At 59.3% G+C, this 111,814-nt stretch carries 104 protein-coding genes, 2 pseudogenes and 1 riboswitch (2 of these 107 only partly in view); of the genes and pseudogenes, 47 read left to right on the top strand and 59 right to left on the bottom strand.

Annotated elements, in window-relative coordinates:
- The 8 genes from rdgB to ACYZTY_RS26740 form a co-directional block, all read right to left on the bottom strand.
- Positions 1-299 carry the 5' portion of an RdgB/HAM1 family non-canonical purine NTP pyrophosphatase gene (gene rdgB / locus ACYZTY_RS26775; protein WP_461956138.1) on the bottom strand. 298 nt of this gene lie to the left of the window's left edge, so the window shows 299 of its 597 coding nt (coding positions 1-299); the start codon lies at positions 297-299; its stop codon lies off the left edge, out of view.
- Positions 296-730: a DUF4426 domain-containing protein gene (locus ACYZTY_RS26770; protein WP_461956137.1), complete on the bottom strand. Its 435-nt coding sequence runs from the start codon at positions 728-730 to the stop codon at positions 296-298. Before ACYZTY_RS26770 ends, rdgB begins: the two co-directional genes overlap by 4 nt.
- A 26-nt stretch (positions 731-756) precedes the next feature.
- Entirely contained in the window at positions 757-1,377 is a 621-nt protein-coding gene (gene metW, locus ACYZTY_RS26765; protein WP_461956136.1) for a methionine biosynthesis protein MetW, read from the bottom strand.
- 7 nt (positions 1,378-1,384) lie between these two features.
- Positions 1,385-2,524 carry a homoserine O-succinyltransferase MetX gene (metX, locus tag ACYZTY_RS26760; RefSeq protein ID WP_131061126.1) on the bottom strand — a complete coding sequence of 380 codons (1,140 nt, stop codon included), beginning with the start codon at positions 2,522-2,524 and terminating at the stop codon, positions 1,385-1,387.
- Positions 2,525-2,706: 182 nt separating this feature from the next.
- The gene (locus ACYZTY_RS26755) at positions 2,707-3,003 is read right to left on the bottom strand and encodes a DUF167 domain-containing protein (RefSeq protein ID WP_461956135.1); all 297 of its coding nucleotides are present in this window, start codon (positions 3,001-3,003) and stop codon (positions 2,707-2,709) included.
- A complete protein-coding gene (locus tag ACYZTY_RS26750) occupies positions 3,003-3,590 on the bottom strand; it encodes a YggT family protein (RefSeq protein ID WP_461956134.1) in 588 nt (195 codons plus the stop codon). The genes ACYZTY_RS26755 and ACYZTY_RS26750 overlap by 1 nt, the downstream gene beginning before the upstream one ends.
- Positions 3,591-3,614: 24 nt before the next feature.
- The gene (gene proC / locus ACYZTY_RS26745; RefSeq protein WP_461956133.1) at positions 3,615-4,433 is read right to left on the bottom strand and encodes a pyrroline-5-carboxylate reductase; all 819 of its coding nucleotides are present in this window, start codon (positions 4,431-4,433) and stop codon (positions 3,615-3,617) included.
- 35 nt (positions 4,434-4,468) lie between these two features.
- Positions 4,469-5,167 (bottom strand): YggS family pyridoxal phosphate-dependent enzyme, encoded by a 699-nt coding sequence (locus ACYZTY_RS26740; RefSeq protein ID WP_461956132.1) that lies wholly within the window; start codon positions 5,165-5,167, stop codon positions 4,469-4,471.
- Between the two features lie 56 nt (positions 5,168-5,223).
- Between ACYZTY_RS26740 and ACYZTY_RS26735 the strand changes: the two genes are divergently transcribed.
- The gene (locus ACYZTY_RS26735; protein WP_054044408.1) at positions 5,224-6,258 is read left to right on the top strand and encodes a type IV pilus twitching motility protein PilT; all 1,035 of its coding nucleotides are present in this window, start codon (positions 5,224-5,226) and stop codon (positions 6,256-6,258) included.
- A gap of 155 nt (positions 6,259-6,413) precedes the next feature.
- Here ACYZTY_RS26735 and ACYZTY_RS26730 read toward each other — a convergent pair whose 3' ends face one another.
- Complete coding sequence (locus ACYZTY_RS26730) at positions 6,414-7,031, bottom strand: C40 family peptidase (RefSeq protein ID WP_461956131.1); 618 nt, start codon at positions 7,029-7,031, stop codon at positions 6,414-6,416.
- 249 nt (positions 7,032-7,280) lie between these two features.
- On the opposite strand from ACYZTY_RS26730, the gene ACYZTY_RS26725 reads away from it, so the two are divergent.
- Positions 7,281-7,712: an NINE protein gene (locus tag ACYZTY_RS26725; RefSeq protein ID WP_461956130.1), complete on the top strand. Its 432-nt coding sequence runs from the start codon at positions 7,281-7,283 to the stop codon at positions 7,710-7,712.
- A gap of 97 nt (positions 7,713-7,809) precedes the next feature.
- Here ACYZTY_RS26725 and ACYZTY_RS26720 read toward each other — a convergent pair whose 3' ends face one another.
- From ACYZTY_RS26720 to gshB, 7 genes are all read right to left on the bottom strand, one after another.
- Positions 7,810-9,081 (bottom strand): dihydroorotase, encoded by a 1,272-nt coding sequence (locus ACYZTY_RS26720; protein WP_461956129.1) that lies wholly within the window; start codon positions 9,079-9,081, stop codon positions 7,810-7,812.
- Entirely contained in the window at positions 9,078-10,082 is a 1,005-nt protein-coding gene (locus ACYZTY_RS26715) for an aspartate carbamoyltransferase catalytic subunit (protein WP_007897943.1), read from the bottom strand. The genes ACYZTY_RS26720 and ACYZTY_RS26715 overlap by 4 nt, the downstream gene beginning before the upstream one ends.
- A gap of 27 nt (positions 10,083-10,109) precedes the next feature.
- The gene (gene pyrR, locus ACYZTY_RS26710) at positions 10,110-10,613 is read right to left on the bottom strand and encodes a bifunctional pyr operon transcriptional regulator/uracil phosphoribosyltransferase PyrR (protein WP_213941707.1); all 504 of its coding nucleotides are present in this window, start codon (positions 10,611-10,613) and stop codon (positions 10,110-10,112) included.
- 80 nt (positions 10,614-10,693) lie between these two features.
- Positions 10,694-11,131: a Holliday junction resolvase RuvX gene (gene ruvX / locus ACYZTY_RS26705; RefSeq protein WP_003195067.1), complete on the bottom strand. Its 438-nt coding sequence runs from the start codon at positions 11,129-11,131 to the stop codon at positions 10,694-10,696.
- Positions 11,131-11,703 (bottom strand): YqgE/AlgH family protein, encoded by a 573-nt coding sequence (locus ACYZTY_RS26700; protein WP_461956128.1) that lies wholly within the window; start codon positions 11,701-11,703, stop codon positions 11,131-11,133. Before ACYZTY_RS26700 ends, ruvX begins: the two co-directional genes overlap by 1 nt.
- 216 nt (positions 11,704-11,919) lie before the next feature.
- Positions 11,920-12,819, bottom strand: coding sequence for a TonB family protein (locus ACYZTY_RS26695; RefSeq protein WP_461956127.1), 900 nt, complete (start codon positions 12,817-12,819; stop codon positions 11,920-11,922).
- 106 nt (positions 12,820-12,925) lie between these two features.
- Positions 12,926-13,897, bottom strand: coding sequence for a glutathione synthase (gene gshB / locus ACYZTY_RS26690; RefSeq protein ID WP_461956126.1), 972 nt, complete (start codon positions 13,895-13,897; stop codon positions 12,926-12,928).
- Between the two features lie 234 nt (positions 13,898-14,131).
- On the opposite strand from gshB, the gene pilG reads away from it, so the two are divergent.
- The 6 genes from pilG (at position 14,132) to ACYZTY_RS26660 (ending at position 24,093) form a co-directional block, all read left to right on the top strand.
- On the top strand, positions 14,132-14,536 hold the full coding sequence (gene pilG / locus ACYZTY_RS26685) for a twitching motility response regulator PilG (RefSeq protein WP_027926573.1): 405 nt from the start codon (positions 14,132-14,134) through the stop codon (positions 14,534-14,536).
- A gap of 57 nt (positions 14,537-14,593) precedes the next feature.
- Positions 14,594-14,959: a twitching motility response regulator PilH gene (gene pilH / locus ACYZTY_RS26680; protein ID WP_461956125.1), complete on the top strand. Its 366-nt coding sequence runs from the start codon at positions 14,594-14,596 to the stop codon at positions 14,957-14,959.
- 10 nt (positions 14,960-14,969) lie between these two features.
- A complete protein-coding gene (locus ACYZTY_RS26675) occupies positions 14,970-15,509 on the top strand; it encodes a chemotaxis protein CheW (RefSeq protein WP_461956124.1) in 540 nt (179 codons plus the stop codon).
- Between the two features lie 147 nt (positions 15,510-15,656).
- Entirely contained in the window at positions 15,657-17,705 is a 2,049-nt protein-coding gene (locus ACYZTY_RS26670) for a methyl-accepting chemotaxis protein (protein WP_461956123.1), read from the top strand.
- Between the two features lie 36 nt (positions 17,706-17,741).
- Positions 17,742-23,642: an Hpt domain-containing protein gene (locus ACYZTY_RS26665; protein WP_461956122.1), complete on the top strand. Its 5,901-nt coding sequence runs from the start codon at positions 17,742-17,744 to the stop codon at positions 23,640-23,642.
- Positions 23,635-24,093, top strand: coding sequence for a chemotaxis protein CheW (locus tag ACYZTY_RS26660; RefSeq protein WP_461956121.1), 459 nt, complete (start codon positions 23,635-23,637; stop codon positions 24,091-24,093). Before ACYZTY_RS26665 ends, ACYZTY_RS26660 begins: the two co-directional genes overlap by 8 nt.
- 121 nt (positions 24,094-24,214) lie before the next feature.
- On the opposite strand, the gene ACYZTY_RS26655 is transcribed toward ACYZTY_RS26660, so the two are convergent.
- Complete coding sequence (locus ACYZTY_RS26655) at positions 24,215-24,598, bottom strand: DUF6124 family protein (protein ID WP_461956120.1); 384 nt, start codon at positions 24,596-24,598, stop codon at positions 24,215-24,217.
- 439 nt (positions 24,599-25,037) lie between these two features.
- On the opposite strand from ACYZTY_RS26655, the gene ACYZTY_RS26650 reads away from it, so the two are divergent.
- The 11 genes from ACYZTY_RS26650 (at position 25,038) to madM (ending at position 33,511) form a co-directional block, all read left to right on the top strand.
- On the top strand, positions 25,038-25,667 hold the full coding sequence (locus ACYZTY_RS26650) for a nucleotidyltransferase domain-containing protein (protein WP_461956119.1): 630 nt from the start codon (positions 25,038-25,040) through the stop codon (positions 25,665-25,667).
- Positions 25,630-26,055, top strand: coding sequence for a hypothetical protein (locus ACYZTY_RS26645; protein ID WP_461956118.1), 426 nt, complete (start codon positions 25,630-25,632; stop codon positions 26,053-26,055). Before ACYZTY_RS26650 ends, ACYZTY_RS26645 begins: the two co-directional genes overlap by 38 nt.
- 221 nt (positions 26,056-26,276) lie before the next feature.
- The gene (gene mdcA / locus ACYZTY_RS26640) at positions 26,277-27,947 is read left to right on the top strand and encodes a malonate decarboxylase subunit alpha (RefSeq protein WP_461956117.1); all 1,671 of its coding nucleotides are present in this window, start codon (positions 26,277-26,279) and stop codon (positions 27,945-27,947) included.
- Positions 27,947-28,804, top strand: a complete 858-nt coding sequence (locus ACYZTY_RS26635) for a triphosphoribosyl-dephospho-CoA synthase (protein ID WP_461956116.1) — start codon at positions 27,947-27,949, stop codon at positions 28,802-28,804. The genes mdcA and ACYZTY_RS26635 overlap by 1 nt, the downstream gene beginning before the upstream one ends.
- Positions 28,804-29,103: a malonate decarboxylase subunit delta gene (locus ACYZTY_RS26630; RefSeq protein WP_008026217.1), complete on the top strand. Its 300-nt coding sequence runs from the start codon at positions 28,804-28,806 to the stop codon at positions 29,101-29,103. The genes ACYZTY_RS26635 and ACYZTY_RS26630 overlap by 1 nt, the downstream gene beginning before the upstream one ends.
- On the top strand, positions 29,096-29,950 hold the full coding sequence (locus tag ACYZTY_RS26625) for a biotin-independent malonate decarboxylase subunit beta (RefSeq protein ID WP_461956115.1): 855 nt from the start codon (positions 29,096-29,098) through the stop codon (positions 29,948-29,950). Before ACYZTY_RS26630 ends, ACYZTY_RS26625 begins: the two co-directional genes overlap by 8 nt.
- Positions 29,947-30,750 (top strand): biotin-independent malonate decarboxylase subunit gamma, encoded by an 804-nt coding sequence (gene mdcE, locus ACYZTY_RS26620; RefSeq protein WP_461956114.1) that lies wholly within the window; start codon positions 29,947-29,949, stop codon positions 30,748-30,750. Before ACYZTY_RS26625 ends, mdcE begins: the two co-directional genes overlap by 4 nt.
- Positions 30,744-31,355 carry a malonate decarboxylase holo-ACP synthase gene (locus ACYZTY_RS26615; RefSeq protein ID WP_461956113.1) on the top strand — a complete coding sequence of 204 codons (612 nt, stop codon included), beginning with the start codon at positions 30,744-30,746 and terminating at the stop codon, positions 31,353-31,355. Before mdcE ends, ACYZTY_RS26615 begins: the two co-directional genes overlap by 7 nt.
- Positions 31,352-32,263, top strand: coding sequence for a malonate decarboxylase subunit epsilon (gene mdcH / locus ACYZTY_RS26610; RefSeq protein WP_461956112.1), 912 nt, complete (start codon positions 31,352-31,354; stop codon positions 32,261-32,263). The genes ACYZTY_RS26615 and mdcH overlap by 4 nt, the downstream gene beginning before the upstream one ends.
- Before the next feature lie 65 nt (positions 32,264-32,328).
- Positions 32,329-32,745 carry a malonate transporter subunit MadL gene (gene madL, locus ACYZTY_RS26605; RefSeq protein WP_461956111.1) on the top strand — a complete coding sequence of 139 codons (417 nt, stop codon included), beginning with the start codon at positions 32,329-32,331 and terminating at the stop codon, positions 32,743-32,745.
- A gap of 1 nt (position 32,746) precedes the next feature.
- Positions 32,747-33,511, top strand: a complete 765-nt coding sequence (gene madM / locus ACYZTY_RS26600) for a malonate transporter subunit MadM (RefSeq protein ID WP_461956110.1) — start codon at positions 32,747-32,749, stop codon at positions 33,509-33,511.
- A gap of 184 nt (positions 33,512-33,695) precedes the next feature.
- On the opposite strand, the gene ACYZTY_RS26595 is transcribed toward madM, so the two are convergent.
- Positions 33,696-34,616, bottom strand: coding sequence for a LysR family transcriptional regulator (locus tag ACYZTY_RS26595; RefSeq protein WP_461956109.1), 921 nt, complete (start codon positions 34,614-34,616; stop codon positions 33,696-33,698).
- A gap of 129 nt (positions 34,617-34,745) precedes the next feature.
- Between ACYZTY_RS26595 and trhA the strand changes: the two genes are divergently transcribed.
- Positions 34,746-35,363 carry a PAQR family membrane homeostasis protein TrhA gene (gene trhA / locus ACYZTY_RS26590; RefSeq protein WP_461956108.1) on the top strand — a complete coding sequence of 206 codons (618 nt, stop codon included), beginning with the start codon at positions 34,746-34,748 and terminating at the stop codon, positions 35,361-35,363.
- 99 nt (positions 35,364-35,462) lie between these two features.
- On the opposite strand, the gene ACYZTY_RS26585 is transcribed toward trhA, so the two are convergent.
- On the bottom strand, positions 35,463-36,182 hold the full coding sequence (locus ACYZTY_RS26585) for a 16S rRNA (uracil(1498)-N(3))-methyltransferase (protein WP_461956107.1): 720 nt from the start codon (positions 36,180-36,182) through the stop codon (positions 35,463-35,465).
- A gap of 158 nt (positions 36,183-36,340) precedes the next feature.
- A complete protein-coding gene (locus tag ACYZTY_RS26580; protein WP_461956106.1) occupies positions 36,341-37,747 on the bottom strand; it encodes an adenosylmethionine--8-amino-7-oxononanoate transaminase in 1,407 nt (468 codons plus the stop codon).
- A gap of 222 nt (positions 37,748-37,969) precedes the next feature.
- On the opposite strand from ACYZTY_RS26580, the gene ACYZTY_RS26575 reads away from it, so the two are divergent.
- Entirely contained in the window at positions 37,970-39,748 is a 1,779-nt protein-coding gene (locus ACYZTY_RS26575; RefSeq protein ID WP_461956105.1) for a flavin monoamine oxidase family protein, read from the top strand.
- An 86-nt stretch (positions 39,749-39,834) separates the two neighbouring features.
- Here the strand turns inward: ACYZTY_RS26575 and ACYZTY_RS26570 are convergent, their stop codons facing one another.
- Positions 39,835-40,749: a YncE family protein gene (locus tag ACYZTY_RS26570; RefSeq protein ID WP_461956104.1), complete on the bottom strand. Its 915-nt coding sequence runs from the start codon at positions 40,747-40,749 to the stop codon at positions 39,835-39,837.
- Positions 40,750-41,047: 298 nt separating this feature from the next.
- Between ACYZTY_RS26570 and ACYZTY_RS26565 the strand changes: the two genes are divergently transcribed.
- Together ACYZTY_RS26565 and ACYZTY_RS26560 are read left to right on the top strand one after the other, a co-directional pair.
- Complete coding sequence (locus ACYZTY_RS26565; protein WP_461956103.1) at positions 41,048-41,599, top strand: cytochrome b; 552 nt, start codon at positions 41,048-41,050, stop codon at positions 41,597-41,599.
- A gap of 32 nt (positions 41,600-41,631) precedes the next feature.
- Positions 41,632-42,216, top strand: a complete 585-nt coding sequence (locus ACYZTY_RS26560) for a YceI family protein (RefSeq protein ID WP_461956102.1) — start codon at positions 41,632-41,634, stop codon at positions 42,214-42,216.
- A gap of 246 nt (positions 42,217-42,462) precedes the next feature.
- Here the strand turns inward: ACYZTY_RS26560 and ACYZTY_RS26555 are convergent, their stop codons facing one another.
- The 4 genes from ACYZTY_RS26555 to ahcY form a co-directional block, all read right to left on the bottom strand.
- Complete coding sequence (locus ACYZTY_RS26555; protein WP_461956101.1) at positions 42,463-44,346, bottom strand: DEAD/DEAH box helicase; 1,884 nt, start codon at positions 44,344-44,346, stop codon at positions 42,463-42,465.
- Between the two features lie 222 nt (positions 44,347-44,568).
- A complete protein-coding gene (locus ACYZTY_RS26550) occupies positions 44,569-45,384 on the bottom strand; it encodes a substrate-binding periplasmic protein (RefSeq protein WP_461956100.1) in 816 nt (271 codons plus the stop codon).
- A 197-nt stretch (positions 45,385-45,581) separates the two neighbouring features.
- On the bottom strand, positions 45,582-46,427 hold the full coding sequence (gene metF / locus ACYZTY_RS26545; protein WP_461956099.1) for a methylenetetrahydrofolate reductase [NAD(P)H]: 846 nt from the start codon (positions 46,425-46,427) through the stop codon (positions 45,582-45,584).
- 191 nt (positions 46,428-46,618) lie between these two features.
- Positions 46,619-48,028 carry an adenosylhomocysteinase gene (gene ahcY / locus ACYZTY_RS26540; protein ID WP_046045260.1) on the bottom strand — a complete coding sequence of 470 codons (1,410 nt, stop codon included), beginning with the start codon at positions 48,026-48,028 and terminating at the stop codon, positions 46,619-46,621.
- 23 nt (positions 48,029-48,051) lie between these two features.
- Positions 48,052-48,154, bottom strand: a riboswitch (S-adenosyl-L-homocysteine riboswitch).
- 191 nt (positions 48,155-48,345) lie between these two features.
- Between ahcY and ACYZTY_RS26535 the strand changes: the two genes are divergently transcribed.
- Together ACYZTY_RS26535 and ACYZTY_RS26530 are read left to right on the top strand one after the other, a co-directional pair.
- Entirely contained in the window at positions 48,346-48,750 is a 405-nt protein-coding gene (locus ACYZTY_RS26535) for an acyl-CoA thioesterase (protein WP_033060418.1), read from the top strand.
- Between the two features lie 197 nt (positions 48,751-48,947).
- A complete protein-coding gene (locus ACYZTY_RS26530) occupies positions 48,948-49,835 on the top strand; it encodes a formate/nitrite transporter family protein (RefSeq protein ID WP_461956098.1) in 888 nt (295 codons plus the stop codon).
- Positions 49,836-50,010: 175 nt separating this feature from the next.
- Here the strand turns inward: ACYZTY_RS26530 and ACYZTY_RS26525 are convergent, their stop codons facing one another.
- Complete coding sequence (locus tag ACYZTY_RS26525; RefSeq protein ID WP_461956097.1) at positions 50,011-51,180, bottom strand: MFS transporter; 1,170 nt, start codon at positions 51,178-51,180, stop codon at positions 50,011-50,013.
- A 284-nt stretch (positions 51,181-51,464) separates the two neighbouring features.
- Here ACYZTY_RS26525 and ACYZTY_RS26520 point away from each other — a divergent pair, with 284 nt between their 5' ends.
- Together ACYZTY_RS26520 and ACYZTY_RS26515 are read left to right on the top strand one after the other, a co-directional pair.
- Entirely contained in the window at positions 51,465-52,298 is an 834-nt protein-coding gene (locus ACYZTY_RS26520; RefSeq protein ID WP_461956096.1) for an EamA family transporter, read from the top strand.
- 40 nt (positions 52,299-52,338) lie between these two features.
- On the top strand, positions 52,339-52,722 hold the full coding sequence (locus tag ACYZTY_RS26515) for an MAPEG family protein (protein ID WP_461956095.1): 384 nt from the start codon (positions 52,339-52,341) through the stop codon (positions 52,720-52,722).
- A gap of 145 nt (positions 52,723-52,867) precedes the next feature.
- Here the strand turns inward: ACYZTY_RS26515 and mltA are convergent, their stop codons facing one another.
- Positions 52,868-54,052: a murein transglycosylase A gene (gene mltA / locus ACYZTY_RS26510; protein ID WP_461956094.1), complete on the bottom strand. Its 1,185-nt coding sequence runs from the start codon at positions 54,050-54,052 to the stop codon at positions 52,868-52,870.
- 128 nt (positions 54,053-54,180) lie between these two features.
- Here mltA and ACYZTY_RS26505 point away from each other — a divergent pair, with 128 nt between their 5' ends.
- Positions 54,181-54,630, top strand: coding sequence for a c-type cytochrome (locus ACYZTY_RS26505; RefSeq protein ID WP_461956093.1), 450 nt, complete (start codon positions 54,181-54,183; stop codon positions 54,628-54,630).
- 175 nt (positions 54,631-54,805) lie between these two features.
- Here the strand turns inward: ACYZTY_RS26505 and ACYZTY_RS26500 are convergent, their stop codons facing one another.
- The 4 genes from ACYZTY_RS26500 to ACYZTY_RS26485 form a co-directional block, all read right to left on the bottom strand.
- The gene (locus tag ACYZTY_RS26500; RefSeq protein WP_461956092.1) at positions 54,806-55,201 is read right to left on the bottom strand and encodes a DUF1090 domain-containing protein; all 396 of its coding nucleotides are present in this window, start codon (positions 55,199-55,201) and stop codon (positions 54,806-54,808) included.
- 98 nt (positions 55,202-55,299) lie between these two features.
- Complete coding sequence (gene ligB, locus ACYZTY_RS26495) at positions 55,300-56,973, bottom strand: NAD-dependent DNA ligase LigB (RefSeq protein WP_461956091.1); 1,674 nt, start codon at positions 56,971-56,973, stop codon at positions 55,300-55,302.
- 241 nt (positions 56,974-57,214) lie between these two features.
- Positions 57,215-58,405 carry a methionine adenosyltransferase gene (gene metK / locus ACYZTY_RS26490; protein WP_010466931.1) on the bottom strand — a complete coding sequence of 397 codons (1,191 nt, stop codon included), beginning with the start codon at positions 58,403-58,405 and terminating at the stop codon, positions 57,215-57,217.
- A gap of 18 nt (positions 58,406-58,423) precedes the next feature.
- Positions 58,424-59,419 carry an ArsR/SmtB family transcription factor gene (locus ACYZTY_RS26485; protein ID WP_461956090.1) on the bottom strand — a complete coding sequence of 332 codons (996 nt, stop codon included), beginning with the start codon at positions 59,417-59,419 and terminating at the stop codon, positions 58,424-58,426.
- 260 nt (positions 59,420-59,679) lie between these two features.
- On the opposite strand from ACYZTY_RS26485, the gene tkt reads away from it, so the two are divergent.
- From tkt to fba, 6 genes are all read left to right on the top strand, one after another.
- Complete coding sequence (tkt, locus tag ACYZTY_RS26480; protein ID WP_461956089.1) at positions 59,680-61,677, top strand: transketolase; 1,998 nt, start codon at positions 59,680-59,682, stop codon at positions 61,675-61,677.
- Between the two features lie 210 nt (positions 61,678-61,887).
- Complete coding sequence (gene epd / locus ACYZTY_RS26475; RefSeq protein ID WP_461956088.1) at positions 61,888-62,940, top strand: erythrose-4-phosphate dehydrogenase; 1,053 nt, start codon at positions 61,888-61,890, stop codon at positions 62,938-62,940.
- 12 nt (positions 62,941-62,952) lie between these two features.
- On the top strand, positions 62,953-64,116 hold the full coding sequence (locus tag ACYZTY_RS26470) for a phosphoglycerate kinase (RefSeq protein ID WP_461956087.1): 1,164 nt from the start codon (positions 62,953-62,955) through the stop codon (positions 64,114-64,116).
- 34 nt (positions 64,117-64,150) lie between these two features.
- Entirely contained in the window at positions 64,151-64,372 is a 222-nt protein-coding gene (locus ACYZTY_RS26465; protein ID WP_461956086.1) for a hypothetical protein, read from the top strand.
- A 56-nt stretch (positions 64,373-64,428) separates the two neighbouring features.
- Positions 64,429-64,761, top strand: a complete 333-nt coding sequence (locus tag ACYZTY_RS26460) for an MliC family protein (RefSeq protein ID WP_131060609.1) — start codon at positions 64,429-64,431, stop codon at positions 64,759-64,761.
- Positions 64,762-64,997: 236 nt separating this feature from the next.
- Positions 64,998-66,062: a class II fructose-bisphosphate aldolase gene (gene fba / locus ACYZTY_RS26455; protein ID WP_027617054.1), complete on the top strand. Its 1,065-nt coding sequence runs from the start codon at positions 64,998-65,000 to the stop codon at positions 66,060-66,062.
- A 102-nt stretch (positions 66,063-66,164) separates the two neighbouring features.
- Here the strand turns inward: fba and ACYZTY_RS26450 are convergent, their stop codons facing one another.
- From ACYZTY_RS26450 to ACYZTY_RS26440, 3 genes and pseudogenes are all read right to left on the bottom strand, one after another.
- Positions 66,165-66,524 carry a hypothetical protein gene (locus ACYZTY_RS26450; protein WP_461956085.1) on the bottom strand — a complete coding sequence of 120 codons (360 nt, stop codon included), beginning with the start codon at positions 66,522-66,524 and terminating at the stop codon, positions 66,165-66,167.
- 260 nt (positions 66,525-66,784) lie between these two features.
- Positions 66,785-67,314, bottom strand: a pseudogene (locus tag ACYZTY_RS26445) (transposase); the annotation flags it as partial.
- 59 nt (positions 67,315-67,373) lie between these two features.
- Positions 67,374-68,072, bottom strand: a complete 699-nt coding sequence (locus ACYZTY_RS26440; RefSeq protein WP_461956084.1) for a transposase — start codon at positions 68,070-68,072, stop codon at positions 67,374-67,376.
- An 81-nt stretch (positions 68,073-68,153) separates the two neighbouring features.
- Between ACYZTY_RS26440 and ACYZTY_RS26435 the strand changes: the two are divergent.
- Positions 68,154-68,504, top strand: a pseudogene (locus tag ACYZTY_RS26435) (class II fructose-bisphosphate aldolase); the annotation flags it as partial.
- A gap of 1,409 nt (positions 68,505-69,913) precedes the next feature.
- On the opposite strand, the gene ACYZTY_RS26430 reads toward ACYZTY_RS26435, so the two are convergent.
- The 3 genes from ACYZTY_RS26430 to ACYZTY_RS26420 all read right to left on the bottom strand — a co-directional run bounded on the left by ACYZTY_RS26430 (position 69,914) and on the right by ACYZTY_RS26420 (position 72,109).
- On the bottom strand, positions 69,914-70,207 hold the full coding sequence (locus tag ACYZTY_RS26430) for a hypothetical protein (protein ID WP_461956083.1): 294 nt from the start codon (positions 70,205-70,207) through the stop codon (positions 69,914-69,916).
- 233 nt (positions 70,208-70,440) lie between these two features.
- Positions 70,441-70,734 carry a fructose-bisphosphate aldolase gene (locus ACYZTY_RS26425; RefSeq protein ID WP_461956082.1) on the bottom strand — a complete coding sequence of 98 codons (294 nt, stop codon included), beginning with the start codon at positions 70,732-70,734 and terminating at the stop codon, positions 70,441-70,443.
- A 706-nt stretch (positions 70,735-71,440) separates the two neighbouring features.
- On the bottom strand, positions 71,441-72,109 hold the full coding sequence (locus ACYZTY_RS26420) for a polysaccharide lyase family 7 protein (RefSeq protein ID WP_461956081.1): 669 nt from the start codon (positions 72,107-72,109) through the stop codon (positions 71,441-71,443).
- A 322-nt stretch (positions 72,110-72,431) separates the two neighbouring features.
- Between ACYZTY_RS26420 and ACYZTY_RS26415 the strand changes: the two genes are divergently transcribed.
- From ACYZTY_RS26415 to ACYZTY_RS26405, 3 genes are read left to right on the top strand one after another with little or no spacing between them, the layout of a single operon-like run.
- Positions 72,432-74,555, top strand: coding sequence for a putative bifunctional diguanylate cyclase/phosphodiesterase (locus tag ACYZTY_RS26415; protein WP_461956080.1), 2,124 nt, complete (start codon positions 72,432-72,434; stop codon positions 74,553-74,555).
- A gap of 46 nt (positions 74,556-74,601) precedes the next feature.
- On the top strand, positions 74,602-75,093 hold the full coding sequence (locus tag ACYZTY_RS26410) for a M48 metallopeptidase family protein (protein ID WP_461956079.1): 492 nt from the start codon (positions 74,602-74,604) through the stop codon (positions 75,091-75,093).
- Positions 75,094-75,113: 20 nt separating this feature from the next.
- Positions 75,114-75,410 carry a winged helix-turn-helix domain-containing protein gene (locus ACYZTY_RS26405; protein ID WP_461956078.1) on the top strand — a complete coding sequence of 99 codons (297 nt, stop codon included), beginning with the start codon at positions 75,114-75,116 and terminating at the stop codon, positions 75,408-75,410.
- A gap of 96 nt (positions 75,411-75,506) precedes the next feature.
- Here the strand turns inward: ACYZTY_RS26405 and ACYZTY_RS26400 are convergent, their stop codons facing one another.
- Positions 75,507-75,959, bottom strand: a complete 453-nt coding sequence (locus ACYZTY_RS26400) for a GNAT family N-acetyltransferase (protein ID WP_461956077.1) — start codon at positions 75,957-75,959, stop codon at positions 75,507-75,509.
- 257 nt (positions 75,960-76,216) lie between these two features.
- On the opposite strand from ACYZTY_RS26400, the gene ACYZTY_RS26395 reads away from it, so the two are divergent.
- Entirely contained in the window at positions 76,217-76,954 is a 738-nt protein-coding gene (locus tag ACYZTY_RS26395) for a substrate-binding periplasmic protein (protein ID WP_461956076.1), read from the top strand.
- Between the two features lie 123 nt (positions 76,955-77,077).
- Here ACYZTY_RS26395 and yccS read toward each other — a convergent pair whose 3' ends face one another.
- The 9 genes from yccS to betI all read right to left on the bottom strand — a co-directional run bounded on the left by yccS (position 77,078) and on the right by betI (position 91,238).
- On the bottom strand, positions 77,078-79,261 hold the full coding sequence (gene yccS, locus ACYZTY_RS26390; RefSeq protein WP_461956075.1) for a YccS family putative transporter: 2,184 nt from the start codon (positions 79,259-79,261) through the stop codon (positions 77,078-77,080).
- 449 nt (positions 79,262-79,710) lie between these two features.
- Positions 79,711-80,889 (bottom strand): BaiN/RdsA family NAD(P)/FAD-dependent oxidoreductase, encoded by a 1,179-nt coding sequence (locus ACYZTY_RS26385; RefSeq protein ID WP_461956074.1) that lies wholly within the window; start codon positions 80,887-80,889, stop codon positions 79,711-79,713.
- A gap of 161 nt (positions 80,890-81,050) precedes the next feature.
- Positions 81,051-82,388 carry an ATP-dependent RNA helicase DbpA gene (gene dbpA, locus ACYZTY_RS26380; RefSeq protein WP_461959402.1) on the bottom strand — a complete coding sequence of 446 codons (1,338 nt, stop codon included), beginning with the start codon at positions 82,386-82,388 and terminating at the stop codon, positions 81,051-81,053.
- A gap of 239 nt (positions 82,389-82,627) precedes the next feature.
- Positions 82,628-84,055 carry a multidrug transporter subunit MdtD gene (mdtD, locus tag ACYZTY_RS26375; protein ID WP_461956073.1) on the bottom strand — a complete coding sequence of 476 codons (1,428 nt, stop codon included), beginning with the start codon at positions 84,053-84,055 and terminating at the stop codon, positions 82,628-82,630.
- 137 nt (positions 84,056-84,192) lie between these two features.
- Positions 84,193-85,530: a TldD/PmbA family protein gene (locus ACYZTY_RS26370; RefSeq protein WP_461956072.1), complete on the bottom strand. Its 1,338-nt coding sequence runs from the start codon at positions 85,528-85,530 to the stop codon at positions 84,193-84,195.
- Positions 85,530-86,972 carry a TldD/PmbA family protein gene (locus ACYZTY_RS26365; protein WP_461956071.1) on the bottom strand — a complete coding sequence of 481 codons (1,443 nt, stop codon included), beginning with the start codon at positions 86,970-86,972 and terminating at the stop codon, positions 85,530-85,532. The genes ACYZTY_RS26370 and ACYZTY_RS26365 overlap by 1 nt, the downstream gene beginning before the upstream one ends.
- 257 nt (positions 86,973-87,229) lie before the next feature.
- Positions 87,230-88,933, bottom strand: a complete 1,704-nt coding sequence (gene betA, locus ACYZTY_RS26360) for a choline dehydrogenase (RefSeq protein WP_461956070.1) — start codon at positions 88,931-88,933, stop codon at positions 87,230-87,232.
- A gap of 130 nt (positions 88,934-89,063) precedes the next feature.
- Positions 89,064-90,536, bottom strand: a complete 1,473-nt coding sequence (betB, locus tag ACYZTY_RS26355) for a betaine-aldehyde dehydrogenase (protein ID WP_461956069.1) — start codon at positions 90,534-90,536, stop codon at positions 89,064-89,066.
- Positions 90,537-90,644: 108 nt separating this feature from the next.
- Positions 90,645-91,238, bottom strand: a complete 594-nt coding sequence (gene betI, locus ACYZTY_RS26350; protein WP_461956068.1) for a transcriptional regulator BetI — start codon at positions 91,236-91,238, stop codon at positions 90,645-90,647.
- Between the two features lie 379 nt (positions 91,239-91,617).
- On the opposite strand from betI, the gene ACYZTY_RS26345 reads away from it, so the two are divergent.
- On the top strand, positions 91,618-93,567 hold the full coding sequence (locus ACYZTY_RS26345; RefSeq protein ID WP_461959401.1) for a BCCT family transporter: 1,950 nt from the start codon (positions 91,618-91,620) through the stop codon (positions 93,565-93,567).
- Positions 93,568-93,769: 202 nt separating this feature from the next.
- Here ACYZTY_RS26345 and choV read toward each other — a convergent pair whose 3' ends face one another.
- The 3 genes from choV to ACYZTY_RS26330 all read right to left on the bottom strand — a co-directional run bounded on the left by choV (position 93,770) and on the right by ACYZTY_RS26330 (position 96,818).
- Positions 93,770-94,948, bottom strand: coding sequence for a choline ABC transporter ATP-binding protein (gene choV / locus ACYZTY_RS26340; protein ID WP_131060629.1), 1,179 nt, complete (start codon positions 94,946-94,948; stop codon positions 93,770-93,772).
- A complete protein-coding gene (gene choW / locus ACYZTY_RS26335) occupies positions 94,945-95,790 on the bottom strand; it encodes a choline ABC transporter permease subunit (protein ID WP_109635476.1) in 846 nt (281 codons plus the stop codon). The genes choV and choW overlap by 4 nt, the downstream gene beginning before the upstream one ends.
- Positions 95,791-95,867: 77 nt before the next feature.
- The gene (locus tag ACYZTY_RS26330) at positions 95,868-96,818 is read right to left on the bottom strand and encodes a choline ABC transporter substrate-binding protein (RefSeq protein WP_461956067.1); all 951 of its coding nucleotides are present in this window, start codon (positions 96,816-96,818) and stop codon (positions 95,868-95,870) included.
- A gap of 435 nt (positions 96,819-97,253) precedes the next feature.
- Between ACYZTY_RS26330 and ACYZTY_RS26325 the strand changes: the two genes are divergently transcribed.
- Entirely contained in the window at positions 97,254-98,630 is a 1,377-nt protein-coding gene (locus tag ACYZTY_RS26325) for an L-serine ammonia-lyase (protein ID WP_461956066.1), read from the top strand.
- Between the two features lie 559 nt (positions 98,631-99,189).
- A complete protein-coding gene (gene gbdR, locus ACYZTY_RS26320; protein WP_438658982.1) occupies positions 99,190-100,293 on the top strand; it encodes a choline metabolism transcriptional regulator GbdR in 1,104 nt (367 codons plus the stop codon).
- 141 nt (positions 100,294-100,434) lie between these two features.
- Here the strand turns inward: gbdR and ACYZTY_RS26315 are convergent, their stop codons facing one another.
- From ACYZTY_RS26315 to ACYZTY_RS26290, 6 genes are all read right to left on the bottom strand, one after another.
- The gene (locus ACYZTY_RS26315; RefSeq protein WP_046045296.1) at positions 100,435-100,698 is read right to left on the bottom strand and encodes a hypothetical protein; all 264 of its coding nucleotides are present in this window, start codon (positions 100,696-100,698) and stop codon (positions 100,435-100,437) included.
- A 372-nt stretch (positions 100,699-101,070) separates the two neighbouring features.
- Positions 101,071-102,231, bottom strand: coding sequence for a gamma-butyrobetaine dioxygenase (locus tag ACYZTY_RS26310; RefSeq protein WP_461956065.1), 1,161 nt, complete (start codon positions 102,229-102,231; stop codon positions 101,071-101,073).
- 14 nt (positions 102,232-102,245) lie between these two features.
- Positions 102,246-102,722 carry a thioesterase family protein gene (locus tag ACYZTY_RS26305; RefSeq protein WP_461956064.1) on the bottom strand — a complete coding sequence of 159 codons (477 nt, stop codon included), beginning with the start codon at positions 102,720-102,722 and terminating at the stop codon, positions 102,246-102,248.
- A gap of 224 nt (positions 102,723-102,946) precedes the next feature.
- Positions 102,947-103,912 (bottom strand): L-carnitine dehydrogenase, encoded by a 966-nt coding sequence (locus ACYZTY_RS26300; RefSeq protein ID WP_461956063.1) that lies wholly within the window; start codon positions 103,910-103,912, stop codon positions 102,947-102,949.
- A 140-nt stretch (positions 103,913-104,052) separates the two neighbouring features.
- Complete coding sequence (locus ACYZTY_RS26295) at positions 104,053-104,940, bottom strand: beta-keto acid cleavage family enzyme (protein WP_461956062.1); 888 nt, start codon at positions 104,938-104,940, stop codon at positions 104,053-104,055.
- A gap of 75 nt (positions 104,941-105,015) precedes the next feature.
- Positions 105,016-105,960 (bottom strand): choline ABC transporter substrate-binding protein, encoded by a 945-nt coding sequence (locus ACYZTY_RS26290; protein WP_461956061.1) that lies wholly within the window; start codon positions 105,958-105,960, stop codon positions 105,016-105,018.
- 210 nt (positions 105,961-106,170) lie between these two features.
- Here ACYZTY_RS26290 and ACYZTY_RS26285 point away from each other — a divergent pair, with 210 nt between their 5' ends.
- The gene (locus ACYZTY_RS26285) at positions 106,171-107,118 is read left to right on the top strand and encodes a GlxA family transcriptional regulator (RefSeq protein ID WP_392892128.1); all 948 of its coding nucleotides are present in this window, start codon (positions 106,171-106,173) and stop codon (positions 107,116-107,118) included.
- 132 nt (positions 107,119-107,250) lie between these two features.
- Here the strand turns inward: ACYZTY_RS26285 and ACYZTY_RS26280 are convergent, their stop codons facing one another.
- Positions 107,251-107,667, bottom strand: coding sequence for a DUF3010 family protein (locus ACYZTY_RS26280; protein ID WP_461956060.1), 417 nt, complete (start codon positions 107,665-107,667; stop codon positions 107,251-107,253).
- Between the two features lie 32 nt (positions 107,668-107,699).
- On the bottom strand, positions 107,700-108,023 hold the full coding sequence (locus ACYZTY_RS26275; RefSeq protein ID WP_461956059.1) for a helix-turn-helix domain-containing protein: 324 nt from the start codon (positions 108,021-108,023) through the stop codon (positions 107,700-107,702).
- 425 nt (positions 108,024-108,448) lie between these two features.
- On the opposite strand from ACYZTY_RS26275, the gene ACYZTY_RS26270 reads away from it, so the two are divergent.
- Both ACYZTY_RS26270 and ACYZTY_RS26265 read left to right on the top strand, forming a co-directional pair.
- Positions 108,449-108,745 carry a helix-turn-helix domain-containing protein gene (locus ACYZTY_RS26270; RefSeq protein WP_461956058.1) on the top strand — a complete coding sequence of 99 codons (297 nt, stop codon included), beginning with the start codon at positions 108,449-108,451 and terminating at the stop codon, positions 108,743-108,745.
- Complete coding sequence (locus tag ACYZTY_RS26265; RefSeq protein ID WP_461956057.1) at positions 108,742-109,980, top strand: type II toxin-antitoxin system HipA family toxin; 1,239 nt, start codon at positions 108,742-108,744, stop codon at positions 109,978-109,980. Before ACYZTY_RS26270 ends, ACYZTY_RS26265 begins: the two co-directional genes overlap by 4 nt.
- Before the next feature lie 4 nt (positions 109,981-109,984).
- Here ACYZTY_RS26265 and ACYZTY_RS26260 read toward each other — a convergent pair whose 3' ends face one another.
- On the bottom strand, positions 109,985-110,386 hold the full coding sequence (locus ACYZTY_RS26260) for a lysozyme inhibitor LprI family protein (RefSeq protein WP_461956056.1): 402 nt from the start codon (positions 110,384-110,386) through the stop codon (positions 109,985-109,987).
- 236 nt (positions 110,387-110,622) lie between these two features.
- Between ACYZTY_RS26260 and ACYZTY_RS26255 the strand changes: the two genes are divergently transcribed.
- Positions 110,623-111,600: a dipeptidase gene (locus ACYZTY_RS26255; protein WP_008033250.1), complete on the top strand. Its 978-nt coding sequence runs from the start codon at positions 110,623-110,625 to the stop codon at positions 111,598-111,600.
- Between the two features lie 168 nt (positions 111,601-111,768).
- Positions 111,769-111,814, top strand: the 5' portion of a protein-coding gene (locus tag ACYZTY_RS26250; protein WP_007947752.1) for a DUF5943 domain-containing protein. It continues 485 nt past the right edge of the window; only the first 46 of its 531 coding nucleotides appear in the window; it begins with the start codon at positions 111,769-111,771; its stop codon lies beyond the right edge, outside the window.

Here is a 111,814-nt window from a genome sequence, read left to right as displayed (position 1 = left end):
TTGTTTGCCGCATCGCCTTTGCCATCGGCGTAACGAGCCGAATAGATCCCCGGCGCACCACCAAGGAAATCCACCGCCAGCCCGGAATCGTCGGCCAGCGCCGGCAGACCGGAGATGCGCGCGGCATTGCGGGCCTTGAGGATGGCGTTCTCGACAAACGACAGGCCGGTTTCTTCAGGCTCGACGCTGCTGAACTCGCCGATCGAGCGCAATTGCACCGATTCGCCGAGCATGGCCTGGAGTTCCTTGAGTTTGCCGGCGTTGTGGCTGGCCAGTACGAGTTGCGTGAAGTTCATCATTCGCCGGGGAAAAGCTCTTGGTTGAAATTGATGGTGTTGGTTTTATCGCCGTTCTGCACCTTGATCTCGAAGGTGCGGATTTCCTGTTGATCAACCGGGAACTGGGCGATGTAGTAGATCGCGCCTTGTTCGGTGATCTGTTTGAACTTCAGCGGCACACTTTGGCTGGTCAGGTCTTTGACCGTTCCACTGACTTGAGCCATCAGCGGCTTGCCTTCCTTGATCACCGAAACGTTGATCACGCCTTGGTTCTTGCTACGGGTGAGCTCCGCGGCTTTAGCGATATCGGGTGTCAGGAAGGTGGAGTTGAAGGTGTTGTAGTGCACCGTCACATCGCCAAACTTTTCCTGACGATCACCTTTGATGACGTCGGCGGCCATCGCAGTGACGCTCAGGCAGGCAGTAAGTACAAACAGCGCTAGACGACCCATGATCGTTCTCCTTGGAATGTCGTGGTTCAGACCGCGATTTTGTGATCCTGCAACCCTGGGCTGCTGACGCGGTAAATACCGATTTCACCTAATAGATTAGGCCATAGCTTACTGGCCCACCCGTGCCGATGCTGTTGATCCACGGCAAGGCGATCAATGACCTTCGCTTCACGTTCGCGGCACAACGCTTCAAAGTCTTCGAAGGTGCAGAAGTGGATGTTCGGCGTGTTGTACCAGGTGTACGGCAGAAAGTCGGATACCGGCATCCGGCCCTTGCTCGCCAGGTACCAGCGGCAGCGCCAGTGACCGAAGTTGGGAAAGGTGATGATGCACTGGCGGCCGACCCGCAGCATTTCGTCGAGGATCTTGTCCGGGTAATGCACGGCTTGCAGCGCCTGTGTCATGACCACGACGTCGAAGCTGTTGCTGGCGAAGTTGCCCAAGCCTTTGTCCAGGTCCTGCTCGATGACGTTGATGCCTTTGGCCACGCACTCGGCGATGTTGTCCGGGTCGTTTTCCAGGCCATAGCCGGTCACTTGCTTGTGATCGCGCAGCCAGGTCAGCAGCTCGCCGTCACCGCAACCGAGGTCGAGTACGCGGCTGCCGGCGGGGATCCATTCCTGGATGATTTCCAGATCAGCTCTCATGGCTTTCTCACAACGTAATACGGTTCATGTAATTGCTGAACGCCTGCAAGTAGCGCGGGATCGGAATCAGGAAGGCGTCGTGGCCTTGCGGAGCATCGATCTCCAGGTAGCAGACGTCTTTCCTGGCCGCCATCAGCGCGTCCACCAGTTCCCGCGAACGGGCAGGGGAGAAGCGCCAGTCGGTGGTGAAAGACATCACGCAGAACTTGGCCTGGGCATTGGCAAAGGTTTTCGCCAGGTCGTCGTCGAAGTTGGCCGCCGGATCGAAGTAATCCAGTGCCTTGGTCATCAGCAGGTACGTGTTGGCGTCGAAACGCCCGGAGAACTCTTCGCCCTGATAACGCAGGTAGCTTTCGACCTGGAACTCGACGCTGTGGAAGTCGTAGTTGAGCTTTTCACTCTTGAGGCCACGGCCGAATTTTTCGCCCATCGAGTCATCGGACAGGTAAGTGATGTGCCCGACCATCCGCGCCAGCATCAAGCCGCGCTTCGGGATCACGCCCGCCTCCTGGAACGAACCGCCGTGGAATTCGGGGTCGGTGAGGATCGCCTGGCGCGCCACTTCGTTGAAGGCGATGTTCTGCGCCGACAGCTTGGGGGCCGAGGCGATGGCCAGGCAGTGACGAATGCGATCGGGGTAGGTGATGCTCCACTGCATCGCCTGCATGCCGCCGAGACTGCCGCCAATCACGGCGGCCCATTGGCTGATGCCGATCCGGTCGGCCAGCCGCGCCTGGCTGTGAACCCAGTCTTCCACAGTCAATACCGGGAAGTCGGCGCCGAAGGGCTTGCCGGTCTCCGGGTTGACGCTGCTTGGGCCGGTGGAGCCGTTGCAGCCGCCGAGGTTGTTCAGGCTGACCACGAAGAACTTGTTGGTGTCGATCGGCTTGCCGGGGCCGATGCAGCTGTCCCACCAACCGGGCTTGCGGTCGTCAGGGCTGTGGAAGCCGGCAGCGTGGTGGTGACCCGACAGGGCGTGGCAGATCAGCACGGCGTTGCTCGCCGTGGCGTTCAGCGTGCCGTAGGTTTCGTAAATCAGGTCATAAGCTGGGAGCGAACGGCCGCAGGCCAGGGCCAGGGGTTCACTGAAGTGCGCCACTTGCGGCGTCACCAGACCAACAGAATCGGCGGGAAAGGCAGTTGGCATCGACCCTGCTCTCGTTGAAATGAGGCGTAAGTCTAAAGACCGGTGGGGTTAGCGGCAAGCAAAGGCCGGGCCTGATTTCATTCAGTCAGACCGAGGTGCGGCATTCGCGGGCAACCCTCGCTCCTACAGGGATTGCGTCATCTTGTAGGAGCGAGGCTTGCCCGCGAAGAACGATGACGCGGTCAACCTGCCAGACGCAGCAGATCCGGCAAATCCGGCAGCTTCTTCGGCGAGCAAATCCGCACCCGTTTCTGCCGGTTCAACTCGCCACTGATCAAACTCACCTGACTCTTGGACACCCCAAACGCCTTGGCCAGGAACGCCATCAGATACGCATTGGCCTTACCTTCAACCGGCGGCGCCGTCAGGCGGATCTTCAGTCGATCACCGTGCAGCCCGCAGAAATCATCGCTGCGGGCCGCCGGTTGCAGGTGACACTCCAGAATCAGGTCGTCACCGTCCCAACGGAAGTAGCTCATCAGATCAGGCCGAGCAGCCCCTGCGGCATTAAGGCAAAGTGCGCGAGGCGTGGGATCAGCCAGCTTTGCAGCAACTGGATCACGATAAACGCGAAGATCGGCGAGATGTCGAGGCCGCCCAGGTTCGGAATGATCCGACGGAACGGGGCGAGTACCGGTTCAGTAATCTGCGCGACCAGCTCTGCGCCCGGATTATGGCTGCCCGGTGCGACCCAGGACAGAATCACGCTGATGATCATCGCCCAGAAAATAATGTTCAAAAACAGCGAGAAGAGGGCGATCAGTGCCCAAGGCACCAGGAACAGCCAGTCGACCATGAAGCCTTTGAGCAGCAGGATCACTGCGATCAGCAGCATTTGAATGATCAGTGCCAATACCAGCGACGACATGTCCAGCCCGAACATGCTCGGGATGACCCGGCGCAGCGGCTTGAGCAGCGGTTGAGTGGCTTTCACGATGAACTGGCAGAGCGGGTTGTAAAAATTCGCCCGAACCAGTTGCAAGATAAAGCGCATGAGCACGATCAGCAGGTACAGGCTGCCCAGGGTTTTAATTATGAAAATGGCAGCGTCATTGAGTCCAAGCATCATTGATTCCTTTGTAAGAGCTGATTAGCGGCCAAGTTGCTCAGCCATCTCGGCCGAGCGGTGCGCAGCGGCGCCGAGTGCTTTTTCGACCAGCGCTTCGAAGCCGCCGGCCTGGAACGATTTGATTGCAGCTTCCGTGGTGCCCGCAGGCGAGGTCACGCGACGACGCAATTCTGCCGCGTCGACATCGCTGGCCACGGCCATGTGCGCGGCGCCCAAAGCGGTTTGCACCGTCAATTGTGCGGCGATGTCCGCTGGCAGACCGAGCTTCACGCCAGCGGCGGTCATGGCTTCGATCAGCAAAAAGAAGTACGCCGGGCCGCTGCCGGAAACGGCGGTGACCGCGTCCAGTTGCTGCTCTTCGTTCAGCCACAGGGCAATGCCGACGGCCGACAACAGTTCTTCAGCTTGCTGGCGTTGTTCAGCATTCACTTCTGCCGTGGCAAACAAACCGCTTACACCCTGACGCAGCAGCGCTGGGGTGTTGGGCATGCAGCGCACGATCGGCTGGGCGCCGAGCCAGTTGTTCATGCTGGCGCAGGTGATGCCGGCCGCAATCGAGACCACCAGTTGATTCGGTTTCAGGCTTGGGCGAATCGCTTCGCACACGGCTTTCATCGCCTGGGGTTTGACTGCCAGCACGACGACGTCTGCGTCTTGAATGGCATCGGCGTTGTCGGCGAAAACTTCAATGCCATGTTCGGCCTGCACTTTGGCGCGGGTTTCGGCGCCCGGATCGCTGGCGCGGATCTGTGCGGCGTCCAGACCTTTGGCGCGCAGGCCGCCGATCAGGCTCGCGGCCATGTTTCCGGCACCGATAAAGGCAATACGAGTCTTGCTCATGTCAGGTCCTTATAAATAGAAGAGTCAGCCATTGCTTATGGCTGGCCATGCATTTGTTGAGAGCCGCGAGCTCCGAACAGGGCTGTTCCGATGCGGACCCAGGTGGCGCCCATGGCGATGGCCGACTCGAGGTCGTGGCTCATGCCCATGGAAAGTGTGTCGAGCGGCAGATTCAGGCTGGCTTGCAGGCTTTGCACGGCAGCGAAAGCAGCGTCCTGGGCGGCGCGATCTTCAGTCGGCTCAGGGATCGCCATCAACCCGCGCAACTTGATGCGCGGCAGTTCGCTGATGGCTTTCGCCAGGGCTGGCAGGTCGGCCGGAGTGCAGCCGGACTTGCTGGCTTCACCGCTGACGTTGACCTGGATGCAGATGTTCAAGGGAGGCAGATCGGCAGGACGTTGTTCGGACAGGCGTTGTGCGATTTTCAAACGATCCACGGAATGCACCCAAGCGAAGTGCTCGGCGATAGCGCGAGTCTTGTTCGATTGAATGGGGCCGATGAAGTGCCAGATCAAGGGCAGGTCAGCCAATTCGAGCTGTTTGCTCAGGGCTTCCTGCAGATAGTTTTCGCCAAAGTCGCGCAGACCGGCGGCATAGGCTTCGCGCAGGGCCTCGGCGGGCTTGGTCTTGCTCACGGCGAGCAATTGAACACTGTGCTCGTCGCGGTGAGCAGCCTGGGTCGCTGCCTGGATACGCGAACTAACCTGGAGAATGTTGTCTGCTATCGTGGACATCAAGAGGCGCCGGCGGTTTGAAGGTTGGCGGCATTCTACTGGAATTGAGGAGCGCTATGGATATCACTGAGCTGCTGGCCTTCAGCGCTAAACAGGGCGCGTCCGACCTGCACCTGTCTGCCGGCCTGCCACCGATGATTCGCGTTGACGGCGATGTGCGGCGCATCAACTTGCCGGCCCTGGACCACAAACAGGTGCATGAACTGATCTACGACATCATGAACGACACCCAGCGGGTGGACTTCGAGAAACACCTGGAAACTGATTTTTCCTTCGAAGTGCCAGGTGTGGCGCGTTTCCGGGTCAACGCCTTTAACCAGAATCGGGGAGCGGGTGCGGTGTTCCGGACCATTCCGTCGAAGGTCCTGAGCATGGACGATCTCGGCATGGGCGAGGTGTTTCGCAAGATTACCGAGGCCCCGCGAGGGCTGGTGCTGGTGACGGGGCCGACCGGTTCCGGCAAGTCCACCACCCTGGCGGCGATGATCGATTACCTCAACAACCATCGCCATCACCACATCCTCACCATCGAAGACCCGATTGAGTTCGTCCACGAATCGCGCAAATGCCTGATCAACCAGCGCGAAGTCCATCGCGACACCCGCAGCTTTGCCACGGCCCTGCGCTCGGCGCTGCGGGAAGACCCGGACGTGATTCTGGTGGGGGAGATGCGTGATCTGGAGACCATCCGCCTGGCGCTGACCGCCGCCGAGACCGGTCACCTGGTGTTCGGCACGCTGCACACCACATCAGCGGCGAAGACCATCGACCGCGTGGTGGACGTGTTTCCCGGGGACGAGAAGTCGATGGTGCGTTCGATGCTGTCCGAGTCTTTGCTGGCGGTGGTGTCGCAGACACTGGTGAAGAAGATCGGTGGCGGGCGCATTGCGGCACATGAAATCATGCTCGGTACTTCGGCGATCCGTAACCTGATCCGCGAAGACAAGGTGGCGCAGATGTACTCGTCGATTCAGACCGGGGGCAATCTGGGGATGCAGACGCTGGACATGTGCTTGAAGGAGTTGGTGACCAAGGGCTTGATCAGCCGGGAGCATGCGCGGGAGAAGGCGCGGTCACCGGATAATTTCTGAGGAGTCAGAAACGCCTTCGCGGGCAAGCCTCGCTCCTACAGGTTATTTGTCGTTCGCCAATATCGCGATTGACTGGAAACCTGTAGGAGCGAGGCTTGCCCGCGAAGAGGGTCTCACGATCAAAGCAAATCCCGGGTCAGGCCGGGGACTTCAAATCAGCGCTGAACAACCTGAAGGGTGTTCTTCTCTTTAGGCAGAACCCGCTTGGCAACCACGTAGTGGCTTTCCCAGTACGGTTTCTTCAAGGTGTCAATGGTCACCGACTTGCCACGACGCGGTGCGTGGATGAATCGGTCGTTGCCCAGGTAGATGGCAACGTGATTGACTCGACGGCTCTTGATGTTGAAGAAAATCAGGTCGCCCGGCTTCAGATCCTTGCGATCGACTTTCTCGCCATGACCGCTAGCCATGGCATTGGACGTGCGCGGCAGGTCAAACGTGGCGTCGTTGAACGCATATTTCACCAGGCCGCTGCAATCGAACCCTTTACTTGGGCTGCTGCCGCCCCAACGGTAAGGTGTACCGAGGACATTGACCGCGCGACTCAGCACGTTGCTGCTTTCCTTGGTCGCCATTGGCGGAACAAGGCTGCTTTTGCTGACCAGCTGTGGAGCACGTTTTTCGGATTTCTTGTTTTTGCTCGAAGGAGCAGAAACATGGGATTTTTGGGTGTAACCATTAACGTTTGGAAGACGTTGCTCACGATTGGTGGCGTGGGCGGCCAGTGGCATCAAAAGGCAAATGGTTAGCCATGTCTTGAAAAATGGACGCATTAGGCAAGGCTCATATGGGTTGGCGCGCAACTTTATAACAGCTTTTTTTGACGTTCCGAGGCCGTTGGTCGATTCAACTTGGAGGCAACGGAACCAAATAAGCGGCAAATGGACGCAATTGTCTGACAGAAGTCAGGTGGTATAAGGCTTTGACGGAACCCACGTTAACATTTGCCATACGTCGGCAACCTGTAAAAAAGTCACAAAGAATTCAAGAATATTTATCTATCGTGTGAATCGAGGTCCTTCATGAACACCTATCAACAGGCCGGCCCGCAGCAAGACACGCACAGCAAAATGATCGGCTATCTGCTGTGGATTTTTGGTTTTACCGGGGCTCACCGCTTCTATTACGGCAAGCCGGTGACCGGGACGATCTGGTTTTTCACGTTAGGATTGTTGGGTATCGGCTGGCTGATTGACGTGTTTCTGATCCCGGCCATGGACCGTGAAGCGGACCTGCGTTTCACCGCCGGGCCGATCGAGTACAACGTTGCGTGGATTCTGCTGACGTTTCTCGGGGTATTCGGCGTACACCGGATGTATCAGGGGAAGTGGATCAGCGGATTGCTGTACCTGGTGACGGGCGGGTTGTTCTTTCTGGGGGTTTTGTATGACTTCTGGACGCTGAATGATCAGGTTTCTGTGCGTAACGCGCAGAACAGAGGCACCTTCCAGTAAGTTGTGGCGAGGGAGCTTGCTCCCGCTGGGTTGCGAAGCGACCCCAAAAACAGGCCTGCTGCGCAGTCCAGCGGGAGCAAGCTCCCTCGCCACAGTGTTATGCCTGGTGGGTGATGCGCCCATCCACCAGGGTGTAACGCACAACGCCCGGCAAACTATGCCCAATAAACGGGCAGTTCTCACCCTTGGACAGCCAGGTTTCACCGGCCACGGTCGAAGCCGCCGGATCAAACAGCACGATGTCCGCCGGCCCACCTACGGCCAACTTGCCCGCTGGTAGTCGCAACGCCTCGGCAGGTCCGGTGCTGAGTCGTGCCAACAGCGTCGGCAGATCCAGCAACCCATCCTCCACCAACGTCATCGCCAACGGCAGCAACAGTTCAACACTGCTGATCCCCGGCTCGGTCGCGCCAAACGGCGCCAGTTTGGCGTCCCGTTCGTGCGGCTGGTGATGGCTGGAAATTGCCGAAACCACGCCTGACTTCACCGCTGCACGCAAGCCATCGCGGTCGGCGCGTGTGCGCAGCGGCGGCTGGACGTGATAGAGGCTGCTGAAGTCGATCAGCGCTTCGTCGGTCAGGATCAGCTGATACAACGCCACATCGGCGGTCACCCGCAAGCCACGGGCCTGAGCCTGGGCGATCAGGGCCACGCCGCGAGCGCTGGTGAGCTGGCTGAAGTGCGCACGCACGCCACTTTGCTCGACCAGCAGCAGGTCCCGGGCCAGGGCCACGGTTTCAGCGGTTTCCGGAATGCCCGGCAAGCCGAGGAAACTCGCGGTCGGGCCTTCGTGGGCCAGGCCACCTTCGGCGAGGTCGTGGTCCTGAGAGTTGAAAATCACCGTCAGGTCGAAGGTCGCTGCGTATTCCAGCGCCCGGCACAGCGTGCGGGTGTTGCGGAAACTGTCCAGGCCATTGCCGAAAGCTACGCAACCGGCATCGCGCAACGCAACGAGCTCTGCAAGCTGTTCGCCGTCCAGACCTTTGCTCAGAGCGCCGATCGGGAAGACTTTGGTGTTGCCGGCTTCGCGGGCGCGGTCGAGGATCAGTTCGGCCACGGCCGAGGTGTCCAGCACCGGTTTGGTTTTCGGCGGGCAGCACAGACTGGTCACGCCACCGGCCGCGGCGGCGCGGGTTTCACTGACGATCGAGCCTTTGCGGCTGTAACCCGGCTCACGCAGGGCGACGTTCAGGTCAACCAGGCCAGGGGCGGCCACCAGGCCTTTGGCGTCAAGGGTGTCGACGGGCACAAAACCAGCCGGCGGGGCGCCAAGGGCGACGATCTTGCAGGCTTCAATATGAATGTCGGTAACTTTATCCAGGCCAGTGGCTGGATCGATGACACGGGCGCCGAGAATGCTGAGCTTCACTGGGCGTTCTCCTGCTCGAATTGGCGCTGGGCAGTCTGCCCACTCATGGCCATGGACAGCACGGCCATACGAATCGCGATGCCGTAGGTAACCTGGTTGAGGATCACCGAGTGCGGACCGTCGGCCACCGCCGACTCAATCTCCACCCCACGGTTGATCGGCCCCGGGTGCATGACGATGCAATCCGGTTTGGCCCCGGCCAGGCGCGCAGTGGTCAGGCCGAACAGGCGGTAGAACTCACCTTCACTCGGCAGCAGGCCACCGGTCATGCGCTCGCGTTGCAGGCGCAGCATGATCACCACGTCGACGTCTTTCAGGCCTTCGGTCATGTCGGTGTACACCTTCACGCCGTATTGCTCGATGCCGATCGGCAGCAGGGTTTTCGGTGCGATCACGCGGATGTCCGGGCAACCAAGGGTTTTCAGCGCCAGCATGTTCGAGCGTGCCACCCGCGAATGCAGGATGTCGCCGACGATGGCCACCGAGAGGTTCTCGAAGCCGCCCTTGTGCCGACGAATCGTCAGCATGTCGAGCATGCCCTGGGTTGGATGCGCGTGACGGCCGTCGCCGCCGTTGATGATCGCCACTTGCGGGCAGACATGTTCGGCGATGAAGTGCGCCGCGCCGGAATCACCGTGACGCACGACGAACATGTCGGCAGCCATGGCTTCCAGGTTGCGCAGGGTGTCGAGCAGGGTTTCGCCTTTGCTCGCCGACGACGTGGACACGTTCAGCGTTATCACGTCGGCCGACAGGCGCTGGGCCGCCAGTTCGAAGGTAGTGCGGGTGCGGGTGGAGTTCTCGAAGAACACGTTGCACACGGTCTTGCCGCGTAACAGCGGGACTTTCTTCACCGCCCGGGCGCCGACTTCGAGGAATGAGTCGGCGGTGTCGAGGATTTCCGTCAACAACTCGCGGCGCAATCCGTCGAGCGAGAGGAAGTGTCGCAGCTGGCCCTGATCATTGAGCTGCAGCGGGCGCTTGGTTTCTAGAGGCGTCATCGCGAGGGGGACTCTCAATAGGGCGAATTAAAGGGCGAGGTCTTGCAGTTCGAGCTTGAGTTCCGGGCCGGACAGCTTCACCCGCTCATGGGCAGCCAGCGCCAGCGTCGCGCCGACCACATTCGGGCGGATCGGCAGCTCGCCGGCGTCCAGGTCCAGCAGGCACACCAGCGTCACGCTGGCCGGGCGGCCGTAGTCGAACAGTTCATTCATCGCAGCACGGATGGTGCGGCCGCTCATCAGTACGTCGTCGATAAGCACCAGGTCCTGGCCTTCGATCTCGAACGGCAGCGCCGAGGGGCGCACTTGCGGGTGCAGGCCGTTCTGGCTGAAATCGTCGCGGTAGAAGGATACGTCCAGGGTGCCGAGGGGCGAATCGCTGCCCAGTTCATCGAGCAACGCCTGGGCGACCCAGACACCGCCGGTGCGAATGCCGATGTAACGCGGTTCGCTGATGCCACGGTGTTCCAGATGTGCCTTGAGACGGATCGCCATCTGGCTGATCAGTTCGGCGGGATTGGGCAGGCTCATGGTTGCTCCTTCTTGGGCCCGAGCCGGTGTGTGCGGGGTTTGGCTCGGGTTGTAGCTAAGAGAGACGCCGTGACGGCTCTTCAGGATTCGAACAGTGCGGTGTTTTCGTCGAGCCAGCCTTGCAACAGCAGGGCGGCGGCGATGGCATCGACCGGGTTGTCGCGGTAGCTGCCCTTTTGTCCGCCACGATCACGCCGTTCACCCTTGGCTTCGAAGGTGGTCAGGCGTTCGTCGTGGGTATAGAAGGGCAGGTTGTAGCGGCCATTGAGGCGGCGGGCGAATTTCTCCGCGCGCAGGCACATGTCGCTCGGCGTGCCGTCCATGTTCAGGGGCAGGCCGACGACTACCGCGTCGGGCTTCCACTCTTTAATGAGGGCTTCGACCTGGTTCCAGTCGGGAACCCCGTTTTGCGCTTTCAAGGTACACAGCTCGCGGGCCTGGCCGGTAATCACCTGGCCGACCGCAACGCCGATCTGTTTGGTGCCGTAGTCGAAGCCCAGAATCAGTCGCAGGGCCATCAGGCGTGGCCCGCCTGGCTGGTGAGCAGGCTGAGATTGACCCCGAGGTGCTTGGCCGCCGCTTCCAGGCGCAGCTCGCTGCTGGTGTTGAACAGGATGTCGGCTTCGAACGGGCAGGTCAGCCAGGCGTTCTGCGCCAGTTCGGCTTCAAGCTGCCCGGCTTCCCAGCCGGCGTAACCGAGGGCAATCACGCTTTTCGCCGGGCCAACGCCGTCAGCGATGGCGAACAGCACATCCTGGGAGGTGGACAAGGAAAGGTCGCCTTCCAGATCAACGGTCGCCTGAAACGTCTTGCCCGAGGGGTGCAGGACAAAACCGCGATCAGTCTGAACCGGGCCGCCGATAAAGATCGGCACATGCTGGCAGAGCACGGGCGGTTCAATGTCGGGACGCAATTGCTCGAGGATATCGGCCAGATTCAGGTCTTGCGGCCGGTTGACCACCAGCCCCATGGCACCATTGGCCGTGTGCTCGACGATGTAGGTCAAGGTGTGCGCAAAGTTCGGGTCGGCCATGTGAGGCATGGCGATCAGGAAGTGATGCTTGAGGTAGCTGGGGCTGACGTTCTTCATGAGCGCTAGTGTGGCGTTGGAGGGGCGAACTGACAAGCTGGGGATGCGTCAGAATTGCCTTGGCGGGTGTCTTTTGATCCGGGTTTTGTTATGAGGGCCTCTTCGCGGGCAAGCCTCGCTCCTACAGGTTTGGTATGCACTTTGAAAATGGCGCATTACCTGTAGGAGCGAGGCTTGCCCGCGAAGCCGTCGGCTCAATCACCACAAATCAATCGGTCAATTACTGGACAACCGGTCCCCACGAGCGAATTTCCACGTGCGGATGATTTCCAGTCGGTCAATATCCGTCAAATCCCCGGTAAACGGCGAAAACGGTGCCGCCAGCCGCACAATCCGCTGCGCCGCTTGGTCCAGCAGCGGTTGCCCGGAGGATTCCAGCACCAGCACTTCATACAACGAGCCGTCGCGGTTGATCGAGACCATTAACCGCAAATTGCCGTAGATCTGCTTGCGCCGTGCTTCGTCGGGGTAGTTCAGGTTACCGATGCGCTCGACCTTCTTGCGCCATTCGTCCTTATACCAGGCGCCCTTGTCTTTCATGGTCGAAGCAGCGCTCAGGCGGTGGATGCGCGGGCGCTTGGCGTACAGCTGTTGTTCGTTGGCCAGTTCCGCTTCCAGGCTGGCGATGTCGCTGGACAGCTGTTCGGTGTCGAACGTCGGCGCCGCCACGGCGGGTTTGGTTTGTGGCTTGACCTCTTCGTTCTTGGCCGGGGCTTTTTTCGGCTTCGGCGCAACCGTGGTCACGGCAGCCTTGGGCGCTGCTTCCGGCACTTCGGGCTTGGCAGCCGGCGGTGGCGTGACTTTCTGCACCTTGTTGTCCTGGAACGGCGCGACCTCGGTGGTCTTGGGAATTGCCTTTTTATCCAGGGTGCCGCTGCCTTCCTGATTTTCCTGGGCGAGGAAATCAGCTTTCGCAGGCTTCTTTTCGCTTTTGAAGGTGGCGAGGGTGATTTCCAGGGTTTTGCTGATCTGCTGGGGTTCGACCATCGTAAAGCCGACGCCCAACAGCAAGGCCAGGTGAATCAACGCCGCGAGAAACAGGGTAAATCCGAGGCGATCGACCGGGCGCACGCCACGATGGGCGAGTTCAGCGGGCAGATCGGACGGGAGAGTCATGAGGGAAAAACCAACATCGCGATTTTATGGGCTCGGCATGATAGCGCAATGTTGGTTTTTAGCTTCAAGGTACAAGCTTCAAGCGACAAGCTGTATGCCGGGTGTTTCAAACTTGCGGCTTGTGGCTTGCAACTTTCAACTTCTTCTCAATGGCATCCATCAGCAGGCCGCCGATGTCGGTGCCGAACGCGTTATCAATCTCGCGAATGCAGGTCGGGCTGGTGACGTTGATTTCGGTCAGGTGTTCGCCAATCACGTCCAGGCCCACGAACAGCAGGCCTTTTTCACGCAGGGTCGGGCCGACCTGGGCGGCGATCCAGCGATCCTTGTCGCTCAGCGGACGGGCTTCGCCACGGCCACCGGCGGCGAGGTTGCCACGGGTTTCGCCAGCGGCAGGAATCCGCGCCAGGCAATAATCCACCGGTTCGCCATCGATCATCAGGATGCGTTTGTCGCCGTCCTTGATCGCCGGCAGGTAAGCCTGGCCCATGATCTGCTGGGTGCCCAGCGCGGTCAGGGTTTCCAGAATCACCGACAGGTTCGGATCGCCGGCGCGATGACGGAAGATCGAGGTGCCGCCCATGCCGTCCAGCGGCTTGAGGATCACGTCGCCATGCTTGGCGGCGAATTCGCGCAACACGTCGGCGCGGCGGCTGACCACGGTCGGCGGCGTGCACTGCGGGAACAGCGTGGCGAACAGCTTTTCGTTGCAGTCACGCAGGCTTTGCGGCTTGTTGACCACCAGCACGCCAGCGCGCTCGGCTTGTTCCAGCAGGTAAGTGGAGTAGACGAACTCCATGTCGAACGGCGGATCCTTGCGCATCAGGATCACGTCCAGATCGCTCAGCAGCGCGTCGGTCTCGGCTTCCAGTTCAAACCATTTTTCCGGGTTGGCGAAGACTTTCAACGGACGCATCCGCGCCCGGGCCTCGCCTTCGCCCTGATACAAATCGCGCTGTTCCATATAGAACAGTTCCCAGCCGCGCTTCTGTGCGGCCAGCAGCATGGCCAGCGAGCTATCCTTTTTATAGGAAATGCTGGCAATAGGATCCATGACAATCCCGACGCGAACGCTCATGGGTTTTTCCTCGAATTTGGGGTGGCTTAACAGCTATCAAAAAGTGGCGTCAGAGTGGCGCTCAGTGTGTTCCCGGTCAAGGAAAAACCACCGCACCAGTCGCCCGATAGATTGGTTTTAGAGACTGTGCTAAAAAGGCTGCCATATCGTTCTGGCCCTTAAACATCAAGGGTTTCGAGCCTCCGGTTATCGGAAATGGACAATTTGATTCGCAAAGGCGACGGCAGAGCATTTATGGACCAGCATTCCAGCGCCTTGAAGGTCATGGTGATCGACGATTCGAAGACGATTCGTCGCACCGCCGAAACGCTGTTGAAGAACGTGGGTTGTGAAGTCATCACGGCCATCGATGGTTTCGATGCCCTGGCCAAGATTGCCGACAATCACCCCGGCATCATCTTTGTCGACATCATGATGCCGCGCCTGGATGGCTATCAGACCTGCGCGCTGATCAAGAACAACAGTGCGTTCAAGTCCACGCCAGTGATTATGCTGTCGTCCAAAGACGGGCTGTTCGACAAGGCCAAGGGGCGCATCGTCGGCTCCGACCAGTTTTTGACCAAGCCTTTCAGCAAGGAAGAACTGCTCAACGCGATCCAGGCCCATGTACCGGGCTTCGCCGCCGTTTTGCCGCAGTAGGACACGCACAGTGACGCTCGGCCAGCGGGCCCGGCGTCGACAAGAATGGGGAAGACCATGGCACGTATTCTGATCGTCGATGATTCGCCGACCGAAATGTACAAACTGACCGGCATGCTGGAAAAGCACGGTCATGAAGTGTTGAAAGCCGAAAACGGCGCCGACGGCGTGGCCCTGGCCCGCCAGGAAAAACCAGACGCCGTGCTGATGGACATCGTCATGCCCGGCCTCAACGGTTTCCAGGCGACCCGCCAGCTGACCAAAGACCCGGACACCGGGCACATTCCGGTGATCATCATCACCACCAAGGATCAGGAAACCGACAAGGTCTGGGGCACGCGCCAAGGCGCCAAGGATTACCTGACCAAACCGGTCGACGAAGAGACCCTGATCAGAACCCTGAACAACGTGCTGGCCGGTTGATCGTCCGGCCATGACCGAGTCGCTGACGGCTTTCGAACTGCTGCTGCAGATCGACCAGCGCTGTCGTCTGCTGGCGGCGGATTTGCCGTCCCAGCCGACCCGGCAGGACCGCTGGAGCGGCATCGGTTTTCGCCTGGGTGAACACTGGTACGTCGCGCCCATGGGCGAAGTCAGCGAGGTCTTGCACGAACCGCGTTTCACCCAGTTGCCGGGCGTCAAACCCTGGGTCAAGGGTGTGGCCAACCTGCGCGGGCGGTTGCTGCCGATCATGGATTTGTGCGGCTTCTTCGGTCATGAACAGTCGACCCTGCGCAAACAGCGGCGGGTGTTGGTGGTGGAACACGGCGAAGTGTTTGCCGGGCTGATGGTCGATGAGGTCTTCGGCTTGCAGCACTTTGCCCAGGACACTCTGGAGCCGGTGGTGATGGCTGATCTGCACGGGCCGATTTCAGCGTTCGTCAAAGGCCGGTTTCAGCGTGAACAGACCTGGCAAATATTCAGTCCGTTTACGCTGGCGCAGTCGCAGAGCTTCATGCATGTAGCGTTGTAATCAAGGCGACATGCAACTTTGTAGGAGCGAGGCTTGCCCGCGAAGCAGGCGACGCGGAGTTACAGAAAAAACCGCGTTTTCGTTCTTCGCGGGCAAGCCTCGCTCCTACAAGGGCGTCGTTGAATTGGGCAGTACAGGCGAGGACCGATGATAAAAACAAAGACAGGCAAGCCAGAAGGATCGCGCAGCCGCTCGCAGATCATCGTGCTGTTCATCGCGCTGATCATCTTCATCATGCTGCTGTTCGCCAACTTCGCTTACCTCAACACTCAAGCCACGTACGACAAACAGTACATCGGGCATGCCGGCGAGTTGCGCGTGCTGTCCCAACGCATCGCCAAGAACGCCACCGAAGCCGCCGCCGGCAAGGCTGCCGCGTTCAAGTTGTTGAGTGATGCGCGCAACGATTTCGCCCAACGCTGGGGTTACCTGAAGAAAGGCGACCCGGCCACCGGCCTGCCGCCGGCACCGTCTACCGTGCGCCCGGAAATGCGCGCCGTGCAACTCGACTGGGAACGCCTGCTGAAAAACACCGATGCGATCCTCTCCAGTGAGCAGACCGTTCTGTCGCTGCATCAGGTCGCCGCGACGCTGGCCGAAACCGTGCCGCAGTTGCAGGTCGAATACGAAAAAGTCGTCGAAATTCTCCTGCAACGCGGTGCTCCGGCCGGTCAGGTGGCCATGGCCCAGCGTCAGTCGCTGCTGGCCGAACGCATTCTGGGCGCGGTGAATACTGTGCTGTCCGGCGATGAAAACTCGCAGCAAGCTGCCGACGCTTTTGGTCGTGACGCTGCGCGATTCGGTCAGGTGCTCAATGGCATGCTCCAGGGCAATACGACCCTGCGGGTCAGCCAGGTCGAAGACCGCGATGCTCGCGCCCGGTTGACCGAGATTTCCGAACTGTTCGAATTCGTCTCCGGCTCTGTGGATGAAATCCTCGAAACCTCGCCGGAGCTGTTCAAGGTTCGCGAATCGGCGAGCAACATTTTTACCTTGTCGCAAACCCTGCTCGACGAAGCCTCGCACCTGGCCACCGGGTTCGAAAACCTGGCCGGCGGACGCGACACCGACACCATTGGCGGCTACGTATTGGGCCTCTTGGCGCTGATGTCGATCATCCTCATCGGCCTGGTGATGGTGCGCGAAACCAATCGCCAGCTGCGTGAAACCGCCGAGAAGAACGAGCGCAACCAGAACGCGATCATGCGCCTGCTCGACGAGATCGAAGACCTCGCTGATGGCGACCTCACCGTGACCGCCTCGGTGACCGAAGACTTCACCGGGACCATCGCCGACTCGATCAACTATTCCGTCGATCAACTGCGCGACCTGGTGGCAACAATCAACCTCACCGCCGGCCAGGTCGCCGCCGCCGTGCAGGAAACCCAGGCCACCGCCATGCACCTGGCCCAGGCTTCGGAACATCAGGCGCAACAGATCAGCGAAGCCTCGACCGCGATCAACGACATGGCGCAGTCCATCGACCAGGTCTCGGCCAACGCTGCTGAATCCTCGGCGGTGGCCGAGCGTTCGGTGGAAATCGCCAACAAGGGCAACGAGGTGGTGCACAACACCATCCACGGCATGGACAACATTCGCGAGCAGATTCAGGACACCGCCAAGCGCATCAAGCGTCTGGGCGAGTCCTCTCAGGAAATCGGCGACATTGTCAGCCTGATTGATGACATTGCCGACCAGACCAACATCCTCGCGCTCAACGCGGCGATCCAGGCCTCCATGGCAGGTGATGCCGGGCGCGGTTTTGCGGTGGTGGCCGACGAAGTGCAGCGGCTGGCCGAGCGATCGTCCGCCGCCACCCGGCAGATCGAAACCCTGGTACGGGCGATCCAGACCGACACCAACGAGGCGGTGATTTCCATGGAGCAAACCACCACCGAAGTGGTGCGCGGCGCGCGTCTGGCGCAGGATGCCGGAGTGGCCCTGGAAGAAATCGAAGGGGTATCGAAGACCCTTGCAGCGCTGATCCAGAGCATTTCCAACGCAGCGCAGCAGCAGACGTCGTCGGCCGGTCAGATTTCCCTGACAATGAACGTGATCCAGCAGATCACCACGCAGACCTCGTCCGGCTCAACCGCCACCGCTGAAAGCATCGGCAACCTGGCGAAGATGGCCAGCCAGCTGCGGCGTTCGGTGTCCGGCTTCACCTTGCCGGCCAAGTCCGCAAACAACGTTTGAACCGCCTCAGGGCGTACGCATTTGATTGGAGTAGTTATGGGTGATCGGCACGACTATGTGGCCCTCGAGTGGGTCAAAGGCGAGATTGCCGAAACGCTGAAAGTGGCTCATCAAGCGATCGAAACCCTACTTGATGACCCTCAGGCGACGCACGCCCTCAGCGAATGCCTGGCGTGCATCCATCAGGTTCACGGCAGTTTGCAGATGGTCGAGTTCTACGGCGCGGCCCTGCTCGCCGAAGAAATGGAACAACTGGCCACCGCCTTGCAGCAGAACCGCGTCAGTCATCGCGACGAGGCGCTTCACCTGTTGCTGCAAGCCATCGGGCAACTGCCGATCTACCTCGACCGGGTGCAAGGCGCGCGCCGTGACCTGCCCTTGGTGGTGCTACCGTTGCTCAACGACTTGCGCAGTGCCCGGGGCGAAAGCCTGTTGTCGGAAACCAGTCTGTTCAGCCCGCAATTGCTCGACCTGCCGCCGCTGGACGAAGAGTCTCTGGCCCTGCTTGAACCGGCGGATTTTCCCAATGTGCTGCGCAAGTTGCGGCAGATGCTGCAAATGGCTTTGGTCGGATTGCTGCGTGAACAGGATGACGACACTAACCTAGGTTATCTGACCAAGGTTTTTTCACGCCTTGAAGGGCTGTGCGGCAACGCACCCTTGAGCCCGTTGTGGCAAGTCGCCTCGGCGCTGGTCGAAGGCATGCGCGGTGGCTCGATTGCCAACAGCCCGGCGCTGCGCAGCCTGTTCAAGGACGCCGACAAAGAACTCAAGCGCCTGCTCGAACAGGGCATACGCGGCATCAATCAGCCGGCACCGCCGGAGTTGCTCAAGAGTTTGCTGTTCTACATTGCCAAGGCCGAACATCCCACCGGGCAGATGCTGACCATGAAAGATCGTTACTCACTGGACGACGCGCTGCCTGACAGCGCAATGGTCGACGAAGAACGCGCCCGCCTGGCCGGTCCCGACCGTGACGCCATGCGCTCGGTGCTGGCCGCGCTCTGTGAGGAACTGGTGCGAGTCAAGGAACGCCTCGATCTGTTCGTGCGCAGCGACCGCCAGCACACCTCGGACCTTGAAACCCTGTTGGCGCCGCTGCGGCAAATCGCCGACACCCTGGCGGTGCTGGGTTTCGGCCAGCCGCGCAAAGTCATCATCGATCAACTGGCGGTGGTGCTGAGCCTTGCTCAGGGCCAGCGCGAACCCAACGACGCCATTCTCATGGACGTCGCCGGGGCCTTGCTCTACGTCGAAGCGACGCTCGCCGGGATGGTCGGCACCGTAGAGCCGGAGAGCCAGGAAGAAAGCCACCTGCCGACCACCGACCTGACGCAGATCCACCAGATCGTGATCAAGGAAGCGCGCATCTGCCTGCAACAGGCCAAGGACATGATCGTCGACTACATCGACGCCGACTGGGATCGCCAGCATTTGCAGGCATTACCGGCGTTGCTGACCCAGGTGCGCGGCGCGCTGTCGATGATTCCGTTGAGCCGTGCGGCGAGCCTGATCGAAACCTGCAACCACTTCATTCGCGAGCATCTGCTGCTGGACCCGGACCAACCCGGCTGGCAGGAACTGGACAGCCTGGCTGACGTCATCACCAGCATCGAGTACTACCTGGAGCGTCTCAGCGACGACCCCGAAGCACCGGGCGAACAATTGCTCGACGTGGCGGAAAAAAGCCTGGCCTCACTCGGGTTTTTCCCCAGCGAACAGCATGTGCCGATGCTTGAGGATGTGCTCAGCCCGAGTGAAGCCCAGGTCATGCAAGACATGCAGGCACTTGATGATCCCGATACCGTCCAGTCGCTGGCCGATGTCTTGGCCAGCCCGGTTTCTTCGGTCAATCCACCTGCCCTGACCACCCCGGGCAGCCTGTTGCCACCGCCCGCCGGCGAAGAACCGGTGGACGATGAGCTGCGGGAGGTCTTCCTCGAAGAGACCGATGAAGTCCTGGATATCCTCCGGGAATACTTGCCGCGCTGGGTCGCCAATCCCGACGATGAAGCCGCCTTGAGTGAATTGCGCCGGGCGTTCCACACCTTGAAAGGCAGTGGCCGGATGGTCCGTGCGCTGGTGCTGGGCGAGCTGGCGTGGGCAGTGGAAAACCTGCTCAACCGCGTGCTGGAACACAACGTTGCGCCGGGCGCGGCGGTGCAACAATTGCTCGGCGATGCACTGAGCCTGCTGCCGGAGCTGGTGGCCGAATACGCCACCAATGCCCAACGCCAGCGCAACGACGTCGACCAGTTGGCCGCTCGCGCCCATGCCCTCGCCAAGGGCGATACGCCTGCCAGCGATGAAGACACCCAGGACGTCGCGGCCCTCGATCCGCTGTTGCTGGAGATCTTCCGCAAGGAAGCCGAGACCCATCTCGCCAGCCTCAACCGCTTCCTCGATCAGGCCGCCGAGCATGTGCCGCTGCAAGCCAGCGACGAGTTGCAACGGGCGTTGCACACGTTGAAGGGCAGCGCCTCGATGGCCGGCGTATTGCCGATCGCCGAGCTGGCAACGCCGCTGGATCAACTCGCCCGCGAGTACAAGGCGCACCTGATCGCCCTCGACCTCGACGAAGTCGAACTGCTGCTGGAAGCCGAAGGTCTGTTCCGCCTCGGGCTGCGGCAGCTCAAGGGTGATCCGCTGGCCGAGATTCCGGGTGCTCATTCGTTGATCGAGCGCACCAAGGCGTTGCTCGCCGAGCGTCTGGACGCGCTGTTGAAAGCGCCGAACACGACGTTGCGGACCAAGCGTGATCCGCAACTGATCAACAACTTCCTGGCCCAGGGCATGGACATCCTGCTGGACGCCGAAAGCCTGTTGCAACGCTGGCAGCAACACCCCGGCGAGCGTCAGGAACTCACCGCGTTGCTGGATGAATTGACCACGTTGGGCGAAGGCGCGCATCTCGCCGATCTGCACCCGGTGGATGAACTCTGCGAAGCGTTGCTCGACCTGTATGGCGCCGTGGAGGAGAGCAGTCTGGCGGTCAGCGACCGGTTTTTCCATGAGGCGCAAAGTGCTCACGAAGCGCTGATCAACATGCTCGACGAACTGGCTGCCGGCCAGGAAGTCAGCCCGCAACCGGAACGCATCCGGGCCTTGCGCGGCTTGCTGGATGAAAGCCTTGATCCATCGTCCATGGGCCTGATCCGCAGCGATGGCAGCCGCACCCTGAGCATCCGGGAACTGGGCAGCGCCACCGCGGAACTGGAACAGACCGCGACCCAGGTCGAGCTGGACGATGAGATCGTTTCGATCTTCCTCGAAGAAGCGGTGGATATTCTCGAGAGCGCCGGTCAGGCCTTGCAGCGCTGGCTGAACGACCCGGAAAACGCCGCGCCGCTGTCGTCCTTGCAGCGCGATTTGCACACGCTCAAGGGCGGCGCGCGGATGGCCGAGGTCGAGCCGGTCGGCGATCTGGCCCATGAATTGGAAAGCCTTTACGAAGGCCTGGTGGACCGCCGTTACAGCCACAGCGAAACCCTGGCGCAGCTGCTGCAACGGAGCCATGACCGCCTCGCGGTGCTGCTTGAACAGCTGCAGAACCAGCACGCGCTGGGTGCCCCGAACGAGCTGATCGAAGCGATTCGCGAGTTCCGTCAGGGCAACGCCAACACCGCCGAAGTGGTGGAGCCCGCGCCGGCCAATGACTCGCCGGGGCATGACCCCGAACTGCTGGAGATCTTCCTTGAGGAAGGTTTCGACATCATCGAAAACTCCGGCGCGGCCCTCGTTCGTTGGCAAGCCGAGCCGTCGAACCGCCAGGAAGTGGAAACCCTGTTGCGCGACCTGCACACGCTCAAGGGCGGCGCGCGGATGGTGGAAATTGCCCCCATTGGCGACCTCGCCCATGAGCTGGAATTTCTCTACGAAGGCCTGTCCGCTGGCGTGCTGCAACCGACCCCGGCGCTGTTCGGGCTGCTGCAAAGCAGTCACGACCGACTGGCGCAAATGCTCGATGCCACCCGCGCCGGTCAGCCCTTGCCGCCGGCCGACCGGTTGATCGATGCGATCAAGAACTTCAGTCATCCCGCCGCTCTCGATGCGCCAGTGGTGCTGCCCGCCGCACCGAAACCCGACACGCCCGCGCCGCAAGCCGAAGCGGGCGCCGACATGGTCAAGGTCTCGGCAGAACTGCTCGACGATCTGGTCAACCTGGCCGGTGAAACCTCAATCTTCCGTGGCCGTATCGAGCAACAGGTCAACGATGCGCGGGTGGCCCTGAGCGAGATGGAAACCACCATCGAGCGGATGCGCGATCAGTTGCGCCGGCTCGATACCGAAACCCAGGGACGGATTCTCAGCCGCCAGCAAGTCGAAGCCGAACGTCTGGGCTACGAAGAATTCGATCCGCTGGAAATGGACCGTCACTCGCAGTTGCAGCAGTTGTCGCGGGCGCTGTTCGAATCCGCCTCCGACCTGCTCGACCTCAAGGAAACCCTCGACCGCCGCAATCAGGACGCGGAAAACCTGCTGCAACAGCAGGGCCGTATCAACACCGAATTGCAGGAAGGTCTGATGCGTACGCGCATGGTGCCTTTCGAGCGCATGCTGCCGCGGTTGAAGCGCATCGTCCGCCAGGTTTCCAGTGAGTTGGGCAAAGACGTCGAGTTTGTGGTCGGCAACGCCGAAGGCGAGATGGATCGCAACGTGCTCGAGCGCATGGCTGCACCGCTGGAGCACATGCTGCGCAACGCCGTGGACCACGGTCTGGAATCGGCCGAGGTGCGTATCGCGGCGGGCAAACCGGCTCAGGGTCGGATCACGCTCGACTTGTCCCGCGAGGGCGGCGACATCATTTTTGACATCCGAGACGACGGCGCGGGTGTGCCGCTGGACGCGGTGCGGCGCAAGGCGATCAAGCGCGGCTTGCTGGCCCCGGACGCCGACATCAGCGACCGCGACGTGCTGCAATTCATCCTGCAACCGGGGTTCTCCACCGCCGAGAAAATCACCCAGATCTCCGGGCGTGGCGTGGGCATGGACGTGGTTCACGAAGAAGTCCGGCAGCTTGGCGGTACGATGGTCATCGACTCGACACCGGGGCAGGGTGTGCACTTCCGCATTCGCCTGCCGTTCACCGTTTCGGTCAACCGCGCGCTGATGGTGCAGTGTCTGGAGGATCAATACGCGATTCCGCTGAACACCATCGACGGCATCGTTCGCGTGTTACCCAACGAACTTGAAGGGCATTACCGGCTCGATCCGCCGACCTATGAATACGCCGGGCAGCGTTACGAACTGTGCTACCTCGGTGAGTTGCTGAAAACCAGCACCCGTCCGAAACTGCTGGGCCAGAGCCTGCCGCTGCCGGTATTGCTGGTGCAGTGCAACGAGCGACATATCGCCGTGCAGGTTGACTCCATGGCCGGTACTCGGGAGATCGTGGTCAAAAGCCTCGGCCCGCAGTTTGCGTCGGTGCAGGGACTGTCCGGGGCGACGATTCTTGGCGATGGCCGGGTGGTGCTGATTCTCGACTTGCTGGCGCCGATCCGCGCCATGCAGGCGCAAGTGCCGCAACGGACGCAGACCCAGGATGCGGAAGTCGAGCCGCATAAACCGCTGCTGGTGTTGGTGGTCGACGATTCGGTCACTGTACGCAAGGTCACCAGCCGTTTGCTGGAGCGCCACGGCATGAACGTGCTGACTGCCAAGGACGGGGTCGACGCCATGCTGCTGCTCGAAGAACACATGCCCGACCTGATGCTGCTGGACATCGAAATGCCGCGCATGGACGGTTTCGAAGTGGCGACCCAAGTGCGCAGCGACGAACGTTTGCAGCACTTGCCGATCATCATGATCACCTCCCGCACCGGCCAGAAACACCGCGACCGCGCCATGGCCATCGGCGTCAACGACTACCTCGGCAAGCCGTACCAGGAATCGGTGCTGCTCGACAGCATCGCCCTGTGGAGCAAAACCCATGCTTGAGCACCGCACCAGCAATCTCACCGGGCTGCTGTTGCCCTTGGCCGACCGCAACCTGATCCTGCCCAACGTGGCGGTGGCGGAGTTGATCGACTATCAACCGGGGGCGTTCGATCTGGACACGCCACCGTGGTATCTGGGGCTGGTGAAGTGGCGGGATCGGCAGATTCCGTTGCTGAGTTTCGAATCGGCGTGCGGCAATAAAGTCGTCATCGGCGAGCGGGCGCGGATCGTGATTCTCAATGCCCTCGGTGGGCGCCCTGAGCTGAAGTTTATTGCGCTGCTGGTGCAGGGGATTCCACGGTCGTACAAGCTCGACAGTCAGTTGAGTTATGTCGATGTGCCGTTGTGTCCGCTGGAACAGGCGGCGGTGCAGGTGGGGGAGCAAGTGGCCAAAGTGCCTGACTTGTTGGCGCTGGAGGAGTTGCTTGTTACAGCAGGGTTAGCCCACTGATCGTTCCCACGCTCCGCGTGGGAATGCCTCTTCGGACGCTCCGCGTTCGGCTGTTGAAGGGACGCAGAGCGTCCCGGGCTGCATTCCCACGCAGAGCGTGGGAACGATCATGACCTGACGGCTAAACCTTGGCCTGAGCCCGCAGCTGCATCTGCAACGCCTCGTTATGGTCCAGCGCCCGCTCCACCAACAACTGCACACCATCGGCCATTCGACTGAGCGCCAGGGCTACCGAACGGCGCGATCCTTCCACATCGTCCGCCAGATCGGCCGCAATGGCGCTGATGGACAGCAAGTCTTCAGAGGCGTTGGCCAGAAGGGCCTCGGTATCGATATCGGGGGAGACGGTAAAGAGGGGATGCTTGCGGCGCTTGCCCGGTTTTTCCTGGGCAGGGGGAAAGTAATAAGAGAAGACGCGGTCGGCGGCTTCCTTGAGTTTTTCGGCTTCAAGGATTGCTTCGGGATCGGTGTCGGTTTCTGGGGGGTTGGGAGTGGCTTTGAACATTGTGAGTCTCCGTGCTGGGGTAAGGCTGACCCATTCGGTTTCCAAGCGAATAGGTGGCAGCTGTACGCGGCTGGAAACCCGGGGTAACGGAGAAACCCGGCAGACACTTAAGTCTCCCGCGCACAGCCGCCATAACGGAGTGCACACAATAAAGGTGCGCAAGCATACGTTATGAAGGACGCTTTTGCGCCCCGTTACTTATGGGGTTTCCAGCCCCGGTCGCTGAATTGGCAGCGACCCATAAACGATAAAGATCAGCGCAAAAACCCACCAGTCAGCGGCTTCCGGCATTGCTGTAGGCAGTGACGCCGGACTGCGTAGCCTCTCACCGTTCCTGCGGACAAATGTTTAAACACAAATCCCCATTCGGCTCGCGACAGGTTGAAGATTCCCAAAAAGGGACCTATCGTTCCCTTTTTGGGACTCATCGGTTGCCACTGTGAAAAACCTTTCCCTCAGCGAAGCCCTGTTCACGACCACTCAGCAAAAAGTGCTGGGCTTGTTGTTCGGCAAACCCGACCGCAGTTTTTACGCTAACGAGATCGCCCGCTGGGCTCAAGTGGGTAAAGGCAGCCTCATGCGCGAGCTGGATCGATTGCAGCAGGCCGGTGTGCTGACCCTGAGCTGTCAGGGCAACCAGACCCACTATCAAGCCAATCCGCAATGCCCGATCTATACCGAGCTGTTGGGCATTGCCCGTAAAACTTTTGGTATCGCCGAGCCTTTGCGCCAAGCCCTGCAACCCTTTGCCGAACAGATCACCTGGGCATTTGTGTACGGTTCAATCGCCAAGGATTCGGCAAACGCATCCAGTGACATTGATCTCATGCTGATCGGCGAAAGCCTCCACTACAGTGAAGTGATGGAGCGGCTCATGCCTCTGGAGGAACAACTGGGCCGCGTCCTCAACCCGACGCTCTACACCCCCGACGACTGGGCCGCAAAACTGGCGGCTGAAAACAGCTTTGTGGTGCGGGTGGCGCAGCAGGACAAGATCAACCTGATGGGGGGAAACCCTTTGGAGTCCAAGGATGGGCAGCAACGAGAATCTGGAGAACCTGTTACGTAGCGGTGGATTGAAAGCCGAGCCACCGGACCGCAAGGAATGCGAAGGGCTGATGCGTTCCGCTGTGGATCGATTGAAAGATGCGCAAACGTCTTCGCTTTCCTTCGCGAGCCGTTTTGACCTGGCTTACAACGCTGCCCATGCCTTGGCTCTGACGGCTCTTCGCTTGTGTGGTTACCGTTCAGACAAGAGATACCTGGTGTTTCAGTGTCTGGTTCATACCGCTGATATTGGCAAAGTGCAGGTTCGGTTATTCGCGCTGTGCCATGAGCGACGAAACCTGGCGGAGTACGAAGGCTATATGGATGAAGATCCGGCGTTGTTGGCGCAGTTGTTGGAAAGCGCTGAGCAGTTGCTGGTTCGTGTGCAGCAGCAGATGACGAGGTCGTAATACTCAGATCTGCGGTGGATGTTCGGGCCCCATCGCGAGCAGGCTCACTCCTACAAGGTTTGTGTACGCCGCCGATCCAGTGTGGGAGTGAGCCTGCTCGCGATGGCGTCCGCCCAGTCAACCATTACTCTGACCGTAACGATTCGTCTCTCTGCTTGATTGATGCCCCCCACCCAACACTCCTAAGGTGACTCCCACGACAGCGAACCCGTGGAGTGGTCATGACAACAACAATATCCCCCGACTCGCGATGGACGCGGCGGCGCAGCGAAAAGCAGCGGCGTCTCGAGCTTGTGCGAGGCTTGGCCGACGGTGTGGTGCTGCCCACCGACAACATCGTCGCCGCGCTGGAGGCCTTGATCCTGCCCGGCGACCGCGTGGTGCTGGAGGGCAATAACCAGAAGCAGGCGGATTTCCTCTCGCGCTCCCTGGCCAAGGCCGATCCGGCCAAGCTGCATGACCTGCACATGATCATGCCCAGCGTCGGCCGTTCCGAGCACCTGGACCTGTTTGAACGCGGCATCGCCCGCAAACTCGACTTCTCCTTCGCCGGCACCCAGAGCCTGCGCATCAGCCAATTGCTGGAAGACGGCCTGCTGGAAATCGGCGCGATCCACACCTACATCGAGCTCTATGCGCGGCTGGTGGTGGACCTGATTCCCAACGTCGTGCTCTCGGCCGGTTTCATGGCCGACCGCGCCGGCAACATCTACACCGGGCCGAGCACGGAAGACACGCCTGCGTTGATCGAACCGGCCGCGTTCAGCGACGGCATCGTCATCGTCCAGGTCAATCAACTGGTGGACGACGTCAGCGACTTGCCTCGTGTCGACATCCCCGCGTCCTGGGTCGATTTCGTGGTGGTGGCCGACAAGCCGTTCTACATCGAACCGCTGTTCACCCGCGACCCACGGCACATCAAGCCTGTGCACGTGTTGATGGCGATGATGGCGATCCGCGGGATCTACGAAAAACACAACGTGCAGTCCCTGAACCACGGCATCGGATTCAACACCGCCGCCATCGAATTGATCCTGCCGACCTACGGCGAATCCCTTGGCCTCAAAGGCAAGATCTGTCGCAACTGGACGCTCAATCCGCACCCGTCCTTGATCCCTGCGATTGAAAGCGGCTGGGTCGAAAGCGTGCATTGCTTCGGCACCGAACTGGGGATGGAAAACTACATCGCCGCGCGGCCGGATGTGTTCTTCACCGGGCGCGACGGCTCGCTACGTTCCAACCGGATGTTCTGTCAGCTCGCCGGGCAATACGCGGTGGACCTGTTTATCGGCGCGACTTTGCAAGTCGATGGTGACGGCCACTCCTCCACCGTCACTCGGGGACGTTTGGCTGGTTTCGGCGGTGCGCCCAACATGGGTCACGACCCGCGCGGTCGCCGCCATAGCACCCCGGCCTGGCTCGACATGCGTCACGACGATGCGCCCGAAGCCTTGCTCGAACGCGGCAAAAAACTCGTGGTGCAAATGGTCGAGACCTTCCAGGAAGGCGGCAAACCGACCTTCGTCGAAACCCTCGACGCGATAGAGGTGGCGAAAAAAAGCGGCATGCCACTCGCGCCGATCATGGTCTACGGCGACGACGTCACCCACCTGCTGACCGAAGAAGGCATCGCCTATTTGTACAAGGCGCGTTCGCTGGAAGAACGCCAGACCATGATCGCCGCCGTGGCCGGGGTGACCGCCATCGGCCTGCGCCACAACCCGAAAGACACCGCGCGCATGCGCCGCGAAGGCCTGATCGCCTTGCCCGAAGACCTCGGCATCCGCCGCACCGACGCCACCCGCGAATTGCTCGCCGCTAAAAGCGTGGCCGATCTGGTTGAGTGGTCCGGTGGCCTCTACAACCCGCCCGCCAAGTTCAGGAGCTGGTAATGCACGCATTCAACCTGCAACCGAAAACGCTTTCCCTGGCTGAACGGCTGGCGGACATGGCCGTGGACGCACTGATCGACGAAGCGGACCTGTCGCCGAAACCGGCATTGGTCGACCGTCGTGGCAATGGCGCTCACACCGATTTACACCTTGGGCTGATGCACACCTCGGCGCTGTCCCTGTGGCCGGCGTTCAAGGAAATGGCGGAAGCAGCCGGCGAGTACGGCGAAGTCTGCTTGCCGCTGCGCGAAGCCGTCGGGCGTATTGGTCGGGAAGGGGAGCACGCGATGCTCGCCACCACCGGCGGCGTGAACACTCATCGCGGGGCAATCTGGGCCTTGGGTCTCTTGGTCACTGCCGCCGCGCTGGAACCTGAGTCCAGCACCGCAAACGCGGTCACTTTGCGCGCCGCACGCCTCGCGTTACTCGACGACCGTTACGCGCCACGTCCACTCAGCCATGGCGCCCAAGTCGCCCAGCGTTACGGCGCTCGCGGTGCCCGTGAAGAAGCTCAGCTCGGTTTCCCGGCAGTGCTGCAACGCGCGCTGCCGCAACTCAAACGCAGCCGTGCCTTGGGTCATGGCGAGCAGAACGCCCGGCTCGATGCCTTGCTGGCGATCATGACGAACCTGGCCGACACCTGCGTGCTCTACCGCGCCGGCGAACACGGTCTGCACGCCATGCAACGCGGTGCCCAGGCCGTGCTCGATGCGGGCGGCAGTGCCAGCCTCGCCGGTCGCCGCCGTTTGCATGAGCTGGACGAACACTTAATCGCATTGAATGCGTCGCCCGGTGGTGCAGCGGATTTACTCGCCGCCTGCCTGTTTATCGACCGCATCGAGTCCGGAGCTTGCTGATGGAAACCTTATCCTTTGAATTCCCCGCCGGGCAGCCGCCACGCGGCCGCACGCTGGTGGGCTGTGTCGGCTCGGGCGATCTGGAAGTGCTGATCGAACCGGGTCAGGCCGGCAAATTGACGATCAAGGTGCAGACCTCGGTCAATGGCGCGGAACAACGCTGGCAGCATCTGTTTGCACGGATGTTCGACGGCCAGACACCGCCGGCGATGGCCATCGATATCCACGATTTCGGCGCGACCCCCGGCGTGGTGCGCTTGCGCTTGGAGCAGGGTTTTGAGGAGATCGGCCATGACTGATCTCCTCCAGCCATCCCTACAAAGACGCAACTTCGTCGAACTCGGCGCCCGGCAACGGGCGAAAGCCTTGCTCGACGCCGGCACCTTCCGCGAACTGCTCGACCCGTTTCAACGTGTCATGTCGCCGTGGCTGTCGCGCCAGGGTGTGGTGCCGCAAGCTGACGACGGCGTGGTAATCGCCAAGGGCAGCATCGGTGGATTGCCGGTGGTGATTGCCGCCATCGAAGGCGCGTTTCAGGGCGGCAGCCTCGGCGAAGTCGGCGGGGCGAAAATGGCCGGTGCGCTGGAATTGGCCGCCGAAGATAACCGCAACGGCATCCCGACCCGCGCCGTGTTGCTGCTGGAAACCGGTGGCGTGCGCTTGCAGGAAGCCAACCTCGGACTGGCCGCGATTGCCGATATTCATGCGGCGATTGTCGATCTGCGCCAATACCAGCCAGTCGTTGGTGTCGTCGCCGGCAGCGTGGGGTGCTTTGGCGGGATGTCGATTGCTGCCGGGTTATGCAGCTACTTGCTGGTGACTCAGGAAGCGCGGCTTGGTCTGAACGGTCCGCAAGTGATCGAACAGGAAGCCGGGCTTGAGGAATATGACTCTCGCGACCGTCCTTTCATCTGGAGCCTGACCGGTGGTGAGCAGCGTTTTGCCAGTGGTTTGGTGGACCGTTATGTCGCCGATGATGTGGCGCAGATTCAGCAGCAGATTAGTGAATTGCTCAAGCAAGGTTTGCCGGAACAACAACGCAGCCGTCAGGCCGACCTGTTCCTGCAACGGCTGGCCCGTCTGGACGCCGAGCCGCAAATCGAGCCGGCAACGGTTCGCGATCTGTATCAAGGAGAGCGCTCATGAGTTCGTATTCCCTGAGAGGCTTGAACTGGTTCAGCGCCCTGAGTTCGGGCGCCAAATCGGTCGAAGGTTTGCCGGCTTCGTTGAAAGTCGCTGATGGCGTGTTGGACGACCAACCTGTTCGGTTTATCGCGGTGGTTACCGACCCCGACAACCGCTTCGTCCGCGCCCGCAATGGCGAGGTCGGTCTGCTGGAGGGCTGGGGTCTGGCCAAGGCTGTGGATGAAGTCATCGCCGCAGACGCGGATAAACCGCACAAGCGCGCCTTGATCGCCATCGTCGATGTGCCGAGTCAGGCCTACGGTCGGCGCGAAGAAGCGCTCGGGATTCATCAGGCCTTGGCTGGCGCGGCGGACAGCTATGCCCGCGCCCGGTTGGCCGGCCATGCGGTGATCGGTTTGCTGGTGGGCAAGGCGATGTCCGGGGCGTTTCTGGCGCACGGGTATCAGGCCAATCGCTTGATTGCCCTGCGTGACCCCGGCGTCATGGTGCACGCGATGGGCAAGGCTTCAGCTGCGCGGGTGACCTTGCGCAGCATTGAGGAGCTTGAAGCGCTGGCCGCCAGCGTGCCGCCGATGGCCTATGACATCGACAGCTACGCGAGCCTTGGATTGCTCTGGGAAACCTTGTCGGTGGAACAGATCGAGCAACCGACGGCGGCGGATCTGACTCGCGTGACTGAATGCCTGAACCAGGCGATTGGCGATGTTGCCGCCAGCGGTCGCGATTTGAGCAGCCGTTTGGGCGCGAGTAACCGCGCGGCATCGAGCAAGGTTCGCCAACTGCTGAGAGCGCAGTGGTGAACACGTTTCTGGCCCACGACCTGCTTTGGGGCATGACCCCGGAGCAGCTGCCGGTGGACGCGCCTGCGTGGGTGATCGAGTCGATCAGCGCGGGTCAGCCGGTGGTGGTTCGGCGTGCGTTGAGTGCGCCGGATTACGTCGCGGTCGGGGTGCGTGGGCGGTTGCGTGAGCAGCGCTTTGCAACGGTGATGTCGATCGATGCGATTTCGCGTCGGGTTAAACCGGAAGAACTTTGTCATGTCGTGATTGATCGGGATGTACCGGCAGTGCACGCCCTCAATCAACTGCGGCCACTGCTGGATGATTGTGGTTGGGTGTGGGGTGTCAGCGGCAGTGCCGGGTTTGAATTGGCCAGCGGTTTTCAGGCGTTGCATGAGCGCAGCGATCTCGACTTGATCCTGCGCACGCCGCAACCGCTCGACCGATTGAAAGCGCAGGCGCTGATGAAGATTCTGGACACGGCTGCGTGCCAGGTAGACATGCAGTTGCAGACGCCTTTCGGCGCCATCGCCCTGCGCGAATGGGCTGGTGCTGCCCGCCGGGTCTTGCTGAAAAACGCCCGTGAAGCCTGCCTGGTCATTGATCCGTGGGAGCAAGCAGCGTGAGCAGTTTGCTGGTGTTCCCCGGCCAGGGCGCGCAGCAGCCGGGCATGCTCCATCGTTTGCCTCGCGAAACGGTGATCGAGGCAAGTGAAGTGCTAGTCGAAGACACGTTGCTGCTGGATTCTGCCGAGGCGTTGAAGTCAACTCGGGCGGTTCAGCTGTGCCTATTGATTGCCGGTGTCGCCGCTTCACGCCAGTTATCAATGGCACCGGATTACGTGGCGGGATTGTCCATCGGCGCCTACCCGGCAGCGGTGGTGGCCGGCGCCTTGAGATTCAGCGATGCGCTGCATCTGGTCAGTCTGCGCGGCGAACTTATGCAGCAAGCGTATCCGCAGGGCTACGGCATGACTGCGATCATCGGTCTTGATTTATCCACAGTGGAAGATTTGCTGGCGCAGGTTCACAGCGTCGACACCCCGGTCTATCTGGCCAATATCAATGCCGATAACCAGGTGGTCATCGCTGGCAGTGATACGGCGATGAAAGCCGTCGCTGAGCTGGCCCGAGTGCGCGGTGCAGGTCTGGCCAAGCGTCTGGCCGTCAGCGTGCCGTCCCATTGCCCGTTGCTGGAAGCCCCAGCGAAAACCCTGGCCGAAGCCTTCGCCAACGTGCAACTGAAAACCCCGACAGTGGGCTACCTGAGCGGCAGCCGCGCCCGGCCTGTCATCAGCATTGAAGCCTTGCGCGATGACCTGGCATTCAACATGTGCCGCGTCGTCGACTGGCGCGGCACCGTGCAAAGCGCTTACGAGCGTGGCGTGCGTCTACAGATCGAACTGCCGCCCGGTGCGGTGCTGACCGGGCTGGCGCGCCGGGTGTTCGAGCAAGGCACCGTGATCGCTTTCGACGGTGCTCGCCTCGATACCTTGCAGGCGCTGTTGCGTGAGGAGGGAAGCCGCCAACCCTAGACCACCGACTCAGGCCTTCGAACAACAAAAACAACATTCGACGATGCACTTTGAGGACAACAACAATGATTATTTACGGTGTGGCGCTGTTGGCGATTTGTACGCTGGCAGGGGTGATCCTGGGTGACATGCTCGGCGTGTTGCTGGGGGTGAAATCCAACGTGGGCGGGGTCGGGATCGCGATGATCCTGCTGATCTGCGCACGGTTGTGGATGCACAGGCACGGCGGCATGACCAAGGATTGCGAGATGGGCGTCGGCTTCTGGGGCGCGATGTACATTCCGGTGGTGGTCGCGATGGCCGCGCAACAGAACGTCGTCACCGCTCTGCACGGCGGCCCGGTGGCGGTGCTGGCGGCGATTGGTTCGGTGGTGATTTGCGGTTGCACCATTGCCTTGATCAGCCGGACCCACAAGGGCGAACCGTTGCCCGATGAGCCGGTGGACATCACTCCGGTTGGCACGCCAGTAGGAGGTCGCTGATATGTGGGAACTCATCGAGAAAGGCCTGGCCAATAACAGTCTGGTCACGGCGTTCGCGTTCGTCGGCGTGATCATGTGGGTGTCGGTGGTGTTGTCCAAACGCCTGACGTTCGGACGTATTCACGGCTCGGCCATTGCCATTGTCATTGGGCTTTTTCTGGCCTGGGTCGGCGGTACCATGACCGGCGGGCAAAAGGGCCTGGCAGATCTGACGCTGTTTTCCGGCATCGGTCTGATGGGCGGCGCCATGCTAAGGGACTTTGCGATCGTTGCCACGGCGTTCGAAGTGCAGGCCACCGAAGCAAAAAAGGCCGGTTTGATTGGTGTGATTGCGCTGCTGCTGGGCACGATTCTGCCGTTCATTGTCGGCGCGAGCATGGCCTGGGCGTTTGGTTATCGCGATGCGATCAGCATGACTACCATTGGCGCGGGTGCGGTGACGTACATCGTCGGGCCGGTGACCGGTGCGGCGATTGGCGCCAGTTCGGATGTGGTCGCGCTGTCGATTGCCACCGGGTTGATCAAGGCGATTCTGGTGATGGTCGGCACACCGATGGCGGCGCGCTGGATGGGGCTGGATAACCCTCGCTCGGCGATGGTGTTTGGCGGGTTGGCTGGCACTGTCAGCGGTGTGACGGCCGGGTTGGCGGCGACGGATCGGCGGCTGGTGCCTTATGGCGCGTTGACGGCGACGTTTCATACCGGGCTTGGGTGCTTGCTTGGGCCTTCGTTGTTGTACTTCATTGTTCGCGGGATTGTGGGGTAGGGCTCAAAAACCACCCCTCACCCTAACCCTCTCCCCAAGGGGTAGAGGGGACTGACCGAGTTGTTCTTGGAGCTGCATCGACCTGAAGTATCGAGTCGAACTCAGGTCTTGAAAACCATAGAGATCGGCTCCCTTTCCCCCTCTCCCCTCTGGGGAGAGGGCTGGGGTGAGGGGTGGTTCTTAGTCACACCGCAGCATTGCGATTGGCATACATCCGACACTCCGCCAGCAACGCCAGCAGATTCGGATCGCGCTCCTTGGCCTTCAAGAACACCACCCCAATGTGCTGCTGCAATCGATACTTTTCCTGCAACGGAATCAGCTTCACCCGATTCTCATACACCGCCGCAATCCGTCCCGGCAGCAACGCATAACCCACGCCCGAGCTGACCATGCTCAGCAGGGTGAAGATGTCGTTGACCTGCATCGCCACCTTCGGCTCGAACCCCGCCTGCTTGAACACCCGATTACCGTCCTGGTGCGTGGCAAAGCCCTGAGTCAGCGTAATGAATGTCTCATCGCGTACTTCGGCAAGGTCGACTTCGGTCCGTTTGGCAAACTTTGAATCAGCCGGTGTGGCGAGAAAGATGTCGTCGGAAAACAGCTGGATTTGCTCGCAGTCCGGGTCGTTGACGCTCTCGTCCAGCGACACCAGGATCGCGTCGACTTCCATGTTCTTGAGCTTGTACAGCAGGTCGAAGTTCGAGCCGAGGATCAGGTCGATATTGAGCTCGCTGCGGCGGATCTTCAGGCCCATGATCAGCTGCGGCACCGTCTTCACCGTCAACGAATACAGCGAGCCCAGCTTGAAGCGCTCGGCGGAGAAACCGGCGGCTTCGCGGGTCAGGCGCACGGTTTCGACCACGTCCTGAATCAGCTTCTGCGCTCGTTCTTCCAGCACATAAGCGCTTTCCAGCGGCGTCAGATTGCGGCCTTCGTGCTTGAACAGCGGGCAGCGCAGGGCGCTTTCCAGGGAATGGATCGCCCGGTGCACGCTGACATTGCTGGTCTGCAACTCGGCGGCGGCCCGGGCCAAGTTGCCGGTGCGCATGAAGGCCAGGAACACTTCGAGTTTTTTCAGGGTCAACTCTTCGTCGATCAGCATGGGCGTAGCTCTTATTCGAATGGCTCGATTGTGCACGTATGAGGGAATTTGTGATCTGAAACATTGCGCTTTTAATCTCAAGGCCTGAGCCTTGCGCGATGTTGCAATGAATTTTGAGGTGAGCAACACATGTATCACGGGGAAAGATTGAACGCCTGGACGCATTTGGTCGGGGCAGTGGCGGCGTGTGTCGGGGTGGTGTGGATGCTGGTGATTGCCAGCATGGACGGCAGCCCGTGGAAGATCGTCAGCGTGGCGATTTACGGATTTACCTTGATGGTGCTTTACAGCGCATCGACCGTGTACCACAGCGTGCGCGGGCGCAAGAAAGCGATCATGCAGAAGGTCGATCACTTTTCGATCTACCTGCTGATCGCCGGCAGTTACACGCCGTTTTGCCTGGTGACCTTGCGCGGGCCTTGGGGCTGGACGCTGTTCGGGATTGTCTGGGGACTGGCGCTGATCGGCATCCTGCAAGAGATCAAGCCGCGGTCGGAAGCGCGGATTCTGTCGATCGTGATTTATGCGGTGATGGGCTGGATTGTGCTGGTGGCGGTCAAGCCGTTACTCGCGGCGCTGGGCAGTACAGGGTTTGCCTGGCTGGCGTCGGGTGGGGTGTTGTACACCGTGGGGATTGTCTTTTTTGCCCTGGACAGCCGTTTGCGGCATGCGCACGGGATCTGGCATTTGTTCGTGATTGCGGGGAGTGTGCTGCACTTTGTCGCGATTTTGTTTTATGTCCTTTAAACCGCGTCGCGGCCAATCGCTAGCAGGCTAGCTCCCACAGGAGATCTCCGGTGAACACCCAAAATTCAATGTGGGAGCTAGCCTGCTAGCGATGGCGGCCTAGAAATCTCCCCAAAGCTGCTGGGCCACCGCCAGTGCAACCACCGGCGCGGTCTCTGTCCGCAACACCCGAGGCCCGAGGCGGGCGGCATGGAACCCGGCGCTCTTGGCCTGATCGACTTCAGCATCCGACAGTCCACCCTCAGGCCCGATCAGGAACGCCAACGTCCCAGGCTTCTCATGGCTCACCAACGGCTCAGCCACCGGATGCAGCACCAGTTTCAATTCAGCCTCGGTCTGCTTCAACCAGTCTGCCAACAACAGCGGCGGATGAATCACCGGCACCCGTGAACGCCCGCATTGCTCGCACGCGCTGATCGCCACTTGGCGCCAATGCATCAGGCGTTTGTCGGCGCGTTCGTCCTTCAAGCGGACTTCACAGCGGTCGCTGAAAATCGGGGTGATTTCAGTGACGCCCAGTTCGGTGGCTTTCTGAATGGCCCAATCCATGCGCTCGCCACGGGACAAGCCCTGGCCGAGATGGATCGCAAGCGTCGATTCGATCTGCCCGGCGAAGCTTTCATCGATCTGCACGACGACGCGTTTCTTGCCGACCTCCGCCAGCGTGGCGCGAAACTCATGGCCCGAGCCGTCGAACAGTTGCAGCGCATCACCCTCGGCCATACGCAGCACGCGGCTGATGTAATGGGCCTGGGCTTCCGGCAACTCGTGTTGGCCGATGCTCAGGGGGGCGTCGATGAAGAAGCGGGACAGTCTCATGCTGGGTCTCTGTAAAAAGTCGAATGTAGCAGCGTACGCAATCAGCTTTTGTGGCGAGGGAGCTTGCTCCCGCTGGACTGCGCAGCAGTCCCTCTATTTGGGCCGTTTCGCGACCCAACGGGGGCAAGCCCCCTCACCACAGGGTTTCTCGGTGACTGTTAGCCCGGATCGCGGAAGTCGGGGTGGAAGTCTTTCGGCACCGACACGCTGACGCCATCACGGGTCGCGATGTCGATGCCTTCACTGGCCACTTCAGCCAGAAAATCGATCTGCTCCGGTGTAATCACGTACGGCGGCAGGAAGTACACCACGCTGCCCAACGGTCGAAGTAAAGCACCGCGCTCCAACGCATGCTGAAACACCTTCAAGCCGCGGCGTTCCTGCCACGGATACGCTTCTTTCGTTGCCTTGTCCTTGACCATCTCGATGGCCAGCACCATGCCGGTCTGGCGCACTTCCGAGACGTTCGGGTGATCGACCAGGTGGGCGGTGGCGGAGGCCATGCGCTGCGCCAGGGCCTTGTTGTTCTCGATGACGTTGTCTTCTTCGAAGATATCCAGCGTCGCCAATGCCGCCGCGCACGCCAGCGGATTGCCGGTGTAACTGTGCGAATGCAGGAAGGCGCGCAGGGTCGGGTAGTCGTCGTAGAACGCGCTATAGACATCTTCGGTCGTGACGCAAGCCGCCAGCGGCAGGTAGCCGCCGGTCAGGGCCTTGGACAGGCAGAGGAAGTCCGGGCGGATGCCGGCCTGTTCACAGGCGAACATCGTCCCGGTGCGGCCGAAGCCGACGGCGATTTCGTCGTGGATCAGGTGTACGCCATAACGGTCGCAGGCTTCGCGCAGCAATTTGAGATACACCGGGTGATACATGCGCATGCCGCCCGCGCCCTGGATCAGCGGCTCGACAATCACCGCAGCGACGGTGTCGTGGTTCTCGGCCAGGGTCTGTTCCATGGCGACGAACATGTTGCGCGAGTGTTCTTCCCAGCTCATGCCTTCGGGGCGCAGGTAGCAATCAGGGCTCGGCACCTTGATGGTGTCCAGCAGCAACGCCTTGTAGGTTTCGGTAAACAGCGGCACGTCGCCCACCGACATCGCCGCCATGGTTTCGCCGTGGTAGCTGTTGGTCAGGGTGACGAAGCGCTTTTTGTTCGGCTGGCCGCGGTTGAGCCAGTAGTGAAAGCTCATCTTCAGCGCGACTTCGATGCAGGACGAACCGTTATCGGCGTAGAAGCATCGGGTCAGGCCTTCCGGCGTCATCTTCACCAGGCGCTCGGACAACTCGATCACTGGCTGATGGCTGAAACCGGCGAGGATCACGTGTTCCAGCTGATCAACCTGGTCTTTGATGCGTTGGTTGATCCGCGGGTTGGCGTGGCCAAACACGTTGACCCACCAGGAGCTGACGGCGTCGAGGTAGCGTTTGCCTTCGAAGTCTTCCAGCCACACGCCTTCACCGCGCTTGATCGGGATCAGCGGCAGCTGTTCGTGGTCTTTCATCTGGGTGCAGGGATGCCACAACACCGCGAGATCGCGTTGCATCCACTGATTATTCAGGCCCATGTTCAGTCTCCTCGAGGCGGCTCGCTGGTTTCGCGGGCAAACAATCGCGCAAGCCTATGCAATGCATCGCACGGGGACAACCCATTGTGTCGATTGAGCTACTTTGTATAGGTCGATAGACGTCGCTGGCGGCGTTTTGATGGCTGACGTATTCTTCGCGGTTCTTTGAGTCGTCTGACTCGTAAAACCGCTATTTCCTCGTGTATTTCCGGAGTTCGCTGAATGTCTGCTGGTTGGCTGCGCGCCTGTGCGCTGGTGATGTTAGGGCTGTTCAGCGTGTCTGCGCTGGCCAAGGATAAAACGGCGATCGTGATCGGCGGCGGGCTCTCGGGTCTGACGGCGGCTTACGAACTGCAGAACAAAGGCTGGCAGGTGACCCTGCTGGAAGCCAAGCCGAACCTGGGCGGTCGCTCCGGCATGGCCACCAGTGAGTGGATCGGCAACGACAAGACTCAACCGGTGCTGAACAAATACGTATCGACCTTCAAGCTGAGCACCACGCCAGCCCCTGAATTCGTGCGGACCCCGAGCTACCTGATCGATGGCGTGTATTACACCGCTGCCGATCTGGCCACCAAGGAACCGGCCACTGCCGAAGCACTCAAGCGCTACGAAAAGACCGTGGATGATCTGGCGCGTTCGATCGAAGATCCTCAGAACCCGGCGGCCAACAGTACGCTGCACGCTCTGGATCAGATCAACGTCTCGAACTGGCTCGACCGTCTGAGCTTGCCAGCCACTGCACGTCAGTTGGTGAACCAGCAGATTCGTACCCGTTACGACGAGCCTTCGCGTCTGTCGCTGCTGTATTTCGCACAGCAGAGCCGTGTTTACCGTGGCGTCTCCGACCGTGACCTGCGCGCTTCGCGTCTGCTTGGCGGTAGCCCGGTGCTGGCCCAGGCCTTCGTCAAACAGCTGAAAACCATCAAGACCAGTTCCCCGGTGTCGTCCATCACCCAGGACAAGGACGGCGTGACCGTCAAAGTCGGCAGCGTTGGCTATCAGGCTGACTACGTGGTGGTGGCCGTGCCGTTGCGTGCACTGAACAAAATCGTGATGACCCCGGCGCTGGATGCCCAGCACCTGGGCGCCATCAAAGGCACCAACTACGGCTGGCGCGACCAGATCATGCTGAAGTTCAAGACGCCGGTGTGGGAAAGCAAGGCGCGCATGTCCGGCGAGATCTACAGCAACACCGGTCTTGGCATGTTGTGGGTCGAACCGGCGCTGAAGGGCGGCGCCAACGTGGTGATCAACCTGTCTGGCGACAACGCGCGCGTGATGCAGGCGTTCGGCGACAAGCAAATGGTCGACCAGGTGTTGATTCGTCTGCACGCGTTTTATCCACAGGCGCGCGGCTCGTTCACCGGTTATGAAATCCGCCGCTACAGCACCGACCCGTCGATGGGTGGCGCTTACCTGGCTTTCGGCCCGGGCCAGATCAGCAAGTACTGGCGCTTGTGGGAGCGTCCGCTGCAACGTGTAGCGTTCGCTGGCGAACACACCGACACCTTGTACCCGGGCACGCTGGAAGGCGCATTGCGCACCGGTCAGCGCGCGGCCAGTCAGGTTGAAGACCTGGCGGCGGGCAAGTCGTTTGAACCGGCGAAGGTTGTTCCGGCAGCGACTGCTGTGGCGGCCGGCGCGGTGGCGGCTAAGAAAGGCAACTTCTTCACCAACCTGTTCGGCGGTTCGTCCGATGACGACAAGAAGCCGGAACCGGTCAAGGCACCAGAGCCTGTCACTCCGCCTGCACCGGCTCCTGCTCCAGTGCCAACGCCGGCCCCTGCGCCTGTTGAAGCACCGAAGCCTGCTGTGCCGGTAAAAGCCGAGCCTGCCAAAAAGGCGGCGGCCAAGCCTGCGGCGAAGAAGCCAGCGGCTAAAACCGAAGCCAAAAAGGCTCCGGCAAAAGCTCCGGCGAAAAAAGCTGAACCGGCGAAGAAGCCAGCGGCCAAGCCTGCTGCAACAACTCCGGCAGCTACGGAAACCAAAGCGCAATAAGCTTTGGGCTGATCAAAAAGCGCGGCAGTGATGCCGCGCTTTTTTTATGCGTGACAGATTTTCATAGGACGCCGAAATTTGGCTTTTCAACGATGGATCAGGGCGAGAGTGTCCATGACACATACGGAGTTCTTCGAATAGTCGCTGAAATATAGCGCGCCGTTAGCGTAGGTGACATTCCAGGGCGCGATAGCACCAACGATGGCTAATTTGCGTTGGACTTCATGGCTGACAGTGTCAATAACCACTACCTCTTTCGCACTGAAATCCAACAGGTAGGCGTATTGTCCGTCAAACGCTAATTGCCCCTCTGTGTAAACCGAGTCGGCCACTTTTAGCTGAAATTCAGCGTCGACTACGGCAAGTTTTCGTTCAAATTGGCACATGACATAAACGTTGCCATTGTTCGGATTCACTGAAATCCACCAAGGATCTTGAGGCGTCTTCACTGACTTGATGATTTCCAGCGTTTGGCTATCAATGATGGTCAGGGTTTCCTTCGGGAAAATGCCTTCATAGCCGGAACCGGTCACGTAGAGTTTTGAGCCGTCCGGGCTGATGCCGATGTCTCTGCACTCCAGTTGTGATTCCCAAGCGTGGGTCACATCAAAGGTGTCTGTGTTTAGAATGGCCAGTGATTTTCTACCCTGCACATGGGTGTAAACACATTTCCCGTCCGGACTGGATACGATGCCACAAGGGTGAACGCCGACGTCGATATCACGAATACACTTGAGCGTTTGGGTATTCACCACCGAAATCGAACCTGAACCGTAATTGGTCACGAAAGCGAGACTTTCATCTGGACTGAGGGCAACCCGTTGCGGGTACTCGCCGACTTTAATAGTGGCAATGACTGTTCTGTCCTTGGTGTCGATAACTGACACATCACCTGAGATGTAGTTGCCGACATAGACGCGTGATCCATCCTTACTCACGGCAATCCCTCGCGGCCCCTTTCCCACTTCAATTGCAAATTGACGGCTAGACTCGCTATTCATGGTTGAACTCCTGTTCGGGGCGCACGGATTGAGCCCGTCCTGTTTAAGTTGATGTTTTGGCAAGGGTGAAATCTACTGTCAGATCTGACAGTTCAGACGGGTGGAGTGAGCGGTCAGAGCAGGAAGTCTGAAAGGTCTACGCTTGGACGAATGTCGATTTTTTTGTGGGTTAACATTTTCTTAACGTGTTGGATTCAAGGTCTTGATCGTATTTCTCGATATTTCAAAGCGAAATTTTCCGCTTTAAATCGATAGATAACTCGATAGTCTTGGTCGCAGTTCTCACAGGATTTGGGCAATGCAGCTACGTAACTCTTCTTCCCGCTACGGTTGGGTCAGCATCTTCATGCACTGGGGCGTGGCGCTGGCGGTCGTTGGTTTGTTTGCGCTGGGCTGGTGGATGGTCGGTCTCGACTACTACAGCACCTGGCGCAAAGACGCGCCGGAATTGCACAAGAGCATTGGCCTGGTGTTGTTGACCGTCATGGTTCTGCGGGTGTTGTGGCGCGTTGTCAGCCCACCACCGCCGGTACTGGAAACGTATAGCCGCATGACGCGTCTTGGCGCCAAGTTCGGTCATTCGTTTCTTTACCTCAGTCTGTTTGCTGTGATGATTGCCGGATACCTGATTTCTACCGCAGACGGTGTCGGGATTTCGGTGTTTGGCCTGTTTGAAGTTCCTGCGCTGGTTTCCGGACTACCGGACCAGGCAGACACCGCCGGTGTGATTCATCTGTATCTGGCGTGGGCGCTGGTAATTTTTTCCGGTCTCCATGCGTTGGCAGCATTGAAGCACCACTTTATCGATCGTGATGCGACCCTCACTCGAATGCTGGGCCGCAAAGCCTGAAGTTCAACCTCGACTCCAAAGGAATAGAAAGCATGTTGAAAAAAACACTCGCTGCTCTGTCAATCGGTTCGGCTCTGCTGTCCGCTAACGTAATGGCGGCTGACTACGTCGTCGACAAGGAAGGCCAGCATGCCTTCGTTGACTTCAAGATCAGCCACTTGGGCTACAGCTTCATCACCGGTACCTTCAAGGATATCGACGGCACGTTCAGCTTCGACGCTGCCAAGCCAGAAGACAGCAAGATCGAGTTCAACGTGAACACCGCCAGCGTGTTCACCAACCATGCCGAGCGCGACAAACACATCGCCAGCAAAGACTTCCTGAACGGCTCTAAAGCCAAGTTCGTCTCCACCAGCGTCAAATCCACCGGCAAAAACGCCGCTGGCAAAGACACTGCCGACGTGACCGGCGACCTGACCATCCTTGGCGTGACCAAGCCAGTCGTGGTCAAGGCCACGTTCCTGGGTGAAGGCAAGGATCCATGGGGTGGCTACCGTGCCGGCTTCGAAGGCACTACCAGCATCAAGCGTTCCGACTTCGGCAAGCAGAAAGACCTGGGCCCAGCGTCCGATGCGGTCGAGCTGTACGTTTCGTTTGAAGGTGTGAAAGCGAAGTAATATTCGCGCCTGACACAAAAACGCCCCCGATCTCACGATCGGGGGCGTTTTTTATTGCCGAACATAATCTGCGCCGCACCACAAATCCTGTAGGAGCGAGGCTTGCCCGCGAAAGCGCCAGCGGCCTCACCACAGAAATCCGGTTGACCCCTTCGCGGGCAAGCCTCGCTCCTACAGGGTCATGATGAAGCATAAAAAAATGCCCCGGATCGTGAGATCAGAGGCATTTTTCATTGCAGCGTTAAATCAGCGATTGCGGGTCAGCAACGCTGGTTTCTCACCGCGCGGACGGCCTGGCAGTTGATCCAGTTGCTCAGGAGTCGGGAACCGATCGGTCTTCGACTCTTTATGGATGATCTTCGGTGCCGGGCCGCGCGGGTTCTGCACGGCGGGTTCCGAACGCGGCTGATCGTCGGTGCGGGCCGGGCGACGGTTGCGCGGCTCTTCGCGACGGGCCTGGCCCTCACGTGGAGCGCCGTTGCGTGGACCGCTGCGCTTGGCCGGCGGCGTGCCGGTGGTGGCGCCGTCGCTGCTGCGCGGACCACTTTGGCGACCCTGAGGCTTGCCGCCGGTGCGCGGAGCACCTGCGCCAGCGCCAGCAGCCGAACCTTGTGCCGGAGCACCCGGACGGCGGCCACGGCCCTGAGCCGGTTTGGCTTGAGGCACGTAGTCGACGCGGTTACCGAAGTTATCGACGTCGTCGTCCAGAAACTCGTCCGGAGCACGGTCAGCAGCGGCGCGAGGAGCCGGGCGCTGTTGCTCGCGAGCCGGGGTGCCTTCGCGTGGCTTGTGTTCACGCGCCGGGCGATCGCCACGGCCAGTGGCTGCCGGTTTTTCCTTGCCGCCCTTGTCCTTGCCCTTGTCTTTACGACCGCCGCCACCGCCGGTGCCGGTTGGACCGTCGCCGCGCGGGCCACGTGGATTGCGCGGGTTACGCACATCCGGACGCTCGCGGACTTCTGGTTTCTCGGCTTCTACTGCGCTGGAGTCGAAGCCCATCAGGTTGCCGTCGGCAATCTTCTGCTTGGTCATGCGCTCGATGCTTTTCAGCAGCTTTTCTTCGTCCGGAGCGACCAGCGAGATCGCCTCACCCGAACGACCGGCACGGCCTGTACGGCCGATACGGTGAACGTAATCTTCGTCGACGTTCGGCAGTTCGAAGTTGACCACGTGTGGCAACTGGTCGATGTCGAGGCCGCGAGCGGCGATGTCGGTGGCGACCAGGATGCGCACTTCACCGGCCTTGAAGTCGGCCAGTGCTTTGGTGCGGGCGTTCTGGCTCTTGTTGCCGTGGATCGCGACGGCGGTGAGACCGTGTTTGTCCAGGTATTCGGCCAGACGGTTGGCGCCGTGCTTGGTGCGGGTGAACACCAGGACCTGTTCCCAAGCGCCAGCGGTGATCAAGTGCGCCAGCAGCGAACGCTTGTGGTTGGCTGGCAGACGGAAGACACGTTGCTCGATGCGCTCGACCGTGGTGTTCGGTGGCGTGACTTCGATGCGTTCCGGGTTGTGCAGCAGCTTGCCGGCGAGGTCGGTGATGTCTTTGGAGAACGTCGCCGAGAACAGCAGGTTCTGGCGTTTGTTCGGCAGACGAGCCAGGACCTTCTTCACGTCATGGACAAAGCCCATGTCGAGCATGCGGTCGGCTTCGTCCAGCACGAGGATTTCCACGTGGGACAAATCGACGCTGCCTTGACCGGCGAGGTCGAGCAGGCGGCCAGGGCAGGCCACCAGCACGTCAACACCACGGGACATGGCCTGAACCTGCGGGTTCATGCCGACGCCGCCGAAGATGCAGGCGCTGACGAACTTCAGGTCACGGGCATAGACCTTGAAGCTCTCGTGTACCTGGGCCGCGAGTTCGCGGGTAGGGGTCAGCACCAGTACGCGCGGTTGGCGCGGGCCGTGACGCTGGGATTTGTCCGGGTGACCGCCCGGAAACAACCGCTCCAGAATCGGAAGGGCGAAACCGCCGGTTTTACCAGTACCTGTCTGAGCCGCAACCATCAGGTCGCGACCTTGCAACACGGCGGGAATAGCCCGCTGTTGCACCGGAGTAGGCTCGGTATAGCCCGCTGCCTCGATGGCGCGGACTAAAGCCTCGGAGAGACCGAGGGAAGCAAAGGACATGAGTAATCCTGTTCTAGTTAGGGCTTGGCCCAATGGGAGTCTTGCCTGGCGCGAATGGCGTTTAAGAAGAACGCAATCCCGTCCGGTCCTGCTGGGCCTTGAAGGCTCGTCTGGAGCGCTCGCGCGGGCTGAAAAGCTGCGCTGTAGCGGATCGAGATGCCTTGAACAAGTCCGAGCGTCCGGGCGTGAGCCTGGCGGGAACGCCGGAGTATAACAGAGCAATCACTGCGCGCCGCTTTCCTGCTGCTCAACGGTTTTTACCGTGGCCGTGGTGGCGGTGGTGGCTTGCCCTCCTGTGCCCGGCCCCGCGCCGTAACGGGCGCTCAGCTCAGCGTAGGCGGGCTCGCGCTTGAAACGCTTGAGCTCGGCACCGAAACGCTGCACCAGCAAATCCATGCCGGCGTTGCGCCGTACCGCCAAAAACTGGCTCTGGTGGCTGATGACGGTCGGGTTTTCGGTGATCTTGTCGCGGATGCCCAATTCATCGAGCAAGTGCTGGCCCACCCGGCGATCGGTGATCAGCAGGTCGATTCGCCCGCGTACCAGTTTGCCGAAGTTGGCTTCATGGGTCGGCGCCGGCTCCCGGGTGAACAGGGGCGATTCGCTGAAATCCTTGCTGTAGAGATAGCCCGGCGAGGTGCCGACGGTCAGGCCTTTGAGATCGTCCAAGGTGCGGAATGGATGGGGGCGCTCGTTGGCGTAGAACATCACGAACTCGACTTCCGACAGCGGTTCGCTGGGGTAGAGCAAGGTGGCGTCGCGTTCATCGCTGTGAAAGATGTCCAGCGCGCCATCCGCCTGGCCCGATTCAAGCATCGACAGGCAGCGTTTCCACGGCAGGAACTGCCAGTCCACTTCGATCCCCAGGCGTTTGAAGACGATGTCCGTGGTTTCGTAATCCAGGCCCAGGGATTTTCCGTCTTGCTCATAGACATAAGGCGCCCACGGCTCGGTGACAATGCGCAGCTTCTCGCCCCGGGCGGCGAAGCTCAGGCAAGTGAAAAGAAACACGGTCAGTAACTGGGCGATCAAAGGCATGGCTTGAGATTACGACGAGAAGTCACAAAGAGCCAGAAACGGGATCCACAAGCTCTATCTCCGTGTGTTGCTGCGCAATAAAAGTGCGCTGAATGCAAAAGATCGCAGCCTCGTTTCACTCGACAGCTGCTACAGGGAAATGAGTACTCTGTAGCAGCTGTCGAGTGAAACGAGGCTGCGATCTCTTGATCTTGCTCTTAGCGCGGCAGCTTCAGGTTGTTCCACACCGCCAGACTCGCTTCAGCCTGATTCAGTGTGTAGAAGTGCAGCCCAGGTGCGCCACCTTGCAGCAGGCGTTCGCACATATCGGTGATGACGTGCTCACCAAAGCCTTGAATGCTCTGGGTGTCGTCGCCGTAGGCTTCCAGCTGCTTGCGGATCCAGCGCGGGATTTCCGCACCGCAAGCGTCGGAGAAACGCGCAAGCTTGCTGTAGTTGGTGATCGGCATGATCCCCGGCACGATCGGGATGTTCACGCCCATCGCCCGTACACGCTCGACGAAGTAGAAGTAGCTGTCGGCGTTGAAGAAGTACTGGGTGATCGCACTGTTGGCGCCAGCATTGGCTTTGCGCACGAAGTTGTTCAAATCGTCTTCGAAATTGCGCGCTTGCGGATGCATCTCCGGATAAGCGGCGACTTCGATGTGGAAATGATCACCGGTCTCTTCACGAATGAATTGAACCAGGTCGTTGGCGTGGCGCAATTCGCCGCTGGCCATGCCCATACCCGAAGGCAGGTCACCGCGCAGGGCAACGATACGCTTGATGCCGGCTGCCTTGTACTGAGTCAACAGGCCGCGCAGGTCGTCCTTGCTGTCGCCAACGCAGGACAGATGCGGTGCGGCCGGGACTTTGACTTCGCTTTCGAGCTGCAACACGGTGTTGAGCGTGCGATCACGGGTCGAACCGCCAGCGCCGTAGGTGCAGGAGAAGAAATCGGGGTTGTACGTAGCCAGCTGACGAGCAGTGGCGAGCAGTTTTTCATGCCCAGCGTCGGTCTTCGTAGGGAAGAACTCGAAGCTGTAGCGACGGTCTTGGGACATGGGAATACCCTTGAAAACGCGTGAGCCTTGCAGTCGCCGCGCTTACTGTAGGAGCGAAGCTTGCTCGCGAAAGCAACGACGCGGTGCTTCAGGAGTAACGCGGTGATGCGTTCGCGAGCAAGCTTCGCTCCTACAGGGGAGCGTGGATTGTGCATAAGTCCGCTCCCATGGGGAGCGGACAGCAGGTCCAATCAGTAGCGGTAAGCGTGCGGCTTGAACGGGCCTTCGACGGTCACGCCGATGTAGTCGGCCTGGGTCTTGGTCAGTTGAGTCACAACGCCGCCGAAACCGCGGACCATTTCCAGGGCCACTTCTTCGTCGAGTTTCTTCGGCAGTACTTCAACCGTCAGGCGCTCGGCTTTCTGGGCTGGCGACAGGTCGGCGTACTTCTGACCGAACAGGAAGATCTGCGCCAGAACCTGGTTGGCAAACGAACCGTCCATGATGCGGCTTGGGTGACCGGTGGCGTTACCCAGGTTAACCAGACGACCTTCGGCCAGCAGGATCAGGTAGTCGTCGTTCTGGGCGTCGAACGCGCCAGGGCCGGTACGGTGGATTTTGTGAACCTGTGGCTTCACTTCTTCCCACGCCCAGTTCTTGCGCATGAAAGCGGTGTCGATTTCGTTGTCGAAGTGGCCGATGTTGCAGACAACAGCGCGCTTCTTCAGGGCTTTGAGCATGTTTGCGTCGCAAACGTTGACGTTACCGGTGGTGGTCACGATCAGGTCGATCTTGCCCAGCAGCGCTTTGTCGATGCTTGCTTCAGTACCGTTGTTGATACCGTCGATGAACGGCGAAACCAGCTCGTAGCCGTCCATGCAGGCTTGCATGGCGCAGATCGGGTCGACTTCGGAAACTTTAACGATCATGCCTTCCTGACGCAGGGACTGGGCCGAACCCTTGCCCACGTCACCGTAACCGATGACCAGCGCTTGCTTGCCGGACAGCAGGTGGTCGGTACCGCGCTTGATCGCGTCGTTCAGGCTGTGACGGCAGCCGTACTTGTTGTCGTTCTTGCTCTTGGTCACCGAGTCGTTGACGTTGATGGCCGGGATTTTCAGCTCGCCCTTGGCCAGCATGTCCAGCAGGCGGTGAACGCCAGTGGTGGTTTCTTCGGTGACGCCGTGGACGCGGTCCAGGATCGCCGGGTATTTCTTGTGCAGCAGCTCGGTCAGGTCGCCGCCGTCGTCGAGGATCATGTTGGCATCCCAAGGCGCGCCATCTTTGAGGATGGTTTGCTCCAGGCACCACTCGTACTCTTCTTCAGTCTCGCCTTTCCAGGCGAAAACCGGGATACCGGCAGCAGCGATAGCGGCAGCGGCCTGGTCTTGAGTCGAGAAAATGTTGCAGGACGACCAACGCACTTCGGCACCCAGGGCAACCAGGGTTTCGATCAGCACGGCAGTCTGAATGGTCATGTGGATGCAGCCGAGGATCTTGGCGCCTTTGAGCGGTTGCTCACCAGCGTATTTGCGGCGCAGACCCATCAGGGCAGGCATTTCGGATTCGGCGATGATGGTTTCGCGACGGCCCCAGGCAGCCAGGGACATGTCGGCAACTTTGTAATCGTTAAAATCTGCAGGCGTGATAACAGCGCTCATGATGAGCCTCCATTCGTAATGTATGCGAATGGGCGCCGTTGTGCGTTTAGTGTCCGGCCGATAATGGCCAGTCAACGCCCCATCCGAGCCTGACAGGTCGAACCTGCTGCAGCGCCCCTCGGACAGGTGGCGGGAAAACGGTAGTAGCCGTTCTGAATCGGTGGCGATTATAGCTTTCTTTATCCGGCTAGTGGCAAGTGACAAGCTCCAAGCGGCAAGTAAAAGCGAATCTGCTTTTAACTTGCAGCTTGTCGCTTAAAACTTGAAGCTGGGGGGCGATAAGGTATCGCCCAAGCACCTCAAGCCCGGAGCCCCCCATGAATTTCCACACCCGCAAATGGGTAAAACCCGAAGACCTCAACCCCAACGGCACGCTGTTCGGCGGCAGCCTGTTGCGCTGGCTCGACGAAGAAGCGGCGATCTACGCCATCGTCCAGTTGGGCAATCAGCGCGTGGTCACCAAGTACATTTCCGAAATCAACTTTGTCAGCGCCTCGCGCCAGGGCGACATCATCGAACTGGGCATCACCGCCACCGAGTTCGGCCGCACCTCTATCACTCTGAAGTGCGAAGTGCGCAACAAGATCACCCGCAAAAGCATCCTGACGGTGGAGAAGATTGTCTTCGTCAATCTGGGTGAAGACGGCTTGCCAGCGCCGCACGGCCGGACCGAGATCACGTACGTCAAAGACCAGTTCAAGGACGACGTCGCCAGCGAGTAATGCGAGCCCTGTAGGAGCAGAGCTTGCTCGCGAAGGCTTCACCTCGGTTTCCGTTGTGTCGCAGATGACGCCTTCGCGGGCAAGTCGGAACGCCGCACCGCTCGCTCCTACAGACCCGGTTTCGTTTGGGCGGTCAGTGAACAGCTCCGAACCGCGCGTGTCGTACCTACATGACACGCCACCGGTTCAGGACCTTTATGGACACGCAAAAAGACGGCAAGACCCCAAACCTGTCGCCGGAAGAACGGCACGAGGTCGACAAGAACCAGCCACCGCGAGCGGCGGTGCTGCACGAAATCATCCGTACCCAGGGCGATCAGGAACTCGAGCGCAGCGTCGCCGCCCTGTGGTGGTCGGCGCTGGCCGCCGGCCTGACCATGGGCCTGTCGCTGATGGCCATGGGGTTGCTCAACTCCCGACTGCCGGACGGTGAAGGCTTCAAGGTCATCGCCAGCTTCGGCTACTGCGCAGGCTTTCTCGCGGTAATCCTCGCCCGTCAGCAATTGTTCACCGAGAACACCCTGACGGCCGTGCTGCCGATTATGACCAAACCCACGCTGAACAATTTCGGCCGGTTGCTGCGCCTGTGGTCGGTGGTGCTGGTCGGCAACCTCTGCGGCACGTTGCTGGTGGCCTACGTGATGCTGAATCTGCCAATTTTCGACAGCAAGACCGACCTGGCTTTCCTCGACATCGGGCGCAAGATCATGGAGAACGACGCCAGCCAGATGTTCGCCAAAGGCATCGTTTCCGGTTGGATGATTGCGACCATGGTCTGGATGATCCCGTCCATGGAGAGCGCGAAGATGTGGATCATCATCCTCATCACCTACCTCATGGCGCTGGGGGATTTCACCCACATCGTGGTCGGTTCGGCCGAGGTCTCGTATCTGGTGTTTGCCGGTCAGTTGCCGTGGAAGGATTTCTGGCTGGTGTTCGCCGGGCCGACGCTGGCGGGGAACATCATCGGCGGCAGTTTCATCTTCGCGCTGATCAGCCACGCGCAGATCCGCAGCGAGAGCGGGCCGCCGAAGAAGACTGCGGATCAGGGCCAGGAGCCCGATCCGCAGAAGAGCAAAAAGTAATCAGTGATGCTCGGCCTGTGCCGCTGGCGCAGGCTCATCCAGGGCACGTGCGGGCAGGCCGATGAAGCGGAAATTGACGTAGGTGAGGAGGGTGGTGGGGCAGATAAAGGCAGCGACAAATTCAAGCCTCCGGGCGGCGTTCCGACGATAGCGGTGTCAGCAGCGATGCAGCAATTCAGCCGGACACATTGACCGCAGCCGCACCGCGACGTTGCAGATAGATGTAGAACAGCGCAGTCAACACAGTCAGGCCACTGACCTGCGCGCCAGTCCACGGCAGGTCCGCCAGATCCGCACCGCTGGCAACCACCAGCCCGCCGATCCACGCTCCCGCCGCGTTGCCAAGGTTGAAGGCGCTCTGGTTCAGCGTCGAACCGAGGTTCGGGGCTTCATGCGCCTGATCGATGATCAGCAGTTGCAGGATCGGGCACAGGGCAAACGCGAAAATCCCCCACAGCACCAGCGTGATCGCCGCCGGAATCACCGAGTGACTGGTCTGGCTAAAGGCAGCCAACACCACCATGACGGCCAGCGCCATGCCGACCAATGAAGGCAACAAACGACTGTCCGCCAGGCGACCGCCGAGCATGCTGCCCGCCGTCAATCCCACGCCAAACAACAGCAGCATGATCGTCACGCCATGGGGGCTGACACCGGTGATGTCCTGCAGAATTGGCGCGATGTAGGTGAACACGCTGAACAGACTGGTCGACGCCAGCACACTCATGCCCAACGCCAACAGAACATTGACCTTACCCAGCACTTTGAACTCGCTGGCGAGGTTGGCCTTGTCCATTTCGATGTCCTTCGGCAACCAAAGCCACTGCGCGATCGCTGCAATGACACCGATCACGGAGACCGCCCAGAACGTCGAACGCCAGCCGGCGTATTGCCCGAGCGCGGTGCCCAATGGCACGCCGAGCACGTTGGCGAGCGTCAGGCCGGTGAACATCATGGCAATTGCCTGCGCCCTTTTGTTCGGTGCAACCAGGCCAGCCGCGACCACCGAGCCGATGCCGAAGAACGCACCGTGGCACAAAGCGGTGACCACCCGCGCGGCCATCAACGTGGCGTAGTTCGGCGCCAATGCGCACAGCACGTTACCGAGGATGAACATCAGCGTCATGCCCAGCAGCGTGGCTTTGCGCGGCATGTTGGCGGTGCCGATCGCGAGGATCGGCGCGCCGAACACCACGCCCAGGGCGTAGCCGGTGATCAGCAGGCCTGCGTGGGGGATGCTCACGGCGAGGTCGCGGGCGACGTCGGGCAGCAAGCCCATGATGACGAATTCAGTGGTGCCGATGCCGAACGCGGCAACAGCAAGGGCAAGCAAGGCGAGTGGCATGCGCAAGGTCTCTGTCGGTAGTCTTGACGCTCTGATCAGGCATACGCATGCCGATGACCGTTCTCGATGAGCGCGGGCAGGGGCAAAAATTATTGGAATTGGTCTGTGCGCAACTGAGTGCGGCGTGGTCGCTTGCAGTATAAACAGCTGCTGACATATGGCGAATCAATTATCCACCCGGTTCTTGTAGGAGCCAGGCTTGCCGGCGAAGGCAATGTCAAGGACGCCTTCGCCGGCAAGCCTGGCTCCTACAGGGGCGGAGCGGTTAACAAAAGGAGTGTGCCGTGCTTGCGACGGCTCTGGTGTTGGTGGCGGCGCTGTTGCACGCGGCGTGGAATACCCTGATCAAATTCAGCGCCGAACGGCTGCTGGTGGTGGCGTGCATGGACAGCGTCGCGATGCTGTTTGTCGCCCTGATGCTGCCGTTCGTGGCGCTGCCGCCGATTGAAATATGGCCGTGGATTCTGGCGTCGGCGGCGTTCGAATTGCTCTATCGCTATCTGCTGATCCAGGCCTATCGGGTTGGCGACCTCGGGTTGGTCTATCCGCTGATGCGTGGACTGTCACCGCTGGTGGTGCTGGCACTGACGCTGATCTTCGCCGGCGAAGTGCTGACGAATCAGCAGATTTTCGGAATTCTTTTAATCCCGTTCGGGATGCTGTGCCTGCTTTGGCAGGGCGGTGGCGGTGCGCGTCTGCCGTGGTCGATGTTGCCGGTGGTGGCGCTGATCGGCTTGTGCATCGGCTGCTACACCTTCATCGATGGCCAGGCGCTGCGGCGCTGGTCGCACCCCCTGGACTATCTGGTTTGGGTCACGTTGCTCAGCGCCTGGCCGTTCCCTTTACTGGCGTGGGTGCGCAAGCGCCCGGCGTTCATGCTGTTCTGGCGTGAACAGTGGCGACTGGGGCTGGCGGTCGGGTTCTGCGTGTTGTTCAGCTACGCTCTGGTGCTGTGGGCCATGCAGCTGGGGTCGATTGCCGAAGCGGCGGCGTTGCGCGAGATCAGCGTGATCCTGGTGGTGGTGTTCGGCATGCGCTACCTGAAAGAACCTTTCGGCAGGCCAAGGCTCTTAGCCTGTGGGCTGGTGCTGGTCGGTATTTTGGTGATGAAGTTCTGACGGCTGCTCAACATTCTAAAACTGAAGAAAGGACTGCTTTATGACGGTTGCTCTGTGGTGCATTTTGATCGCGATCTTCCTGCCCTATGTCTGCACGGGCATCGCCAAGGCCGTTGGCGGGTACAGGCTGAAAGACAACCATGACCCCCGGGACTTCCTCGAGTCGCTGAATGGTTTGGGTAGACGCGCACATGCGGCGCAACTGAACAGTTTTGAAGTAACCCCGGCGTTTGCGGCGGCGGTGATCGTTGCGCATCTGGCCGGCAATGCCGAGCTGGTGACGATCAACGTTTTGTCGGTTTTGTTTATCACCAGCCGGCTGCTCTACATTATTTGCTACCTGGCGGACTGGCATATTTTGCGGTCGTTGGTGTGGTTTGTGGGGATAGGGTTGATTGTCAGTTTCTTTGTGGTTTCGGTCTGACGGATTTGCGGTGTTTACTCTGGCCTCTTCGCGGGCAAGCCTCGCTCCTACGGGGATCTGCGTCGAACACACAATGTGTGTTCGACGGTCATCCCTGTAGGAGCGAGGCTTGCCCGCGAAAGCTATCTGACTGCCAGTGCAGATTTCAGGGCTTATCTTTTTCCGCATTGGCAACTTGAGGCACTTGCGGCAACGCCGCGCCTTTAGGCCACAGCATCCAGATCTGCCCCTGCTGTTTCATGTCCCCGGCCAATTGCCCGGCCGCCTCGCCGGTGCCCCAGAACAGATCCGCACGCACTTCGCCGGCAATCGCGCCGCCGGTATCTTGCGCTGCCACCGGCCGTACCAGTGCGGTGCCGTCCGGTTTAGTGGTTGATAACCAAAGCAGGCTGCCCAGCGGAATCACTTTGCGATCCACTGCCGCGCTGTAACCGGCCGTCAGCGGAACGTTCAGCGAGCCGCGAGGGCCTTCGTTGCTGTCCGGGTTGCGAGTGAAGAATACATAACTCGGGTTACTGCCCAGCAGTTCCGGAATGCGCGACGGATTAGCCTTGGCCCACGTGCTGATGGCACCCATGGTCACGTCTTCTTTCTTCAGCTCGCCTTGCTCCACCAGCCAGCGCCCGATCGGCCGATACGGATGGCCGTTCTGGTCGGCATAGGCAATGCGCAGTTGGCGGCCGTCGTCGAGCTGGATACGACCCGAACCCTGGATTTGCAGGAATTGCAGGTTCATCGGGTCGGTCAGCCAGGCAACCACCGGCGCCTTGACCCCTTTGGTCTCAATTGTTGCCGCATCGTCGTAAGGTTTGAGCACGCGACCTTCGAGGCGACCGCGTAGGCGTTTGCCCTTGAGTTCCGGATAGATGCTGTCCAGAGAGACGATGATCATGTCCTCGGGCACGCCGTACACCGGAATGTTCGCCACTTCGGTCTGGGTCAGGCTGCCAGGGTAGACAGGCTCGTAATAGCCGGTGATCAAACCGTTGGGATTGTCATTGGCGGCGCGCAGGCCGTAGACGTCGAGGTTCTGCTTGAGAAAGCCGCGGATGTCGTTGGCAGTTTGCGGCACATTGGCGGAAGCCGCACAGGTCGAGCCCCAAACCGGGTCGGCCTTGAGACGGGTGCAGGCGCTGCGCCACGAGCCGAAGCCGGCGACCAGATCGCTGTCGGATACGGCCGGCAGCGCTTCCCAAGTGGCACTGGAGTAGGTCGCCAGCGCGTGGGTTTTTGGGGTGTTTTTATCGCCGCCGGTGCAGCCAGCGAGCACGGCCACCATTGGAAGAGTCCACACGAGGTGGTGACGCCATGCCTTGAAACGGCTGTTCATGGAGTAATTCCTTTGCCGGTTGCCTGAGTGCTCCATGCGCTCAAACAACCCGTATTGATAATAGGGCTATTGGTCTTTGCCGATGACGCGAGGATACTGGCCGCCGTTTCCCGTGACCTGAAGCCACCATGACTCTTAAAAGACTTTCCGTTGTATTGCTGGCCTGCCTGACCTTGTCTGCCTGCGGTGGAGTCGACCCGAATTCTCCGCTTGGCCAACGCAAGGCGATCTTCAAACAGATGCTCAAGACCGGTGAAGACCTGGGCGGCATGTTGCGTGGTCGTATCCCGTTCGACGGTCCGAAATTCGCGGAAGGCGCTGTGAAACTCGACGCCTTGTCCCGTGAGCCGTGGAAACATTTCCCGCAAGTGCGCGAAGAAGATCACACCAGCGCCAAGGACAATGTGTGGCAGCAGCAGGCACGTTTCCAGGAAATGGTCCGCACCCTTGAAGCCGCCACCGGTGACTTGGTGATTGCCAGCAAGGTTCAGCCCTACAAGGCCAGTAACCTGGGCCCGGCGGTGCAGAAAGTCGAAGATGCGTGTAGTGCCTGCCATAAAGAGTTTCGGGATCATTGATTTTCGGATTGCTGGCTTTTGTGGCGAGGGAGCTTGCTCCCGCTCGGCTGCGCAGCAGTCGTATAATCAGCGACCGTGTAAATGCTGACACTGCGCGATTACCGGGTCGGGGCTACTTCGTAGCCCAGCGGGAGCAAGCTCCCTCGCCACAACGTTTGCTCTCTAATTCTGTGTATTACTTATCCAGCTCGTCGAGCGCGTCCTGCAATTCCTTGCGCGACTCGGCGAGTTTGTTTTTGCGCTTGTCGATCTTCTCCGGATCGCCTTTCTTCATGGCTTTGTCCAGGTCGGCCTGACGCTTGCTGACTTCATGCTTGGCGTCGAGCACCTTGTTTTCCCGTTCCTTCTTCAGCGAGGCGTCGGTGCAATGGGCGGTGACTTCGCTCAGGGCCGTTTCGAGGCCTGCCTGTTGATCGGCGTTGCCGTGAGATTTGGCCAGTTCGATCTGATTCATGATGCCCTGTTTCTTCGCGGCGCAACCGGTCAGCTCAGGGGCTTCTTCGGCGGCCATCAGGGGAGCGGCCATCACGCTGCAAAGGGTCAACAAGGCGAGTGGTGAAAGAAATTTCATAAAAGCTCCATGTGCAAAGACAATCGGGTCGATGTGGCGATGGGCGTTTGAGCCCCTCGGTACCTTTGGGTTCCCGGGCTGCCGGGTGTCGGCGGTGTTTAAAAGCCGTCGATCCCTGCCATGCGTAATGTTTGGCTCAGTGCCAGGACGTGCGGGTCGCGAAAAAATGCGCTCAATTGCGCCGCGCGTCCCGGGCCGATACCTGCTTCTGCCTGCCATTGTTCGGTGTTTCGATTCGCCAGTTCCTGCCATGAGTCGGCAAGCCGTGCCTGGCCGGTCGGCGGCAACCCCAAGGCTTTGAGCCAGTGAGCAAACGGGCGTTGCCGGGCGATGTTGAAACTGTTTAAAAGGCGAGCCGTGCTGCGCTCACCGAAGCCATCAATGTTAGCAAGCTCTTGAGCATCGAGGGTCAACCAATCCAGCAGGCTGTTGAGGCGGCCTGTTTCGAAAAGTTTCTCCCAGGTGCCAGGGCCGAGATGGGGCAAAGCCAGCCCCTGCTTGCTGCTGAGCCAGGTCAGGCGCGCGAGGAATTGGCTCTCGCATCCTGATGTCGGTTGCCAGCAACTCAGATGATGAAAGTCTGCTGCCGATGGCACATTCAAATCAGCGCGTTCGGTACTGCGCAGCACGACACCGTCGAGCCTTGGAATGGTCAGTCCCGCCAGGCTGATGGACACCTGATCCCCGGGGCGGATATCCAGTTCCTCCCAGCGTCGCAGTGAGCTGACGCTCACGCGCTTGATCTGTCGGTCATCGAGCTTCACTGGCGTCAGATCCAGCACCGGTGTAATCCGACCTGTCCGCCCGATTTTGAAGTGGACCTTGCGCACTTCGGCCAGGGCCTGGGCGAACGGATACTTCCAGGCGACGCTCCAGAAGGACGGCCGCGCCTGCCAGCGCTCGGCCGGTGGGCGCTGGCTCTGGCGCAAAACCACGCCGTCGCTGGCGAAGGGCAGGGGCGTGCGATACCAGTGATCGCGCCATTGTTCAGCGTCGGCAAATACCTTGATTGGCTGACTGTAAGGCGCAGTGCTCGGGAAGCCCATTTCATCGAGAGCCGCCGCCCGGGCGGGCAGGCTTGCCGGACCTTGCGGCCAATCCCAGACAAACAACCCGATTCCACCGGCCTGTTCGGCGTTCAGCTCTTTGCGAGCCATCAATCCAGCCACCGTGGAGCGGGCGTTGAGGCTGCCTGCCTTGGCTTGCACATGATCGGTCAGGCGCCAATAGAGTTCGCCTTGCACCAGTAAATCCAAGGGTTGCGGCAGTTGTCGGGGGATGGCTTCGATCAGTCGGGCCGAAGCGGTCCAGTCCTGGCCGTTTACCCCGTCACCTCGACTGATTGCCTGATGCAGTGCGCCGTTGCGATAGATCAATGTCACGGCCACACCGTCGACCTTGGGTTGTATCCAGAGGTCATTACGCTCGCGCAGCCAATGCTCGACCGCACGACCGTCACGCAGTTTTTCCAGGCCCGTGTGGGCGATGGGATGGGTAATCTTGCCGCCCGCTGTGCGCAAGGGTTCGGGTGCCAGACTCAAGTCAAAACACTCACGCCATTCGCTCAATCGCTCGCGAGATTGATCATAGATTTCGTCGGCGACCAGTGAGCGTCCGTTGCGGTGGTAGTTGTCGTCCCAGAAGTCGATCTGTTTTTGCAGGGCCGTGATTTCGTCCAGGGCGCGGGCGGGTGACCAGTCGGGGCAGTCGTTGGCAATTGAGTTCAGGCAAAACAGGGTCAGGCACAAAGCGGAAAACAGGCGCAGAAGCATCGTGAGCGTCCTTGCTCAAGGGGAATGCTTTCAAGGTTAGTCAGCTTTCGGGCGTCGGCAGCAGGGATGTTTTTCGGTGTGTTTCGAGACAAAAGAACGCAGCCTCGTTTCACTCGACAGTTGCTACACGAATCTCTGTAGCAGCTGTCAAGTGAAACGAGGCTGCGTTCTAAAAAACTGCGCACAATAAAAAGCCCCGCACGGCGAACCGTGCAGGGCTTTTGGTACCGCCAGGAAAGTCTTACAGGCCGGCTGCAGTACGCAGGTCGTCGGCGCGGTCGGTTTTTTCCCAGGTGAAGGTGGTGAAAGTGTCTTCGCCCACAGTCTTGGTCGCCGGGGTGCGACCGAAGTGGCCGTACGCAGCGGTTTCCTGGTACATCGGGTGCAGCAGGTCGAGCATGGTGGTGATCGCGTATGGACGCAGGTCGAAAATTTCGCGTACCAGTTTGACGATTTTGTCGTCGCTGATTTTGCCGGTGCCGAAGGTGTTCAGCGAGATCGAAGTCGGCTGGGCAACACCGATCGCGTAGGAAACCTGAATCTCGCAACGCTCGGCCAGGCCGGCAGCGACGATGTTCTTGGCAACATAACGACCGGCGTAGGCCGCCGAACGGTCAACCTTCGATGGATCTTTACCGGAGAACGCGCCGCCGCCGTGACGGGCCATGCCGCCGTAGCTGTCGACGATGATCTTGCGACCGGTCAGACCGCAGTCGCCAACCGGGCCGCCGATGATGAACTGGCCAGTCGGGTTGATGTGGAATTGGGTGTCTTTGGTCAGCAGTTCGGCAGGCAGCACGTGCTTGACGATCAGCTCCATCACGCCTTCGCGCAGGTCTTTGTACGACACTTCAGGGTTGTGCTGGGTCGACAGAACAACGGCGTCGATACCGACAACCTTGCCGCCTTCGTAACGGCAAGTCACTTGCGACTTGGCGTCCGGGCGCAGCCAAGGCAGCAGGCCGGATTTACGGGCTTCGGCTTGCCTTTGTACAAGCTGGTGCGAGAACGTGATCGGTGCTGGCATCAGCACGTCGGTTTCGTTGCTGGCGTAGCCGAACATCAGGCCCTGGTCGCCGGCGCCCTGATCTTCAGGCTTGGCACGGTCAACACCCTGGTTAATGTCAGGGGACTGCTTGCCGATGATGTTCATCACGCCGCAAGTGGCACCGTCGAAGCCGACATCGGAGCTGTTATAGCCGATGTCCAGAATGACGTTACGCACGATTTCTTCCAGATCGACCCAAGCCGACGTGGTGACTTCACCTGCGATGATTGCCACGCCGGTTTTAACCAGCGTCTCGCACGCTACGCGGGCGAACTTGTCTTCAGCAATGATGGCGTCCAGCACCGCATCGGAAATCTGGTCGGCGATTTTGTCCGGATGCCCTTCGGACACGGACTCGGAGGTGAAGAGGGAGTATTCGCTCATCTCGATTTTTTCCTGAATTTACCGATGGTGAGTGTCGCCAGCCGGTCGCTGAAAATGGCGGACCTGGATCTGGAAACCATTACGTAAGCCTACATAGAGGCTTTCCCCGGGAACGAGTCCCGCAGCGGTGGCCCAACGGGCCAAATCGTCCTGTTCAAACCCCAACCAAAGATCACCGCAGGCCTCCCTGGCCCAACTCTGGTTGTGGCTACATAACTCTGTCACGAGCAGGCTACCGCCCGGTTGCAGCAAGTCGGCCATGTGCTTGAGCGCTTCGGCCGGCGCGGCGAAATGGTGCAGCACCATGTTCAGTACTACGCAATCGGCCTTAAGGCTGACGCCATTCAATGCATCGGCCAGTTGCAGGCTGACGTTAGCCAGCGTTTCACGTTCGCAGACCTGGCGCGCCAGCTCGAGCATTGCCGGGCTGTTGTCCAGCGCCGTGACCTGGGTGAAGCGGCGCGCCAGTTCCGGCAGAAATTCACCGTCGCCGGGGCCGACTTCAATGGCCGTCGCGCCTTCACTGAAACTCAGCTTGTCGAGCAGTGCCACCACGCTTTCGCGGTATTGCGGCAGGCCGGCGATCAAGTCTTGCTGGGCGCGAAACTTCTCCGCCACCCGTGAGAAAAAGTCCTGGCTGGCGGCGGCTCGTTGCCCGTGGACCTGAGCGATCCGCGATTGCACATCGGCCGGCAGGGTCAGGTTGTCCACTTCTTCGAGCAAGGCGGCGTGCAGCTTGCCGCCCAACAGATCGGTGTGGGGCAGGGCGCGACGGTAGAAAATCGCGTTGCCTTCACGGCGAGTCGCCACCAGGTCGGCCTGGGCCAGGACCTTGAGGTGGTGACTCATGCCCGACTGACCCATCCCGAAGATTTGCGCCAGTTCCAGTACGCCAAACGAATCGTTGGCCAGCGCGCGCAATACATTCAGCCGCAGAGGATCGCCGCCGGCCTTGCACAGGGCCGCCAGCTCATCGCACTCGTCATGTTGAATGGAAGGCACGCGTAAATTCATAGGGCCAGCAGTCTAGTGATGGTCAGAAACCACCGCAAGGGCAATATCAAAAAGTTTTGATATTGCTCGATAGATGGCACTTCTCGGCGTTAGGTTCAGTCAACAAACGAACAGCGGAAAGGTTTCATCAGTCGAAACCGCTGTTAACAATTGGAAAAACGCCTTCAGATGACTATCTGTCATTGCCCCGAGGCGGGTGGGTGAGGGAAAATGCTCGCCTTTTTTCCGTTTCGTTTTATTCAGCCCCCAGGAGATCAGCGATGCCCAGCCGTCGTGAGCGTGCCAACGCCATTCGTGCCCTCAGCATGGATGCCGTGCAAAAAGCCAACAGCGGCCATCCCGGTGCCCCTATGGGTATGGCGGATATCGCCGAAGTACTTTGGCGTGACTACCTGAAGCACAACCCGAGCAATCCATCGTTCGCCGACCGTGACCGCTTCGTGCTGTCCAACGGCCACGGCTCGATGTTGATCTACTCGCTGCTGCACCTGACCGGCTATGACCTGTCGATCGATGACCTGAAAAGCTTCCGCCAACTGCACAGCCGTACCCCGGGTCACCCGGAATTCGGCTACACCCCGGGCGTAGAAACCACCACCGGTCCACTGGGCCAAGGCCTGGCCAACGCCGTAGGTTTCGCCCTGGCTGAAAAAGTCCTGGCGGCGCAGTTCAACCGTCCTGGCCACAACGTTGTCGATCACCACACCTACGTGTTCCTGGGTGATGGCTGCATGATGGAAGGCATTTCCCACGAAGTCGGCTCCCTGGCCGGTACTTTGGGCCTGGGCAAACTGATCGCCTTCTACGACGACAACGGCATTTCCATCGACGGCGAAGTCGAAGGCTGGTTCACCGACGATACCCCGAAGCGTTTCGAAGCCTACAACTGGCAGGTGATCCGCAACGTCGACGGTCACGACCCGGAAGAGATCAAGATCGCGATCGAAACCGCGCGCAAAAGCGATCAGCCAACCCTGATCTGCTGCAAGACCACCATCGGTTTCGGTTCGCCGAACAAGCAAGGTAAAGAAGACTGCCACGGCGCCCCATTGGGTGACGCGGAAATCGCTCTGACCCGTGCTGCACTGAAATGGAACCACGGCCCGTTCGAAATCCCGGCTGACATCTATGCCGAGTGGGACGCCAAGGAAGCCGGCCGCGCGGCCGAAGCCGAGTGGGATCAGCGTTTTGCTGCCTACTCCGCGGCTTTCCCTGAGCTGGCCAACGAACTGGTCCGTCGCCTGGGCGGCGATCTGCCGGAAGACTTCGCGGAAAAAGCCTCGGCTTATATCGCTGAAGTCGCGGCCAAGGGCGAAACCATCGCCAGCCGTAAAGCCAGCCAGAACGCACTGAATGCCTACGGCCCGCTGTTGCCTGAACTGCTCGGCGGCTCTGCTGACCTGGCCGGTTCCAACCTGACCCTGTGGAAAGGTTGCAAAGGTGTTTCGGCTGAAGACGCCAGCGGCAACTACATGTACTACGGTGTTCGCGAATTCGGCATGAGCGCGATCATGAACGGCGTGGCTTTGCACGGCGGTCTGGTGCCTTACGGCGCGACCTTCCTGATGTTCATGGAATACGCCCGCAACGCTGTGCGCATGGCCTCGCTGATGAAGAAACGCGTGGTGTTCGTCTACACCCACGACTCCATCGGTCTGGGCGAAGACGGCCCGACTCACCAGCCGATCGAGCAACTGACCAGCCTGCGCAGCACGCCGAACCTCGACACCTGGCGTCCAGCCGATGCCGTTGAATCGGCCGTTTGCTGGAAGGAGGCCATCGAGCGCAAGGACGGCCCTTCGGCGCTGATCTTCTCGCGTCAGAACCTGCAGCATCAGGATCGCAGCGCGCTGCAGATCGCCGACATCGCCCGTGGCGGTTACGTGTTGAAGGACTGCGCAGGCGAGCCTGAGCTGATCCTGATCTCTACCGGTTCGGAAGTCGGTCTGGCGGTTCAGGCATACGACAAGCTGACCGAACAAGGTCGCAAAGTGCGCGTTGTTTCGATGCCTTGCACCAGCGTGTTCGATGCTCAGGACGCGGGCTACAAGCAAGCAGTTCTGCCATTGCAGGTCAGCGCCCGTATCGCTATCGAAGCCGCTCACTCGGACTTTTGGTACAAGTACGTGGGCCTGGAAGGCCGCGTGATCGGCATGACCACCTTCGGCGAGTCGGCGCCTGCGCCAGCCTTGTTCGAAGAGTTCGGCTTCACCCTGGAAAACATCCTGGGTCAGGCTGAAGAGTTGCTGGAAGACTAAGTCCGAAAGCTGCGTTGTCTGTGCTGACGTCTTCGCGGGCAAGCCTCGCTCCTACAAGGGATTGCGTTGTTGGCGGAATTGGGGTCATCCCGATCCCCCAACAATCGCAAACCTGTAGGAGCGAGCGGTGCGGCGATCCGACTTGCCCGCGAAGGCAATTGAACATTCAACGCAGAACTTGACGGATTCACCACGGTAATCGAGAACCCCATGCCTCAACCGCGTCCCTACAAAGTTGCACTCAACGGCTACGGCCGGATTGGTCGTTGCGTCTTGCGTGCGTTGTTTGAGCGAGGCGAGAAAGCCGGGTTTGAAATTGTCGCGATCAACGATCTGGCTGACATGGCCAGCATCGAATACCTGACACGCTTCGACTCCACGCACGGGCGTTTTCCCGGCGAAGTGCGGGTTGAGGACGATTGTCTGCATATTCAAGGCAACTGCGTGAAGGTCCTGCGCAGTGCCACCCCCGAAGGCATCGATTGGGCGTCCCTGGGCGTCGATCTGGTGCTGGAATGCTCCGGCGCTTACCACACGCGTGCCGATGGCCAGCGTTTCCTCGATGCCGGCGCGCCGCGTGTGCTGTTTTCCCAGCCGATGGCCAGCGAGGCGGATGTTGACGCCACCATCGTCTACGGCGTGAACCAGGATTGCCTGACCGGCGACGAGTTGCTGGTGTCCAACGCGTCCTGCACCACCAACTGCGGCGTGCCGCTGTTGCGCCTGCTGGACCAGGCCATTGGTCTGGAATACGTGTCGATCACCACCATCCACTCGGCAATGAACGATCAGCCAGTCATCGACGCCTATCATCACGAGGACCTGCGCCGCACACGTTCGGCGTTCCAGTCGGTGATTCCGGTGTCCACTGGTCTGGCGCGTGGCATCGAACGCCTGTTGCCGGAACTTGCCGGGCGAATTCAGGCCAAAGCCGTGCGGGTGCCGACGGTGAACGTGTCTTGCCTCGACATTACGATGCAGACCGTCAGCGACACCGACGCCACCGAGGTCAACAGGATTCTGCGCGAGGCCGCCACCAGTGGCCCGCTCAAAGGCTTGCTGGCCTACACCGAGCTCCCGCACGCAAGCTGTGATTTCAACCATGATCCACATTCGGCCATCGTCGATGCCAGTCAGACCCGAGTTTCCGGCCCACGGCTGGTGAACATCCTGGCCTGGTTCGACAACGAATGGGGTTTTGCCAACCGAATGCTGGATGTTGCAGAGCATTATCTGCAGACAGCTGCCTCTCCAAAACAGTAGGAATTGCGACCCATGACCGTGTTGAAGATGACCGACCTCGATCTGCAAGGTAAGCGCGTACTGATCCGCGAAGACCTCAACGTCCCAGTCAAGGATGGTGTAGTCACCAGCGATGCGCGAATCCTGGCTTCGCTGCCGACCATCAAGCTGGCCCTGGAAAAAGGCGCGGCCGTGATGGTCTGCTCGCACCTTGGCCGTCCGACCGAAGGCGAGTTCTCGGCCGAGAACAGCCTCAAGCCAGTCGCTGAATACCTGAGCAAGGCCCTGGGCCGCGAAGTGCCGCTGGTTGCCGATTACCTGGGCGGCGTCGACGTGAAAGCCGGCGACATCGTGCTGTTCGAAAACGTGCGCTTCAACAAAGGCGAGAAAAAGAACGCTGACGAACTGGCCCAGCAATACGCCGCCCTGTGCGACGTGTTCGTGATGGACGCCTTCGGCACCGCTCACCGTGCCGAGGGCTCGACCCACGGCGTGGCCAAGTTCGCCAAAGTCGCCGCTGCTGGCCCGCTGCTGGCTGCTGAACTGGACGCACTGGGCAAAGCCCTCGGCGCCCCGGCCCAGCCGATGGCTGCCATCGTTGCCGGTTCCAAGGTGTCGACCAAACTCGACGTACTGAACAGCCTGAGCCAGATCTGCAACCAGCTGATCGTCGGCGGCGGCATTGCCAACACCTTCCTGGCCGCTGCCGGTCACCCGGTCGGCAAGTCCCTGTACGAACCGGACCTGCTGGACACCGCTCGCGCAATCGCCGCCAAAGTCAGCGTGCCGTTGCCGGTCGACGTTGTCGTCGCCAAGGAATTTGCTGAAAGCGCCACTGCCACCGTCAAACTGATCGCCGACGTGGCTGCAGACGACATGATCCTGGACATCGGCCCGCAGACCGCGGCGAATTTCGCCGAGCTGCTGAAGTCGTCCAAGACCATTCTGTGGAACGGCCCGGTTGGCGTGTTCGAATTCGACCAGTTCGGTAACGGTACCAAGGTCCTGGCCCAGGCCATCGCGGACAGCTCGGCGTTCTCCATCGCTGGCGGCGGCGACACCCTGGCCGCCATCGATAAATATGGCGTTGCCGATCAGATCTCCTACATTTCTACCGGTGGCGGCGCGTTCCTGGAGTTCGTGGAAGGCAAGGTGTTGCCGGCCGTTGAAGTCCTGGAAAGCCGGGCCAAGGCCTGAGGTCGTCCTTTTGACCACACAAAGGAGTGTTCTCATGGTCAAGCCGTTAGCGCTGTTGATCGTAGCGGGTATGCTGGCGGCTTGCGGGAGTAACCCGAAAGCCAAGCCGGAACCTGCGCCGCAATCGGTGGAAAAAGGCTGTTACCAGGCCGACTGGCAAGCAGAAACCAACCCGGTGATCAACAAGCGCTCCGGGCCTGATGGCCTGGAGAAATACGAGACACAGACTCCGGCCAAGGAACATGGCTGCCCTTGACGGGTCTGACACATTACTCAGGGCTAGCGGCGTGCGCCGTCAGTCGAGGAACATGGATGAAAGGTTTTATCGCCGTTATGGCGTTGGCATTGCTGGCCGGTTGCTCGAATTTCAACCTGTTCAAGCCTGCCGAATCCACGGACAACTGGACCACCTGGACCTGCGACAGCCAGGCCAAAGTGCTCTGGCGCTACACCGACGACAGCCGCAAGGAAGTCGACGTACGCCTCGGCGGGGCCGATCAGGTCTACCGTTTGAAGCTCGAACCGGGCGCCGAAGGTTCGCTGTACAGCAACGACATGCTGGCGTTTCACGTAAAAGGTGAGGAAGGCCTGGTTTACTGGGTCGCCACCAATGATTTGATTGGCCGCGGTTGTAAAGCGCAGTAATTGAAAGGCTTTTGCGAAACCTGTAGGAGCGAAGCTTGCTCGCGAAGACGTCATCACATTCAACACCTGTGTTGCCCGTTAAACCGCTTTCGCGAGCAAGCTTCGCTCCTACAGAGATCGATGCACCACCGAATTCGCAGCCCAGGGCCAACCCCCGATCTGCAATAACTTGAATAGCCGCCGCCGCTACGGCAGGCTGGCACGATTAACGACCCAAACCGGGAGAGACACACACAATGGCACTTATCAGCATGCGCCAGATGTTGGACCACGCAGCCGAGTTCGGCTACGGCGTTCCAGCTTTCAACGTCAACAACCTTGAGCAGATGCGCGCCATCATGGAAGCCGCTGACAAGACTGACTCCCCGGTGATCGTCCAGGCTTCGGCCGGTGCTCGCAAATACGCCGGCGCACCGTTCCTGCGTCACCTGATCCTGGCCGCCATCGAAGAATTCCCGCACATCCCGGTGTGCATGCACCAGGACCACGGCACCAGCCCTGACGTCTGCCAGCGCTCCATCCAACTGGGCTTCAGCTCGGTCATGATGGACGGCTCCCTGGGCGAAGACGGCAAGACCCCGACCGACTACGACTACAACGTCCGCGTCACCCAACAAACTGTAGCCCTGGCTCACGCCTGCGGCGTCTCGGTAGAAGGCGAGCTGGGCTGCCTGGGTTCGCTGGAAACCGGCATGGCCGGTGAAGAAGACGGCATCGGCGCCGAAGGCGTTCTGGACCACAGCCAAATGCTGACCGACCCGGAAGAAGCCGCTGACTTCGTCAAACGCACCCAGGTCGACGCCCTGGCCATCGCCATCGGCACCAGCCACGGCGCGTACAAGTTCACCAAGCCGCCTACCGGCGACGTGCTGGCCATCGACCGCATCAAAGAAATCCACAAGCGCATTCCGAACACCCACCTGGTCATGCACGGTTCTTCTTCGGTTCCGCAAGAGTGGCTGGCGATCATCAACCAGTACGGCGGCGACATCAAAGAAACCTACGGCGTGCCGGTTGAAGAGATTGTTGAAGGCATCAAGCATGGTGTGCGTAAGGTCAACATTGATACTGACCTGCGTCTGGCTTCTACCGGTGCGATGCGTCGGTTGATGGCTACCAATCCTAGCGAGTTTGATCCACGTAAGTTCTTTGGTGCGACGGTTACTGCGATGCGTGATGTTTGTATTGCTCGTTATGAGGCTTTCGGTACTGCGGGTAATGCTTCGAAGATCAAGCCGATCTCGTTGGAAGCGATGTATCAGCGGTATTTGAAGGGTGAGTTGAACGCTAAGGTTAACTAAGTCTTAAGCGTTTGAGTTGCATAAAAAAACCCGCCGAGAGGCGGGTTTTTGTTGAGTTTAATAAATGGATAAATAGGGTAATTAATTCAAACCCCTCATACTTTATGCTCTGTTGAAGGTGATGTCGTATGTTTTACCCACATTCGGCCCCCCGCGTGAGACATAAACTTTGCCGTTCAAGGTGGTATAACTTCTGTCAGATGATGTCAAAGTAATGTTGAGTAGAATGTTTTCTCCGCTTTTGACTTCTGCTCGAAGAGTTAAAGATACCGAAGACTGATCGGTTAAGTTTTGATAAGCGAAGGTTCCATCAACGACGAATTTGTGTCCGTAATATAACATGTTGGCTACAGCTATGTTGCCCGTCTCTGGGTCTGACGAGGTGATTGTCAAGGTGGCGTCATTGCTCTCGCCGGAATCATATACACGCCCTTTGTAAGTACCGTTCAGATTGTTGCTCATGATTTTAACCCTTTTATATAAGATATTTAGGGAGGATATATTTATCCGTCCTATCTGAGTTTTTTCATATTGCGTCGATGAGGTTAGTTTATAAGTTGTTTTTGGTGACCTGTTAAAAATGACAGTTTTTTATACCGTTTTGCGATAGTTTGGTAGAAAAAGCGAGCTGAGTTATATGGATACTAAAAGCACTAAGGCACTTCCTTAAAGGGGACAGATTTATTTAATGGCCAGATTTATTTAATCGTACCCTAGTGCTTCTATTGAAGTTGTTTCGCAGGCCTGCCTCGCGCTCGATGTGATATTCGCAATCCAGTGATTTTTTCAATCTCATCTGTGAACCGAGGATTCCCCGTCAATTGTCCACGCTGAAGGGCACCTCTGATCAGCTGTAACTCCGTAGATGGGATCGTCTGTTCCATAAATGAGGTATAGCGAGCAAGGCGTTCGTTGTGAGTTTTACCGAGTTCGGTGAAACAGAGATCTTCATCCAGCCAATTATTCTCAGCCGTTTCATTGAGGCGCAGGTGCAAGCTCGACCAAGGGTAATCCTGTGCTTGCTGGACCATTGCGCTCGTACCGGATTTAGCTCGATGTATCGACTACAAGCCAGCAAATAGGTGTCGGTTTGAACCACGCTGGATTTGTATCGACTCTCCCACAAGGTGCCAGAGCGTCCTTCCAGCTTGTTGCGATAGCGCGTCATGCGGCCTGCCAGACCTTTCATCAATTGTCCGAGACTCGCAACGGAGTTTCCTGGTGCGAGCAGTAGATGGACATGATTGGTCACAGCTTAAAGGGGACAGATTTATTTAATGGGCGGATTTATTTAATCGTCCCCTGGTGCTTCTATTGAAGTTGCTTCGCAGGCCTGCCTCGCGCTCGACGAGATATTCGCAATCCAGTGATTTTTTCAATCTCATCTGTGAATCGGGGATTACCTGTCAATTGTCCACGTTGAAGGGCTCCTCTGATCAGCTGTAACTCTGTAGACGGAATCGTCTGTTCCATAAATGAGGTATAGCAAGCAAGGCGTTCGTTGTGAGTTTCACCGAGTTCGGTAAAACAAAGATCTTCATCCAGCCAATGATTTTCAGCCGTTTCGTTGAGGCGTAGGTGCAAACTCGACCAAGGGTAATCCTGTGCACGCTGAACCATTTGCGCTCGCACAGGATTCAGCTCGATGTAGCGACTACAAGCCAGCAGATAAGTGTCGGTTTGTACCACGCTGGATTTGTATCGGCTCTCCCACAAGGTACCGGAGCGTCCTTCCAGCTTGTTTCGATAGCGCGTCATGCGGCCTGCCAAGCCTTTCATCAATTGTCCGAGACTCGCAACGGAGTTTCCTGGTGCGAGTAGTAGATGGACATGATTGGTCATCAAGCAGAAGGCATAGACTTTGACGTCGTATAGCGTTTTGAGCTCTCGCAGATCTTCGAGATAGCGCTGGTAGTCGCCAGGCTCGGCGAACACCACCTGTTTGTTGTGGCCTCGTTGCACAACATGATGCGGATAATTGGGTAACACAACACGTCCCATTCTGGGCATATAGCCTCCTACGTCCTTGTAGTGATGGGTGAAGCATAGCAGCAGACAATCGATTTAATAAATCTGTCCCCTTTGTTTCTGCAAGAGTGGCTGGCGATCATCAACCAGTACGGCGGCGACATCAAAGAAACCTACGGCGTGCCGGTTGAAGAGATTGTTGAAGGCATCAAGTACGGCGTGCGTAAGGTCAACATTGATACTGACCTGCGTCTGGCTTCGACGGGTGCGATGCGTCGTTTGATGGCGACCAATCCTAGCGAGTTTGATCCGCGTAAGTTCTTTGGTGCGACTGTGACTGCGATGCGGGATGTTTGTATTGCTCGTTATGAGGCTTTCGGTACTGCGGGTAATGCTTCGAAGATCAAGCCGATCTCGTTGGAAGCGATGTATCAGCGGTATTTGAAGGGTGAGTTGAACGCTAAGGTTAACTAAGCCTTAGTGTTTGAATAGCGTTAATAAAAAACCCGCCGAGAGGCGGGTTTTTTGGTGGGATAAATAAAACTGTCGCCTTTAGCGCGGTTTGCGGCTTGGACCTCCACCAGGCTCTCTTGACCCATGGAACTGGTCCATGCCTCCTTTGGAAGACATTACAGGGTAGCTCGACTTTATAGTGCTATGGTTAACATTCTTAACGCTTCCATCAGCAATCTTGATACTAAGAGTGCCTAGCTGCTTCTCAATGGATACTATCTCTCCCTGTAACGTTGTGCCATTCTCGAGTTCGAAGTTGACTAATTCCTTGGGGCTAAATTCAGATATTTCTTTAATGGTCATTTTAAGTATTCCATTACAAGTTAATGAGGCTGGTAGCGGAAAGAAGACAGAATTATTTCCACTGTTCCACTGTTCCACTGTTCCACTGTTCCACTGTTCCACTTTTTCCTGTTGCGTGGAGAAGGATAGGTGGTGAGTCTTGTTTAGGTACCTGTAATAGTTGACAGTTTTTAATACTTTTTTGCGATAGTGAAAGTAGCTAACTGGAAGAAGAGAAAGAAAGGGGGGCGGGTTTAATCGCCCCCTCTTCAAAGGATTACCCGTCAATAATTAAAAGGTAATTAAAAGGGGGCACCCATTAGCTGGTCTCAAATCAAGGCTAATGAGTGTCACCTTTGTTTCGCTTTGTTTTCCGCAATAGGATATGTCTGGTGCTATTTGTTATTTCGAAATTGTATGAAAACTGTAATTTCTTACAGGTGATCCGCAGGCTGTTTTTGCCATATCTTTCATATGCCGTATCCGAGGGGCAAGCGATGTGGGTAAACCCATGCGGTTGCTCTACTGATTTACAATTATGGAGATTTATATAATGTTGAATGGAACATACGAAGGCGTGATGGTGACACCAAAGCTGTTTTGAAGATCACAGACTCCGATGCTAGTCGCGATATTATAAATGTCGGAATATATGAGTATGGGGGGAGAGTCTATGACGTTAGGGGTAATTTTTATTATATGAGTCAGCCAAACACGAAGGTTGTTATTAATCTGACGTTGGCATCTCGTGATGGCTCTCCGGATTTTGAGATGAAGTTAATGTCCCCCGATAAATCTTATTCACTGCTGCAAGGTACTGTGTCGTATTTTGGCGACGGTGCCGCCGTATTTAGTGCAAGTCTTGGTAAGACAGCATAAGAAGGAAGATCAAAGAGGGCGCCCATTAGCCGATATTGGTCAAGGCTATGGGTGTCCTCTTTGTACGTTATTTATTAGTCGGCTTATTACAAAGCAACCACTGATGCGGTCTTTTTAAGATGCAAAATATAGTTTCTTGGGTGATCGATAAGTCAATTAAAAAACGTTGGTGGATTAATATGTGTGCGTCTTTGGATGACAAAATCAGTTTATCCTTCTTCACCTTTTTTGGAATAGGCTACATTGAGGTTGTGTATTTCAAACCATTCTGAAAAGTTTTTTCCAATTTCATCGCTTGTGCGAAGCGCAAAATTATATTGCTTTCCGGGTAGGCCAGAAGCCGTCAAAACGAAATCACCATTTCTAGTAAAAACTCTTGCGTATTCTCCTCCCTCTCCAGCCGCATGTAGATACACATGTTTTTGTCGTTCCGTGCGTCCTGAAAATGTAAATACGCCATCGGAAAAATTACCTGTGTAACTCATATCTATTGTAATGGTCATGATTTGCGTTCCCTGCGATGATTTACGATGATAACGAGAAAGAATTATTCCTGCTCAGCCTGTTTGTCGTGCTTTCGTCGATGAGGTTAGGATGTTTGGTGTAATCGGTCACCTGTAAGAGTTGACAGTTTTTTATATTTTTTTGTTATAGGCAAACAAACGTGCACTTTGAATGCAAAGAATACGAACGAAAAAAACCCGCATAATGCGGGTTTTTATTGCCTGAAAATCGGCTACTTGGCTTTAGATGTATCAAACCCACGTTGTTCAATCACCCCGAACACATCGGCAATGTCCTGCACCATGATCCGGGCGATGTTGGTGACGGTGTTGATGTCGTTCTCGGCGTAGTCCGGCAGGCTGGTGCAGGCCATCAGATTCAAATACTTGAGAACGGCGTTGAGGCGTTCGCTCACGCAGTTGTGGAGTTCGCGTAGAGGTGCGTCGCTGTCGATGAGTAGGACGGGGTAGTCGGTGGCGAGTTGGGACATGGGCGTGAAACGGCGTGTCGGGTTGTTCATTGTCATAAGTAAGGCTCCTCGAATCTAAAAGAAGAGCTACTGCCGTTCGCTGCGAAACGAATTGGGTGGTAGCTGTGTGCGGGTTCGCAGACCGAGGATACGAGGAACCCGGCAGACCCGAAGGTCTCCCACACACAGCCACCATAAAAAAGGAGGACGAGTGCTGAGGCGCCCGTCTTTTCGAGGCGCTAGGTTACTACACGTATCGTTAGGGCTGCGAAACCCTATCGCCAACGGTGTCAGCGACAGGCCAATTTTAGGCAGCAATTCCGGCTCCCGCAACCGACCTGTAGGACGCCTGTCCTGGCCTTTTATTTAGGTGGCGTGGTTTTGGTTTACGGCGTCACCGCAATAAAACAGTGCGCTGTGGGGAGTCATCAGAAATTGATGGCAGGATTTTGAGATGCTTCGCCGTCCAGCGGGAGCAAGCTCCTTCGCCACGGTCAGAGGCGTCCTACGAGTTTTTCAGATGCTTAGATGATTGGTTTGTAGCAGCTGTCGAGCTTGCGAGGCTGCGTTCGGCTGCGGAGCAGTCGTAAATCATGCGACGTATTCATACAGGTATATATAGATTGCCGGACTTGCGAGGACTTTGTCCTCGGACGCAGCCTCGCGTTGCTCGGCAGCTGCTACATGGGCAGAGGTGTTTGTTGGAGGGTTGGGACGCGGAGCGTCCCGGGATGCAGTACCACGCGTGGGAAGGATCAGAGCGCTACTTATCGTGATCAATATCCAGCTTGCTGAACGTCACTTTCCCGCCTTCGCTGGTGTACCCGGTGTGGTCTTGCACATAAACCCCGGCCTTGAAGTACAACGGCTTGTCGCGCCAGGTCGCGCTGATGTCGGTGTCCCACTGATAACCTGCCGCACTGATGCCCAGCGCTCCGCCCGGGCTCAGGTGAATGAGGTAGGAAAACTCGCGATCAAGTTTCACCCCGGTCGCAATCGTGATGACCCGACCTTCGCCGTCATCCGGGCGCATCCGCACTTTGGCGACGATGTTGCCCGACTGCGTACTGGTCTTGTACTGATACTCGAGTTTCACCATGGGTTTCTGGCTTTCATAGGCGTGGATCTGGCCGATGACGATTTTGCCTGAACTCGGAACCTGGTTGACCGCGAGGGTGGCGCGCAGGGAGTTGTCGGCGTCCGGGTAGAGCCAGTTCTTCAGGGTGCCATTGCTGTAAGTTTCGCGAAGTTCGGTGCGGGGGTACTTTGCGTTTGCGGTTTTGGAACCGGTCACCGGGGACCAGAAAAACAGGGTGCCGGTGTCGGAGTGGAAGTATTGATCCTTGAAGCCGTTCACCAGTTTTGGCGTGTCAACGGTGTACGGCGGATTGCCGACAGGAACGCTGAGGTTCCAGGTTGCGAGATCGATCATAGACAAAAGCTTCCACGAATTTTTACTGCACGCGCGTGCCAGAAGCTCTGGCTCGCGCCTTGGGGACAATCCTTATAAGCGCAGAAGTTCAATTTGTTAATGCGCAAATGACAAACGGATGACGTCAAAATCCTGTTAAAAGGCCATCTTTCCCGGTTTCAGCGGGCTGTAGAAGCGACCGTTAGTCGGTAAATGTACGTGATGGTTAAATGATGGCTCACTGATAGCTTCTGCTTTTGCGGATCCCGGTCTAGAGTGAAGTCTCAGTATTTGTCCGGTTTTCACGAGAAACCGGCCTGACGCCCCGAATATGAGAAGCAGCATGGAATGCGCGCAACCCACGCCAGCTGAAGGCAGCTCGATCCTTTTAATCGTCGATGATTACCCTGAAAACCTGATCAGCATGCGCGCGTTGCTCCAGCGCCAGGATTGGCAGGTCATTACCGCGGCTTCCGGTTTTGAAGCCCTCAGTCTTTTACTCGAACACGATGTCGACCTGGTGCTGCTGGATGTGCAGATGCCGGGCATGGACGGTTTTGAAGTCGCGCGCTTGATGCGCGGCAGTCAGCGAACCCGCCTCACACCGATTATTTTCCTCACCGCCAACGAACAGTCCCAGGACGCCGTGATCAAGGGCTACGCCAGTGGTGCCGTGGATTACCTGTTCAAGCCGTTCGACCCGCAAATTCTCAAGCCCAAGGTTCAGGCGTTGCTTGAGCATCAGCGCAATCGCCGTGCGTTGCAGCGCCTGAGCCACGATCTGGAGGTCGCTCGCGCGTTTAATGCCTCGGTGCTGGACAACGCCGCCGAAGGCATCCTGGTGGTGGGTGAGGACGGTCTGATCCGCTTTGCCAACCCGGCGATGTCGCGGCTGCTCAATGCCACCGTGCAAGACCTGCAAGGCAGGGAATTTCTGGATTTCCTGCAAAAGCCGCATTTCCCGGTCTGGGCGGACTCCGATTTTTATACCGGTTACAGACGCGGCGAAACCCTGCGCCTGCACGACGCGCTGTTGCGAACGGCGCCCGGCCAACAAGTGCCGGTGGCGCTGTCGTGCGCGCCATTGCCCAGCGAACAGCATGCGATGGTGGTGACGGTGCTGGACATGTCGGTGGTGCGCCATCTGCATCAGCAACTGGAATTCCAGGCAGTGACCGATCCGCTGACCGGGCTGCTCAACCGCCGCGGCTTTTATCAGACGGTTGAAAATCTGCTGTTGCGCGGCGAACGCTCCGATGGCGCCTGGGTGTTGCTGTACCTGGACCTCGACGGCTTCAAACGCGTCAACGACTCCCTCGGTCACGATGCCGGCGACCGGGTGCTGCGCTGGGTGTCCGAGCAATTGAAAGCCTGTCTGCGGCCCTTCGACATTCTGGCGCGCATGGGCGGCGACGAGTTCACGGCGCTGCTGGATCTGGAATTTCCCGAGCAAGCGGCGAAGATTGCCGAGAAGCTCATTGAACGGGTGTCGATCTGTCAGCAGATTGATGGCCTGGACATCGCGTTGGGCGCCAGCATCGGCATCGCTGCTTACCCGGATTGCGGTGCGAATCTCGACGGGTTGCTACGTGCGTCGGACATTGCGATGTACGAAGCCAAACGCGCCGGCCGGCAGCAATACCGTTTTTACGATCACGACATGAATGGCCGGGCGCGCTCACGGCTGATGCTCGAAGAGAGCGTGCGCACGGCCATTGAAAACCGTGATTTCACCCTCGTGTATCAGCCGCAAGTGGCGATCAGCAGCGGGCAGATTCGTGGCTTTGAAGCGCTGCTGCGCTGGCAGCATCCGAGCGTCGGCGACGTCCCGCCGGGGCTGTTTTTGCCATTGCTGGAAGAGGCGCGGCTGATCAGTCGTCTGGGCAGCTGGATTTACCACCGCGGCGCCGGCCAGCGTAAAGCCTGGGAAACCTTGTTTGCTGAAGATCTGGTGCTGGGCGTCAGCTTGAGCAGCACTCAATTTGGCATGCCCAACCTGGTCACGGAATTGCGCCAGGTGCTGGAACGTCACGGCCTGCAACCGCGTTATCTGGAAGTCGAAGTGACGGAAGAAGCGTTGATGCAAAACCCCGAGGAAACCCGCAAGACACTGCGCTTGCTGCGCAATCTCGGGGTGCGGGTGGCGCTGGATGACTTCGGCTCCGGGCCGTGTTCGTTGGCACATCTGCGCGATCTGGAATTGGATACGCTAAAGCTTGATCGGCATTTGATCGCCCGGTTGCCGGCGTCCGAACGGGATGCGGCGCTGGTGCGCAATGTGATCGACCTGTGCAAGCAATACGGGATGCTGGTGATTGCCGAAGGGGTGGAAACCGTTGCGCAATATGAATGGCTGCAAGCCAATGGTTGCCAGTATGTGCAAGGTTTTCTGGTGGGCCGGCCGATGATGGCCGAGGACGCCGGTGACTTTGTCGCGCCGTTTGACTGGAGCGCGCTGACCCGCTGAATTCGCTACACTGGCGACCTTTTCGTGATTCGTGTTGCCGCCTCCAATGACCGCGTTGAAATACCTCCAGGCCTATCCCGCAGCGTTGCAAGACCAGGTGCGCCAGCTGATCGCCGAAGGTCGGCTGGGCGACTACCTGAGCAAACGCTACCCGGAAAAGCATGCCGTGCAGAGCGACAAGGCGCTGTACACCTTTGCCTTGGACCTCAAGCAGGAATACCTGCGCAACGCGCCGGCCATCGACAAAGTGCTGTTCGACAACCGCCTCGACCTGACCCATCGCGCCCTTGGCCTGCACACGACGATCTCGCGGGTGCAGGGTGGCAAGCTCAAGGCCAAGAAGGAAATCCGCGTGGCCTCGTTGTTCAAGGAAGCGCCCTCCGACTTTCTGAAAATGATCGTGGTGCATGAGCTGGCGCACTTTAAAGAGTCGGATCACAACAAGGCTTTCTACAAGCTCTGCGAACACATGTTGCCGGGGTATCACCAGGTGGAGTTTGATCTGCGGGTGTACCTGACGTGGCGGGATATGCAATAAAAAGAACAAGGAGTGCACAGGTGGATGTGAGCAAGACCAAGAGCAGTTTCTACCGCCGTTTGTACGTGGCGTACCTGATCGACAGCGGGCTGGCGATCAGCGTCCCGGCGCTCACCGAAGTGACCGGCATGCCCCGGCGCACGGCGCAGGACACGATTGCAGCGTTGGCGGATCTGGACATTATTTGCGAGTTCGAGCAGGAAGAGGGCGCGCGCAACCATGCGGGGCGTTATCGGATTCGCGAGTGGGGGGCGATTGATCGCGGGTGGATCGAACGGAATCTGCGGCAGATTAAAGCGGTGTTGGAATATCCGTAAGATTTTCGGTGTTGCGGCTGAAGTCTTCGCGGGCAAGCCTCGCTCCTACAGATCACTCGAATCCTGTAGGAGCGAGGCTTGCCCGCGAATAGGCCCTTAAGTACGACGCATCCCGATATGCGGAATGTCATCCTCAAGGTATTCCTCACCCGTCACAACAAACCCGTACCGCCCGTAATACCCCTGCAAATGCGCCTGGGCCGAGAGATAGATCGGCATTTGCGGCCAATGCTTCTCGGCCTGCTTCAACGCCTGCGCCATCAACTCATGCCCAAGCCCTGTGCCACGCGCTCCGGGTGCAATAATCACCCGCCCAATCACCACGTCGCCGCCCTGTAGCTCAGGATCGAGCAAGCGCAGATAGGCCACCAGTCGATCCCCGTCCCACGCCATTAAATGGCAAGTGTCACCTTCCAGGTCCTGGCCATCGACATCCTGATAAGCGCATCTCTGTTCGACGACGAACACCTGTGCACGTAACTGCAGAATGGCGTACAGCTGCTCTTTCCCAAGATCGCTGTGGTGTTTGCAGACCCAATCGATTGTCATCTTCACTTTCCTTGAGCAACGTCGTTCCGATACTAAGCGCCCCGGCGAAATATGTCTTTATGGCGAAGAAATCTGTGACAAAGGCCAAAATGCCACCATTCATTTCGCGCGGCGCTGTCTTCTTTGTGTAATCTTCGATGAAGCGCTGTGCAGTGGCTCCAATGAGCTAATGTTGAGTACCTGAGTGTCGGTACATGGGTCTTGGAGTTTTGGCAGAAAAATACGCCGGGCAGCCCGCCCGCTAAGGATTTTCTAGCATGCCGCGATTGCATCGAGCGTTTGCTTTGATTGGATTGCTGTTGCTGACACAGAGCGCGGCAGCGGAAAAGCTGCGTCTGGTCGCCGACGCCTGGCCACCCTTTACCGACGCCACGCTGGTCAACGGAGGCTTGGCCACTGACATCGTCAGCACCGCGCTGGCCCGGGCCGGTTATGCCAGTGATTTCGAACAGGTGCCTTGGGCGCGAGCGTTGCTCGGGGTGGGCGAAGGCCGTTACGACGTGCTGGTCAACGCCTGGTACACCGATGAACGGACCAAACTGGGCCAGTTCTCTGGTGAGTATCTGCTCAACCGCGTGCGCTTTCTCAAGCGTAAGGACGCGCCGATCGAATTCAACAATCTGCAGCAACTGCACACTTATCCGATTGCAGTGGTGCGTGGTTATGCCTACTCACCGGCTTTCGACGATGACGTGTCGCTGCAAAAGGTCCCTGTGCATAACTTCGCCATGGCCGTGCGCATGGTCGCGGCGGACCGGGTCAAGTTGACGTTGGAAGACGAATACGTCGCCCGTTATTACCTGGCTCGGGAATCATCCAAGGTGCGCAATGCCGTGGAGTTCCTGCCCAAGGCGTTGAGCGAGAACAGCCTGCATATCTTGGTTAGCCTGAAGAATCCGCAACACAAGCAAATCGTCGCCAATTTCGATCGCGAGATTGCCGAGATGAAGGCTGATGGGAGCTATGAGCGGTTGATGAAGCAGCATGGGATGTGAGGATTGGTTTTTGTGGTGAGGCTGATGGCCTCTTCGCGGGCAAGCCTCGCTCCTACAGGACTTACGCGATCTCTGTAGGAGCGAGGCTTGCCCGCGAAGAGGCCCGCCCAGCCACCACAGATCTCAGGCCTCGCTGGTGTCCTTGATGAGATGCGCCGCCAACGTCCGCAACGGCCCCAACTGCCGGCAAATCAACGCCAACTGCGTCTGCACCAACCGCTGCCCTTCATCGATCTCATCCGGCATCTGCTCAAGCGTATTGGCCAGCGCCTCTTCCTCATCGCTCTGAATCGCAATCGGCTGTTTGCTCGCCAAGCCTTGGGCTATTTCATCGATGCTGGCCGCCAGGCTCACGCCCGCGCCGTCGATCAAGTGCTCGCGCACATCCGGCGGTAGTTGGGTTTCACGGTGCGCACCCAATCCCGACAAGTAGCTGAGCAGCGTGTGCGACAGCACCAGGAAGCGAAACCCGACATCCGCTTCCTTACGGAAATGCCCCGGTTCCATGAGCATGTTGGCCAGCGTCGTCGACAGTGCCGCGTCAGCGTTGTGCGCGTTGCGTCGGGCCAGGCGATACGCCAGGTCGTCGCTTTTGCCGGCGGCGTATTGCTGCATGATCTGGCGCAGGTAAATGCTGTTGCAGGTCAGGGTGTTCGCCAGCACTTTGTTCAGGCGTCGGCCCTGCCAGTCCGGCAGGAACAGGAACACCGCGAGCCCGGCGATCAGGCTGCCGAGCAAGGTATCGAACAGTCGCGGCAGGAACAGCCCGTAACCATCCCCGACCTGATTGAAGCAGAACAGCACCATCAGGGTGATCGCGGCGGTGGCCAAGGTGTAGCGGGTGGTGCGGTTGATAAAGAACACCACCCCGGCGGCGATCGCGAAGCACGACTGGACCAGCGGATTGGGGAACAGGTCGAACAGTGCCCAGGCCACCGTCAGGCCAATTGCGGTGCCGATGATCCTCTGCCCCAGTTTGCGGCGCGTGGCGCCGTAGTTCGGCTGGCAGACAAACAGGGTGGTGAGGATGATCCAGTAACCCTGCGACGGGTGAATCAAATGCACCATGCCGTAGCCGATGCTCAGCGCCAGGGGCAGACGCAGTGCATGACGGAACAGCAGCGACGTCGGCGTCAGCTGCGTGCGCAGGCGAATCCACACATCCTTGAGGCTGCGTGGCGAGCGGTCGAGCAGGCTGCTGTCGGTGGCGTCGGCCAGGGCATCGGGGTTGCTGGCGTCGCTGAGCAAGCGGTCGAGGGTGCCGAGGTTGGCCGCCAGTGCCCGCAAAGAACGCAGCAAGCCGCGCCAGGCCGGGTTGCTCTGGGTGCGCAGGTGTTCGATGGAGGCGTGCAGGTCGTTCAACGCTTCGGCGAAGCTGGCGTCATAGATGAACGGCTGACGCATCTGGATCGACTCGGCCAGCGCCCGGCAGGCTTTGCCTTGTTGACGCAGCAGGCGCTGACAGCGGAACAGCACGTCGCTGTGGAAAAACGCCTCGGCCAGCGCGTTGTAAGGGTAGTGCGAAGAGCTGGCGCGCTCGTGGATGTCTTGAGCGAGGAAATACAGCTTGAGGTAACGGCTGACTTTCGAGCCCGGTCGACCGTTGCCGACCCGGTGCAGGATGATTTCCTTGGCGGCGTTGAGTGCCGCCACCACCCGACCATTTTGCTGGGCCAGTTCCAGTCGGCGCGCTTCGACGTCCATCTGCCGGATCGGTTCGAACAGCGACGCTTTGAGTTTCAGGTAAAAACCCAATTCACGGAACAACCGCGCCAGGCTCTGCTGCACCGGCTGGTTGGAAAACATCGCCTGCCACAGCACCGAGAGCAAACCGTACCAGGTCGCTCCCGCCACCAGCAGCACCGGTTCGTGCCAGAAGTCAGTGACCGCACCACCGCGCTGGTCCACGCCGATCATGGTGTAGACCGACAGGATCAACGTCGCCGAGGCTATCGCGCCATAGCGTTCGCCCAATGCGCCGAGCATGGTCAGGCAGAAAGCGGCCAGGGCGAAGGCGATGATGAAAAAGACGGGATAAGGGAACAGCAGTTCGACCGATAGCGCGGCGACCAGAAAACACACCAGCGTCACGGCCAGCGCGTTGAGGCGACCCTGCCAACTGTCGTCGGTCTCGGCCAGGGCGCTGGCGATAATCCCCAGGAACAACGGGATCAGCAGCCCCATTTCATCCTGATACCAACAGACGGCCATGCTGCCGGTCAGGGCGATGAACACCCGCACGCTGTAGCTGAATTTATCCAGCGCCCAGAGACGGCGCAGAGACTGACGAAATGAGGTCGATGACATGAAGTGCGAAGGCCTTCCGAGGCAATGCCGCTAAATTGAGCCAGTAATGACGCCGACGCAATGGCGCCGATCACATCTGACAGCAAAATCTGTTCCTTAAAGATCAACACATCACCCATGTGGGAGCGGGCTTGCTCGCGAAGGGGCCAGCACATTCAACATTGATGTTGCCTGTCAGGCCGCTATCGCGAGCAGGCTCACTCCTACACTGGAAGTGTGCCAATCACTATTTTTGGGGCCAGTCAAAAAACCTGTGGGAGCGAGCTTGCTCGCGATGAGGCCGACACATGCAACATCGATGTTGCCTGTTAGGACGCCTTCGCGGGCAAGCCGGATCGCCGCACCGCTCGCTCCTACAAGTTTTGCGTCATTTCAAAATTGGCGTATGACCTGTAGGAGCGAGCGGTGCGGCGATCCGACTTGCCCGCGAAGAACGATGACGAGGTATATCAGACGAATTGCGCGGCGGCGTAGCCGGAGGCCCAGGCCCACTGGAAGTTAAAGCCGCCCAAATGTCCGGTCACGTCGAGCACTTCGCCGATGAAGTACAAGCCGGGGCTTTTCAGCGATTCCATGGTCTTGGACGACACCTCGTTGGTATCCACGCCACCCAGCGTCACTTCGGCGGTGCGGTAGCCTTCGGTGCCGGCAGGAACCACTTTCCAGCTCGCCAGTTTTTCGGCGATGTCGGCGATTTCCGCGTGGGTGTACTGCTTCATCGGTTTGGAGACGAACCAGTTGTCCGCCAGCAGGCTGGCCATCTTCTTGGTGAAAATTTCACCGAGCAGGGTTTTCAACTCGCTGTTCGGACGCTCGGCTTGCTGCTGTTGCAGCCAGGTCGGCACGTCGTGGTCCGGCATCAGGTTGATCTCAACCGTGTCGCCGGATTCCCAGAACGAGGAAATCTGCAAAATCGCCGGCCCGCTGAGGCCGCGATGGGTGAACAGGATGTTCTCGCGAAAGCTCTGGTCGTTGCAGCTCACCAGACAGTCCACCGACGTGCCGGACAGCTCGGTGCAAAGCTCCTTGAGCTGATCGGTGATGGTGAACGGCACCAGGCCGGCGCGGGTCGGCAGCAAGTCATGGCCGAATTGCTTGGCGACCTGATAACCGAAACCGGTGGCGCCCAGGGTCGGGATCGACAGGCCGCCCGTGGCGATCACCAAGGATTCACAGGTCAGTTGACCGAGCGTGGTGTCCAGCAGATAACCGCTTTCGAGCTTCTCGATGGTCTGGATCGAGGTGTCCAGGTGCAGGCTCACGCCAACCTGATCGCACTCATTGAGCAGCATCTCAAGGATGTCGCTGGATTTGTTATCGCAGAACAACTGGCCGAGTTTCTTCTCGTGGTACGGCACGCCGTGCTTGGCGACCATGCCGATGAAATCCCACTGGGTGTAGCGCGCCAGTGCGGATTTGCAGAAGTGTTCGTTCTGCGAGAGGAAGTTGCCGGGTTCGGTGTACATGTTGGTGAAGTTGCAGCGGCCACCGCCCGACATCAGGATTTTCTTGCCGGCCTTGTTCGCATGGTCGAGCAACATCACTTTGCGCCCACGCCCGGCGGCAGTCAGCGCACACATCAACCCTGCGGCGCCAGCGCCAATGATCACGACTTCGGTAGAGCGCAAAACGGTGTCCTCACACAGATCTAGAGCTAACCCGGATCCTGTAGGAGCGAGCGGTGCGGCGATCCGACTTGCCCGCGAAGAACGATAACGCGGTGACTCAGATGCACCGAATTTTCGTTCTTCGCGGGCAAGCCTCGCTCCTACAGGGGGCGGTGGTGTTTTTACAGGATGCGAACGCGCAGCGAGCGGCCTTTGATCTTGCCGTCGTTCAGGCGCTGCAAGGCTTGCTTGGCGATCCCTCGTTCCACGGCCACATACGCCTGGAAATCGAAAATCGCGATCTTGCCGACCTGCGCGCCCGGAATGCCGGCATCGCCCGTCAGTGCGCCGAGGATGTCGCCCGGACGCACCTTGTCTTTACGGCCTGCGCCGATGACCAGTGTGCTCATCAACGGCAGCAGAGGACCGCCGCCCTGGGATTTGAGGTTGTCCAGCTGATCCCAGCTCAACGGCGAATTCTGCAGTAGCTCGATAGCCTGGGCGCGGTGCGCTTCGGACGGCGCAACGAGGCTGATCGCGATGCCTTTCTCGCCCGCACGACCGGTACGGCCGACACGGTGAATGTGGATTTCCGAATCACGGGCCAGCTCGACGTTGATCACCATGTCCAGTGCATCAATGTCCAGACCGCGCGCGGCGACGTCGGTGGCAACCAGTACCGAAGTACTGCGGTTGGCGAACATGGCCAGCACCTGGTCACGGTCACGCTGTTCCAGATCGCCATGCAGGCCGACGGCGGAGATGCCTTTGGCGGTCAGGTGATCGACGGTTTCCTGAACCTGCTGCTTGGTGAAGCAGAAGGCGACGCAGGATGCCGGACGATGATGCGCGAGGACTTTGACCACCGCGTCCATGCGCTCTTCCGGGGAAATTTCGTAGAAACGCTGCTCGATCTGCGTGTCGTCATGGAACGCCTCGGCCTTCACGATCTGAGGGTTGCGCATGAACTTCGCGGCCAACTGCTTGATGCCCGTCGGGTACGTGGCGGAGAACAGCAGGGTCTGGCGACGCTCCGGGCACTGGGCGATGATTTCTTCGATGGAATCGTAGAAACCCATGTCGAGCATGCGGTCGGCTTCGTCGAGGATCAGCGTGTTCAGGCCATGGAGCACCAGCGAACCTTTGCGCAAATGCTGCTGAAGGCGGCCCGGGGTGCCGACGATGATGTGCGCGCCGTGTTCCAGCGAGCCGATCTGTGGGCCGAAGGACACGCCGCCGCACAGGGTCAGGATCTTGATGTTGTCTGCGGCGCGGGCCAGACGACGGAGTTCCTTCGCGACCTGGTCAGCCAACTCACGCGTCGGGCAAATGACCAGCGCCTGGCAACCGAAGAAGCGCGGATTGATCGGGTTCAACAGGCCGATACCGAAGGCGGCGGTCTTGCCGCTGCCGGTCTTGGCCTGGGCGATCAGGTCCATCCCCTTGAGGATCACCGGCAAGCTTTGCGCCTGGATCGGCGTCATCTGGGCATAACCGAGGGAGTCGAGGTTAGCCAGCATGGCGGCGGACAGCGGCAAAGTATTAAAAGCGGTGGCGATGGTGGTCACGGGACTGGCCTGCAAAACAAAATGTCGCGCAGTGTATCAGTCCCGCGCTCTCCACCTGCAACTTCTGGACGAGTAACCCTGTAGCAGCTGCCGAGGCACGAGGCTGCGTTGGGCTGCGAAGCGGCCCCCGAGGACCCCGGGCGGTCCTGCGGACACGCAACGCAGCCTCGTGCCTCGGCAGCTGCTACAAGTCAGTGCTCGATATCGTGCTCGCGGCTGACCGTCCGTCGGCCATCCTTTGGTGAGAGCTGCGAGAAGATCGTCGCGGCCAGCATCGCCATGATTCCGACCGTTACAAATGTCAGCTGGAACGCGCCCAGCACCGTATCCACACCGTCATTGCCGATCTCTGCGGTAAAGCCGCCAAGCAAGGCTCCGGCACAGGCAACGCCGAGGCTCAGGGACAATTGCGCGACCACCGACAGCAGGCTGTTGCCGCTGCTGGCGCTGGCGTCGTCGAGGTCGATCAGGGGCACGGTGTTCATTGCGGTGAACTGCAAGGAGTTGATCGCGCCGAGAATCGCCAGCATCCCCAGCAGCAGCCAGTACGGCGTCTGTTCACTGACCAGGCCCATGCTCGCGAGCATCAGCCCCAGCGCCAGGGTGTTGCCGGTGAGCACGATGCGATAACCCAAGCGCTCGATTAGCGGTCGTGCCACCGACTTGGCGACCATCGCCGCAGCCGCCAGCGGCAACATGCTCATCCCGGCCTGGGACGGCGAGTAACCCAGCGCCACTTGCAGCAGCAACGGCACGAGGAACGGCAAGGCGCCGCTGCCCAGGCGGGCGAACAGGTTGCCCAGGATGCCCACGGCAAACGTTCGGGTCTTGAACAGCGAAGGCGCGAACAGCGGATTATCGATATGCCCGGCTCGCAACCAATACGCCGCCAGACACGCCATGCCACCGAACAGCAGCAACATCACGCGCAAGTGCGGCAGGTGCAGTTCGCCGAGGCCTTCCATGGCGATGGTGATCAGTACCATCGCCGCGCCAAACAGCAAGAAGCCGAGGCTGTCGAAACGCGTGCGTTCGCTGCCGCGCAGGTCGGGGATGAACCTCCACACGGCGTAGCAACCGACGGCGCCCACCGGCAGGTTGATCAGGAAGATCCAGTGCCAGGTCAGGTATTCGACCATCCAGCCGCCCATGGTCGGGCCGATCAACGGGCCGAGCAGACCGGGAATGGTGATGAAACCCATGATCCGCACCAGTTCCGAGCGTGGATAGGCGCGCAGCACCACCAACCGCCCGACCGGCAGCATCAGCGCACCGCCCAGGCCTTGGATCACCCGCGCGCCGATCAGCATGCTCAGGGTGCTCGACAACGCGCAGAGCAATGAGCCGAGGCTGAACAGCAGAATGGCGCCGAAGAAGATTTTCTTGGTGCCGAAACGGTCGGCGATCCAGCCGGAAGCGGGGATCAGCAACGCGACGGTGAGCATGTAGGCGATGATCACGCCCTGCATGCGCAGCGGATCTTCGGCCAAGTCCCGGGCCATGGCGGGCAGGGCGGTGTTGAGGATGGTCCCGTCGAGGGATTGCATGAAGAAAGCGATGGCGACGACCCACGGCACCCAGCGGGCGGTGACAGCGTCGAGAGGCAGGCGGTTGGGCATGGGACCTCTTGTCAGTGTGGGTCAGGAAATCCGTGGTGACTTCTTCGCGGGCAAGCCTCGCTCCTACAGGTTCAACATCGGCTGAGAAACCTTTGGCAACCCCCGATCCGTAGGAGCGAGGCTTGCCCGCGAAGCTTTTACAAGGTCAAGGTCAGCTTGCTGACAAGCGCCCCCGGCAGTAACGCCGACGCCGTTGCCCGCTGACTGTACGTGCTGGCCGACAACATCAGCTCGCGCTCTTCGGTTAACGCTTCCAGCTGTGAACCCAGCAAGCTGTAAGCACTGTCATCAAAGCGCATCGTGCTCACCGGTGCCTGAATCTCGCCGTTCTCGACCCAGAAGGTTGCAAACCGGGTCATGCCTGTCAGGCGCGCCGCCGGCTGGTCCGAGTAGTTCAGGTACCAGAGGTTGCTGATGTATAAACCGGTGCCCAGTTGCTTGAGGATCTCTGCGTCAGGCAACGTACCGGCAGCCATGTTCACTGCGCTCGGCATTTCACCGCCGCCGGCGCCGTTGGCGGTCAGGCCGTACTCGGCGGCACTGCGTGAGCTGACCATCTGCGCGCCAGCCTTGCCCTCGACGATCAAGCCAAGATCGCTGCGCGGATACCCTTCACCGGAAAACGCCGGGCTCAAGGATCCGCTGACCTTTTCATCGACCGATACCAACGGACTGAACGCACTGTCGCCCGCGTAAAGCTTCTGCAGCGGACTGTTTTTGCTGGCAATCGACTGTGCCGAGAAACCGCCCCAGCCGAGCATGTCCATGATTTCTCCCAAGGCCGCCGGCGCCAGGTAGGCGCGATACTGACCCGGCGCCAGGGTGCGTTGCGGCCTGCCCAGGAACGCCAACTGCTCGCGGGCCTGCGCAAAACGCTTGGCAAACCCTTCGCTGTTCCAGTCGTGCCCGGCGTAGCTGGCCTTCACCGCTTGGCCATTGTCGTGAAACAGGCTGAAATCGAAATTGAAGCTGTTGGCCTGATGCCATCCGAACGCGCCCGAAGAACTGGCGAAACCGCGACTGATCGGCCCGGCTGCATAGAAGCCCACCAGATCCAGCCCTTCGGCCGCCTGGGTGATTTCAGCGACCACTTGCTCGGTGTCCGGCAGCGGATGTTCCTGCACGTTCTTGCTCTGCCAGCCATTGTGGTTGAGCAGCAGGTACGGGTCCTGCGGCAGCAAAGGCAAGGTTTCGCGCAGCTGTTGCAGACCTTCGGCAAGCCGCTGAACGTCGACTTCTGCATCGCCGGCCAGCGTGATGTCGAGGTCGGCGTGCCGGCCATCGTTGATCAGTTTGAAACCGACGCTCGCTTGCTGAACCTGACCGGCCTGGCGCACCTTGGCGTGGTTGAAACGCACGAAGGCCGAGGACTCGGCGGCGTAGCTGAGGGTGAACTGTTCCGGCTCGCGAATCGCATCGCGCAGCCAGTTGACCAAAGCCTTGAACGACTCGGCCTGATTGTTCGACGTACTCATCAGGCGTCTCCCCCAAATACATCCACATTGCTGAACACGCAGGCCGGTGAGGCGTGGCCGACGCGAATCACCTGATTCGGTTCGCCCTTGCCGCAGTTCGGCGTGCCCAACACCTTGAAGGTGCTGGCGTCGCCGACGGCGCTGAGGCTTTTCCAGAAGTGCGCGGAAATCGCCCGGTAGTTCGGGTTTTTCACCACACCTTTGAGTTCGCCGTTTTCGATCAACTGAGCCCATTCACAACCGAACTGGAATTTGTTGCGCGCATCGTCGATGGACCACGAGCGGTTGGTCGACATCATGATGCCGTGTTCGATGTTGCCGATCAGTTGTTCCAGCGGCTGATCGCCGGGCTCGATATTCAAGTTGGCCATGCGGTCTATCGGCGGGCGATTCCAGCCACAGGCGCGGCTGTTGGCGACACCGTCCATGCCGGCTCGGAATTGCGACAGCGCGCCGCCCAACGGACGCAGCAGCAGGCCTTCTTTGATCAGGAATTGCTTGCTTGCGGCGGTGCCGTCGTCGTCATGGCCGTAGCTGGCGAGCTGCTCGGGGATGTCCGGGTCGAAGGTCACGTTCAGCAGTTTGGAGCCGTATTGCAGGCTGCCGAAGTCTTCTGCCTTGACGAAACTGGTGCCGGCGTAATTGCGTTCATCGCCGAGGATGCGGTCCAGTTCCAGCGGATGGCCGATGGACTCGTGGATCTGCAGCATCATCTGGTCGGGCATCAGCAACAGGTCGCGCTGACCTTGTGGAGTGTTGGGTGCCAGCAGCAATTGCAGCGCCTGATCGGCGATTTTCGGCCCGGCACCGACCAGGCCGCAGCGACTGATCACATCAAAGCCACCCTGCTGGCCGAAGTTCTCGCGGCCGAGGGTGCGAGTCTGGCTGTCGCTGCCGTCATAGGCGGTGACTTCCAGGCTCGGGTAGACGAAACGCTGGGCCTGACGCAGTTCGGCGCCAGCGCTGCTGAGGTAGATTTGCTCGACGTTGGTGATGCCGATGCTGACCTGCCAGTTCACCAGCCGCTCGTCCTTTGGCACGGACGCGGATTCGGCGCCGAGCAGTTGGTAGCAATCGCTCAGGGACGGGAAGGGTTGGTCGAGGTTCGGCGACAAGTAGTCGGCGCGGTCGCTGGAGACAATCTGCGCGCTCAGGTCGAGCAATGCGTGGGGCTTGAGTCGGCGGGCTTGCTGCTCGGCCTTTTCCAGCGCGGCTTGCAGGCCTTGTTGCGACAGGTCGTTGGTCGCGGCGTAGGCTTCGACGCCGTTGACGCGAACGGTCAGCATCGCGCCTTCGTCACGGCTCAGGCTTGGAGGTTCGGCGACGTTCTTGCGCACTGACAGGTACTGGCCGGACTCGCGCACATAACGCAGCGAAAAGAATTCAGCGCCCGTGCGCAAGGCAGCGAAGCGCTGCTTGAGCTGGGGGTGGAAATCGAACATTCGGGAACCTCCTTGGTATGGAGTGGCGGTGTAGCGGCGTTGCGAAGGGGGGTGAAACGTTTGCGTGGCGCTAGATTAGGCCGGGGCGGGGGTAGGATCAAGGGCGGAGCGGTGTAGGAGGGGATTACCGGGGTGTGTCAGGCATATATGTTTTGTTTGGTCAGGCCCCTTCGCGGGCAAGCCTCGCTCCTACAGGAGAATGCGATTCCTGTAGGAGCGAGGCTTGCCCGCGAAGGCCGCGACGCGGTGTAACGGTATTACTGAGCAGTAAGGCTCACATCACGCATCGGCTTGCCACGCACTGGCGCATCGCCGGCCACGTAGTAATCAGCCTTGCTACGCGGCAACGGCTGCCGACCACGAATCTTGTCCGCGATTTTCTCGGCGATCATGATCGTTGGCGCGTTCAGGTTGCCGGTGGTGATGATCGGCATGATCGAGGCATCGACCACACGCAAGGCTTGCATGCCATGCACACGACCTTCGCCATCGACCACGGCCATTTCGTCGGTGCCCATCTTGCACGAGCAGGACGGGTGGAACGCGGTTTCGGCGTGCTCGCGGATGAACTTGTCGAGCTGCTCATCGGTTTGCACGTCGATGCCCGGGCTGATTTCTCGGCCACGGAAAGCGTCCAGTGCCGGCTGCTGCATGATTTCACGGGTCAGGCGGATGCCATCGCGAAATTCCTGCCAGTCCTGCTCGGTGGCCATGTAGTTGAACAGGATGCTCGGGTACTCGCGCGGATCCTTGGACTTGGCCTGGATGCGACCGCGGCTTGGCGAGCGCATGGAACCCATGTGCGCCTGGAAACCGTGCTCTTTCACACCATTGCTGCCGTTGTAGTTAATCGCAACGGGCAGGAAGTGGTACTGAATGTTCGGCCAGTCGAATTCTTCGCGGGTACGGATAAAACCGCCGGCTTCGAACTGGTTGCTGGCGCCGATGCCGGTGCCGTTGAACAGCCACTCGGCACCGATGGCTGGCTGGTTGTACCAGAGCAGCGACGGGTACAGCGAGACCGGTTGGGTGCAGGCGTACTGCAGGTACAACTCGAGGTGATCCTGCAGGTTTTCGCCGACGCCTGGCAGGTCATGGACCACCGGGATGTCGAGTTTGTTCAGCAGTTCGGCCGGGCCGACACCGGAGCGTTGCAGAATCTGCGGCGACGCGATGGCGCCGGAGCACAGCAGCACTTCTTTGCGGGCGCGGGCTTCAACGCGCTCTTCAGCGGCGCCGATCAAGTAACGCACGCCTACGGCACGCTTGCCTTCGAACAGGATCTTGTCGGTCAGGGCGTGGGTGACGATGGTCAGGGTCGAGCGCTTCTTGGCGACGTCCAGGTAACCGCGAGCGGTGCTGGCGCGACGGCCGTTCGGCGTCACGGTACGGTCCATCGGGCCGAAGCCTTCTTGCTGGTAACCGTTCAAGTCTTCGGTGCGCGGGTAACCGGCTTGCACGCCTGCTTCAACCATCGCGTGGAACAGCGGGTTGTTGCCCGCTTTCGGGGTGGTCACGCTGACCGGACCGTCGCCACCGTGGTAGTCGTTAGGGCCGATGTCGCGGGTTTCGGCCTTGCGGAAATACGGCAGGCAGTTCAGGTAATCCCAGTCTTCCAGACCTGGCAATTTGGCCCAGTTGTCGTAGTCCATCGCGTTGCCGCGGATGTAGCACATGCCGTTGATCAGCGAAGAACCGCCGAGGCCCTTGCCGCGACCGCACTCCATCCTGCGACCGTCCATGTGTGGCTCTGGATCGGTTTCGTAGGCCCAGTTGTAGCGACGACCTTGCAGCGGGAACGCCAATGCCGCTGGCATTTGCGTGCGGAAATCCAAACGGTAGTCCGGGCCGCCTGCTTCGAGCAGCAGGACGGTGACGCCTTCGTCTTCAGTCAGACGGGTCGCCAGGGTGTTACCGGCCGAGCCGGCACCGATGATGATGTAATCGAATTCTTGGGACATAGGCCCTCCGGAGTTTCAAGCGGCAAGCTTCAAGCTGCAAGAGAGCAGCGAGCGGTGCTGAGATGGAGCGGCAAACCAAACTGCTTTTACTTGCAGCTTGAAGCTTGCCGCTTGTAGCTGGATCAGCTAATCAAAAAACCGAAACGTACTCACCCAGTTCGACTTGCACGGACTTAATGCGCGTGAAGTTGTTGAGAGAGCTGATCCCGTTCTCACGGCCCACGCCCGACTGCTTGTAGCCACCGACCGGCATCTTGGCGTCGGACTCGCCCCAGGCGTTGATCCAGCAGATACCGGCTTCCAGTTGATGAATCACGCGGTGAGCGCGGTTCAGGTCCTTGGTGACGACGCCAGCGGCCAGGCCGAAGTCGGTGTCGTTGGCACGACGGATCACTTCTTCTTCGGTGTCGTAAGTCAGGATCGCCATCACCGGGCCGAAGATTTCTTCGCGAACGATGGTCATCTCGTCGGTGCAGTCGGTGAACACGGTCGGTGCCACGAATGCGCCTTTGGCGAATTCGCCTTCGGTCAGACGGGAGCCGCCGCACAGAACGCGAGCGCCTTCTTCCTTACCTTTGGCGATGTAACCCAGCACGCTTTCCATGTGGGCGAAGCTGACCAGCGGGCCGAAATTGGTGTTTTCGTCTTCCGGGTTGCCGATGCGGATGCGCGCAACGCGCTCAGCGATCTTGGCTTCGAAAGCAGCTTTCAGGTGAGTCGGTACGAACACGCGAGTGCCGTTGGTGCAGACCTGACCGGAGCTGTAGAAGTTGGCCATCATCGCGGTGTCGGCGGCGCGATCGAGATCGGCGTCGTCAAAGATGATCAGTGGAGATTTGCCGCCCAGTTCCATGGTCACGTCTTTCAGCGAAGACGCGGAAGCGCTGGCCATGACCTTCTTGCCGGTGTCGGTGCCGCCGGTGAAGGAGATTTTTTCGATGCGTGGGTGCTCGGTTAGCCAGGTACCGACTTCACGGCCGCTGCCGGTCAGCACGTTGAACACGCCTGCTGGCAGGCCTGCTTCGGTGTAGATCTCGGCCAGTTTCAGCGTGGTCAGGGAAGTGACTTCGCTTGGCTTGAAGATCATCGCGTTACCGGCTGCCAGGGCAGGGGCGGATTTCCACAGGGCGATCTGGATCGGGTAGTTCCACGCGCCGATACCGGCCACAACGCCCAGTGGCTCGCGACGGGTGTAGACGAACGACGTGGTGCGCAGCGGGATCTGCTCGCCTTCGATGGCCGGAACCAAGCCTGCGTAGTATTCCAGCACGTCAGCACCGGTCACGATGTCGACATACTTGGTTTCGGAGAACGACTTGCCGGTGTCCAGGGTTTCCAGGGCGGCCAGTTCATCGTTGCGCTCGCGCAGGATGTCCACGGCACGACGCAGGATGCGCGAACGCTCCATGGCAGTCATCGCGGCCCAGATCTTCTGGCCTTTTTCGGCGCTGACAACGGCGCGCTCAACGTCTTCTTTGGTCGCACGTTGTACTTTTGCGAGGACTTCACCGTTAGCCGGGTTGATGGCTTCGAAAGTGGCGTCGCTGCTGGCGTCGCTGTAGCCGCCATCGATGTAGAGTTTTTGCAGTTCGAAACGGGCCATAAAGTCCTCGCAAGTGCATAAGTGGTTGGCGTTGGCCACCGGGCGTGCCCTATAGCTTTGGGCAACGCTGATCAGTGACGGTTCAGGGGTTGAGCGGTTATGTGTGCTCTAACTCACCTGCTTGGCCAGTTGAAAATCCATGTATTCGTAAGCGATCTGGTGCGCCTGCCCGGTGTCGAAAGCATCTCCCGACAGCGCGCCGCGCAACCACAAACCGTCAATGAGGGCTGCCAGGCCCCGGGCTGCACTGCGCGCGTCATCGAGCGGCAATACACGGCGGAACTGGCAGCACAGGTTGGAATACAGGCGGTGATCGTTGATCCGCTGCAACCTGTGCAAAGACGGGTGGTGCATGCTGGTGGCCCAGAAGGCCAGCCAGGTTTTCATTGCCGGGCCATTGACCTGGCTGGCGTCGAAGTTGCCTTCGATGATCACCTGCAGATGCGCCCGCGGGCTGTCATCTGTCAGCGCCTGACGGCGCGCGGTGACGTTCTCGCTGAGGACACTCATCAGGTACTGCGCCGTGGCAGCAATCAGGCCGTTCTTGTCCTGAAAATAGTGACTGATGATGCCATTCGAGACACCGGCCAAACGGGCGATCAGCGCAATGCTGGCGTCCCCCATTCCGACCTGATCGACGGCCTGCAATGTGGCTTCGATCAATTGCTGGCGGCGGATGGGTTGCATACCGACCTTGGGCATCTTGCACATCTCCTTAGGCCTTCCGATGGGCGTCAAACGTCTATCGGATTGAGGGCCAGTCTATTTTGTTTTGATTGAACGTTCAATCAACAAAGAATAAGATCTGCGACAAATCGTCGCTGCCTACAGGTTTTTCCTACGTGTAGTGGGCGGAAAAACGACATCCGAAATCGCTCGAAACCCACGCGCAATGGCGCTCCCGGGCTTCGGGCTTTTTTCGGGGTGTCTTTATATCACCCGTCGGTCGGCTGCCAACTAACCGATTAGTCGGGTACCGCGTTGCCTTGTGTTCTTCTCTCGCACTGCCTGGAGCATCTGTGCCATGAGTTCTGCCTCTCTTATAAAGACCCCACCCGAGAAGGTGACGGTCAACGGTTGGGTGTTCTACACCTCTACCGCGCTGATCCTGTTGTTGACCGCCATTCTGATCATCGCCCCGCAAGAGGCCGGCAGATTGCTCGGCATCGCCCAGGCCTGGTTGTCCCGCAGCTTCGGCTGGTACTACATGGTGGTGATCGCCGCCTATCTGGTATTCGTCGTTGGCCTGGCGTTTTCGTCCTACGGCAAACTCAAGCTGGGCAGCAAGGATGACACCCCGGACTTCAGCTACGGCGCCTGGGCGGGGATGCTGTTCTCGTCGGGTATCGGCATCTCGCTGTTGTACTTCGGTGCTTCCGAGCCGCTGGATCACTATTTCAACCCGCCGGAGGGTGTGGCCGCCAGCAACATGGCCGCACGTCAGGCTGTACAGCTGACGTTCCTGCACTGGGGCCTGCATGGCTGGGCGATCTACGCCTTGGTCGGTTTGGCCGTTGCTTACTTTGCCTACCGTCATAACCAGCCGCTGGCGTTGCGTTCGGCGCTGTACCCGCTGGTCGGCGAGCGTTGGGTCAAAGGCGCGGCCGGTCACGCGGTGGACGGCTTCGGCATGTTCGTGACCCTGCTGGGTCTGGTGACGAACCTGGGGATTGGTTCGCTGCAAGTGTCCTCGGGCCTTGAAAACCTGTTCGGCATGGAGCACAACAACACCAACCTGCTGATCGTGATCATCGTGATGAGCACCGTGGCGACCATCGCCGCCGTGTCCGGGGTGGAAAACGGCATTCGCCGTCTGTCCAACCTGAACATCGTGCTGTTCAGTGGCCTGCTGATTTTCGTGCTGCTGTTCGGCCCGACCCTGCACCTGCTCAACGGCTTCGTGCAGAACATCGGTGACTACCTCAACGGTATCGTGCTGAAAACCTTCGACCTCTATGTGTACGAAGGCAGTGGCGAGAAGAGTGAGCGTTGGATGGGCCTGTGGACCCTGTTCTACTGGGCGTGGTGGATTTCCTGGGCCCCATTCGTGGGCATGTTCATCGCGCGTATTTCCCGTGGCCGCACGGTGCGTGAACTGGTGGCCGGCGTGCTGCTGATTCCGCTGGGTTTCACCCTGGCGTGGCTGTCGATCTTCGGTAACTCGGCCCTGGACCTGGTGATGAACCATGGGGCGGTGGAGCTCGGGAAGACGGCGCTCGAACAGCCGTCGATGGCGATTTATCAATTGCTTGAGCATTACCCGGCGTCGAAGATTGTGATCGGCGTATCGATCTTCGTCGGTTTCGTGCTGTTCCTGACCCCGGCGGATTCCGGCGCGGTGATGATGGCCAACCTTTCCTGCAAGGGCGGCAATGTCGACGAAGATGCGCCGCATTGGCTGCGGATCTTCTGGTCGGCGGTGATCACGCTGGTGACCATCGGCCTGCTGTTCGCCGGTAACTTCGAAGCCATGCAAACCATGGTGGTGCTGGCCGGTCTGCCGTTCTCGGTGGTGCTGGTGTTCTTCATGTTCGGCTTGCACAAGGCCATGCGCCAGGACGTGCAGATCGAACAGGAGCAAGCGGAACTCGCCGCGCGCGGTCGTCGTGGTTTCAGCGAGCGTTTGACGCAGCTGGACCTGCAACCGAACCAGTCGATCGTTCAGCGTTTCATGGACAAGCAAGTCAGCCCGGCGCTGGAAGATGCGGCGGTGCAATTGCGTGGTCAGGGTCTGGACGTGCAAACGTTGCTGGGCAAGTCCAAGCGTTGCATGGGCGTGCGGATCGAGATGGAAGAGGGCAACCCTTTTGTCTACGAAGTGAGCCTGGATGGCTATCTGGCGGCGGCGAGCGACACGGTCTCGGCTGAAAGCGCTGATGAACCGCGTGCACGTTACTACCGCGCCGAGGTGTACCTGCACAACGGCAGCCAGGATTACGACTTGATGGGCTTCACTCAGGATCAGATCACCCGTGATGTGCTCGATCAGTTTGAAAGCCATCGGCAGCTCCTTGGCCGGGTTTATAGCTAAGTTGTGAATTGATGCGGTGTTTCGGTCTGAAGCACCGCGTCGAGTTCTTCGCGGGCAAGCCTCGCTCCTACAGGATTTGCGCGATCCCCTGTAGGAGCGAGGCTTGCCCGCGAAGGGGCCAGATGGGTCAATACACACCTACCCCGATACCCCATAAACAAAAACGCCGCGATCCTCTCGCGGCGTTTTTGTGTCTGCTGCCTTACCCCAGGTTCTTGCCGAGCAGCGCGTGGTACAGCTCGCTGTCACCCAGAATCCCGACCACCTTGTTGTTGTCGTGCAGCACCAGCTTGTTGCCCGTCTGATAACGAATCTGCAGCGCATCGCGCATGCCGATGTTCGAGTCCACCAGCGTCGGCCGACGACCCAGACCTTCAACCGCTTGCCCTGGAATCCAGTTCTGCAGGTCCAGGCTCGCACCGTTCTGGCGTGCGCCTTTGATGGTGTTGCCTTCGGCCAAGTCCAGCCACGAATCGCCGCCCGGATCGAGGCACACCGAACCGTTGATGCGTTTGCAGTTGTCCAGGGTGCGCATCAGGCTGCGACCGCACAGAACATTCAGCGGGTTGGTGTGCGCGACGAAGGTCCGCACGTAGTCGTCCGCCGGGTTCAGTACGATCTCTTCCGGCTTGCTGTACTGGACGATCCGACCGTCTTTCATAATGGCGATACGGCTGCCCAACTTCAGTGCTTCATCGAGGTCGTGGCTCACGAACACGATGGTTTTGTTCAGCTTGCTTTGCAGTTCCAGCAGTTCGTCTTGCAGGCCCTGGCGGATCAGTGGGTCGAGTGCCGAGAACGGTTCGTCCATCAGCAGGATGTCGGCGTCCATCGCCAGCGCGCGGGCCAGGCCCACACGTTGCTGCATGCCGCCGGAGAGCTCGTCGGGTTTCTTGTTGCGCCACTGGGTCAGGCCCACCAGCTCAAGCTTGTCGTCCACCAGTTTGCGCCGTTCTTTTTCCGGGCGACCCTGCATTTCCAGACCGAAACTGATGTTCTCGCGCACTGTCAGCCAAGGCATCAGGGCGAACTTCTGGAACACCATCGCGATGCGCTTGGTGCGCATCATTTTCAGTTCTGCCGGGGTGCAGGAAGCGATATCGATCTGCTTGCCTTCGTGCTCGACGAACAGCTTGCCGCGGCTGACGGTGTTGAGGCCGTTGATGCAGCGCAGCAGGCTCGATTTGCCGGAGCCGGACAGGCCCATCAATACGCAGATTTCACCTTTTTCGACGTCCAGGCTGGCTTTTTCAACGCCGACAATCTGCCCGGTCTTTTTCAGGATCTGGTCGCGGGTCATACCCTGGTCGAGAAGCTTGAGCGCCTCACGCGGGTCTTTGGAAAAGATTACGTCGACGTCTTCGAAGCGAATAATGCTCATGCGTCACCCCCTACTTTAGCGTCGGGTTGCTTGCAGATACGGTCGAGCATGATCGCCAGCAATACGATCGCCAGGCCGGCTTCGAAGCCCAAGGCGATATCAGCAGTGTTCAGTGCGTTGACCACGGGTTTGCCCAGGCCGTCGGCGCCCACCAGTGCCGCGATCACCACCATCGACAACGACAGCATGATGCACTGGGTGATGCCGGCCGCGATGCTTGGCATGGCGTAGGGCAGTTCGATGCGTGCGAGCAGTTGACGGCGAGAGCAGCCGAAGGCTTTGCCGGCGTCCATCAATTCTGCGGGAACATCACGGATACCCAGGTAAGTCAGGCGGATAGGCGCGGCAATCGCGAACACTACCGTCGAGATCAGACCCGGGACCACACCCAGACCGAAGAGGGTCAGGGTAGGAATGAGGTACACGAAGGTCGGCACGGTCTGCATCAGATCGAGCACCGGCCGCATCAGTGTGTAGAACATCGGTTTGTGCGCGGCGACGATGCCCAACGGCACGCCGATGACCACGCAGACCAGGGTGGCGAACAACACCTGGGCGAGGGTTTCCATGGTTTCCTGCCAGTACCCCAGATTGAGGATCAGCAGGAAGGAGGCGATGACAAAAACAGTCAGGCCCCACTTTCGTTGAATGAAGTGTGCCAGTAGCGCGATGAGGCCGATCAATGCCAGCGGGTTGAACCAGGTCAGCGCGAAAGTCACGCCGTGGATCATCGTTTCCAGTGACACGGCGATTGCGTCGAAGGTGTTGGCGCCGTGTTGCGTCAACCATTCAACGAAGCCCGCGATGTACTGGCCTAGAGGTATTTTCTGATCAATCAGCATGGTAGTGAACGTCCGCATGCAAGGAAATAAACAGCCCGGACGACCGAAGTCGTCCGGCGTAAGCGATGCTACTTAATTCAAGGCTGCGCGAGCTTGGCTTTCACGGCCTCCAGGCCTGGTTTACCGTCAATGGTGGTCACGCCAGCGAGCCAGGTATCGAGCACCTGTGGATTCTTTTTCAGCCAGGCCTTGGCGGCCGCGTCAGGCTTCATTTTGTCGTCCAGGACGTTGCCCATCAGCGTGCTTTCCATGTCGAGGGTGAACTGCAGGTTTTTCAGCAACTGACCCACGTTGCTGCATTCCTGGGCGTAACCCTTGCGGGTGTTGGTGAAGATGGTTGCCTGACCGAAATTCGGGCCGAAAAAGTCGTCGCCGCCAGTCAGGTATTTCATCTTGAAGCGCGTGTTCATCGGGTGTGGTTCCCAGCCCAGGAACACCACGGCGGTGTTGCGGCGCTGGGCGCGATCGACTTGCGAGAGCATGCCTGCCTCGCTGGACTCGACCACCTTGAAGCCGGCGTCTTTCAGGCCGAAGGCGTTCTTGTCGATCATGCTCTGGATCAGGCGGTTACCGTCGTTGCCTGGTTCGATGCCGTAGATCTTGCCGTCGAGTTCTTTCTTGAACTTGGCGATGTCGGCGAAATCTTTCAGACCCTTGTTATACAACTCTTCGGGCACGGCGAGTGTGTATTTTGCGTTTTCGAGGTTGGCGCGCAGGGTTTCCACGGTACCGGCATCGCGGTAGGCCTTGATGTCGTTTTCCATGGTCGGCATCCAGTTACCCAGAAACACGTCCATGTTCTTGCCGTCGGCCAGGGATTTGTAGGTCACCGGAACGGAAATCATCGTGGTTTTGGTTTTGTAGCCCAGGGCATCGAGAACGACGCTGGTGGTGGCGGTGGTGACAGTAATGTCAGTCCAGCCGACATCGGAGAAGTTTACGGTGCTGCACTGAGCGGGATCTGCAGCTTGAGCCAGCAACGGCAGACTCAGCATGGCGGCCAACAACAACGACGGGGAACCTTTCATGGATGGACTCCTTGGTGTTTTTTTTGGCAGTGTTCCGACTGGACCACCGCACTTATAGGTTGCGGTTGGATGGCGTTTTGGAGACTGCTCTACCACGGCGCCTTGCAATCGAGTCGATACGATCATGTACCAGTGAAAATCTGACGCCTACAGGGTGCGTCGTAACCAGTACAGGGATGGTCGCATCCAGTGTCGGTGACGTCGTTTACAGCTTTTTTCAGCCCCCTTTATCCCTCTGATCCGCAAAAAAACGGCGAAAACGCAGCGTAAAACGCCCGCGGCGTTGGTGAGCATGAGTGCGTCGGTGTGAGACGTCGAACGACACCGCAAAAGCCTGATGATGCGGCCATCTCGGCGGATTGCAGCTTGAGCGTAGCAGCTCCGTCACTGGGCGCTTTTGCGCCTGGAGTTGGCACATCCAGGAGTTCGGCAGTAATGGCTATCAGTGTTTTCGACCTGTTCAAAATCGGCATCGGCCCTTCCAGTTCGCACACCGTGGGACCGATGCGGGCCGCCGCGCTGTTCGTGCAAGGTTTGCGCGAGCAGGGTCTTTTGGAACAAGTGCGGCGCGTTGAAGTTCAGCTGTATGGGTCGCTGTCGGCCACCGGCATCGGTCACGGCAGCGACAACGCGGTGATCATGGGCCTGATGGGCGAGTGGCCGGACGCGATCGATCCGTCGCAAATCGGCATCCGTATCGAAACCCTGCGCGAGACCCACACGCTGTTGCTCGACGGTCGCCTGTCGGTGCCGTTTATCTGGGCTCGCGACATGCGCCTGATCGACGAAAACCTGCCATTTCACCCCAACGCCATGACCCTGATTGCCGAAGGCGATGACGGTGAGCTGCATCGCGACACCTACTATTCCATCGGCGGTGGTTTTGTCGTCGATGAGGCACAGGCTTCAAGCGGCGTGGTCGATCTGGATCGCACCGTGCTGCCTTACGATTTCTCCAGCGCCGTCGAGCTGCTCAGCCTCTGCAAGCAGCACAACTTGCGCGTTGCAGAGTTGATGATGGCCAACGAGAAAGTCTGGCGCAGCGAAGAGGAAATCCGCGCAGGCCTGATGACACTCTGGCGCGCCATGCAGGATTGCGTGGAGCAAGGCCTCAAGCACGAAGGCATCCTGCCCGGTGGGCTGAATGTGCGCCGTCGTGCGGCCAAGTTGCACCGCAGCCTGCAAGAGTTGGGCAAGCCAAACGTGATCGGGTCGACCTTGAGCGCCATGGAGTGGGTCAACCTGTTCGCCCTGGCGGTCAACGAAGAGAACGCTGCCGGCGGGCGTATGGTCACGGCGCCGACCAACGGCGCGGCGGGGATCATTCCGGCGGTGCTGCACTACTTTATGAAGTTCAGCGAGGTGGTGACCGACGCCAACGTGGTCGACTATTTCCTCAGTGCGGCGGCGGTAGGGATTCTGTGCAAGAAGAACGCTTCGATTTCCGGTGCGGAGGTTGGTTGTCAGGGCGAAGTCGGTTCAGCCTGCGCGATGGCGGCAGCAGGGTTGGCGGAGATTCTCGGCGCGACACCAGAACAGCTGTGCAACGCGGCGGAAATCGGCCTGGAACACAACCTCGGCCTGACCTGCGACCCGGTGGGCGGGCTGGTTCAAGTGCCGTGCATCGAGCGCAATGCGATTGCCGCAGTGAAAGCCATCAACGCGGCGCAGATGGCGTTGCGCGGCGATGGTCAGCACTTTATCTCGCTGGATCGGGTGATCCGCACCATGCGCGATACCGGCGCCGATATGCATGACAAATATAAAGAGACATCGCGGGGCGGGTTGGCGGTTAGCGCGGTTGAGTGCTGATACCGAGTTGACCTGTGGTGAGGGGATTTATCCCCGTTCGGCTGCGCAGCAGTCGTAGAGATTTTTGGGGACGCTTCGCGACCCAACGGGGATAAATCCCCTCGCCACAACAGACAGCATTGCACCACGCCAGACCAGTCAAAACTGCGCGCTAAGTGAACACCCGATTCAAAACGCGCCATGTTTTGGCGCGTCGCTTACAGATAAGCACCTTCACCCAGATCAGGGATCCAGGTTGGCCATTACCGCCTGTCACCTGTGCTTGCGGTGACACTCTCCGCCAGGTCGCTGTAGCCCTGTTCCCACAAGTGCTACCGATTTGCTCAAGCCCAACAGGGCAGAGCGCCTCCAGTCGATAATGGCACTTATAACCCCCACTCGCGACGTGGCTTATATAGACACGCCGCGACGTCGTTTTCAGGAGTTATTGAATGGCCATTCAACTTTAGGCATGGCAATTGCTCTGTCATTACAAAGCCCGTCTCCCACGCGAGAACGATGGCAATAACAAGAGCCTCCGCCTGAGGCCATCACCCGCTTTGTGTGAGGAGATACCGCGATGACGACGTCCAACTCCGGGGCCCAACCCCAGAACCGTGCGCCTCAATCCATCGGCTTTCTGCTGTTGGACAATTTCACGCTTATTTCTCTGGCCTCCGCAGTAGAACCCCTGCGTATGGCCAACCAATTGTCCGGTCGCGAGCTGTATCGCTGGACCACACTCACCGTCGATGGCGGTCAAGTCTGGGCCAGTGACGGTCTGCAGATCACCCCCGATTGCTCCATGCACAAAGCGCCCCCTCTGGACACCATCATTGTCTGCGGCGGCATCGGCATCCAGCGCACCGTTACCCGCGAACACGTGTCGTGGCTGCAAAGCCAGGCGCGTCAGTCCCGCCGTCTCGGCGCGGTCTGCACCGGCAGCTGGGCCCTGGCCTGCGCCGGCCTGCTGGACGGTTTTGATTGCAGCGTGCACTGGGAATGCCTGGCCTCGATGCAGGAAGCGTTCCCGCGTGTGGCCATGAGCACGCGCTTGTTCACCCTCGACCGTAACCGTTTCACCAGTTCCGGCGGCACCGCGCCGCTGGACATGATGCTGCACCTGATCAGCCGCGATCACGGCCGTGAATTGTCCGCCGCGATCTCGGAAATGTTTGTCTACGAGCGCATCCGCAATGAGCAGGATCACCAGCGCGTGCCGCTCAAGCACATGCTCGGCACCAACCAGCCGAAGCTGCAGGAAATCGTTGCGCTGATGGAAGCCAACCTGGAAGAGCCGATCGACCTCGACGAACTGGCGGTATATGTCGCTGTTTCGCGCCGTCAGCTGGAGCGCCTGTTCCAGAAGTATCTGCACTGCTCGCCGTCGCGTTACTACCTCAAACTGCGCCTGATCCGTGCCAGGCAGCTGCTCAAGCAAACGCCGATGTCGATCATCGAAGTGGCGTCGGTCTGTGGCTTCGTGTCCACGCCGCACTTCTCCAAGTGCTACCGCGAATACTTCGGCATTCCGCCGCGTGACGAGCGCGTAGGTTCCAACACCACGCAACAAGTGGCGATGATGCCGCTGCCGCAAGCGCTGGTGCTGTCGCCTTTGTCCGGGCCGTTGTCGGCGTTGAGTCAGGCTCGTAACGAGTCGACGTTCGCTAGCGTAAGGCTCTAAACCGTTGTGGCGAGGGAGCTTGCTCCCGCTGGGCTGCGAAGCAGCCCCCAAAACCAGTAAATACATTCCTTCAGACAGATAGCATTTGCTGGTTTTGCGACCGCTTCGCGCTCGAACGGGAGCAAGCTCCCTCGCCACAGATCAGGCGCTACGACTCTGCTGATACTCCGCCAACGCAGGCAGCAACTGCCTGTCAATGGCCTGGCGCACGGCCGGCAGGATGGTCGCGCTGCTGGTGTACATCTGCTTGACCATGGTCCGCAGTTCCATTGCCCGCTCGTTGTTCAAACCCCGTACCGCGCATTCGCAGGCCTGCTCAGCGGTGGCGCCAGGGGGCACGGCAAATCCCAACGCCTTGAGCTGGCCCAGCAGGTCTTCCTGGTCTATCAAATCGGCGTACATCATGACGCAATCCTTCTTCAGGGAACGGTGTCGTGGCTCGATTCTCGTAGGGGCCGTGGGTGTCGGCAAGGACGATTTGTCGCAATGGCCGCGATACCTATGAACAGGTCGTTTTCGGCTAACTTGCCAGAGGTGAGAGTGGGCACACTGGATTCAGCTGGCTTCACGAAGGTTTGGTCACCCTCGCGCAACGGCTCCTCAACAGTACCCTCCTCAGCTCCGATCTTGTCACGGCTTGATCGGGGTTTTTTTTGCCTGTGAATCAGGGAGATATGGGGTGTCTGGGCTGGAGCCTTCGCGGGCAAGCCTCGCTCCTACAGGGATCGCGTGGTCTTCTGTAGGAGCGAGGCTTGCCCGCGAAGAACGATGCCGCGGTCAACGCTGTAAAACGAGGATCCGCGACAGCAATTCATCACGGTCGACATAACAACCCTGGAAATGCCGGGCACCGCTGGCGGGGTCGAAGGCGTTGCGGGCGTGGAGGGTGCGGCGGTTGTCGAAGCACCACAACTCGCCGGGATTGAGCCGCGTCATCACCCGGAATCGTGCTTCGCGGGTCATCGCAATAAAGCGGCGATAGGCGTGGTAAAGCTTGGGCATGTCCTCGATCGACGCATCAAATGGCCCACGCAGAAAGTTCGCCATGCGGATCTCCGAGACCTGCCCCAACGCATCCAGGGCGATGATCGACGCCAGGCAGCGGTAGTCGCTGTGGCGGTCCTTGTTGCGGAACTCCACGGGGATTTCACACAGGGCTTTGAACGACTCGGGATCTTCCTCGCGCAACGCTTGGGCGATGGCAAAGCCGTCGACGAATATACTTTCGCCACCGTCGGCGTCATTGACGAGGCAATGCAGAAATTGCAGCCCCGGTTGCAACTCTCGGGTCGGCAAGTCGCTGTGCAACGGAAGGTTGAAGGCGGTGTAGGCGTTGCTGTCGGCATCGGCCTTGGATTGCACGTTGAACAGCACGCCGAAATTGCTCTCGCGGATGAAGGAAATCCGCTGGGCAATCAGCTTCAGTGAGCCGGGTTCGGTGGGCACGCCGCGCACTTGAGTGAGGCCGATATCGCGCACTGCCAGCAGCCATTGCAGCAAGGCGTCGTTGTCGTTCATCAGCGCCTGGTATTCGAACACTGGCAGCTGTAAGTCGCTTTTCCACAGCCTGGGTTTTGGCTTGCCGGCCCGACGTTCGGCGCGGGACTCTTCGTCATAGGCGTGAGCGCGTAACCAGCCCGGATCGAAGCGGCTGAGGTGGCCGTCCTGCCATTCGACGCTAAGGCAACCATCGGCATCGACGTTTGCCGCTGTCGGCGTCAGGTCTTCTGCGACGTCGACGATTTCCAGCACTTGCTCGCGGGTCACGGTGTAGACGCATAGCGGGCACGGGCAGTTGTCCCGCAGCCATTGATGATGAAAGGGACTGACCCGACCGTCGGCCCACTTCACTTGAATGCGATCCGCCAGGGTGTGCACGGCGGTCAACGCGCTGATCAACGGGTAGGTACGGAAGTCGGCAAAAGCGGCGGTGTTCAATGGCGATCTCCTTGTTATTTTTTAGGGGGTAATGCGATCACTCGGCCGATGTAGGCGGGGGCGGGCAAGTCGGTTTGTTCGGCGATGATGGCTTGCAGCTTGCTTAAGGTGTCTTCGCTGAAGGGCGCGGATCGTGGCCCGTCGAGGTCGACGTGCAGCAGCATTTGTTCGTTGCCTGCCAGTTCCTTGTCATCGCCGACCCGATGCAGGCTGTGATAGAGGTGCAGGCGTTTGCTGTCGTGGCCGATGATTTGGGTGTGCACTTCGACGTCGGCGTCGAGCTTCACTTCGTGCAGGTAATTGAGGTGCAGTTCGAGGGTGAACAGCGAATTGCCGCTGGCTTCGCGGTTGTTGCTGTCCATTCCCAGGCGATCCATCAGCGCGTCGGTGGCGTAGCTGAAAATCAGCAGGTAGAAGGCATCGCGCAGGTGGCCGTTGTAGTCGACCCAGTCGGGGATGATTCGGGTTTGGTAGGTGGTGAGGGTGGGCATGATGGGTGTCCGCTTGAGGATTTGGTTGTAATTCAAGATCCACCCCTCACCCCAGCCCTCTCCCCATAGGGGAGAGGGGGAAAGGGGGCAGATCTGCGTTGCGGTCAGAACCTGAGTTCGACGCGATATCTCAGGTCGATGTAGCTCTAAGAACACCTCGGTCAGTCCCCTCTACCCCTTGGGGAGAGGGTTAGGGTGAGGGGTGGATCTCAAGCAAGCTGCAATTACTCACTAAACGCCATCCCATGCTTCTCTTTGGTAGTCTTCACCGCCTCCAGCACCGCCAGCAAGCAATCATCACGATAGCGCTCCAGCGCGGAAATGCTGTGTTTGCCCAGTTGATCACTGGTGCCGTCCACCACGTCATCAATCAACTTGTCGGTCAGTTCCGGGGCTGGCAGGTATGTCCACGGCAACTGCAACGCCGGGCCGAACTGCGCCATGAAGTGCCGCATCCCCGCATCGCCGCCCGCCAGGGTGTAGGTCAGGAACGTGCCCATGAACGACCAGCGCAAACCCGCGCCAAAGCGGATCGCATCGTCAATTTCGCCAGTGGTCGCCACACCGTCGTTAACCAGGTGCAGCGCCTCACGCCACAGCGCTTCGAGCAAGCGGTCGGCGATAAACCCCGGTACTTCCTTGCGCACATGCAGCGGACGCATCCCCAGGGATTCATACACTTTCATCGCGGCTTGAACCGCTTCAGGCGCCGTGTTTTTGCCTCCGACCACTTCCACCAGCGGCAGCAGGTAAACCGGGTTGAACGGGTGGCCGACGACGCAGCGTTCCGGGTGCGTCGAGCTCTCGTAAAACTCGCTTGGCAACAGACCCGAAGTGCTGGAGCCGATCAGCGCATTCGGCTTGGCCGCCGCGCTGATTTTGCTGTGCAGTTCCAGTTTCAGATCGAGGCGTTCCGGGGCGCTTTCCTGAATGAAATCCGCGTCGCGAACGCACTCTTCAATGGTTGCGACGAAGCGTAGCCGATTCTGCGAGGCGCCAGGCGCCAGGCCTTGCTTCTCCAGCGCACCCCAGGCATTGGCGACGCGTTTGCGCAGCGCGGCTTCGGCACCGGGCGCCGGGTCCCAGGCGACAACGTCGAGGCCGTGGGCGAGGGCGCGGGATACCCAACCGCTGCCGATGACACCGCTGCCTAACGCTGCGAAGGTTTTGATTTCGGTGATAAAAGTCATGGCAACTTCCTGAAAGAATTCGGTGATCCCTGTAGGAGCGAAGCTTGCTCGCGAAGACGGTGTTTCAGCCACAGATTATGCGGCGGATGTACCGGCCTCTTCGCGGGCAAGCCTCGCTCCTACAGGTTTTGTGTTTGGGGTTAACCGCGCTTGGTCAGGCCCATTTTTGCCCGGCCTTCCGCCGGCGTCAGAACGCGGGCGCCGAGGCGGCTGAGGATCTCCGAAGCGCGTTCGACCAGTTGGCCGTTGGTCGCCAGCACGCCCTTGTCCAGCCAGATGTTGTCCTCCAGACCGACCCGCACGTTGCCGCCGAGCAGCACTGCTTGCGCGGCCATCGGCATCTGCATGCGACCGATGCCGAAACCGGCCCACACCGCATTCGCGGGCAGGTTGTCGACCATGGCTTTCATGGTGGTGGTGTCGGCCGGTGCGCCCCACGGGATGCCCAGGCACAGCTGGAACAGCGGGTCGTCGAGCAAGCCTTCTTTGATCAGCTGTTTGGCGAACCACAGGTGACCGGTGTCGAAGATTTCCAGCTCGGCTTTCACGCCCAGCTCTTGAATACGTTTGGCACCAGCGCGCAACTGAGCAGGGGTGGACACGTAAATGGTGTCGCCGTCGCCGAAGTTCAGGGTGCCGCAATCGAGGGTGCAGATTTCCGGTAGCAGTTCTTCAACGTGAGCCAGGCGGGTCAACGGGCCGACCAGATCGGTGTTCGGGCCAAACTCCATCGGGTTCTCGCCCGCACCGATTTCCAGGTCGCCGCCCATGCCAGCGGTGAGGTTGACGATGATGTCGACGTCGGCCTCGCGGATGCGCTCCATCACTTCGCGATACAGCGCCACATCACGGCTGAATTTGCCGGTTTCGGGGTTGCGCACGTGGCAGTGAACGACGGTGGCGCCGGCCTTGGCGGCTTCTATCGCGGCGGCGGCGATTTGTTTCGGGGTGACCGGCACATGTGGGCTCTTGCTGGTCGTGTCGCCAGCACCGGTAAGTGCGCAGGTGATGATGACGTCGTGGTTCATGAGGCGGTTTCCTTGCAGGCGTGATGGTTCCGTTCGCAGCCCCGTAGGGCTGCGAGTCGGTGGTTCAATCTGGTTTTATTTGCTGGTCAGTTTCAAATTCTCAGCCGCCGGTTTGCCATCGAAGGTGGTCACGCCTTCGAGCCAGCGTTGCTTGTCTTGCGGGTGATCTTTGAGCCATTGCTTGGCGGATTCGAAGGCGTCCTTGTGATCGAGCAGCGGCTGCATCATCCGGCTCTCGTCTTCGGCGGTGTAGGTCAGGTTGCTCAGCAATTTGCCGATGTTCGGGCACTGCTGTGCATAGTTCGGCGAAGTGACGGTCCAGACCGTGGCCATGCCTTCGTTCGGGCCGAGCGCGTCTTCGCTGCCGGTGAGGTAGGTCATCTTCACGTTGACGTTCATCGGGTGCGGTGCCCAGCCGAAGAACACCACGGCTTCTTTGCGGCGCACGGCGCGATCCACTGCCGCAAGCATGCCGGCCTCGCTGGATTCGACCAGTTGGAACTTGCCGAGGCCAAACTGGTTCTTGGCGATCATCGCCTTGATCTGGGTGTTGGCGCCCGAGCCTGGCTCGATGCCGTAAATCTTGCCGCCCAGTTCTTTTTCGAACTTGGCGATGTCGGCGAAGGTTTTCAGGCCCTTGTCGGCGAGGTAAGTTGGCACGGCGAGGGTGGCGCGAGCGTCTTTGAGGCTTGGCGCTTCAAGGACTTTGACCTGCTTGCCATCGACGAACGGCGTGATGGTCTGAGTCATCAGCGGGTTCCAGTAGCCCAGGAACAGATCCAGGCGCTGGTCGCGGATCCCGGCGAAGATGATTTGCTGGGAAGCGCTGGTTTGTTTGGTGTTGTAGCCGAGGCCATCGAGCAGGACCTGGGTCATGGCGCTGGTGGCGATTACGTCGGTCCAGTTCACTACACCCATGCGCACGTTCTGGCAGGAGGCAGGTTCGGCGGCCATGACGCTGGCGCTCAGGAAAGCGGTACCGCTGAGTGCAAGAACACAGCTGCTGATCAGTCGTTTCATCTCAGGTTTCCTCGGCAGTTCGTTATTGTGGGTCCGGGCGTCTTCGTGCGCCGGTGATGCCAAGTTACGCAGCTTAGGGCCCGCTAAAACGCACTACGGCGACCAGCTCTTGCACTGCAGCGACCTGTCCTCTTGAATGCCGTCGGCAAGTGGCGTATCAACGTCCACACGCTCCCCGCCCTCTCGCTACCTGCCAATCGAGTGCGCTCCATGTCCCAGGATTTCTACTTCATGTTGATGCCGGGTTTCTCGGCCATTGGATTTATCTCGGCCATCGAGCCGCTGCGGGTCGCCAACCGCTTTCGCGGCGAGTTGTATCGCTGGCATGTACTGAGCGCGGACGGCGGGGCGGTGCTGGCCAGCAACGGCATGTCGGTCAACGCCGATGCGGCTCTCGAGCCGTTGAAGAAAGGTGCAACCTTGCTGGTGGTCGCCGGCTTCGAACCGCTGAAGTTCGCCACGCCTGCGCTGGAACACTGGCTACGCCGCCTGGACAACGAAGGCGTGACCCTCGGCGCCATCGACACCGGCAGTTTCGTCCTCGCCGAAGCCGGCCTGCTCGACGGCCATCGCCTGACCCTGCACTGGGAAGCCATCGACGCCTTCAAGGAGTCTTATCCACAGCTCAGCGTTACCCAGGAACTGTTCGAGATCGACCGCCGGCGCATCACCTCTGCTGGCGGCACGGCGTCCATCGACCTGATGCTCGACCTCATCGCCCAGGCCCACGGCCCGGAACTGGCGATCCAGGTCAGCGAACAGTTTGTGCTCGGCCGTATTCGTCCGCGCAAAGACCACCAGCGCATGGAAGTCGCCACGCGGTATGGCATCAGCAACAAGAAACTTGTTCACGTGATCGGCGAGATGGAACAACACAGCGAACCGCCGCTGAGCACGCTGGAGTTGGCGGAATCGATCAAGGTGACGCGGCGGCAGCTCGAACGCCTGTTTCGCCTGCATTTGAACGACACGCCGAGCAATTTTTACCTGCGATTACGGCTGGAAAAGGCCCGGCAGCTGCTGCGGCAAACGGACATGAGCGTATTGGAGGTGAGTATTGCGTGCGGGTTTGAATCGCCGTCGTATTTCACCCGCAGTTATCGGGCGCGGTTTGAGCGGTGCCCGCGGGAAGATCGCCGACAAACCCAGAAGGCATGAACCGTGGCAATGGTGCCAAGCCGAACCCTGTAGGAGCGAGGCTTGCCCGCGAAGAGGCCGGTACATTCAACTTCACTGTCGCCTGACACACCGCCTTCGCGGGCAAGCCTCGCTCCTACGAGTGGTAAGACGTTACTTCTTCATCAGAGCGGAGCAGGCCGCCTTGTAAGCCTCATGCTGATACTTGTTCAGCGTACCCGGCAGTTCGAAGTTGTGCTTTTTAGCCTGCGCATTAATCGTCTGCGGCGACAACAACGTCACCTCACAACTCTCCAGCAACTGAAAAACGCCCTCGATCTTGAACGTGGTCGGCCCACCGGCGAACTCACCTTTCTTGCTGCGTTTCTTGATCGCGATCCGGTCGATGGAATTCTCGCGCACAAACGATGCCACTTGAGCAGCAAACACTTTGACGTTCGCGGCTTCGTCGTCATCGTCGAGGGCGATTTTCTTGGTGGGCAGGGCTACGTGGCTCAGCGTCTGACCATCCAGGGAGGCCACGGCGATGATCGCTTCGCTGCCTTTGATTTCGATGCCGCAGATTTTCATGTCGATCCCTTTCACAAATGGTTGTGTGCAGCCTACAGCTCAAGTTGATTAGCCGTGATGCCAAACGCCGCGGCAATTTTCTCGCGGGTGGCCTTGCGTGGCTTCGCGACGGTCTCTTGCTGGGCAAAAGCCGGTTGAGAAATGCCCATGCGTTTGGCCACTTCATCCTGTGTAAGGTTCAAGTGTTCACGCCAGGCGCGAATCGGTGTAGCGCCATCGACGATACGGCTGACCACTTCGTGTGGGATCAGGTCGGGCTCAATTTTTTGTGCCACGTATTGCGCGTAAGGGATAACCACGAATGCCGGGTTTCCGTCTGCGTCATTGATGATTTGAACGTCAATAGGTGCGTTCATCGCGTTTTTTGACCTCTTGAATACTGACCACTTTGATTGCGCCATCCCCGCAATTTCAGAAGCTGCTTAACGGCCTTTCGAGTCCAGTGAATGCTGTTCATGGGAGAATATAAGTCTTTTATAAGATTTGCGAATATTTGCTTATATTTTCTATCCCGCCAACAAACGAACCCTATCGGCATGTTGCACAAGAAAACGTTCGAAGCCGCAGCGGACGGGTGCTGTAGGTTTGATCTGATGGGAATGTGGGAAAAAACATCCGATCAATTTGACGGAAAGAAGTCATGTGCCGAATCTAGTTTATTAGAGATCAAATATTGTCCTTTGTATTTATTTAATCGCTACAACGGACAATATATAAGCTTATAAACGTAGCTTGGCGCTAGCACTGCTACACTTGCTCACACTCCAAATGAGGTCGACTCATGGCCCTTACCCATATCCTCTATTCCCCCGGAGAGATCGCTTTACAGATCGCCGGAAATGCCAAGCGTCTGAGACTCAGTAAAAACCTTTCGCGGCGCACGCTTGCGCAAAAATCAGGTGTCCCTGAGTCAAATATCAAGCGCTTTGAAACGACCGGGAAAATCTCGCTGGACGGTTTGTTGCTGATTTCGATCTGCCTCGGGGTAGAGGAACCATTGACGAATTTGTTCGCCTCTACCCAGTCGCTGACGCTTCAAGAACTGAAAAACTACGAAAGGGCTCGGGGCCGACAATGAAATCCGTCAACGCACTCAGCGTCATGCTTCAAGGCTCACGGGTCGGTGAACTGGTCGCGATTCCTCGTCAGGGTGTGTTCTTTTCCTATGACCCGGGCTGGTTGGCGAAAGGATTCAACCTTGCGCCGTTTCATATGGATTTCTCGGTCAAACCCCAGAGGGCGGCTGACCTGCTGCTGTTTGACGGCCTGCACGGTGCCTTCAGCGATTCGTTGCCCGATGGCTGGGGATTGCTGCTCATGGATCGATTCTTCCGAAGTCAGTTGAGAATCGAGCGCCACGCCATCGGACCGCTGGATCGCCTGGCCTACATGGGCAATCGCAGCATGGGCGCGCTTGAATACGTGCCGATGTTCGAAACCGTTGAAACAGACGAAGACCTCGATCTGGCCGCCCTCTATGAAGCATCACAAACGATACTTTCAGGTAGCGCTGACGAGGTCATCAATTCTCTGCGACTGGCGGGCGGCTCCCCCGGTGGTGCCCGGCCCAAAGCGGTCATTGGTCTTTCGCCGGACAAGCGGCGCGCCGTTTCGTCATTCGGTGAAATGCCCGAGGGATATGAGCACTGGTTGATCAAATTTCGCTGCGAAGAGGACCATCGTGATAGCGGTGCTATTGAGCAGGCATATGCACTGATGGCGCGTCGGGCCGGGGTCGAAATTTCCGAGTCGAAACTGTTTCAGGTAGAAACCACCAAGGGTGCAGAACAATTCTTCGCCACGAAACGCTTCGATCGAGAAACAGATACCAAGCGCCACATGCTGACCGCTGCAGCAATTCTATACGCCGACTTCCGTACGCCAAGCCTCGACTACAGCGATTTACTGCGAGCGACCTGGGCAATGACCAAAAACGCGGTCGAGGTCGAGAAAATGGCCCGGTTGATGGTCTTTAACGCGCTCGCTCATAACCACGACGATCATGCGAAGAACTTCTCGTTTTTTGGTGACAAGGACGGCTGGAAAATGGCGCCGGCCTACGACCTGACCTTTTCCAGCACTGCAGGGCGTGGCAACGAACACACCACGGCATTCGCGGGAAAAGGCATGCCCTCACGCAAGGCGCTTGTTGAGGTGTGCAAAACTTTCAGTTTCCTTGAGCCCGAACGTTACATCGAACAAACACTGAATGCTTTTTCCGACTGGAGTATCTGTTGCGCCGATCTGGAGATCGATAAATCGGAGAGCAAAAAACTGCTGACCGTTCTTGAGTCAGTGTGGCAGGCGTTCTAACGGTCTATTCCTGCCCAATCGACTCCAAAAACTCCGACCGCTCATCACTCATCCGCGCCACGCAATCATTCTGCGCAATCGTAAACGCCTTGCTACCACTGGTCGCTGGAAACGCCTCGACTGCGCAATCCGCATCCCGGGTCTTCAGCCACTGCTGTTGCGCAGCCTTGAGCTTGGCGGTGATGTCGGCCAGTTGCGCCTGATTCTTGCCGTAGGCCGTTTGCATGCGCTCGTTCAGGCTTTGGTAGTTGTCTTTGAGCAGGTCTTCGGCGGTGGTTCGGCTGTAGGCGGAGCATTCCAGGGTCTGGACGTCGTTTTCGACTTTGTCGCAGGGGTTGTCGTCAGCCTCTTCCGCCGCGTGTACGCCGGTCGCTATCAGTGTCAAAGCCAGGAAGATCGTTCTCATTGCGACGCAGCCCCTTTTTTTCAGTGCCAATTCAGTAATACAGCGAATTCTGGCCCAAGCGGCGGCCCTTGAACAGGTGGGCGATTGCGTCCATCAACGACCCTTTGTCGCGGATTGACGCTTTCGGCAAACCCCCTGTCGTTTTTGCACCCGGCTGCACCGGTACTCAGGCATATGCTGGCCCCAAAGCGCCGGCACACGATTCGGCGCATGAATCGCTAATAGGGGACAGCCTGATGAGCCCAGCCGAATTGCACGCCGACAGCATCGTTATCGACGGGCTGATTATTGCCAAGTGGAACCGTGAGCTGTTCGAAGACATGCGCAAGGGCGGTCTGACCGCGGCCAACTGCACCGTGTCGGTGTGGGAGGGCTTCCAGGCCACCGTCAACAACATCGCCGCCAGCCAGAAGCTGATCCGCGAGAACAGCGACCTGGTAATTCCGGTACGCACCACCGCCGATATCCGCAAGGCCAAGGAACAGGGCAAGACCGGCATCCTGTTCGGCTTCCAGAATGCTCACGCCTTTGAAGACCAGATCGGCTATGTCGAGGTGTTCAAGCAGCTCGGCGTCGGTATCGTGCAGATGTGCTACAACACCCAGAATCTGGTGGGTACCGGCTGCTACGAGCGCGATGGCGGCCTGTCGGGCTTCGGTCGCGAAATCGTTGCCGAGATGAACCGCGTCGGGGTCATGTGCGACCTGTCCCACGTCGGTTCGAAAACCTCCGAAGAAGTCATCCTCGAATCGAAGAAACCGGTCTGCTACTCCCACTGCCTGCCGTCGGGCCTGAAAATCCACCCGCGCAACAAATCCGATGAAGAACTGAAGTTCATCGCCGATCACGGTGGTTTCGTCGGCGTGACCATGTTCGCGCCGTTCCTGGCCAAGGGCATCGATTCGACCATCGACGACTACGCCGAAGCCATCGAATACACCATGAACATCGTCGGCGAAGACGCCATCGGCATCGGCACCGACTTCACCCAGGGCCATGGCCAGGACTTCTTCGAATACCTGACCCATGACAAGGGCTATGCCCGCCGTCTGACCAGCTTCGGCAAGATCATCAACCCGCTGGGCATCCGCACCGTCGGCGAGTTCCCGAACCTGACCGAAACCCTGCTCAAGCGCGGCCACTCCGAGCGCGTGGTCCGCAAGATCATGGGCGAGAACTGGGTCAACGTTCTCAAGGACGTCTGGGGCGAATAAATCCCCTTTGAAAAAACGATTCCTGTAGCAGCTGCCGAGGCACGAGTCTGCGTTGCGGTCCGCAGGACCGCCCTCGGGGGCCGCTTCGCCGCCCAACGCAGCCTCGCAGGCTCGACAGCTGCTACGGCTACCTATCGCCTCAACATTATGAATTTCGGAGTTTTACCCATGGCCAAGATCGCCCCGCAATTGCCAATCGAAGTCGACAGCGAAA

This window comes from Pseudomonas sp. LB1P83 (assembly GCF_054897885.1).
The sequence above is the reverse complement of the archived record's forward strand: the minus strand, read 5'-3'. Positions and strand labels throughout refer to the sequence as shown.

What these genes read in the sequence shown, in the direction of transcription:
- madM (WP_461956110.1), top strand. Translation starts at nt 32,747, where the DNA reads ATGTGGGAACTCATCGAGAAAGGCCTGGCCAATAACAGTCTGGTCACG.
- ACYZTY_RS26645 (WP_461956118.1), top strand. Translation starts at nt 25,630, where the DNA reads ATGGGCAGCAACGAGAATCTGGAGAACCTGTTACGTAGCGGTGGATTG.
- ACYZTY_RS26300 (WP_461956063.1), bottom strand. Translation starts at nt 103,912, where the DNA reads ATGACTTTTATCACCGAAATCAAAACCTTCGCAGCGTTAGGCAGCGGT.
- ACYZTY_RS26465 (WP_461956086.1), top strand. Translation starts at nt 64,151, where the DNA reads ATGGTCAAGCCGTTAGCGCTGTTGATCGTAGCGGGTATGCTGGCGGCT.
- ACYZTY_RS26750 (WP_461956134.1), bottom strand. Translation starts at nt 3,590, where the DNA reads ATGCTTGGACTCAATGACGCTGCCATTTTCATAATTAAAACCCTGGGC.
- ACYZTY_RS26370 (WP_461956072.1), bottom strand. Translation starts at nt 85,530, where the DNA reads ATGAGTACGTCGAACAATCAGGCCGAGTCGTTCAAGGCTTTGGTCAAC.
- ACYZTY_RS26290 (WP_461956061.1), bottom strand. Translation starts at nt 105,960, where the DNA reads ATGAAACGACTGATCAGCAGCTGTGTTCTTGCACTCAGCGGTACCGCT.
- ACYZTY_RS26575 (WP_461956105.1), top strand. Translation starts at nt 37,970, where the DNA reads ATGTCTGCTGGTTGGCTGCGCGCCTGTGCGCTGGTGATGTTAGGGCTG.
- ACYZTY_RS26305 (WP_461956064.1), bottom strand. Translation starts at nt 102,722, where the DNA reads ATGCCCACCCTCACCACCTACCAAACCCGAATCATCCCCGACTGGGTC.
- ACYZTY_RS26730 (WP_461956131.1), bottom strand. Translation starts at nt 7,031, where the DNA reads ATGCGTCCATTTTTCAAGACATGGCTAACCATTTGCCTTTTGATGCCA.
- ACYZTY_RS26330 (WP_461956067.1), bottom strand. Translation starts at nt 96,818, where the DNA reads ATGAAAGGTTCCCCGTCGTTGTTGTTGGCCGCCATGCTGAGTCTGCCG.
- ACYZTY_RS26725 (WP_461956130.1), top strand. Translation starts at nt 7,281, where the DNA reads ATGAACACCTATCAACAGGCCGGCCCGCAGCAAGACACGCACAGCAAA.
- ACYZTY_RS26420 (WP_461956081.1), bottom strand. Translation starts at nt 72,109, where the DNA reads ATGATCGATCTCGCAACCTGGAACCTCAGCGTTCCTGTCGGCAATCCG.
- metF (WP_461956099.1), bottom strand. Translation starts at nt 46,427, where the DNA reads ATGTCCCAAGACCGTCGCTACAGCTTCGAGTTCTTCCCTACGAAGACC.
- ACYZTY_RS26410 (WP_461956079.1), top strand. Translation starts at nt 74,602, where the DNA reads ATGACCGCGTTGAAATACCTCCAGGCCTATCCCGCAGCGTTGCAAGAC.
- madL (WP_461956111.1), top strand. Translation starts at nt 32,329, where the DNA reads ATGATTATTTACGGTGTGGCGCTGTTGGCGATTTGTACGCTGGCAGGG.
- ACYZTY_RS26630 (WP_008026217.1), top strand. Translation starts at nt 28,804, where the DNA reads ATGGAAACCTTATCCTTTGAATTCCCCGCCGGGCAGCCGCCACGCGGC.
- ACYZTY_RS26530 (WP_461956098.1), top strand. Translation starts at nt 48,948, where the DNA reads ATGGACACGCAAAAAGACGGCAAGACCCCAAACCTGTCGCCGGAAGAA.
- proC (WP_461956133.1), bottom strand. Translation starts at nt 4,433, where the DNA reads ATGAGCAAGACTCGTATTGCCTTTATCGGTGCCGGAAACATGGCCGCG.
- dbpA (WP_461959402.1), bottom strand. Translation starts at nt 82,388, where the DNA reads ATGCTGGCTAACCTCGACTCCCTCGGTTATGCCCAGATGACGCCGATC.
- pilG (WP_027926573.1), top strand. Translation starts at nt 14,132, where the DNA reads ATGGACCAGCATTCCAGCGCCTTGAAGGTCATGGTGATCGACGATTCG.
- ACYZTY_RS26280 (WP_461956060.1), bottom strand. Translation starts at nt 107,667, where the DNA reads ATGAAAATCTGCGGCATCGAAATCAAAGGCAGCGAAGCGATCATCGCC.
- betA (WP_461956070.1), bottom strand. Translation starts at nt 88,933, where the DNA reads ATGTCCCAAGAATTCGATTACATCATCATCGGTGCCGGCTCGGCCGGT.
- mdtD (WP_461956073.1), bottom strand. Translation starts at nt 84,055, where the DNA reads ATGCCCAACCGCCTGCCTCTCGACGCTGTCACCGCCCGCTGGGTGCCG.
- ACYZTY_RS26735 (WP_054044408.1), top strand. Translation starts at nt 5,224, where the DNA reads ATGGATATCACTGAGCTGCTGGCCTTCAGCGCTAAACAGGGCGCGTCC.
- ACYZTY_RS26740 (WP_461956132.1), bottom strand. Translation starts at nt 5,167, where the DNA reads ATGTCCACGATAGCAGACAACATTCTCCAGGTTAGTTCGCGTATCCAG.
- metX (WP_131061126.1), bottom strand. Translation starts at nt 2,524, where the DNA reads ATGCCAACTGCCTTTCCCGCCGATTCTGTTGGTCTGGTGACGCCGCAA.
- ACYZTY_RS26655 (WP_461956120.1), bottom strand. Translation starts at nt 24,598, where the DNA reads ATGTTCAAAGCCACTCCCAACCCCCCAGAAACCGACACCGATCCCGAA.
- ACYZTY_RS26665 (WP_461956122.1), top strand. Translation starts at nt 17,742, where the DNA reads ATGGGTGATCGGCACGACTATGTGGCCCTCGAGTGGGTCAAAGGCGAG.
- ACYZTY_RS26430 (WP_461956083.1), bottom strand. Translation starts at nt 70,207, where the DNA reads ATGACCATTACAATAGATATGAGTTACACAGGTAATTTTTCCGATGGC.
- yccS (WP_461956075.1), bottom strand. Translation starts at nt 79,261, where the DNA reads ATGTCATCGACCTCATTTCGTCAGTCTCTGCGCCGTCTCTGGGCGCTG.
- ACYZTY_RS26570 (WP_461956104.1), bottom strand. Translation starts at nt 40,749, where the DNA reads ATGAATAGCGAGTCTAGCCGTCAATTTGCAATTGAAGTGGGAAAGGGG.
- tkt (WP_461956089.1), top strand. Translation starts at nt 59,680, where the DNA reads ATGCCCAGCCGTCGTGAGCGTGCCAACGCCATTCGTGCCCTCAGCATG.
- gbdR (WP_438658982.1), top strand. Translation starts at nt 99,190, where the DNA reads ATGACGACGTCCAACTCCGGGGCCCAACCCCAGAACCGTGCGCCTCAA.
- ACYZTY_RS26635 (WP_461956116.1), top strand. Translation starts at nt 27,947, where the DNA reads ATGCACGCATTCAACCTGCAACCGAAAACGCTTTCCCTGGCTGAACGG.
- ligB (WP_461956091.1), bottom strand. Translation starts at nt 56,973, where the DNA reads ATGCTTCTGCGCCTGTTTTCCGCTTTGTGCCTGACCCTGTTTTGCCTG.
- ACYZTY_RS26770 (WP_461956137.1), bottom strand. Translation starts at nt 730, where the DNA reads ATGGGTCGTCTAGCGCTGTTTGTACTTACTGCCTGCCTGAGCGTCACT.
- ACYZTY_RS26415 (WP_461956080.1), top strand. Translation starts at nt 72,432, where the DNA reads ATGGAATGCGCGCAACCCACGCCAGCTGAAGGCAGCTCGATCCTTTTA.
- ACYZTY_RS26500 (WP_461956092.1), bottom strand. Translation starts at nt 55,201, where the DNA reads ATGAAATTTCTTTCACCACTCGCCTTGTTGACCCTTTGCAGCGTGATG.
- ACYZTY_RS26585 (WP_461956107.1), bottom strand. Translation starts at nt 36,182, where the DNA reads ATGAGACTGTCCCGCTTCTTCATCGACGCCCCCCTGAGCATCGGCCAA.
- ACYZTY_RS26275 (WP_461956059.1), bottom strand. Translation starts at nt 108,023, where the DNA reads ATGAACGCACCTATTGACGTTCAAATCATCAATGACGCAGACGGAAAC.
- ACYZTY_RS26450 (WP_461956085.1), bottom strand. Translation starts at nt 66,524, where the DNA reads ATGAGCAACAATCTGAACGGTACTTACAAAGGGCGTGTATATGATTCC.
- ACYZTY_RS26260 (WP_461956056.1), bottom strand. Translation starts at nt 110,386, where the DNA reads ATGAGAACGATCTTCCTGGCTTTGACACTGATAGCGACCGGCGTACAC.
- ACYZTY_RS26555 (WP_461956101.1), bottom strand. Translation starts at nt 44,346, where the DNA reads ATGTCCTTTGCTTCCCTCGGTCTCTCCGAGGCTTTAGTCCGCGCCATC.
- ACYZTY_RS26395 (WP_461956076.1), top strand. Translation starts at nt 76,217, where the DNA reads ATGCCGCGATTGCATCGAGCGTTTGCTTTGATTGGATTGCTGTTGCTG.
- ACYZTY_RS26295 (WP_461956062.1), bottom strand. Translation starts at nt 104,940, where the DNA reads ATGAACCACGACGTCATCATCACCTGCGCACTTACCGGTGCTGGCGAC.
- ACYZTY_RS26715 (WP_007897943.1), bottom strand. Translation starts at nt 10,082, where the DNA reads ATGACGCCTCTAGAAACCAAGCGCCCGCTGCAGCTCAATGATCAGGGC.
- ACYZTY_RS26515 (WP_461956095.1), top strand. Translation starts at nt 52,339, where the DNA reads ATGACGGTTGCTCTGTGGTGCATTTTGATCGCGATCTTCCTGCCCTAT.
- epd (WP_461956088.1), top strand. Translation starts at nt 61,888, where the DNA reads ATGCCTCAACCGCGTCCCTACAAAGTTGCACTCAACGGCTACGGCCGG.
- ahcY (WP_046045260.1), bottom strand. Translation starts at nt 48,028, where the DNA reads ATGAGCGCTGTTATCACGCCTGCAGATTTTAACGATTACAAAGTTGCC.
- ACYZTY_RS26265 (WP_461956057.1), top strand. Translation starts at nt 108,742, where the DNA reads ATGAAATCCGTCAACGCACTCAGCGTCATGCTTCAAGGCTCACGGGTC.
- choW (WP_109635476.1), bottom strand. Translation starts at nt 95,790, where the DNA reads ATGCTGATTGATCAGAAAATACCTCTAGGCCAGTACATCGCGGGCTTC.
- ACYZTY_RS26580 (WP_461956106.1), bottom strand. Translation starts at nt 37,747, where the DNA reads ATGGGCCTGAATAATCAGTGGATGCAACGCGATCTCGCGGTGTTGTGG.
- ACYZTY_RS26675 (WP_461956124.1), top strand. Translation starts at nt 14,970, where the DNA reads ATGACCGAGTCGCTGACGGCTTTCGAACTGCTGCTGCAGATCGACCAG.
- choV (WP_131060629.1), bottom strand. Translation starts at nt 94,948, where the DNA reads ATGAGCATTATTCGCTTCGAAGACGTCGACGTAATCTTTTCCAAAGAC.
- betB (WP_461956069.1), bottom strand. Translation starts at nt 90,536, where the DNA reads ATGGCCCGTTTCGAACTGCAAAAACTCTACATCGATGGCGGCTACAGC.
- ACYZTY_RS26285 (WP_392892128.1), top strand. Translation starts at nt 106,171, where the DNA reads ATGTCCCAGGATTTCTACTTCATGTTGATGCCGGGTTTCTCGGCCATT.
- ACYZTY_RS26625 (WP_461956115.1), top strand. Translation starts at nt 29,096, where the DNA reads ATGACTGATCTCCTCCAGCCATCCCTACAAAGACGCAACTTCGTCGAA.
- trhA (WP_461956108.1), top strand. Translation starts at nt 34,746, where the DNA reads ATGTATCACGGGGAAAGATTGAACGCCTGGACGCATTTGGTCGGGGCA.
- pyrR (WP_213941707.1), bottom strand. Translation starts at nt 10,613, where the DNA reads ATGAGCCTGCCCAATCCCGCCGAACTGATCAGCCAGATGGCGATCCGT.
- ACYZTY_RS26595 (WP_461956109.1), bottom strand. Translation starts at nt 34,616, where the DNA reads ATGCTGATCGACGAAGAGTTGACCCTGAAAAAACTCGAAGTGTTCCTG.
- ACYZTY_RS26470 (WP_461956087.1), top strand. Translation starts at nt 62,953, where the DNA reads ATGACCGTGTTGAAGATGACCGACCTCGATCTGCAAGGTAAGCGCGTA.
- ACYZTY_RS26460 (WP_131060609.1), top strand. Translation starts at nt 64,429, where the DNA reads ATGAAAGGTTTTATCGCCGTTATGGCGTTGGCATTGCTGGCCGGTTGC.
- metK (WP_010466931.1), bottom strand. Translation starts at nt 58,405, where the DNA reads ATGAGCGAATACTCCCTCTTCACCTCCGAGTCCGTGTCCGAAGGGCAT.
- ACYZTY_RS26700 (WP_461956128.1), bottom strand. Translation starts at nt 11,703, where the DNA reads ATGAAGAACGTCAGCCCCAGCTACCTCAAGCATCACTTCCTGATCGCC.
- ACYZTY_RS26660 (WP_461956121.1), top strand. Translation starts at nt 23,635, where the DNA reads ATGCTTGAGCACCGCACCAGCAATCTCACCGGGCTGCTGTTGCCCTTG.
- betI (WP_461956068.1), bottom strand. Translation starts at nt 91,238, where the DNA reads ATGCCCAAGGTCGGTATGCAACCCATCCGCCGCCAGCAATTGATCGAA.
- ACYZTY_RS26425 (WP_461956082.1), bottom strand. Translation starts at nt 70,734, where the DNA reads ATGACAATGAACAACCCGACACGCCGTTTCACGCCCATGTCCCAACTC.
- ACYZTY_RS26365 (WP_461956071.1), bottom strand. Translation starts at nt 86,972, where the DNA reads ATGTTCGATTTCCACCCCCAGCTCAAGCAGCGCTTCGCTGCCTTGCGC.
- ACYZTY_RS26485 (WP_461956090.1), bottom strand. Translation starts at nt 59,419, where the DNA reads ATGAATTTACGCGTGCCTTCCATTCAACATGACGAGTGCGATGAGCTG.
- ACYZTY_RS26270 (WP_461956058.1), top strand. Translation starts at nt 108,449, where the DNA reads ATGGCCCTTACCCATATCCTCTATTCCCCCGGAGAGATCGCTTTACAG.
- ACYZTY_RS26535 (WP_033060418.1), top strand. Translation starts at nt 48,346, where the DNA reads ATGAATTTCCACACCCGCAAATGGGTAAAACCCGAAGACCTCAACCCC.
- ACYZTY_RS26525 (WP_461956097.1), bottom strand. Translation starts at nt 51,180, where the DNA reads ATGCCACTCGCCTTGCTTGCCCTTGCTGTTGCCGCGTTCGGCATCGGC.
- ACYZTY_RS26755 (WP_461956135.1), bottom strand. Translation starts at nt 3,003, where the DNA reads ATGAGCTACTTCCGTTGGGACGGTGACGACCTGATTCTGGAGTGTCAC.
- gshB (WP_461956126.1), bottom strand. Translation starts at nt 13,897, where the DNA reads ATGAGCGTTCGCGTCGGGATTGTCATGGATCCTATTGCCAGCATTTCC.
- ACYZTY_RS26565 (WP_461956103.1), top strand. Translation starts at nt 41,048, where the DNA reads ATGCAGCTACGTAACTCTTCTTCCCGCTACGGTTGGGTCAGCATCTTC.
- ACYZTY_RS26695 (WP_461956127.1), bottom strand. Translation starts at nt 12,819, where the DNA reads ATGACTCTCCCGTCCGATCTGCCCGCTGAACTCGCCCATCGTGGCGTG.
- mltA (WP_461956094.1), bottom strand. Translation starts at nt 54,052, where the DNA reads ATGAACAGCCGTTTCAAGGCATGGCGTCACCACCTCGTGTGGACTCTT.
- pilH (WP_461956125.1), top strand. Translation starts at nt 14,594, where the DNA reads ATGGCACGTATTCTGATCGTCGATGATTCGCCGACCGAAATGTACAAA.
- ACYZTY_RS26325 (WP_461956066.1), top strand. Translation starts at nt 97,254, where the DNA reads ATGGCTATCAGTGTTTTCGACCTGTTCAAAATCGGCATCGGCCCTTCC.
- ACYZTY_RS26505 (WP_461956093.1), top strand. Translation starts at nt 54,181, where the DNA reads ATGACTCTTAAAAGACTTTCCGTTGTATTGCTGGCCTGCCTGACCTTG.
- mdcA (WP_461956117.1), top strand. Translation starts at nt 26,277, where the DNA reads ATGACAACAACAATATCCCCCGACTCGCGATGGACGCGGCGGCGCAGC.
- metW (WP_461956136.1), bottom strand. Translation starts at nt 1,377, where the DNA reads ATGAGAGCTGATCTGGAAATCATCCAGGAATGGATCCCCGCCGGCAGC.
- ruvX (WP_003195067.1), bottom strand. Translation starts at nt 11,131, where the DNA reads ATGGCCCTGCGACTGATTCTGGGCTTCGACTACGGCACCAAACAGATC.
- mdcE (WP_461956114.1), top strand. Translation starts at nt 29,947, where the DNA reads ATGAGTTCGTATTCCCTGAGAGGCTTGAACTGGTTCAGCGCCCTGAGT.
- ACYZTY_RS26255 (WP_008033250.1), top strand. Translation starts at nt 110,623, where the DNA reads ATGAGCCCAGCCGAATTGCACGCCGACAGCATCGTTATCGACGGGCTG.
- ACYZTY_RS26550 (WP_461956100.1), bottom strand. Translation starts at nt 45,384, where the DNA reads ATGCCTTTGATCGCCCAGTTACTGACCGTGTTTCTTTTCACTTGCCTG.
- ACYZTY_RS26670 (WP_461956123.1), top strand. Translation starts at nt 15,657, where the DNA reads ATGATAAAAACAAAGACAGGCAAGCCAGAAGGATCGCGCAGCCGCTCG.
- ACYZTY_RS26400 (WP_461956077.1), bottom strand. Translation starts at nt 75,959, where the DNA reads ATGACAATCGATTGGGTCTGCAAACACCACAGCGATCTTGGGAAAGAG.
- ACYZTY_RS26440 (WP_461956084.1), bottom strand. Translation starts at nt 68,072, where the DNA reads ATGCCCAGAATGGGACGTGTTGTGTTACCCAATTATCCGCATCATGTT.
- ACYZTY_RS26560 (WP_461956102.1), top strand. Translation starts at nt 41,632, where the DNA reads ATGTTGAAAAAAACACTCGCTGCTCTGTCAATCGGTTCGGCTCTGCTG.
- fba (WP_027617054.1), top strand. Translation starts at nt 64,998, where the DNA reads ATGGCACTTATCAGCATGCGCCAGATGTTGGACCACGCAGCCGAGTTC.
- ACYZTY_RS26315 (WP_046045296.1), bottom strand. Translation starts at nt 100,698, where the DNA reads ATGATGTACGCCGATTTGATAGACCAGGAAGACCTGCTGGGCCAGCTC.